Annotated in this window: 67 protein-coding genes and 2 pseudogenes (1 of these 69 only partly in view); 29 read left to right on the plus strand and 40 right to left on the minus strand. The window is 45.4% G+C overall.

Features of this window, described 5'->3' with window-relative positions:
- From QUB44_RS04455 to QUB44_RS04480, 6 genes are all read right to left on the minus strand, one after another.
- Window positions 1-4,598, minus strand: the 5' portion of a protein-coding gene (locus QUB44_RS04455) for a CHAT domain-containing protein (protein WP_445299867.1). The gene continues 2,008 nt to the left of window position 1, outside the view; 4,598 of the gene's 6,606 nt are visible here — the first part of the coding sequence; the start codon lies at window positions 4,596-4,598; the stop codon falls past the left edge of the window.
- Between the two features lie 452 nt (window positions 4,599-5,050).
- Window positions 5,051-6,157 (minus strand): hypothetical protein, encoded by a 1,107-nt coding sequence (locus QUB44_RS04460; RefSeq protein WP_333363633.1) that lies wholly within the window; start codon window positions 6,155-6,157, stop codon window positions 5,051-5,053.
- Window positions 6,154-7,995, minus strand: coding sequence for a CHAT domain-containing protein (locus QUB44_RS04465; RefSeq protein WP_333363636.1), 1,842 nt, complete (start codon window positions 7,993-7,995; stop codon window positions 6,154-6,156). The genes QUB44_RS04460 and QUB44_RS04465 overlap by 4 nt, the downstream gene beginning before the upstream one ends.
- Window positions 7,996-8,026: 31 nt before the next feature.
- Window positions 8,027-9,187, minus strand: coding sequence for a DUF1822 family protein (locus tag QUB44_RS04470; RefSeq protein WP_333363638.1), 1,161 nt, complete (start codon window positions 9,185-9,187; stop codon window positions 8,027-8,029).
- 33 nt (window positions 9,188-9,220) lie between these two features.
- Window positions 9,221-9,949: a hypothetical protein gene (locus QUB44_RS04475; RefSeq protein ID WP_333363640.1), complete on the minus strand. Its 729-nt coding sequence runs from the start codon at window positions 9,947-9,949 to the stop codon at window positions 9,221-9,223.
- Window positions 9,950-10,108: 159 nt separating this feature from the next.
- On the minus strand, window positions 10,109-10,441 hold the full coding sequence (locus QUB44_RS04480; protein WP_333363643.1) for a hypothetical protein: 333 nt from the start codon (window positions 10,439-10,441) through the stop codon (window positions 10,109-10,111).
- A 373-nt stretch (window positions 10,442-10,814) separates the two neighbouring features.
- On the opposite strand from QUB44_RS04480, the gene QUB44_RS04485 reads away from it, so the two are divergent.
- The gene (locus QUB44_RS04485; RefSeq protein WP_333363646.1) at window positions 10,815-18,239 is read left to right on the plus strand and encodes a hypothetical protein; all 7,425 of its coding nucleotides are present in this window, start codon (window positions 10,815-10,817) and stop codon (window positions 18,237-18,239) included.
- Window positions 18,240-18,309: 70 nt separating this feature from the next.
- On the opposite strand, the gene QUB44_RS04490 is transcribed toward QUB44_RS04485, so the two are convergent.
- The 3 genes and pseudogenes from QUB44_RS04490 to QUB44_RS31080 form a co-directional block, all read right to left on the minus strand.
- Entirely contained in the window at window positions 18,310-19,080 is a 771-nt protein-coding gene (locus QUB44_RS04490; RefSeq protein ID WP_333363649.1) for a hypothetical protein, read from the minus strand.
- Window positions 19,047-20,867, minus strand: a complete 1,821-nt coding sequence (locus QUB44_RS04495; protein WP_333363652.1) for a DEAD/DEAH box helicase family protein — start codon at window positions 20,865-20,867, stop codon at window positions 19,047-19,049. Before QUB44_RS04495 ends, QUB44_RS04490 begins: the two co-directional genes overlap by 34 nt.
- Before the next feature lie 27 nt (window positions 20,868-20,894).
- A pseudogene (locus tag QUB44_RS31080) lies at window positions 20,895-21,086 on the minus strand (HNH endonuclease); the annotation flags it as partial.
- A gap of 371 nt (window positions 21,087-21,457) precedes the next feature.
- On the opposite strand from QUB44_RS31080, the gene QUB44_RS04500 reads away from it, so the two are divergent.
- Genes QUB44_RS04500 through QUB44_RS04510 form a run of 3 tightly spaced genes read left to right on the plus strand, consistent with a single transcriptional unit; the run spans window position 21,458 to window position 22,255 of the window.
- Entirely contained in the window at window positions 21,458-21,634 is a 177-nt protein-coding gene (locus tag QUB44_RS04500; protein WP_333363655.1) for a hypothetical protein, read from the plus strand.
- Window positions 21,635-21,656: 22 nt separating this feature from the next.
- A complete protein-coding gene (locus QUB44_RS04505; protein WP_333341503.1) occupies window positions 21,657-21,863 on the plus strand; it encodes a hypothetical protein in 207 nt (68 codons plus the stop codon).
- Window positions 21,860-22,255: a hypothetical protein gene (locus tag QUB44_RS04510; RefSeq protein WP_333363659.1), complete on the plus strand. Its 396-nt coding sequence runs from the start codon at window positions 21,860-21,862 to the stop codon at window positions 22,253-22,255. Before QUB44_RS04505 ends, QUB44_RS04510 begins: the two co-directional genes overlap by 4 nt.
- Window positions 22,256-22,338: 83 nt before the next feature.
- On the opposite strand, the gene QUB44_RS04515 is transcribed toward QUB44_RS04510, so the two are convergent.
- The 3 genes from QUB44_RS04515 to cobU all read right to left on the minus strand — a co-directional run bounded on the left by QUB44_RS04515 (window position 22,339) and on the right by cobU (window position 25,758).
- Window positions 22,339-24,408: an AarF/ABC1/UbiB kinase family protein gene (locus QUB44_RS04515; protein WP_333363663.1), complete on the minus strand. Its 2,070-nt coding sequence runs from the start codon at window positions 24,406-24,408 to the stop codon at window positions 22,339-22,341.
- Between the two features lie 77 nt (window positions 24,409-24,485).
- Window positions 24,486-24,908 (minus strand): hypothetical protein, encoded by a 423-nt coding sequence (locus QUB44_RS04520; protein ID WP_333363666.1) that lies wholly within the window; start codon window positions 24,906-24,908, stop codon window positions 24,486-24,488.
- Window positions 24,909-25,185: 277 nt separating this feature from the next.
- Window positions 25,186-25,758 carry a bifunctional adenosylcobinamide kinase/adenosylcobinamide-phosphate guanylyltransferase gene (gene cobU / locus QUB44_RS04525; RefSeq protein WP_333363670.1) on the minus strand — a complete coding sequence of 191 codons (573 nt, stop codon included), beginning with the start codon at window positions 25,756-25,758 and terminating at the stop codon, window positions 25,186-25,188.
- 200 nt (window positions 25,759-25,958) lie between these two features.
- Between cobU and QUB44_RS04530 the strand changes: the two genes are divergently transcribed.
- A complete protein-coding gene (locus QUB44_RS04530) occupies window positions 25,959-26,930 on the plus strand; it encodes a glycosyltransferase (RefSeq protein WP_333363673.1) in 972 nt (323 codons plus the stop codon).
- A gap of 1 nt (window position 26,931) precedes the next feature.
- Here QUB44_RS04530 and QUB44_RS04535 read toward each other — a convergent pair whose 3' ends face one another.
- Window positions 26,932-27,144 carry a hypothetical protein gene (locus QUB44_RS04535; RefSeq protein WP_333094623.1) on the minus strand — a complete coding sequence of 71 codons (213 nt, stop codon included), beginning with the start codon at window positions 27,142-27,144 and terminating at the stop codon, window positions 26,932-26,934.
- Here QUB44_RS04535 and QUB44_RS04540 point away from each other — a divergent pair.
- Complete coding sequence (locus QUB44_RS04540; RefSeq protein ID WP_333363803.1) at window positions 27,071-27,988, plus strand: glycosyltransferase family 2 protein; 918 nt, start codon at window positions 27,071-27,073, stop codon at window positions 27,986-27,988. The genes QUB44_RS04535 and QUB44_RS04540 overlap by 74 nt on opposite strands.
- Before the next feature lie 88 nt (window positions 27,989-28,076).
- Here the strand turns inward: QUB44_RS04540 and QUB44_RS04545 are convergent, their stop codons facing one another.
- Window positions 28,077-28,874: a cation diffusion facilitator family transporter gene (locus tag QUB44_RS04545; RefSeq protein WP_333363676.1), complete on the minus strand. Its 798-nt coding sequence runs from the start codon at window positions 28,872-28,874 to the stop codon at window positions 28,077-28,079.
- A 55-nt stretch (window positions 28,875-28,929) separates the two neighbouring features.
- On the opposite strand from QUB44_RS04545, the gene hpsU reads away from it, so the two are divergent.
- On the plus strand, window positions 28,930-29,607 hold the full coding sequence (gene hpsU / locus QUB44_RS04550) for a hormogonium polysaccharide biosynthesis acetyltransferase HpsU (protein ID WP_333363682.1): 678 nt from the start codon (window positions 28,930-28,932) through the stop codon (window positions 29,605-29,607).
- A 19-nt stretch (window positions 29,608-29,626) separates the two neighbouring features.
- On the opposite strand, the gene QUB44_RS04555 is transcribed toward hpsU, so the two are convergent.
- A complete protein-coding gene (locus QUB44_RS04555; protein ID WP_333363685.1) occupies window positions 29,627-30,955 on the minus strand; it encodes a response regulator in 1,329 nt (442 codons plus the stop codon).
- Between the two features lie 5 nt (window positions 30,956-30,960).
- Window positions 30,961-35,826, minus strand: a complete 4,866-nt coding sequence (locus QUB44_RS04560) for a PAS domain S-box protein (RefSeq protein ID WP_333363687.1) — start codon at window positions 35,824-35,826, stop codon at window positions 30,961-30,963.
- Between the two features lie 1,096 nt (window positions 35,827-36,922).
- Between QUB44_RS04560 and QUB44_RS04565 the strand changes: the two genes are divergently transcribed.
- Complete coding sequence (locus tag QUB44_RS04565) at window positions 36,923-38,434, plus strand: mechanosensitive ion channel domain-containing protein (RefSeq protein WP_333363690.1); 1,512 nt, start codon at window positions 36,923-36,925, stop codon at window positions 38,432-38,434.
- An 11-nt stretch (window positions 38,435-38,445) separates the two neighbouring features.
- The gene (locus tag QUB44_RS04570; RefSeq protein ID WP_333363693.1) at window positions 38,446-39,594 is read left to right on the plus strand and encodes a flagellar assembly protein H; all 1,149 of its coding nucleotides are present in this window, start codon (window positions 38,446-38,448) and stop codon (window positions 39,592-39,594) included.
- An 88-nt stretch (window positions 39,595-39,682) separates the two neighbouring features.
- Here QUB44_RS04570 and QUB44_RS04575 read toward each other — a convergent pair whose 3' ends face one another.
- On the minus strand, window positions 39,683-40,294 hold the full coding sequence (locus tag QUB44_RS04575) for a TetR/AcrR family transcriptional regulator (protein WP_333363696.1): 612 nt from the start codon (window positions 40,292-40,294) through the stop codon (window positions 39,683-39,685).
- Between the two features lie 114 nt (window positions 40,295-40,408).
- Here QUB44_RS04575 and QUB44_RS04580 point away from each other — a divergent pair, with 114 nt between their 5' ends.
- The 3 genes from QUB44_RS04580 to QUB44_RS04590 all read left to right on the plus strand — a co-directional run bounded on the left by QUB44_RS04580 (window position 40,409) and on the right by QUB44_RS04590 (window position 44,022).
- Window positions 40,409-41,836: an HlyD family efflux transporter periplasmic adaptor subunit gene (locus QUB44_RS04580; RefSeq protein ID WP_333363699.1), complete on the plus strand. Its 1,428-nt coding sequence runs from the start codon at window positions 40,409-40,411 to the stop codon at window positions 41,834-41,836.
- A gap of 64 nt (window positions 41,837-41,900) precedes the next feature.
- Entirely contained in the window at window positions 41,901-43,085 is a 1,185-nt protein-coding gene (gene devC, locus QUB44_RS04585) for an ABC transporter permease DevC (RefSeq protein WP_333363702.1), read from the plus strand.
- Between the two features lie 220 nt (window positions 43,086-43,305).
- Window positions 43,306-44,022: a DevA family ABC transporter ATP-binding protein gene (locus QUB44_RS04590; protein WP_333363706.1), complete on the plus strand. Its 717-nt coding sequence runs from the start codon at window positions 43,306-43,308 to the stop codon at window positions 44,020-44,022.
- A gap of 117 nt (window positions 44,023-44,139) precedes the next feature.
- On the opposite strand, the gene QUB44_RS04595 is transcribed toward QUB44_RS04590, so the two are convergent.
- From QUB44_RS04595 to QUB44_RS04605, 3 genes and pseudogenes are all read right to left on the minus strand, one after another.
- Window positions 44,140-45,195, minus strand: a complete 1,056-nt coding sequence (locus QUB44_RS04595; RefSeq protein WP_333363709.1) for a glycoside hydrolase family 104 protein — start codon at window positions 45,193-45,195, stop codon at window positions 44,140-44,142.
- Window positions 45,196-45,339: 144 nt separating this feature from the next.
- Window positions 45,340-45,762: pseudogene (locus QUB44_RS04600) on the minus strand (glycosyltransferase); the annotation flags it as partial.
- A 569-nt stretch (window positions 45,763-46,331) separates the two neighbouring features.
- Entirely contained in the window at window positions 46,332-47,249 is a 918-nt protein-coding gene (locus tag QUB44_RS04605) for a YihY/virulence factor BrkB family protein (RefSeq protein ID WP_333363712.1), read from the minus strand.
- Window positions 47,250-47,363: 114 nt separating this feature from the next.
- Between QUB44_RS04605 and QUB44_RS04610 the strand changes: the two genes are divergently transcribed.
- The 4 genes from QUB44_RS04610 (at window position 47,364) to QUB44_RS04625 (ending at window position 50,271) form a co-directional block, all read left to right on the plus strand.
- Window positions 47,364-48,449 (plus strand): hypothetical protein, encoded by a 1,086-nt coding sequence (locus QUB44_RS04610; RefSeq protein ID WP_333363714.1) that lies wholly within the window; start codon window positions 47,364-47,366, stop codon window positions 48,447-48,449.
- Window positions 48,450-48,683: 234 nt separating this feature from the next.
- Window positions 48,684-49,577, plus strand: coding sequence for a CNNM domain-containing protein (locus QUB44_RS04615; RefSeq protein WP_333363717.1), 894 nt, complete (start codon window positions 48,684-48,686; stop codon window positions 49,575-49,577).
- Between the two features lie 183 nt (window positions 49,578-49,760).
- A complete protein-coding gene (locus QUB44_RS04620; RefSeq protein WP_333161933.1) occupies window positions 49,761-49,958 on the plus strand; it encodes a hypothetical protein in 198 nt (65 codons plus the stop codon).
- Window positions 49,942-50,271, plus strand: coding sequence for a type II toxin-antitoxin system PemK/MazF family toxin (locus tag QUB44_RS04625; RefSeq protein WP_332944821.1), 330 nt, complete (start codon window positions 49,942-49,944; stop codon window positions 50,269-50,271). The genes QUB44_RS04620 and QUB44_RS04625 overlap by 17 nt, the downstream gene beginning before the upstream one ends.
- A 50-nt stretch (window positions 50,272-50,321) precedes the next feature.
- Here QUB44_RS04625 and QUB44_RS04630 read toward each other — a convergent pair whose 3' ends face one another.
- The 6 genes from QUB44_RS04630 to QUB44_RS04655 all read right to left on the minus strand — a co-directional run bounded on the left by QUB44_RS04630 (window position 50,322) and on the right by QUB44_RS04655 (window position 62,996).
- Window positions 50,322-57,065, minus strand: a complete 6,744-nt coding sequence (locus QUB44_RS04630; protein ID WP_333363720.1) for an O-linked N-acetylglucosamine transferase family protein — start codon at window positions 57,063-57,065, stop codon at window positions 50,322-50,324.
- 27 nt (window positions 57,066-57,092) lie between these two features.
- Entirely contained in the window at window positions 57,093-57,965 is an 873-nt protein-coding gene (locus QUB44_RS04635; RefSeq protein WP_333363723.1) for a GDP-mannose 4,6-dehydratase, read from the minus strand.
- Complete coding sequence (locus QUB44_RS04640) at window positions 57,962-60,496, minus strand: methyltransferase domain-containing protein (protein ID WP_333363726.1); 2,535 nt, start codon at window positions 60,494-60,496, stop codon at window positions 57,962-57,964. Before QUB44_RS04640 ends, QUB44_RS04635 begins: the two co-directional genes overlap by 4 nt.
- A 36-nt stretch (window positions 60,497-60,532) precedes the next feature.
- Window positions 60,533-61,792, minus strand: a complete 1,260-nt coding sequence (locus tag QUB44_RS04645; protein WP_333363730.1) for a class I SAM-dependent methyltransferase — start codon at window positions 61,790-61,792, stop codon at window positions 60,533-60,535.
- 16 nt (window positions 61,793-61,808) lie between these two features.
- Window positions 61,809-62,264 (minus strand): hypothetical protein, encoded by a 456-nt coding sequence (locus QUB44_RS04650; protein ID WP_333363733.1) that lies wholly within the window; start codon window positions 62,262-62,264, stop codon window positions 61,809-61,811.
- A gap of 327 nt (window positions 62,265-62,591) precedes the next feature.
- A complete protein-coding gene (locus tag QUB44_RS04655; protein WP_333363734.1) occupies window positions 62,592-62,996 on the minus strand; it encodes a hypothetical protein in 405 nt (134 codons plus the stop codon).
- Between the two features lie 285 nt (window positions 62,997-63,281).
- Here QUB44_RS04655 and ftsH3 point away from each other — a divergent pair, with 285 nt between their 5' ends.
- Window positions 63,282-65,120, plus strand: a complete 1,839-nt coding sequence (ftsH3, locus tag QUB44_RS04660; RefSeq protein ID WP_333363737.1) for an ATP-dependent zinc metalloprotease FtsH3 — start codon at window positions 63,282-63,284, stop codon at window positions 65,118-65,120.
- A gap of 254 nt (window positions 65,121-65,374) precedes the next feature.
- Here ftsH3 and QUB44_RS04665 read toward each other — a convergent pair whose 3' ends face one another.
- Both QUB44_RS04665 and QUB44_RS04670 read right to left on the minus strand, forming a co-directional pair.
- The gene (locus tag QUB44_RS04665) at window positions 65,375-65,638 is read right to left on the minus strand and encodes a type II toxin-antitoxin system RelE/ParE family toxin (protein ID WP_333363740.1); all 264 of its coding nucleotides are present in this window, start codon (window positions 65,636-65,638) and stop codon (window positions 65,375-65,377) included.
- Window positions 65,631-65,948 (minus strand): hypothetical protein, encoded by a 318-nt coding sequence (locus QUB44_RS04670; protein ID WP_333363743.1) that lies wholly within the window; start codon window positions 65,946-65,948, stop codon window positions 65,631-65,633. The genes QUB44_RS04665 and QUB44_RS04670 overlap by 8 nt, the downstream gene beginning before the upstream one ends.
- A gap of 138 nt (window positions 65,949-66,086) precedes the next feature.
- Between QUB44_RS04670 and QUB44_RS04675 the strand changes: the two genes are divergently transcribed.
- Together QUB44_RS04675 and QUB44_RS04680 are read left to right on the plus strand one after the other, a co-directional pair.
- Window positions 66,087-66,725, plus strand: coding sequence for a bifunctional 4-hydroxy-2-oxoglutarate aldolase/2-dehydro-3-deoxy-phosphogluconate aldolase (locus QUB44_RS04675; RefSeq protein ID WP_333363745.1), 639 nt, complete (start codon window positions 66,087-66,089; stop codon window positions 66,723-66,725).
- 100 nt (window positions 66,726-66,825) lie between these two features.
- A complete protein-coding gene (locus QUB44_RS04680; protein WP_333306172.1) occupies window positions 66,826-67,347 on the plus strand; it encodes a L,D-transpeptidase in 522 nt (173 codons plus the stop codon).
- A 177-nt stretch (window positions 67,348-67,524) separates the two neighbouring features.
- On the opposite strand, the gene QUB44_RS04685 is transcribed toward QUB44_RS04680, so the two are convergent.
- Window positions 67,525-68,352 carry a YwqG family protein gene (locus tag QUB44_RS04685; protein ID WP_333363748.1) on the minus strand — a complete coding sequence of 276 codons (828 nt, stop codon included), beginning with the start codon at window positions 68,350-68,352 and terminating at the stop codon, window positions 67,525-67,527.
- A 73-nt stretch (window positions 68,353-68,425) separates the two neighbouring features.
- Window positions 68,426-70,015: an Hsp70 family protein gene (locus QUB44_RS04690; protein ID WP_333363751.1), complete on the minus strand. Its 1,590-nt coding sequence runs from the start codon at window positions 70,013-70,015 to the stop codon at window positions 68,426-68,428.
- A gap of 326 nt (window positions 70,016-70,341) precedes the next feature.
- Here QUB44_RS04690 and QUB44_RS04695 point away from each other — a divergent pair, with 326 nt between their 5' ends.
- Window positions 70,342-71,067, plus strand: coding sequence for a CPBP family intramembrane glutamic endopeptidase (locus tag QUB44_RS04695; protein WP_333363754.1), 726 nt, complete (start codon window positions 70,342-70,344; stop codon window positions 71,065-71,067).
- A 138-nt stretch (window positions 71,068-71,205) separates the two neighbouring features.
- Here QUB44_RS04695 and QUB44_RS04700 read toward each other — a convergent pair whose 3' ends face one another.
- Window positions 71,206-71,568, minus strand: a complete 363-nt coding sequence (locus tag QUB44_RS04700; protein WP_333363757.1) for a hypothetical protein — start codon at window positions 71,566-71,568, stop codon at window positions 71,206-71,208.
- Window positions 71,569-72,724: 1,156 nt separating this feature from the next.
- Between QUB44_RS04700 and QUB44_RS04705 the strand changes: the two genes are divergently transcribed.
- From QUB44_RS04705 to QUB44_RS04730, 6 genes are all read left to right on the plus strand, one after another.
- Window positions 72,725-73,876 (plus strand): glycosyltransferase family 4 protein, encoded by a 1,152-nt coding sequence (locus QUB44_RS04705; RefSeq protein WP_333363806.1) that lies wholly within the window; start codon window positions 72,725-72,727, stop codon window positions 73,874-73,876.
- 93 nt (window positions 73,877-73,969) lie between these two features.
- Entirely contained in the window at window positions 73,970-74,644 is a 675-nt protein-coding gene (locus tag QUB44_RS04710; protein WP_333363760.1) for a hypothetical protein, read from the plus strand.
- Window positions 74,645-74,968 (plus strand): glycosyltransferase, encoded by a 324-nt coding sequence (locus tag QUB44_RS04715; RefSeq protein ID WP_333363809.1) that lies wholly within the window; start codon window positions 74,645-74,647, stop codon window positions 74,966-74,968.
- 103 nt (window positions 74,969-75,071) lie between these two features.
- Window positions 75,072-76,442, plus strand: coding sequence for an O-antigen ligase domain-containing protein (locus QUB44_RS04720; protein ID WP_333363763.1), 1,371 nt, complete (start codon window positions 75,072-75,074; stop codon window positions 76,440-76,442).
- Window positions 76,443-76,881: 439 nt separating this feature from the next.
- Window positions 76,882-77,676 carry a WecB/TagA/CpsF family glycosyltransferase gene (locus QUB44_RS04725; protein WP_333363766.1) on the plus strand — a complete coding sequence of 265 codons (795 nt, stop codon included), beginning with the start codon at window positions 76,882-76,884 and terminating at the stop codon, window positions 77,674-77,676.
- Between the two features lie 194 nt (window positions 77,677-77,870).
- Window positions 77,871-78,314, plus strand: coding sequence for a DUF4079 domain-containing protein (locus QUB44_RS04730; protein ID WP_333331381.1), 444 nt, complete (start codon window positions 77,871-77,873; stop codon window positions 78,312-78,314).
- 80 nt (window positions 78,315-78,394) lie between these two features.
- On the opposite strand, the gene QUB44_RS04735 is transcribed toward QUB44_RS04730, so the two are convergent.
- Window positions 78,395-79,303 carry an alpha/beta hydrolase gene (locus QUB44_RS04735; RefSeq protein WP_333363770.1) on the minus strand — a complete coding sequence of 303 codons (909 nt, stop codon included), beginning with the start codon at window positions 79,301-79,303 and terminating at the stop codon, window positions 78,395-78,397.
- 365 nt (window positions 79,304-79,668) lie between these two features.
- Here QUB44_RS04735 and QUB44_RS04740 point away from each other — a divergent pair, with 365 nt between their 5' ends.
- Window positions 79,669-79,827 (plus strand): hypothetical protein, encoded by a 159-nt coding sequence (locus QUB44_RS04740; protein WP_333363773.1) that lies wholly within the window; start codon window positions 79,669-79,671, stop codon window positions 79,825-79,827.
- Window positions 79,828-79,849: 22 nt separating this feature from the next.
- Here the strand turns inward: QUB44_RS04740 and QUB44_RS04745 are convergent, their stop codons facing one another.
- From QUB44_RS04745 to ubiG, 4 genes are all read right to left on the minus strand, one after another.
- Window positions 79,850-80,587, minus strand: coding sequence for an alpha/beta hydrolase (locus QUB44_RS04745; RefSeq protein WP_333363776.1), 738 nt, complete (start codon window positions 80,585-80,587; stop codon window positions 79,850-79,852).
- A 177-nt stretch (window positions 80,588-80,764) separates the two neighbouring features.
- Window positions 80,765-81,277 carry a flavodoxin FldA gene (fldA, locus tag QUB44_RS04750; protein ID WP_333363778.1) on the minus strand — a complete coding sequence of 171 codons (513 nt, stop codon included), beginning with the start codon at window positions 81,275-81,277 and terminating at the stop codon, window positions 80,765-80,767.
- 162 nt (window positions 81,278-81,439) lie between these two features.
- Window positions 81,440-81,766, minus strand: a complete 327-nt coding sequence (locus QUB44_RS04755; protein WP_333363781.1) for a cupin domain-containing protein — start codon at window positions 81,764-81,766, stop codon at window positions 81,440-81,442.
- A 637-nt stretch (window positions 81,767-82,403) separates the two neighbouring features.
- The gene (gene ubiG / locus QUB44_RS04760) at window positions 82,404-83,249 is read right to left on the minus strand and encodes a bifunctional 2-polyprenyl-6-hydroxyphenol methylase/3-demethylubiquinol 3-O-methyltransferase UbiG (RefSeq protein ID WP_333363784.1); all 846 of its coding nucleotides are present in this window, start codon (window positions 83,247-83,249) and stop codon (window positions 82,404-82,406) included.
- Window positions 83,250-83,475: 226 nt separating this feature from the next.
- On the opposite strand from ubiG, the gene QUB44_RS04765 reads away from it, so the two are divergent.
- Complete coding sequence (locus QUB44_RS04765; RefSeq protein ID WP_333363786.1) at window positions 83,476-84,207, plus strand: TIGR04283 family arsenosugar biosynthesis glycosyltransferase; 732 nt, start codon at window positions 83,476-83,478, stop codon at window positions 84,205-84,207.
- A gap of 368 nt (window positions 84,208-84,575) precedes the next feature.
- Here the strand turns inward: QUB44_RS04765 and QUB44_RS04770 are convergent, their stop codons facing one another.
- The 3 genes from QUB44_RS04770 to QUB44_RS04780 all read right to left on the minus strand — a co-directional run bounded on the left by QUB44_RS04770 (window position 84,576) and on the right by QUB44_RS04780 (window position 86,694).
- The gene (locus QUB44_RS04770) at window positions 84,576-85,262 is read right to left on the minus strand and encodes a DivIVA domain-containing protein (RefSeq protein WP_333363789.1); all 687 of its coding nucleotides are present in this window, start codon (window positions 85,260-85,262) and stop codon (window positions 84,576-84,578) included.
- A complete protein-coding gene (gene coaD, locus QUB44_RS04775; RefSeq protein WP_333363792.1) occupies window positions 85,145-85,723 on the minus strand; it encodes a pantetheine-phosphate adenylyltransferase in 579 nt (192 codons plus the stop codon). The genes QUB44_RS04770 and coaD overlap by 118 nt, the downstream gene beginning before the upstream one ends.
- Before the next feature lie 143 nt (window positions 85,724-85,866).
- Window positions 85,867-86,694, minus strand: a complete 828-nt coding sequence (locus QUB44_RS04780) for a M15 family metallopeptidase (protein WP_333363795.1) — start codon at window positions 86,692-86,694, stop codon at window positions 85,867-85,869.
- Between the two features lie 55 nt (window positions 86,695-86,749).
- On the opposite strand from QUB44_RS04780, the gene QUB44_RS04785 reads away from it, so the two are divergent.
- Complete coding sequence (locus QUB44_RS04785; protein ID WP_158307989.1) at window positions 86,750-86,893, plus strand: hypothetical protein; 144 nt, start codon at window positions 86,750-86,752, stop codon at window positions 86,891-86,893.
- Between the two features lie 26 nt (window positions 86,894-86,919).
- Here QUB44_RS04785 and QUB44_RS04790 read toward each other — a convergent pair whose 3' ends face one another.
- Entirely contained in the window at window positions 86,920-87,102 is a 183-nt protein-coding gene (locus QUB44_RS04790) for a helix-turn-helix transcriptional regulator (RefSeq protein ID WP_333363812.1), read from the minus strand.
- Between the last annotated feature and the right edge of the window lie 371 nt (window positions 87,103-87,473).

Below are 87,473 nucleotides of genomic sequence, written 5' to 3' on the forward strand. Positions count from 1 at the left end.
TGAGTGCCGAGGGAGGAGTTGATTTGGGAAACAGAGGGAAGGGTAGGCCTCGAAGCTATGCGGGCAGCAGCGTTTGGGGTTGTGGGTGTTGAGGGCTGTGTGGGGCGCACCCGCGGTGGCAGTACGAATGAATCGGGCAATTCAGGTAGTTGGATGTTGAGGGGAAAACCAGGTATCGGATCGGGTGTTGCCGAAGGTGCGATCGAGCTTTCGGGAATTGGTGCAGGTTCGATAAATATTTGGGGAATTGGGAAAGGTGCGATCGAGCTTTCGGGTGTTGGGGCAGGTGCGATCGAGCTTTCCGGTGTTGTCGAAGGTGCGACGGGTAAACGCGGTGGGAGTTGCGGGGAGGGTGTGCCTGTGGGCGCTGGAGTCGGTGTTGCCGAAGGCGCTGGAGTAGCTGCGGCTGTCGGTGCGGGCGATGGAGTATCTGCGGGCGTGGGTGCGGGCGTTGGAGTAACTGCGGCTGTGGGTGCAGGCGTTGGAGTAGCTGCTGGTGTCGGTGCGGGCGTGGGAGTAGCTGCGGGTGTCGGTGCGGGTGTTGGAGTAGCTGCGGGCGTTGGAGTAGCTGCTGGTGTCGGTGCAACTATTGGCGGCGGTACGGAAATAATTTGAATGCGATCGACATCCTGTCTGTGAGTATAAAGATAGGAGTTATCCCGCAAAATTGTTTGAATAGGATTAGAATTTCCCCTAGTAATTGCACCCGCCGTTCCATTTGTGGCAGAATCACCGACAATAAACGGCGTTAATCCTGCGCCTCCGTGGCGGATAATTATAGTACCGCCGCTGCTATCTCCAGGACTTCCAGCGGTAGAAATGCTAGCATTAATGCCGTTGCTGTCTGTGAAGGAATTGAGCGATCGAAAAAACCCTCCCATCTGAATCTCGACATTGCCTCCCGTACCCTTGCCGAGACTACTTTGAGCGTTAATTTGACTCACCGTAATATTGCCCGCAGCACTGCGGTTATAAGCCGTGACATTCCCTGCATTCCCCTGCGCCGAAGAGTCAATTTTACCAACAGTAATACTTCCGGTAGCGTCGAGCAAGATACTGCCGCCATCACCAGCAGACGAGGTATTGATATCGCCTGCCACAATATTAGTTCCAGCGCTCAAAGCGATATTACCGCCATTGTTAGGGGAAGTCGCATCAAGATCACCTGTGGTGATTTCTCCGTTCTCACTAAACAAAGAAATTCCGGCGGGTGACTTAATATTTTGGGCGGTAATATTATTCGTAGTAATAATGTTAATTGCACCGGAACTTTCGGGAATATTATCTTGAATATTGACGCTATTGAGGGGAGAGACACTCCCCACAGCATCACCAAAATCAACACTTCCGGCATCGGGCTGAACAGTCAGACTGTAAGGCCCGTCAACAGTAGACTGAAAAGTAATATCGCCAGTCTCTAAAATTTTGACCGACAGGTTGTCACCTAATGTTACCGGAGCGTTAAAAGTAATATTATTGCGGTTGGTTTCGATATTTCCCTTAGCAGTAATAGAGTCATTTGCCTGGACATCAATATTGCCACCAGTCACAGTAATACTGGGAGCGAAAGTGCGGGAATTAATATCAGATGTCGAAACAGTTCCGCCAGCCTTTATGGTGACTCCTCCGCCCTTACCATTTGCTGCGGCGGTAATAATTGGGCCGGCAGTTGTGTCGATATTACCGCCGCTTTGAATGCGAAGATTCCCGCTATTGGCGTTGAAGCCGCTTAATAATAGAGCGCTACCAATTCCTGCCGTACTGATGTTGGTTCCAGCTTCGAGGGAAATATTGCCGCCGCTGTTACCGCCGATCGCATTGATGATTCCGCCAGTAGTATCGATCGAGCCGCCGCTTTTAAAGGTGATTGAGCCGCCGTCTTGATTGCCGATCGCCCGGATGTCGCTGGTAGTAATATTTCCCCCAGCATTTAGATTAACCTTACCGCCTATATTAGTTTTAAGATCGGGAGATGAACCGTCATAACTTGTCAATAACTGACCTGTAGTGATATTTCCGTTGCTGTTAGTAAAGTTAAGATTTCCACCCTGTATTCCCGATACTAAAACATCGCCTATATTAATGTCACCGCTGGCAGTAGATAAAGTAACATTGCTGCCATTGCCCTTAGCAGAATCACCTGCAATCGCGGTTCCTGTTGTCGGTGTTGTGATGCCGGTGCTGGCTTGAATGGTAATATTTCCAGCAGCCCGATCGCCCGTGACATCGATCGTTCCGGTATTTATGGAACCGGCAGTGCTCGTAAGTGCGATCGGGCCGCCGTTTTGATTCGCCGTTACAGTGAGATTGCCAGTCGTAATATTGCGATCGGCACTCAAAGTAATTGACCCACCATTTTCCGGTAAAAAAATCGTATCATTTCCTGAATCCTGAGAGCTGGTTGCATTTACTTTCTCTGTAGTGATGCTGCCATTTGTGCTAGTAAAATTAACAATCCCGCCTTGCAATCTACCGTAGTTTAATACATCACCTGTTATAATATTTCCACTGGTAGAGACAGTAAGATTGCCACCCTTATTCCCGTTGTCTGAAGAATTATTGATGTTCTCAATCTCTATATTGCCATTTAAGCTCGTAATAGTGATATTACCAGCATCAGATTTTGAATTGTCTTGACTCTCCGTTGTTAGAAAACCTAATCTAATGTTACCCCTTGCCTGTAATATTATATTGCCGGGAGTGCCGACAGCAGAGGGGCTGGCGGCATTTATTCTTATTGGTTCTCCTAGGGAATTAATAGCTCCCTGTTCGCTGATGATGGTAATGTTCCCGCTATTGCCTTGAGCTGTTAAGCCAGGAGTTCCCCCAGCAAAAGTTTCTATACAAACAGAGGGAATTACACAATTGATAGAGATATCGTCTTTTGCTTTGAGAGTAATGTTGCCACTATTATTGACTGCTGAAAAAGTACCTATATTTCCTTTAAGAGTAAAGCTGCCACCTGCATTAACACTAATATTACCGCCATTGCCAATCGTCGTAGGAACTAGAGTAGTAAGTTCTCCTGTAACAATGTTGCCTCCAGCAGTCAGAGATATATCACCACCATTATTATTAAATCCGTTTGTTCTAATCGCTCCCGTTTGAATGTCTCCTGTAGCTTGTATAATTACAGGACCTACGATAATGGGTTGACTGACATAAGTATCAATACCTCTTGTTTGAATATTGCCACCCGATCGCAAAATTACCGATCGCGAAGTACGCAGAATAAATTCATCCGTCCCGGGATCACCGCTAGTAATATTTGTGTCTGGACTCGTAATACTTATATCTCCATTAAAAGTAATATTTCCCGTACCCGAAGTCGTATCTACCTTGAGGGAAGCCCCCGTATATCCCCCAGAGGTATAATCATTAGGCTGCGTAAATATTGGATCGTACAAACTGGTAAAATTAGCAGGTTGACCCGACCAATCTAGAATTGACATATTATTGCCACTGCGAAAGTGAGCATCTGTAGATATGATGCCATCACTCACTAAAGTCAGATTTCCGCCGCTCACAAAAGGCGTTTGCGAAAGATGATTCAGCGCCAAAAGATCGATACTTTGATTTCCCTGAATGTAGAGATTTCCGCCAGCATTAGCCACAAACGGATTTGCCACACTATCGCGCACCCGCACTGTATTGTTAGCCAGCAAATTCAAATCGCCAGTTGTACGCAACAGACTTTCAACTAATGTCAAATTGCGATTAGCTGACAGCGTTGCAGTCTCCGCAGTTACTCCTTTAGCAGCGACATCTCCATTCTCTACCTGCAAACCAGAACCCGTTAATTCTATTTGCCCTTGAGAATTAACTGTCACCCCCGTTGCACTTCCCCCGCCACCCGCCAACAACTGCGGCAAAGATGCAACTGGCAACACCCAATTTTGAGGCAAACTCCCGGCTACAGATTGCGGCTGAATCTCCAAACTCAACAGATTTCCCGGTTGACTAATTCTGACTAAACTCTCGCCCGGTACAGCCGCAACAGTAATATTTCCTCCCGGTGCAGAAAGTTGTCCCGTACTCAAAACCGTGCCGCCCAATAAAGTTAAATTTTGCCCTTGTCCCACTGCCAAATTGCCCAAATTGACAATTCCTCCCGGCTGTGTATTTGTAAAAGCAAAACTATTAGGATTTCCGACTAATTGAGTATAATTATTTGTACCAGCCGCACTAAACCAGTTATTGCCAAAACCGATGCCCGTCGCAGTAGTCGCAGTGAAAGCAGCAGGCACGTTCAAACTGGCATTTGTTCCGAAAACAATCCCCGCCGGATTCATTAAAAATAAATTGGAATTGCCGCCCGTTATTTGAATTAATCCGTTAATCAGCGAAGCATCGCCGCCGACAACTCGCCCTAAAATATTGCGGATATTAGGATTTGATATAAAATTGGCAGTTTGCCCTTGAGTTAAACCAAATTCTTGGAAACTGTGAAACAGATTTGCACCGTCGCTAGATTGTTGACCGCCGTTGATGTTGAATTGGTTGCCGCTGGGAGTAATTTGAGTATTCGTGCCGTCGGTTGCGGGGGTAATTTGGGCTGTGGCTGTTTGGGATGGGGGGAAAAGTCCTATTTCCCACATTGCTAAGGTGGTGAAGGAGAGGAATGTTAGGAAAAAGCGGGGTTTTTTGTGTGTTGATTTCATGGTTTTTGTTAGTAGATGTTATGATCGTAGATTCATCAACAATAGATTATAATATCACCATCCTGTAGGGGCGGGTTCACCGAAATATATGACACCCAACGACGGATCGTAAAAACCCGCCCCCACCCCACCCAAATATTAATAATTAATTGAATTTAACCATATAAATTGATGTTATTTGGGGTTGTTGGTTGGGTGAGGGCGGGTTTATAAAGATTATTTTTGGGTGACAAAATTAGTCGCGAACCCGCCCCTACGAATTGATGTTGTTTGGGGTTATTTGTTGGGTGGGGGCGGGTTTATAAAGATTATTTGTGGGTGAAAGAATTAGTCGCAAACCCGCCCCTACGAATTTTGGTTATTGCGATCGTACATTCATCAACAATCTACTATTTCCTGTCTTCCCTCCTTTGCAAATCTCGCAATTGCTTCTCTACTTTTTCCACCATTGGCAAATCTCCCAAAGTTTTATATCCATCTTTTGCCATTCGCAAATATTTCATAGCTTCCAGATTATTTCTCATGGCTAAATGAACTTTCCCCAATCCGTATCTAGCGGCTGTCAACTCCTCAATATCGTCAGGTTTCGCCGTACTAATTACCTTGGAATAGTAGACTTCAGCCTGGGGAACCAGTTGTAGCTTTTCCAGATACAGATCGCCCAATGTGCGATAAATGGGCGGTGTTTCCACGCCTGTTTCTTGTAAATTTTCTAAAATTTCTCTTGCTTCGGCAATCAAGTTTGTGTTAAGATAAACGCTGGAAATTGCTAATTTTTTGGCGTTTTCGTTAGGTACTTGTTTGTCGATCGCCCCAACTGCATCCTTAACAGCCTCAACCTGCTTCTCATCCAGCAAGCTAAACTCGATATCCCCCTCCCCAACAGCACTTTCTGAAGAAGCACCCGTATTCGCCTCGACAATCAATCGGTACCTAACACCCGGTTTCAGCGCCGGTTCTCCCGGATAGACACCCTCAGTACCGCTAACAGTCATTTCCCAGTTTAATTTGGCTCCATTTTCGCGCAGGCTCAACTTATAGCTAGTAGCACCAGCAACCGGATTCCACCGCAAAATAGGCTTGCTGTCGAGCAATTGTGTCCGCCTCGGACTGATTATATAAGGAATTGGCGCGCTATTCCAAGCAATTTTACCGTCGCCGCGATCGGGACATTTAATCAAGTCGTTGCTGCAATCAGATTTCGACTCTTCTTTGGCTAACAAACAGCTATTCAATTGATTTTCACCCGATGTGATCGACTTAATTCCCAAATCTGCACATTGGATAGTCAGTTGTGCGTTTTGTGCTGTTCGCAATTTGTCTCCCGGATAAATCGGCGTACCGCTGGTAGGGCGAACAATTCGGCCGTCTTGGCGCTCGATCGCAACTTCTCCGCTAGTATGGATAATCAGTCCGTTGGATATTCTGTTACTGGCTGCTAGTGCAGTAGTTGCGATCGAGCTTAATGCTATAAAAGTTGCAATCCTGATTTTCATTTTATATTTCCTTTTGCTTGTAAACGTTGCTGGGCAATCTGGATACATTCATCTTGTTTCGGTACGCGGTAATCTGAATATTTAAGCGCCTGATTCCAGGCTTCTAAGGCTGCTTGCGGCTTACCTTTGATTTCGAGAACCTGTGCTAAAAGGCATTGAGCTTCAGGGCTATCGCCTCTGAATCCTATTGCTATTCTTAAATCTGCTTCAGCAGCGTCATATTGCTTTTGTTTAAACCGCGCCCAACCCCGATTTTTAAAACAAGCAGCTTTTACTCCGTCGTATTCAGTATGTTCTAAACAGCGAGCGATAAATTTTAAAGCTTCTTGAGGTTGATTGTTGAGAATCAGCGATCGAGATAATTGAGAATTCGCCTCCGCAGAACCCCGCCGCGCTGCATCCTTCATTAATTTTTGCGCGTGCTCTTTTTCATTCAAGTCCTCATACAACACAGCTAAGTTATAATGAGGCGTGGCATAATTTAAATTTAGTAAACTTGCTAATTGGTAGCATCTTTCAGCGATTAATAGTTGACCCTGACGGTGACTGGTCTTTCCCATTTCATTGACAACGCGGCCAAGTATTGGGCCCATTAACATATAACTGATAGCCGTAATACCTAAACTTTTTGCCGCCCGCTGCATCCAATCAATTGGAAGAATTAAGGGTTGCTTGTTTTGGCGATCGCCCGCCACATCATCTGCCGGAACAGGGCGATCGCATCCCAACTCTAGCAATTTTAATCCCTCAAATGTGGGATGCTGACACAGCACCGGTATTCCGCTCGCGCCCGGAAATTGAGGTTCCCAGCGCAGCAAATCATCCTTAGCTTTTCGCACCGCCAAAAACAGAGGTTCTTTGAGAGCCAAATATCTAAACAAAGACTTCACAAATTCGTGAGCGATTACATCGGGTAGCGGCGCACGCATCACAATTACTGACGGTAAAGGGATGCCCTCAGCGACTAAATCTGTTGCTATTCCCAGGCTGGAACACGAATTAAAAATTAGTAACTGCAAACCTTTAAAAATTGCTTGCTTCATGCCTCCTTTTAAAGGCTCTAAAGTAACGCTATCATTTTCATTGAGATACAGCATTCCGTTGGCGGCATTATCGTCGCAGTCGCTGTGTCCGGCATAAAAGAAAACTTGCCAGCCTTTTTCATCAAACAACTGGTCATGTAATTCTTGAATCGTCGGCTCTTTAATAAAATTTAATTCGCAGCGCTCGCCTAAATATTTTTCAATTTCTTTGGCATCTTTTTCAACATCAATTCCCTTGCTGTTCCCTGAAACACCTAAAACTCTTCCCTGGGAAGGTAGAGGCATTCCTCCTGCGGTTGCTTGTTGGGTAACTGTTCCATACTCTGAGGAACTTACGATTATTTCACAATTGTAATATATTTCGCGAAATTTCCACGCATCCCAAGGCAACTGCCAAATTTTAGAGTTATCGCACTCTAGGAATATTTCCACGCATTCCGATCTATCTTTAATTTCGGTTCTGAGTTTGACCTCAATTTTTTTGAAAAAATCATCATTCTCAAGCCACTTGTTCATCTCTGCTTTCAAGCCTTGACATATAGCATCAGGGTTGTCTTCAGAAATATTTGTTTTACCTGCGGGCTTGATTTTGATTCGAGAACTGCTTCTGCTAGATTTGACTCCACCGCAAATACTTGTCCATCTTCTTTGTAACTCCTCAACTAGGGGGGCTGGTGGCAAGCTGCCACAAAATTTATAGACGGTTTTTCCTTTTTTTTTCAACTCCGCTGTCACCAGAGGAAACCCGCCTGTTAGACTCCCAAACCCCAAAGCCAAGATGACAGTCCAGCTCATAAATTGGATGCGATTGCAGTTAATCAAAGTATCATACCACAAAATTTTCTGTAATACTTAAATCATCTAAAGCTACTCGGATACTAAAGCTCTCGTTTGGCTCTACGTGAAAATCGTTCAGCAAAATGTACAAGTTCTGAACTGTTGCTTCTACCTCGTGTAGATTGTCTCCGGTGTCGGATATTAAGGACAGTTTAATATTTGTTGGCAGGTAAGGTTCTCCGATCGCCGGATGCAACTGGACGTGAACTCTGAGAGTGCGATCGTCCTCTTCGGCAACAGCAACCAACAAAGCAACACTCGTCCTTCCCAAACGCATTCCCAAGTCAATCAACTTAGCCCGCGTCACATCAGCTTCGGGAAACCTATTGATACTGCTTTGACGGCCCTGCGAGGCAGATTCGGCTCTCGAATTTCCACCTCCTCGGAAGGCAAAATTGGGGGTTTCGTCAGGAAAAAGTAGGTCGTCTAAATTTTGTTTACCTTGCTCAAATTTCTGCCAACCTGTTTCGGCAACATTCTTAAACCAATTGCCTAAATTAGATTTCACTGGGTTTTCAATTTCTGTAGGAGAAGTCTCCGGCTGCAGATTAAAGATTGATTCAACTGACTCCCAATCTGATGTAAATACATTCTCCAGCCACTGACGCAGATTGACTTGAGATTCAGAGATATGTTCGAGGTGGAGCAAGAAGTCATCCAGGGAATGCAACTCGCTCAATACTAATTCGCCCGTACCCGCAGTTGGGGAAAATCCCAGCAATTTTGCTTCCTTTTCATCCTCCTCAATTTCTACTACCAGATAACCGATGCGCTCCTCCCTTGCTTCGGGGGGAACGTGACAATTATTGGATAGGTTTTGCGGCGAATTGATGCGATTAGTTTCTGCAGGTGTCGGCAAACTTATCAGCGGACGGCATTCGATTTTTCCGAGATTTTTGATATATAAATCAGCCACATTTTCCAACAAGCGAACAACTGGATTCCAGCTATCGCAGTTAGTTAAATCTGTTTCAATATCTAAAAGCGTCAAGTAATCGCGGACGGCCAACACAGCCAAAGTGTTGAGATAAACTTGTTCTCTTTTGTGGGGGTGAAGCTGTTCGGAAGCAAATTGCCGTGCTGAACGAATTGCCTTTTGGGTAATTGGCATTGGCAAGGATTGGTTTTCGATGCTGTTACTCTGTGCCATTGTTAACTCCTGTGATGATTAAAATTCGTAATTTTAGCGAAATCTTTGCAAGTGAGGGCGACATTGAACTCGGTGAAAGGCATACAGGGTAGAATACGGGCAGGAAAGTTCTGCTGCTAATACGGTGAAGCTTTTGCCCGCTGATAAACCTTTTAATATAACTTGACAAGTTATATCGGGTCGCCCTCTAACGTGTTTACTCAACACCCGATCGGGATCGGTATCAATCCAGGCTTGAAGTTCTGTAAAAAGCTGAGCTGTTTCGCGAATGTGAGTTCGATCGCGATCGGGTAACTCTTCGATTTTTTCGATTTCTTTTCCATCTTTGAAGATTTTTTTGCTACTGCATCTCCTGTTATTTTCTCTATCTACCTTCAAAGCCCAATTTTGCAGCCGTCGCTTGAAATAATAATTGAACCAAGTAATGACATTGCCGCGAGTGCGATCGTACTGAGTTCCAGTGCGGGATTCGCACAAATTGCTACAGAAAAACACCCACTGTTCTTGCAAAGCATCTTCATAGTAAGGTAGATTTTCCTTCCAGATCAGGCCCGAGTTTTTCATCTTAGTCAGAAGCTGGTGCAACAAACGGCTGCGCTTCAAACCGGGAGGATGCTGGCAAATTTCGCTAACAAGCCGATCGAGTTCTTGATATAGAAGTTGTCTGTGGGATAATTTCGATTCTCCCTCACCATCAACAGCATCGGTTTGGTTCTCGGATGGGCGGTCTTTCCCCTCGGAGGGAATGTACTCATCATTCATAGTTCAGTGCGGCCGCAACTTTGTTCCTACATTTATTTATCAGGGTGAGTTGGAGGAATTTATGCGAAATTCTGAAAGTTTTTTTCAGCGGATAATTGAAAGTCTTGCTGTGCGGTGGATTGGGCCGTTGAATTATATGTGAATTTTTGTTAAGACGCATCAAAACCTGCAGAAACCGGGTTTTTGCGATTTATGCAGGTTTGTAACGAAGTATTCTGCGAAAAACCCGGTTTCTGACCACCAGTGCGTAATATCGATCGCCCTTAAATCCCGAAAACACCCGTTCTTCCGTACTTTCACCCAGTGTTTGCCAAACTCGACCAAAAAAACTTGAGAGTTTTGCATAAAACTACTGAGTTCACCCCGATAAGTAAATAGGAAGAACAAAAAGGCTTTAGGGGCGATCGCCCTGAAATCCCGAAAACACCCGTTGTTCCGTACTTCCACTGGTGTTTGCAAAACTTTATCAAAAAAAACTTGAGAGTTTTGCATAAAACCACTGAGCTCACCCTGATAGATATACAGAAGGGAAATTACGAAGTTCATCGCACTTGTTGAGATTTATTCAAAAGTGCGATCGCGCGTAACTTCCCGATCGAAATCCGAACCAAATTCCCAACGGGTATTGGAAAGGGCTTCTTCCGATGTTGGTTTAGTCTATTTCCACGGTTGCATTTATTGAGTTGATTTGAGTCAGTAATTGCGACAACTGAGTTGAAGTGCGATCGCATTTCGCGAGACTTCAGTTTGGGTAAATGACGGATCTACGACAGCTAGAGAGTGCAGAAGTGCGATCGGGCTTGTCGATAGAGTCGCTTTGTCAATTTTCAGAACACATTGTATCTACCACGCGAGGACAAAAATCATGGCTACTCCTAATTTTGAATTTGAAGAAGTTTACAATCAACTAATTGAAGAAGGTGGAAACAGTCAAGTTGTTTATATCAATGGAATGTTCACACCGCCAGCAGATTTTAACACTCAAAGAGATAAGCTTGACGAACTTTTCAATTTAAAAGGCAATGAAATTATTACAGGAGGGTACAAAGGTTCACTTCTGTACACCCCTTATTACAATGAGTCTGATTATACTGGCAACCTTGTTGAAACGGTTGTCATACAGCTTGCCAAAGGACTTTTTGAAGCAGCTACATCAGTATTTCTCGATCAGATAGCAGGGCAGATTTCACTCACTTCAATGTTTCAGTTTTTCCAAAACATATCAAGTCAAAATTTAAAAAATATGATAGATGAGGTTTTTGGAAACCTGTTTCAAAGTATTGTTACTGGAGAGCCTGAAGGAAGTTTAGGTGCGTTTGCAGATACTTTAGATTTGATAAAGTTGTTTTTTGAAAATCCAGTCCAGGCCTTAAGTAGCGGTGAGTTTTTAAGTGAAGCAGCTTTGTTCCTTACAAATTTTATTCCGCCACCTTGGGATGCTGTTTATGATGGTATAATTGGGACTTTGCCTGATGATTTTAAAGAGTCATTAGCTCAATACTGGTATAAGAACCCAGATAAAAGTCAAGCTTTAAATGGTGAATGGACAACAAAAGCTAGTGATTGGCTGAATCTGCCAGATTCTAATAATTCTTTGATTTTGATAGGTTACTCTCAAGGCAACTTTTTTCTGGAAGATGGTTTAATTGAGATCGGCTCTCAGATCGATCCATCTCGCGTTAGAACTTTAGCATTTGGCTCTCCAACGAGTTACTTTCAAGCAAAACAAGTAGTTGATATTTACGGCAAGAATCTTTTCAATCCCTTAGATCCTGTAGCCAAGCTGCAATTTAATTCAGACGATTTGTTGACGAAAGTTTCAAATATCTTTCAGATGTTGCAAGGGATTGTTCAAGGGAATATAGGTCAACATGATTTCAACAATTATGTACAACGGGACGATCTTAACGACAGTCTCAAAGAGTTCTTCTACGACTTGCATCCCAAAGGGTACTATTTCCCTAGTAAAGATACATTAATGCGCCCCGGCACAGAAAATGATGACTGGATCAAAGGAAATGGAGACATTCAAGGAGGCTTACGCAACGATGTTTTACAAGGGACAGGTAACAGTGACAATTTAACAGGCGATTCGGGCTTCGACTTTTTAGATGGTGGAAAAGGAGGAACTGATACTGCTAGTTACTCCGGCAGTCCAATTGGCATTAAAGTTTGGGCTGATAAAGTTGCTGGTCAAGATGTTTACAAAGTTGAAGATGGCTTTGTTGTAAAAGGCGAAAAAACTGTAGACACTCTTGGAAATATCGAAATCATCAGCGGCTCAAATTTTGCTGATGAAATGACCGGCGGTGACTACAGCGATATCTTCTACGGCCAAGGTGGAAACGACCTTTTTTGGGCACAAAAAGGAGACGATACATTCTACGGTGGCACTGGTAATGACAAAGCTTACGGCGGCGATGACAATGATGACCTTCGAGGTGATGAAGGCAGCGACGATTTAAGAGGAGAAAACGGCAACGACTCTCTTTACGGCGGCCAAGATAACGACTTCCTCTACGGTGGCGATGGTGAAGACGAACTGCGCGGCGAACAAGGTGCCGATGACCTCCGAGGAGAAAATGGCAACGACTCTCTCTACGGCGGCACCGAAAATGATTCCTTGTACGGCGGCCAAGGTGAAGACAAAGTTTACGGCGAAGAAGGAGACGATGACTTAAAAGGAGAAGAAAACAATGATTCTCTTTACGGCGGAACTGGCAAAGATACCCTCAATGGCGGCACTGGAAATGACGACTTGCGAGGCGAACAAGGCGATGATTTGTTACAAGGAGAAGCCGGAAACGACACTTTATACGGTGGCGATGATCAAGACCAACTTTACGGTGGGTTAAATGCCGACTTACTCTACGGCGAAGCTGGCAACGACCAACTTTTCGGTGAAGACGGCGACGACATCCTAGACGGCGGTAGCGACAACGATGTCCTCATCGGTGGCAGCGGCGATGACAAACTCTACGGCCAATCCGGCAACGACATCATCCAAGGCAACACGGGCGAAGACTACGCCGAAGGTGGCAGCGGCCGCGACTTCATCCAAGGCAATGAAGGCAACGACATCCTCTACGGACAAGACGGCAGCGACACGGTAGAAGGCAACGCCGACGACGATTTCATCGATGGTGGCAACGGCCAAGATTTGCTGTTCGGCAATACCGGAGATGACAGAATTTACGGACAAGCCAGCAACGATGTCATCCAAGGCAACGAAAATAATGACTGGCTCGAAGGTGGCGACGGCCAAGACATCATTGATGGGGGGGCCGACGACGATGATATTTACGGACAAGCAGGGGAAGACAATCTTTTCGGCAGTCAAGGCCAAGACTACATCGATGGTGGTGACGGCAAAGATACCCTGTTTGGCGGCTTCGATGACGACGTACTTCTAGGCCAAGCCGGCGATGACACTCTCAACGGCAACGCTGGCAACGATGAATTATTTGGCGGTACTGGCAATGACTCGTTAATCGGAGAAATCGGCGATGACTTAATTGATGGAGGAGAAGGAGTCGATCTCGTTAATTACATCAATTCTCCCAGTGGCGTTATCGTTAATATTGACGAAAATAGCGACTACGACAACAACACCAACCAACGCTTCAAAGAATTCGTCACCGCAGTTAATCCCAGCGAATATTACACCGAACTAGAACGGGATTTTGAAATTGCCGCTGGTACGGGTAAAGACGGTTTTGGCACTACCGATGCTTTGAGAAACTTAGAAGACATCATCGGTACTCGCTTTGAAGACATCCTAATTGGCAACGAAAAAGATAACCGAATTTGGGCATTAGAAGGCAACGATTTATTAATTGGCAATGCCGGCAATGACTCATTTTATGGCGGAGAAGGTATCGACATTCTCAGCTACCGCCGCGACCCGAACGGCGTTACTGTGAATTTACAAACAGGCGATGCTACCGACGGTTGGAAAGGCCAAGACAAAATTACTGGCATTGAAAACGTCGCCGGTTCTCGGCATGACGATAATATTACCGGCGACGATACCGTTAACGTTATCACTGGCGATGCTGGGAACGATCGCATTTACGGACTCGGTGGCCACGACAAACTCTACGGCGAATTCGGCAACGACTTAATCTACGGCGGCGAAGGCGGCGACAGCATCTACGGCAATCAAGACCGAGACACCCTATACGGCGAAGCCGGTCAAGACTACATCCGAGGTGGTGATGCCGACGACTTAATCTACGCCGGTAGCGATGACGACACCGTTGCCGGAGACGCTGGTTACGGCAACGACACAATTTTTGGCGAAACAGGCAAAGACTTACTCTACGGCGGCGCTGGCGACGACTTTGTGTACGGCGGCGAAGACAAAGACACCATCTACGGCGAAGGCGAAAACGACAAACTCTACGGAGAAGGAGACACCGACCTAATCTACGGTGGCACCGGCGACGACAACATCTACGGCGGCGACGACCAAGACACCCTCATTGGCGAAGCCGGCAACGACACTCTCGCAGGCGATGCAGGCGACGACACCCTAGACGCCGGAACAGGCAACGACTATCTCTACGGCGGTACCGGCAAAGACACCCTAAATGCCGGCCTCGGCAACGACCAACTTTACGGCGGCGGCGATGCCGACATCCTCCTCGGCAAAGAAGGCGACGACAACCTCTACGGCGAAGCTGGCGACGACACCCTCGATGCAGCAGAAGGCAACGATTCCCTCTACGGTGGCGACGGCAAAGACATTCTCGATGCCGGAATTGACAACGACTATCTCTGGGGTGGTCAAGGCGACGACACTTTATCCGCCCAAGCTGGCGATGACTATTTGTTTGGGGAAAACGGCGATGACATCCTCGATGCTGGCGAAGGTAACGATTCCCTCTACGGCGGCGACGGCAAAGACATTCTCGATGCTGGCGAAGGTAATGACTATCTCTGGGGTGGTGAAGACGACGACACTTTATCCGCCCAAGCTGGCGATGACTACCTGTTTGGGGAAAACGGCGATGACATCCTCGATGCTGGCGAAGGCAACGATTCTCTTTACGGTGGAGACGGCAAAGACATTCTTGATGCCGGAATTGGCAACGACTATCTCTGGGGTGGTCAAGGCGACGACACTTTATCCGCCCAAGCTGGCGATGACTACCTGTTTGGGGAAAACGGCGATGACATCCTTGATGCTGGCGAAGGTAACGATTCCCTTTATGGCGGTGACGGCAAAGACATTCTCGATGCCGGAATTGGCAACGACTATCTCTGGGGTGGTGAAGACGATGACACTTTATCAGCCCAAGCTGGGGACGACTACCTCTACGGCGAAAACGGCGATGACATCCTCGATGCGGGCGAAGGCAACGATTCCCTCTACGGCGGCGACGGCAAAGATACCCTCTTCGGCGAAGCTGGCAACGATTTATTAGAAGGTGGTTTCGGCGATGACTCACTCTTAGCAGGCGACGGTAACGATACCCTTCTCGGTCAAGCTGACAACGACACTCTGTACGGCTTCAGTGGCGATGACATCCTGGAAGGCAACTCAGGAAAAGACCGACTTTTTGGGGAACTCGGCAACGATACTCTCAATGGTGGTACTGAAAACGATACCCTCGAAGGTGGCGACGGTAACGACATTCTGGACGGTGGTGATAATAACGACAGTCTGTTCGGACAAGTCGGTGATGATACGGTTATCGGCAACCGTGGCAATGACATTGTTGATGGCGGTTCCGGCAATGATTTGCTTCAGGGTAATCAAGGGCGCGATCGAATTTACGGTCAATCCGGCCTCGACACCCTCCTCGGTGGCGACGATAGCGACACTCTTTGGGGAGGAGACGACGCTGACAACTTGCTGGGAGAATCCGGCAGCGATAACCTGTTCGGCGGTTTCGGCAACGACCAACTCGACGGCGGCGAAGATAATGACAGTCTCTACGGGGAAGGTGGCGATGATACCCTAGCTGGCGGAACAGGCGACGATTTCGTAGATGGCGGCACCGAAAACGATACTCTCTCCGGCAATGACGGCCGTGACAAATTATACGGCCGCCAAGGCAACGACTTTTTAGAAGGCAATGCCGATAACGACCAACTTTGGGGTGGAGATAACGACGATACGCTGTTAGGACAAACTGGAGACGACCAACTGTGGGGTGAATCGGGCAATGACAGCCTCGATGGTGGCGAAGGGGCCGATCAACTTTTTGGTCAAATCGGCAAAGATACCCTCTCCGGTAACATTGGCGACGACTACTTAGAAGGTGGCGGAGACGATGATAGCTTAAGTGGGGGCGCAGGGCGCGATCGCATTTACGGAAATGACGGCAACGACATCGCCGACGGCAACAGCGGCGACGACTACATCGACGGCGGCGCTAACAACGATACTCTAAGTGGTGGCGAAGGGCGCGATCGAATTTTCGGTCAATCCGGCAACGACAGCCTCGAAGGCAACGACGACAACGACTTCCTCGATAGCGGTACCGGAAATGACCGCCTATTCGGCAACGACGGCGACGACGAACTCTACGGCAGAGAAGACCAAGATTTCATTGATGGCGGCCGCGGCAACGACCAAATCTACGGCGGAGATGCAGCCGACACCCTCCTCGGACAAACCGGCAGCGACAACATAGACGGCGGTTCCGGCGCAGACTCGATTCTCGGCGGCGATGGCAACGACAACATTTGGGCCCAAGCCGGCAACGACTTCATCAACGCCAACGCCGGCAACGACAACATTTGGGGCGACGAAGACGACGACCTGATTTTTGGAGAAGCAGGCGAAGACAAAATCGACGGCGGTTCCGGCTACGACACCATCGACGGCGGCGCGGACAACGACCAACTGTTCGGCGGTACCGGCAACGACCAATTATTAGGCGGTGCCGGCAACGACAAAATTGACGGCAGCATCGACGATGACAAACTCTTCGGAGGTGCCGGCAACGACTTGATGTTTGGCAGTCAAGGGCAAGACACGATGTTAGGCGAAGTCGGGGAAGACACCCTCTACGGTGGCGATGAAACCGACTTGATGGACGGCGGCGCCAGTAACGACATGGTTTTCGGCGACTCCGGCGATGACACCCTCACAGGCGATTCCGGCGACGACACCCTCACAGGTGGTGGTGGCAACGACTGGATGGGCGGTGGTAACGGCGACGACTTAATGTTCGGTGAATGCGACGACGACACCATGCTGGGAGGTGCCGGTAAGGACACCCTTGACGGCGGTTGTGGCAACGATTTGCTAACCGGGGAAGCTGGCAGCGACAACCTGTTGGGTAACGAAGGCGATGACAGTCTTGATGGCGGCAGCAGCAATGACACCCTCGATGGCGGTAATGGCAACGACTTCTTAAATGGTGACAGTGGCAATGACAGCCTGAACGGTAACGACGGCGATGACAGCGTTTACGGCGGTGAAGGCAACAACCTACTCAAGGGCGGCAACGGCTTAGATACGCTGATTGGAGGCAGCAGTTCCGACATCTTTGTGCTAGCACCAAGTTCGGGACTTGATAACATTGTTTACTTCCAGGTCGATCGCGATTACTTCGGACTAACACAAGACCTCACCTTTGACCAATTGCAAATCGTTCAAGGCGGTGAAAATTATACTAACGATGCTTTGATTAGCATCGCAGGCACCGGCGAACATTTAGCTTGGGTGAAAGATACTCAATTTAGTGCGATCGACAGTTCTCGGTTTATTTCCATCACCCCCGGAGCCCCGCTGCCTGGAGTTTTCAATACTCCCTCGCCTGTCGATTCCTTAACTGGCGAACCTGTTGATAGTGAGGATGATGAGTTGATTGATAACAGTTCTACCGCTGGCTTATCAAACACAACTGCATCAATTAGTCAGCCAAACAGCACGACTACTGCATCAATTAGTCAGCCAAACAGCACGACTACTGCACCAGCAAATATCACCTTGCAACCATTACCAACAGCGACTAATCCAGATAATTTGACAGTAACTTCTGCCAATAGTATCCCCGACGATATCTTGTTGAATGGCGGTGCAATTCCCACCATGATGACCTTTAGTGAAACTGATGATGACATCCTCATCTACGACACTAACAGCTTGTTGGGCTCTCTAACCAGCGCTCAAACTCAGCCAATTATTCCTTTGAACGGCACGACTGTTAATAGTGCGATTTCCCCAATTGCTAATACTTCTGCCAATGACAACAGCCTCTTAATTACTCCGGCTGCAAGTCCCAGCAATCCACTAGCAAATAGCGATTTGACTGGCATTTCGACCTTGTAGTAATTGTAGGTTTGGTTGAGGGCGATCGAATACATTAAAAACCCGGTTTCTTCAAGAAACTGGGTTTTTATTATGGGTTGTTTTCAACCGCAAGAAATTCTCCGATTCGACTGTAAAGTTCTTTGAGTTGCTCGGAGTCCAAAGCTTTAATTAGCGCATCTCCAGCTTTCTTCGGGTTATGACGAGGTATGGTTATAAATAAGCTTCCATTTAGACTACTAGATGGCACTTTTTCCAACCAATCTTTGACCAGTTTCCGCCCCCGATCCGTGATTTGGTAATCACCACGTTTATTACCTGATAATCGTTCAATCCATCCCAAGTCTAGCCACAATTGCCTCAAAATGTGTGCGTTACTTAAACAAGTCCGCAATACTCCTTGAATCTTAACTGCATTTATAGGCTGGTCTGGACAAGATTGAACCAGCTTAGAAAATTTTGGCAAATATTTTGACGGACTTCCCTGCTCTTGAACTCGATCTTCTTCAGGCTCAAACGTCTTTGCATTAGGTGATGCTAATTCCTGAATGATTTTGTCAATATCTGACGGCTCGTAACCCAAACCAAATGGTGGTTTAGCCTTGCAGAGTTCCTCATAAGTCTTGAATGGCTTTCCACACTCATCAACAAGCTGATGATAGCCAGAGAATTGCTTCATCAAATCGCGCCATGCTTTCAATTGTTGAGCATTGAATGCAGCATCATGTAAGGCTGATTGCAGTTCCAGCCTTACAGCGATCGCCCAAGGGCGCGATCCAGGAGGTGCATTGAGTTCGCCTGCATTGCCGAGAGTTTCTATGTGAGTTTTCAATCGTTCATTGGATATTTGCTTTGTAGCCATGCCCACACCCGCCTCAATTCTTCAAGTGCCATTGCTGTGCGTGACTTGCCAAATTCTTTGACAATTTCCCCATTAATGGTTTTGAACTCCATACGATTCTTGACTGTATAGTAACGGACATAATTTTCAATTTTCTCTCGTATAATGGACAGCTCTTCACTTGGGGTTAACGATTCTTTGTCTGATGAGTCTGCATAAACTTCAGTGCTAATTCGCCGTGTATTATACGACTCCATAAAACGTTTCAGATTTATAGTGCTGCCACTAATTCCAAACTCCTGTGCGGTTGATTGAAGTATAGCGGTTTCAGCATAATCAACAGTTTCCCCGTTACTTGAATCAGATGCTCTTGAGCGTGTCAAGCTTGAATTTAATGCGATAATACTATTATATCCCAGTTCTTTGTTTTTAGCATCATTATCCCCATTGCCACCGCCATTTTCACGTTTATTTAATTCTCTTTCCCTCAGAATTGGAGCTTGTTCCGCCATGATTTTTTGTACGCAATCCACGGCTAATTTGTCATCTGGAAGATAAATCAATCCTGTTTTTTTCAAAACTCCAGCTTCTCGATCGACTCTCGCAGCCCTTGCCCATGATTGTTCCAGCCAAGGCTTACTTCTGATATTAGTTAAACAGGCAACATGGGTAATTGCCGGAACGTCAAGCCCTTCATAGGCCATTGCCACTGTTACTAAAGCATCAACTGCTTTTGCCTCGCCGTAATTGTAGTGTTTCTTAAATCTTTTAATTGCTGTTTGCGCTTCTTTCGATTCATCACTTGTGGCTTTTAAAGCTTTTATTCCTAACTTTTGCAGCCACTCCAAATATTGATTAGCTGTTGCTATTGATGGCGCGAGTACCAATAGCTTAGCTCTATGGTTATCTTTTTTATGTGACTTCCAATTATCAACACACTTTCTGAGTAACTGCTCGGCGTATCCGGTACTAAGCGCTGTGCGAAGTGCTATGCCCCTATAGTCTCCAGCCTCTGCTAGGCTTTCCACTGAATTTTTCTGCCCTTTTTCGTCTATCCATTCAGCCTGTCCATCACCCCATTCAAAATGGAGAGGAACAATAGCCCCCTCTCTGAGTGCTTGTCCTCGCGTATATTCAATAACTACAGTACCTTTACTACTTGATAGATCGGGAATAAGACCGCTAGGAGTTGTTTTATAGGGCATAAAAGCAATTGGCTGCCGATCTCCACGCTCACCGGTTCCTGTTACTAAGATGACTAATACAGCATTATCTACCAATGGCTGTAACGCTCCATGCCATGCTCCATCTTCCTCAACATGATGAAACTCATCCACCACTAGAATATAGCGCTGGCGTCGAAGTTCTTGAGCATGAAGATCGGGATTTGCTATAATAGCCTGGTATGTCGCTACATAACCATTCATCCCCTTGCATGGATTAGGCTCATTGTTATTTGCCATAATTCTATGCTGATGCCCTAGCATATTTTTGAAATACCCATCTTCAAAATTCTCTTCTGCTTGCTTTTGGAGATTGAGTCTGGGAACAACCCAACAGATTGCATCAGCTATGGTTCCATGAAAGCTGTTGCCCGAATTACGATTGGGAATTAAGTTGGCAGCAGCAATTACTGGGATAAGACTCTTACCGCCTCCAGGCGTAACAAGCATGAGAATTTTTTTAATTTGTTCGCCTGCCTTTATGCGTTTACAGATTTGTAAAAATTCATCTTGATGTCTTCTTAAATTAAGAGGTTCTTTAGGAGATTGTGAAGAAAAAAGGTCTAATTGGATTGCATCTGTCATGTTTCTGTTCTCCTCAGCAGTTTTTTGATGATGACATTTGGGGCATAATGCCTGCATTTCGTGGACATTGGTCCTCTGAGTTTCTGCCCATCGCTCAATGTGGTCTGCGTGCCAGTCTGAAGGCAAATCACATCTGCAATGCTGGCACTTGCCATTGGCGGCATACCATAGGGCAGCGCGTAGCCGTTTTGATCGAAGGAAGCGACTCTGATCCTGCATTTGAAAAAGCTATAAGGCTTACGCAGCAAGTAAAAACATCTACTATAGAAATTTTATCTACTTTTGAAGTTTTAGTCAACATAAAGATTTTATGAGCTAGCTGTCTCTACTTTTGTCAAGAGGATGGCCACGAAGCAGGCAGCGGCATATTGCTGGAACAATCCCGTAGCGATGACTGGTTCGGCGGTTCCGGCAACAACATTTCTTAATGCGGTGGGGTTGCCGTTTTTTGGCTATGTTGGTAGGATAACGTATATCGCGCAACCGCGCAATACGTAGTAATATCACCACGTAGTAAACCGCCCCCTCGCCAGATGCGAGAATACAGGTATGCGCGTATGAGAGACATGGCTAAAAAAATTCCACCTGAAATGGCTGAACTAAGCGTTTACGTAGATAAAAGGCTAAAGCTACGATTCAAACTAGCTTGCACAGCTCAAGAAAAGCCAATGAGCGAAGTCATCGGTTTACTGATGAAGCAATGGCTAGAGACAGCAGAAACCCCGCCAGAGCCTAAAACTAAAGCGGGGCAAAACGTTCAAGACTGAGGAGACATTAAGCGAGGGACAAATGTTGAGAGACGCAGACAACCCAGAAAAATCTTGGGAAGACTTGGAAGCCGAACTCGCTGAATACCCGGACAGACCATTTTATGCTCGGAGTGACGCAGAAGCTGCTAAGCGATGCGAACAGCAAAACCGCGAAGCAACAAGACACCCCGATGCAACCGGAAGAACCTACTACACCTGTGACGAGAAAAAAAGGAAAAACCGATGACCGAATATCGATTAACACCAGCAAAGTACCACTATGTACAAGTAGTTGTTTCCCTCAACCGCGTTCACTTAGACAACTATAAAAACCCTGATGAAGCATTGACAAAACTGCTAGAACTTGGTTACACTCCTGAATTGCGATATCAATGGAATCCAGAGCGAAACGAATTTGATTTATACGCCCTAATTCACGACTTACCGCTAGAAGAATCGCTAATGACCGATGAAAAGTGTCAGGAGTTTTTCAAGCATTTCAAACACAGCCAAATATATTCAATCGGGTGCGGTAACGCTGACCCAGATTGGCTATTTGCTTGGGGTTTTGATGACCCCCGCCGTCACGCCAAGCCCGAAGAAATTCAACCTTTACCAGCAGCTAAAGCAGCAGCTTAATATGATGAACGCAGACGAAATTTCATCTGCGTTCATCTGTGTTTATCTGCTAATATCTGCGGTCAAAAAACCTCCCTATCGAACTACTTCGCCGCAGGCAAAGACAACTGAGGCGAAGTTTTAGCATAGCTTCCATTCACGGGAATCGCCTCCGGTTCCTGCGAAAGCAAAAACTCGCGAATAACCCTAGCAACTGCTCTTTGAGCTAAACCGCCGACTACTTTCTGCCCCATATTCTGCACTTCCGGTTTCACCAACAACTGCGGAAGAAGCTGCAATACTTTCATCGTGTCAAAACCGGGAGTTGATTGCAAAATATCCCAAATCCGCTTGATGTGTTCTAAGTTTTTTTGTTCAGTTGGTGAAACCACAGGTTGATTTGCCTTGACTCCAAACCATTCGCCCACGACTGCTTTGGCGTTAGCAACAGCATTGCTGGAAAGTGTGTCAAGACTTTTGACTAATTCCAGGACAATACGATCGCGAATAAAATCTCCTCTTTGGGAAAATAAATATTCTAAAGCTTGGTTCAAGAGTTTGCTGACATCATAATCCTCGCTCTCGCGGGCATTGTTGAGCAAGTTTTCTAAGCGGTTCCAGCGGAATTCGCCTTGTTTGAACAGCAAATCTTGCAGGGATGCTCTCAATTCCGGTGCGGGGTCGCTCAACAGCCGTTTGGCTACGTAAGGATAAGCTTTGCTCAACACTTTGAATTCTGGATCGACATTAATGGCAATCCCTTCTAACGTAACGAGCGATCGAATAATCAAAGCATAGTAAGCTGGAACTCGGAAAGGATATTCGTACATCACCGCCGAAAGTTCGTCAGTAATGCTTTTGAAATTTAGTTCGGCAACGCTAGCACCCAAAGCATTGTTAAATACGCTAGCTAAGGCCGGAATAATTGGCGTCAAATCGGTGTCTGGTGTTAAAAACTCTAACTTGACATAATCTTTTGCCAAACCTTCAAAGTCGCGGTTCACCAAATGCACCACAGCTTCCAACAAGCCGTACCGCTGATAAGGTTTAACTTCGCTCATCATCCCGAAATCGAGATAAGCTAACTGACCATCAGGAGTTGCCAAAAGATTGCCGGGATGCGGGTCGGCGTGAAAGAAACCATGTTCTAGAAGTTGTCTGAGAGAGCACTGCACCCCCACTTCAATTAAGTAAGGAGCATCTATTCCTTGAGCTTTAACGGCCTCTAAATTCGTAAGTTTGATGCCGGTGATCCACTCCATTGTTAAGACGCGGCGGCGGGTATATTCCCAGTAGATGCTGGGAACATAAATGTCTTTGATGTGACCGTAGAGTTGGGCAAACCGTTCGGCATTTTGACCTTCGTGGGTGTAGTCCATTTCTTCGTAAATGCGCTCGCCCAACTCGTCCATAATGCTTGCGAGGTCACTGCGAATTATTTTGAAGTTGTTTTGTGCCCAAACTGCAACGCGCCGCAGGATGTAGATATCTAAACCGATGTTCTCGGCTAAACCTGGTCGCTGCACTTTGATTGCGACTGTTTCCCCGGTTTTGAGTTTGCCTTTGTAGACTTGTCCGAGAGATGCTGCTGCGATCGGATCTGGGGTGATTTCTGCGTAGATGTCTTTGGGGTGGGCGCCCAATTCTTCTTGGATGAATTGATAGGCTACTTCGTTCGGAAATGCTGGCAATTGGTCTTGCAGCGTTGTTAGTTCTTCTAAATATACTGGCGGTACTAAGTCGGGCCGTGTTGAGAGTGCTTGTCCGATTTTGATGAAAGCTGGGCCGAGTTGGGCCAGAATTTCTCGCAGTCGGACGGCGCGACGCTTTTGGTTGGTGGCGGTACGACCTGTTTTGCCGTCGAACCACACACTGAAGGCAAAGCTAAAAAATGTCCAAACAACGCTCGACAGCCTTCCCCAGACTTGTAGAGGTCGATTTCGGTACAGGGCTGCGATCGCCACTGGATCGTACCGAACAGCATCTCCGGCCAACTCGAAAGCTATATCTCTGGCTGATTTGAGCCGATCGTCCGTTACGACATCCGCCTCTAGTGATACTGGTACTGCTTGCAGGGGAATTGTATTTGCATCTTGGAGATTGCCGAGTACAGCCTGAGTCCCTGAATTTACATATGTTTGCGGGGAGGCTGGCGATACTGTCTTGACATTCATAAATCAGACCTAGTGTGAAGCATTGTAAATATATTGTAACAATTTAAGGAAAAAGACCCTTCTTCCTTCTTATATAGTTACTCGCCGCTGGATCTTTTGAGTCGATCGCGAAGCCCGGATAGTTGCGATTGGCTGCTGACTGGCGATCGAGGTTGGGGCATTTCGGTATCGGGCCAGTTCGGTAAGTCGTTACAGGGACAGAACTCCGGGGGCATTCCGGTTTGTTTGAACACTACGGGCATAGCGCAGCGCGCGCAGCCACTGATTTCCCAAGCTGGTGTCAGCAGTTGGGCAATTGTTTCGTTTGTGCCTTCGAGGTAACAGTCTCCGCTGTCGCAGGAGATGATTTTTTGCCAGCAGTCTTCAAATTCCTGGCTGTAGCGATCGCCGGCATTTACCGATTTGGGCAGCAGCGCTTCGGAACCGTTGCGAATTAATACTTTTTTGCCTAACTGAAACCAGTAAGCAATATATTTTCTTACTTCACTATCTGATGCCATAACTTTTAGTCAACCCTTCAACTAATTGATGATTTTAGACTTTCAATTTGAAATTAGCACTCTTTCTCAAGAGACATTTTATATTTTACATTATTTCAAAATTTGGCTATTCCTCATGTCAAATTGTTGTGCTATTTGCCCTGGGGAGTATGTTTTTTGACTAATTTCTGTGACTCTTGAGTTTTCAATCTTAGTTAAAATTATACCTGATTTTTAGTTAAAATTGTCGTTCGGGAAACCGAGATGTTTTCTCTCTTGTCGATCGCGACTCCGGCTGTTAATTTTTCAAGGGCGGCAGCGGCGTACCCAAAGCGCTTAGATTCAAGGCGTAACCTCCGGTGGCGAGATAAACAGTATCGGCGATCGCCCCGATGTGGCGCACGAGAGTGCCGAGGCGATCGCGAAACAGCCGCCCCGCCGGATAAGCAGGCACAACGCCCCATCCGGTTTCTTCCCCTACCAAAATTACATCAGCCGCCGCCGACTTCAAACAGGCGAGCAAATCTTGCTGCGTAGTAGCCCAAACAGCAGCTTCTTGTTCCAAAAGATTTGCCGTCCAAGTTCCCAGGGAATCAATCAACAAACAATCCGACGGCTTGCTGGCCCGCACAACGGCCGATAATTCGATCGGCACTTCTAGAGTTGCCCAATCAACTGGGCGGCGATTTCGGTGCTGATCGAGGCGACGAAGCCACTCCAAATCCGTTTCATCAACCTGACCGGTAGCCACATAGATTACTTGTTTTCCCGAACCCGCCGCCAGAGTTTCGGCCCATTCACTTTTGCCACTCCGGGCGGGCCCAGTTACTAAGATTAATTGTCTCGATGTGGTGGGTTCTGAGTTAGTCATTAGTTATTAGTCAGCAGTCATTAGTCAGATACAAAGGATTAAACACAATTATCCATTACCAATTACCAATTACCAATTACCCATTACCAATTATCATTTAGACTGCCAACTACCAAATGCTTTTTAAGCGATAATAGCATTGATGAGACAATATCAGAGTAAGTCGATCGAGAACCCCCGTATTTCCCAAGCTGTTATTTATGCCAGATCATCCTCAGATATCAGCGATTATTTGCACCCACAATCGCGCCGCCTATTTAGGTGGGGCGATCGACAGCTTGCTGGTACAGGATTTTCCCGACAACTTTGAAGTAGTAGTAGTGGATAACGCTTCTAGCGATTATGCAAGCCCCGAAAGTTCGACTTCGCGCACCCGCGAGGTGGTAGAAGCAAGACAGGGCGATCGGCGCCTCAAGTACGTGTGGGAACCCGAAATCGGTCTGTCAGTAGCCCGGAACACAGGCGCTAAGCAAGCTCGCAGCGAAATATTAGCTTATCTCGACGACGACGCTATTGCTGAGCCGAATTGGCTCAGGGTGCTGCACGCGGCTTATCAAAGCAATCCAAAACTCGCCGTAGCTGGTGGCAAAGTCAATTTGCTCTGGCCTTCGGGAGTCAGCCCGCCCGAATGGCTGTCACCGGGGTTGGCCCAGAACTTGGGATCATACGATTTAGGCGATACTTGCCTGTACGTAACTGCTGCAGGTTTGACTCCCAGGGGTGTAAACTACTCAATCCGGCGCGCTTTTCTCGAACAAATTGGCGGCTTCGATGCCAAACTCGGTAGAGTCGGCAAAAAGTTGCTGTCAAATGAAGAGTTGCGGGCCACAGAATTAGCTTTAGAGTTAGGTTGGCAAGTAGTTTATCTACCGGATGCCCTGGTGCTGCACAATGTCGCGACAGAAAGGCTCCACAAAGCTTGGTTTCTAGAGCGCGGGTGGTGGCAAGGCATCAGCGAGTGTTATCGCGAACAATTGTCCGATCGAGCCGGTATTGCTCAGCTTGGGCGAGGGGGTGAAAGAATCTTGAGGGGTGTCTGGAAGTCTTTTAAATATATTAGAGATCCAGGGCTGCGCTTTGAAAATTTCGTTTTTGCCTGGGGTCAAATCGGTTATTTGAGCGCAGCAGTCCGCGGCCTGATTTTTGCACCGAAATCGACCACTAGGTATTAGGCTATAGGCAATATCCCTCGCTGCTCAACTCGTTGGCGCGGCTGTGCCGATCGCACTTCATCCACCAAAACTCGACCGCATTCAGGTTCAAGCACTCGATTATGACATCTAGTTCATCCAAGATTCCGGTTTCAGTTCTCATTCCGGCAAAAGACGAAGAACTTAATCTACCTGCGTGTCTGGCCAGCATTGCCAGGGCGGATGAAGTTTTCATGGTTGATTCCCAAAGTAGCGATCGCACGGTAGAAATTGCCATCAGCACCGGCGCAAAAGTAGTGCAATTCTACTTCGACAACCGCTGGCCGAAAAAGAAAAATTGGTCTTTGGACAATCTGCCCTTTCGCAACGAATGGGTATTAATTGTCGATTGCGACGAGCGCATTCCGCCGGAACTTTGGGACGAAATCGCGCAGGCGATCGAAGACCCCAATTTTGACGGCTACTACCTCAACCGCAAAGTCTTCTTTTTAGGCCAATGGCTGCGTTACGGCGGCCGATATCCCGACTGGAATTTGCGTTTGTTCAAGCATCAAAAAGGACGTTACGAAAACCTCGGCACTGAATCCGTCCCCAATACTGGCGACAACGAAGTTCACGAACACGTCATTTTAGCTGGTCAAGTCGGCTACTTAAAAAATGACATGATCCACGAGGATTACCGCGATTTATTTCACTGGATAGAACGGCACAATCGCTATTCTAATTGGGAAGCTCGTGTTTATTACAATATTATTGAAGGGCGCGATGACAGCGGTACTATTGGCGCTCACTTATTTGGAGATGCAGTGCAGCGGAAACGCTTTCTTAAAAAAGTTTGGGTGCGGCTGCCTTTTAAACCAATGCTCAGATTTATTTTATTTTACTTCATTCAGCTCGGCTTTTTGGATGGAAAAGCTGGCTATATTTATGCAAGGTTATTGAGTCAATATGAGTATCAAATTAATGCAAAACTTTATGAATTGCGTTGTTGTGGCGGTCAGTTGAATGTGGCCGAACCTGAGCCGCCTCTGTCGCCGCCAGTAGTTATTGGTCAGGAGACAGAAGTGAAATTGCCATAATATTTTGGAGGCATGAGGGAATTGGGAATTAGGAATTGGTAGTTGGGAATTAGGAAAGCCAGCCCATACCGAATGGTTTGAGAGATTTTCATTTAATAAGTTCTTCTAGGGATGGGAACAGCAATTTTTCTGCGCTCACTTTTTCGCAATCGCAACCTTGTTGAATTGCGGATATTTCTGATACTTTTCCTCGCAGCAATTGGATGCTTTCTATTAGCAATGGTAGGGTTAATAAAATTATTGATGCTGATACCAGCAAGCTAATCAAGCCGTCAGCCCAATTCCAGTGTAGCCACGCAACGGCGATCGCCGCTAAAATTACTCCAACGGACGAAAATATGTCGGCGACTGCGTGCAGAAAGGCACTTTTAAGATTTAAGTCGCCGTGACAGCAGGAATGCAAGCAACAAGCATTAATCGAGTTGATGCTTAAACCGACTATGGCGGTAATTAACATCGGGAGCCCTTCTACTTCGGGAGTTGGGGACTGCAAGCGGCCGATCGACTCTGCGGCAATCCACAGGGCGATCGCCACTAAACTGATACTATTAATTAAAGCAGCAATGATTTCTCCTCGTTCAGGGATTGACGATTGTGCGATCGTACAATCTACGGATTTACTTTTGCGTTTGACTGAGGAGTACCAAGTCGCTGTCAAAGTTATTGCTAAAGCTGCTACATCTGAAAAAACGTGACCCGCATCTGCTAATAGGGACAAACTATGAGAATTAAGTGCGGCGATTAACTCTGCTACAAAAAAGCTGCTAAGCAGTACCAATGCTGTTTGTAAAAGTCGCACTTTGCCAATTCTGGGATTTGTATTCTCGCATTGTGCGATATCCTTGGCATTTTCCGAGTCAAAATTGTCCCTAACTAGAAATGTCATGCAGCAGTCCTTAAGGTTAAACTCGATTTTAAATTAAACATTAAATTAACTATCAATGACCGATTATATACCAACTCCGCACCAAGATCCGGAAAATCCGATCGCAAATTCCCCAAATTCTCAAATAAACGATCGTCCAATTAGCCACAATCACGCAAATACTTTGACAGGCGAATCTTTAGTTGATTTGCGGCTGTACAACCAATCAAAGTTCGATCGAGGAAAGCCCAATTGGCTAATTTTGCTTTGGTGGTTCATCCAGGCGATCGTATTTCCCCTGACTCCACACCCTTTTAACGGCATCAGAAGCGGCTTGCTGCGGTTATTTGGAGCGAAAATAGGTTGTGGTGTGATCATTCGCCCCACGGCTCGTTTTACCTATCCTTGGAAAATTGCAATCGGCGACTATAGTTGGATCGGAGATGATGTTGTATTGTACAGTCTGGATCGAATTGCGATCGGCAAACACTGCGTCATTTCTCAAAAAAGCTACCTATGCACCGGCACTCACGACCCCCAAGACCCAGCCTTTCGCTTAATCACAGCACCTGTGATCATTAATAACGGCGTTTGGATTGCCGCCGACTGCTTCATTGGCCCTGGTGTAGAAATCGGTGCTAACGCTTTAATCGGAGCTCGCAGCAGCGTCTTTAAAAATATGCCAGCTAGCTTTGTTTGCACGGGAACACCTTGCCGTCCCCGCTATCAGCGAGAAATTAACAAAAGTTCGTAAGAGACATTGTACCAGGAAATTAAGCAGCTTTACAAGCTTGCTGCCGAATAGGAATTTCAATGACGAATTCTATTCCCTTTCCTAATCCAGGCTGGCAGTATAATTTGCCCCCATGCTTTTCCACAATAATTTGGTAACTGATAGATAACCCCAACCCAGTTCCTTTACCGATAGGTTTGGTGGTAAAAAAAGGGTCAAATACTTTCTGTTGTAAAGTTTCGCAAACTCCCCGACCATTGTCACTAATATAAATAGCCACCCAATTCTCGTCAATTATTTTTGTAGCAATTTGAATGCGGTTCTTGTGTTGTTTAATTTCTGCAAAGGAACGCTGCTGATTCGATTCCTCTAAAGCATCAATGGCATTGGAAATAATATTCATGAACACTTGATTTAATTGTCCGGCATGGCATTCTACTGGTGGAAGCTGACCGTACTTTTTTATTAGTTCAATCTCAGGATGCTCTGGTCTTGCTTTTAAACGATGATGCAGGATGGTGAGTGTACTATCAATTCCTTCATGAATATTTACAGCTTTCACGTCTGCCTCATCTAGGCGAGAAAAGATTCGCATAGACTTGACAATCTCTTGGATGCGCTGCGTTCCTAAGTTGATTGAGTTAAGAACTTTGATAAAATCTTCCTCCACAAATTCTAGTTCTACTTCATCCATTGCTGCTTGAATCCGAGGGGTAGGATTTACATAATCTTCTTGATAGAGGTGTATAATTTTTAGTAAGTTATGAGCGTACTCTTGGGCATAACCCAGATTGCCAGATATGAAATTTATAGGGTTATTTATTTCATGAGCAATCCCAGCCGCCATTTGCCCTAAGCCGGACATTTTCTCGCTTTGGATTAACTTAAGTTGCATTTGTTGTAAATCATCATATGCTTGGCTGACTTCTAATATTTTTTCCTCCAATAAGGTATTTTTTTCTTCTAATTTGTCAGCTAGAACATGAAGCTTTAAATGCAGCTTGACGCGAGCTAATACTTCCTCCTGTTGGAAGGGTTTGGTAATATAATCTACAGCCCCAAGCTTAAACCCCTCAACTTTATTAGCCGTATCCGAGAGCGCAGTCATAAATATAATGGGAATCTGTTTAGTTTCTGGATTAGCCTGTAATCGACGACAGGTTTCAAATCCATCAATTTCTGGCATCATGACATCTAGCAAGATTAGATCTGGGAGAGCATATTTGACTCGCTCTAGTGCCATCTTTCCAGATTTCGCAACCCGAACTTCAAATCCTTCTTGGCTTAAGGCATCAGATAAGACACCCAAGTTAGCTGAATTGTCATCAACTATAAGAATTGTACCATTTGCTTTAATTTCTGAAGTCATAAACCTTACTTGTAGGACTGAATAAACGTTAAAATCTCTTCGTCTTGGAAGTCCTTTGCCATCTGATGCAATCTTTTAGCAAAGGGAATGTATTGGGGATCTATTTCTTCAAGTAATACCGCCTGCTTAACTATTTCTAGGAAATTTCCTTTCATAGCCAGCTCGTATAGCATTTCCATTTCTTTAGCTGGCGGGGCAATTAGCTCATCGGTATCTGAGGATCTCGCCAGTGGCTCTTCATTAGCTTCATAAACCCATTCTAAATCAAGATACTGTTGTAATTTTTGCAGGAGTTCAGTTGCCTGAATAGGTTTGGGAATAAAGGCGTTACCTCCTGCTTCTAAACTTCTGTATTGATCGGTTTCAAATACGCTGGCCGAAGAGACAATAATCACGGTGTCTTTGAAATTTTCCGATTCTCGAACCCGCTTAATCACCTCGAAGCCATCTAGTTCGGGCATTAATAGGTCGGTAACAATTAAATCTGGCTGCACCTCTAGAATTTTTTCCCAGCCTTCAAGCCCATCGTTCGCTTCAGACACCTCAAAGCCGATCGGACTGAGTAAATTGTTAATTACGGAACGGTTAGCCCATTTGTCATCAATAACCACAATCTTAGGTTGGCGGTCTTTGATGCCGATAATCTGACCGTGATGGTCGATTTGAGACGTTTTCACCCATTCATCGGCTTGAGGCAGACTAACATCAAACCAGAAAATACTGCCAACATTCATCTCACTTTGAACCTGAATGGTACTGTCCATTAGTTCTACAATCCTTTGGCTAATTGCCAATCCCAGCCCGGTGCCCTCCGTCTGCCGTTTGCGATCGCCTACCTGCTCGAAGGGCTGAAAGATAGCTTGGAGTTGCTCTTGGGCAATGCCGGTACCTGTATCGCGTACTTCAAAGCGAATTTTTCCTTCTGTGGCAAAACTGACTATAAAAGTGACACTGCCCTCATCCGTAAATTTAATAGCGTTGCTCAAAAGATTAAATAACACTTGTCGCAAGCGTTTTTCATCCGCACGAATACCGATCGGGAGTTCCGGGCTGGATGGAAAATGAAAGTGAATTCCCTTAAGTTCAGCTCGGATGCGACACATTTCTGCTACACCTTGCAGGAACGCCGGGAAATGAAAATCGGTGGGCATTAGTTCCACTTTCTGTGCTTCAATCTTCGACAAATCGAGAATATCATTGATTAACGTTAGTAAATGCGAACCGCACTGATAAATAACATCAATGCGCGATCGATCTTCTTCATTCAAGACTTTGGAACGCTGAAGAATCTGCGCGTATCCCATAATGCCATTAAGGGGAGTCCGCAACTCGTGGCTCATGTTGGCAAGGAATTCACTTTTGGCCCGACTAGCTGCTTCTGCGGCTTCCCTGGCTTTTGTCTGTACGATTTCTGTTTGTTTGCGATCGTGGATATCGATGGAAGTGCCAACCCACTCCCGGATGCTGCCATCTTCATTCAGAATTGGCACCGCTCTAGCTTGAAAATAACGATAGTTTCCATCCGCAGAGCGGAGTTGATATTCTATCTCATACAGGCTTTTCGTTTGCACTGCTTCGTTCCACACCTGAACTGTTCGTTCGCGCTCGTCCGGGTGGATTGTATCTAACCAGCCAAAACCAATTACCTCCTCTACGGTTTGTCCGGTGTAAGCTCTCATACTCGGTGTATCCTGGCATCTTCCTTCAGCATCCGTTATCCAGACAATTTGGGACGTGGCAAGGATTAGCGATCGATAGCGTTCTTCGCTTTGTCTGATAGCCTCTTCGGCAAGTTTGCGATCGTGGATATCGGTACAAGTGCCAATCCACTCCCGGATGCTGCCATCTTCATTCAGAATTGGCACCCCTCTACCTTGAAAATAGCGATAGTTTCCATCCGCCCCTCGGATTCGATATTCTATGTCATATAGGCTTCTCGTTTGCACTGCTTCCATCCATACCTGATCCGTTCGTTCGCGATCGTCTGGGTGCATTGCATCTAACCAGCCAAAACCAACCACTTCCTCTACGGTTTGTCCGGTGTAAGCTCTCAGAGTCGGCATATCCGGGCATCGCCCCTCAGCATCCCCCGTCCAGACAATTTGAGACGTGGCAAGGATTAGCGATCGATAGCGTTCTTCGCTTTGTTTGATAGCATCTTCGGCAAGTTTGCGATCGCTAATGTCATTATTAATTTCGAGTTGGGCACAAGGCTTCCCTTCCCCATCGCGCTGTAATGTCCAGCGACTTGCCACAATAATCGGCCGACCATCACTGGTGGTGTGCTGCACTTCTCCTTCCCAACTTCCCTGCTGGAAAAACTCTGCCCTTAAGATTTCTAACGGTTTAGGGAAGGCTGTTTTCAAGCAGGTGTGAATATACTGCCCTACTACTTCCGCTTTTGTCCAACCATAGAGCTTTTCTGCACCTTGGTTCCAGTATATGATTCGGTCATCCATATCCCTAATAATGATACTATCGCTGGCTAAGTCCAGCATTTCTAGGGTTTGGCGAAGCGTTTGCTCGGCTTGTTTGCGATCAGTAATATCTCGTGTTGTGGCGATGATGCCGAGGATATTGCCCTGAGTATCCAGCCAAGGAGCCTTGGTAGTGAAAAAGGTTGCCGTGGTTTCACCCTGAAAGACATCTTCCTCGTAACTCTCAGTGATTCCTGCTGCCATGACTTGACGATCTTTTGCCATAGCACGGACACTCTCATGCGGTAGTAATTCCCAATCATCTTTGCCGATGATTTCCTCAATTGACTTGCCCAGGAAGTTTGCCACATTGGAGTTAACGGCAACATAACGCCCTTCCCGATCTTTAACGAAAATGAAGTCGGGTGTACTTTCCAAAATAGAGTTTAGCAGTGCATTGCGATCGCGTAACTCTGCTTCGACTTGTTTGCGATCGCTAATATCTCGGCTTGTGGCGATGATGCCCAGAATATTGCCATTAGCATCCCGCCAAGGAGCTTTTGTCGTTAAAAAGGTTGTAGGGGTTTCATCATCAGCAGAGATTTCATCCTCGAAAGTCTCAGTGATTCCTGCTGCCATGACTTGGCGATCTTTTGCCATAATTTCACGAGCACTGTCAGCAGACATTAATTCTAAATCATCTTTGCCGATGATTTCCTCAATTGACTTGCCCAAAAAGTTGGCCACATTGGAGTTAAGGGCAACATATCGACCTTCTAAATCTTTAACAACAATGATGTCTGGCGTACTTTCCAAAATAGAGTTCAGTAAGAAGTTGCGATCGCGCAGCGCAGCTTGCTGTTCGCGCAGAGCAGCTTGCTGTTCGCGCAGAGCTTCTTCAGCTTGTTTGCGATCGGTAATATCTGTAATAGCCCCAACCCATTCCCGAATTGAACCATCCCCGTTCAGAATTGGTACACCACGACAACTCATGTAGCGATATTCCCCGTCATAGCGACGCATACGGAATTCAGATTCATAGAACGATCGATTGGCAACAGCAGTTAACCAGGCAGTGGCAATAGACGAGCGATCGTCTGGATGGATAGCGTTGCTCCCACCCCTTCCCTTGTAATCATCAAATGTCTGTCCTGTAAATGCACTCCAAGTAGGTTGCTCGATCGCCATTTCGCCGTCCGCATTGCAGATCCAAATAATTTGAGCAGTGGTTTCGGTTAAAGAACGAAATCTTTCTTCACTTTGTTTCAGGACATCTTCTGCGGTTTTGCGATCGCGAATATCCCGCGATACAGTGGCAATCCCTATGGGTTCGTTAGTCTGCGGGTGTTTGACCAGAAATAGAGTGTAATCTAACGGGATGGGTTGACCCGTTACGAAATGTCTGAAGCGATAATCGCTCCGCCAATCCCCCTCTTGCATTAGAGTAGGCAGGACGCGCTGCTGTATGAATTCCAGATCTTCTGGCATGAAGAAATCGTTCATGTGTTTGGTTCTGGCTTCCTCCAAACTACTGAGTCCCACCAAATCCAGACCAGCCTGATTCACGAGTATAGGGCGACCATCCATTGAGGCCACGCCTATAAAGTCACGGCTATTCTCGATCGTGGTAGCCAGTAATTGTCGTTCTTCCTCTGCTTTTTTGCGATCGCGAATATCCCGCACAATAGTGGAGATAAACTCAACTTCGCCCGCTTCGGTTTTGTGAACGATCAAAACCTGAGAGACTGGAATTTCTTCCCCATCGCGTGACAAAAATAGGATTTCACCAGCCCACCTACCCTCTCGCAAGGCGGTGGGAATTATATCGTTGTGGAATTTTGCCCTTGCCGAGGGAGCTAACACAGAATCTATACTAAATGAAGAGCGTGCTTCTTCTGGGGACATCCCCAGCATTTCCTGTCCGGCTTTGTTGAGATAGACGCTATGCCCAGCCGCATCATAAACTTCTACTAAGTCGGAAGTTGCTTCCAAAATTGCCGTCAGTCGTGCCTGCTTTTGTTCTGCCCGCTTGCGAGCGGTAATTTCAATCACAAGGGCACCAACACCAAAAACCAGGTCATTTTCATCCCGCAAAGGATAGTAAGATGCTTGCCAGTAGCGCAGGATTCCCGGTTGTCTCGGAGTTTCACCCACTACTTCATAGTCGAGAATTGGCTTGCCCGTATCCAGAATTTCTTGCAAGATTGGTCCCAGAGTCGCAGCCAATTCTGGCAGCACTTCACACAGCGACCTACCAATATGATCTGCCACACAAATGCCATTGAGCTCTGCCATAGCTTCGTTAATTTGGACGTACCGAAGTTGGCGGTCTAAAATCATCAGTCCGGCATTCGCAGCAGCAAAAAAAGCGTCGAAGTGAGCCTGTCGCAATACCTGTGCTGTTGTGCTCTCTTGCTGTGGCGGTTGGGTTTTCTTTGGTGGGAATTTGCTCATGTTGGCTCGTGCATTTCAGCTTTTATTCTACAACTTCTGTCCAATTGGGCGATCGCAACGTTTTCGTTTTATCCTATTTGGGTACTGAAAAAAACGTTCAGTAGCGCGACCATTAGGCTTTCAATCTGCGATATATGTATCCCTTGCGATACTATTTCCCTTAATTATTCGGATGTATCGCCAAGTATTTCTATTACTCATCAATTCTATTCCTAATCAATCCTATTGGTAGAACATTGGTGACAACATAAGCTAGGGAAGCGTTTGTCAATCAGCACTTAGGCTCAGCATTTACTCAGATTGGGGGTGGAGAACTTAGATTTGGGCGATCGAGCAATCATGGCGATCGCCTCGCCATATTTATGCCCACCATCCCCAAATCGCCAATTTTCCACTCCTAAATAAGCAAAGCAATATTTTCAGTAAATTTACGGATTGACAAATGCAATTAAGTTATAATTTGTCTCCCATATCGGTAGAATGCCAAGTATTCTTGGAACGTTATCAATTTTAGCTAGATCCGTTAAATTTTTACTTAGATATACACAAGACGGACGCCACTGGCAGAGTAATAGCAATATCTCTCCCACCAGTTAAAGTCATTGTAATACTTGGATATTTGACTTGTCCACTTAAATAGTCATTGAATAATCCCCGCTTAAGTTGATAACGGGAATTCCAAGAAAAATTAGTGGAGAGTATGATAAAATCGCATAGAGTTAATGTTGAATAAATTTACTATAGCAATCCTTGCAGGAGTCGTAATTTTTTTACCCCACCCCAACCCTCCCCGAACCGGCGGGGAGGGAGTAAGAAATTCACAAATGATTTAGGATTGCTATAGAGGGTTCGCTTTAATAATAGATGAGTCGGATATCGTCTCGCGAAAAAGTGGCACAATAACCGCAGGTCTGCGAAGACAAAGTATCCGAAAAATTCGCAAGAGGGATAACTGCGTAGTATGAGGAAACACATATCTATGTAAAGACTTCATTTTTTTTACCAAAATAGGCTAACATTTGTGATAAAGACTTCAGAATTTTATTTGTAACTTTGGCACTGAGGACTTTATTGTTTACTACTACCAACTTAAAAAATGACAACACAAAAAACCTTATGGTCGGAATTGGAATTTAATACAATACCAGAAGAAGTATGGACACAGCTATCCCAAATATTTACAGCAACCCTATTTAAAATAGGTGAGAATCCTGTATCGCTGCAGTCACTGGTGGAACTGATTGTATTGTTTATGGCTATCCTTGTCATAGCACGATATTTTACGAACTTTCTTAAGGAACGCTTGCTCGTCAGACTGGGAATTGACGAGGGAAACCGGGAAGCGATCTCAGTAATTATTGGGTATTTAATGGTAGCTTTGGGAGTGATCGTCGCCATCCAAATCATCGGCTTCAACCTCGCTTCTTTTGCAGTAGTTGCGGGGGGATTGGGAGTCGGAATCGGCTTCAGCATCCAGGATTTAACAACTAATTTTGTCAGCGGCTTAACACTGCTTTTAGACAGACCTGTGAAAGTCGGAGACTTTGTGGAATTAGAAGGATTAATGGGAATCGTCAAAAAAATCTCGATTCGATCGACCATCATCCAAACCACTGAGGACTCTAGCGTCATAGTTCCCAACAGCAAAATGATTAGCAACAAAATTGTTAACTGGAGTTACGAAAACTCCCTACTCTGTCTGCGAGTTCCCGTAGAAGTAGCCGAAAATAGTAACCCGCTGTTAGTGACAGAAACTCTGTTAAATATTGCTTACGCGGAAGCAGGAGTTTTGTACGAACCGAATCCGAAAGTATTGTTTGTCGAGTTTGGTGATGATAGTTTTAAATTTGAACTTTTAGTGTGGACGGACAGACCGATTGAAATAGAATTAATTAAAAGTTCTTTGAATTTTGCAATTGAATACAATTTCCGCCAGCAAAAAATAGAATTTCCGTTCAATGACAGAGAAATTTATTTGCAAAACCCCGAAGTTCTGTTGTCAATGTTCAACAAAAAAGAAACTGCAATTGACCTCCCGAACAGTTACTCGGAAAATGAGCAAAAGCCCCCAATTTTTGCAGAGAAACTGAAAAAGCAATCTTCTCTTAGCTGTTTGCTGCGAGAGGTGGAATACTTTGAAACTCTGACTGATCTTGAATTGCGACAATTGATTGAAGTTGGATACCGCAAACGGTTGCGATCGCAAGAATATTTGTTTCACGAAAACGACCCCGGAGATGCTTTTTATATGATTCTTTCTGGTTCAGTAGAAGTTTTTGTAGAAGCTATTAACAAACATCTGAATAACCTCGGTTCTGGCCAGTTTTTCGGGGAACTTTCTTTGATGTTGGGAATCCCCAGAACTGCTTCGGTAAGAGCTTTGGAAGAAACAATTTTGTTTGCGATCAATAAAGAAGGTTTCCAGAAAGTTTTAACTGAACGACCGGATTTATCTGAACAGATAATTAAAGAAATAGTCAAACACAAAGAAGAACTCCGCGAGAGACAGAAATTATTGCGAGAAATGGAATTGGTAGATGCAGCAGAAGAGGATGAAAATCCTGTAGAATGGGTGAGAAAACGGCTAAAAGATATATTTACTGTTTGAAATAATTTATTATGACGCGATTTATTCACGATCTCTTTGCCAAAGAATACCTGGAGGAATTGCTGTCGCCGATCGGAACGGTTAATATCGGGCGCGATGTGACTTCCGAAGTTCGAGAAATCGATGTTTATTTCACTCCCAGCAACGCAATTCCCGAATACTCAGAAACCCTGGGATTGTTGGGAAAAATGGCAAACACAACGGCTATTTTTGAACCCTTTCGCAATCCGGCAAACGTCAGCGAAATTTGTAGCTGTCTGGGTAAGTTATTGGACGTGCGAGGTGAATTGGAGCGAAAATTTAGGAGAGAAAATACTCGCTATGATGACGCTCAGTTACCCAAACTGTGGATTTTGATGCCCACAGCATCGAAAGCATTGGTAGATAGCTTTAATGCGATACCAGACACAGAGAATTGGATGCAGGGAATTTATTTTTTGGGTGAATCTTTGCGGACTGCAATTGTGGCGATTCACCAGTTGCCCGAAACTCCAGAAACTCTGTGGTTGAGGATTTTGGGCAAAGCGGGAGTGCAGCAAAGGGCTATTTCCCAATTAAGCGCTTTAGCAACAGACGATCCGTTGCGGATTATCGCGCTAGAATTGCTGTATCGGTTACAGTCAAATTTAGTAGCCGATGCGCCACAAGAATTAGAGCCAGAAGAGCGGGAGTTAATTATGGCCATTGCACCACTTTTTCAACAACAAATACAAGCAGCACAGCAACAAGCTAGAGAAGAAGGACTAGAACAGGGGCTAGAACAAGGACTCGAACGGGGACTAGAACGAGGACTAGAACGAGGCAGACAAGAACAACAGCGCTTAATCTTAGAAAACTTTCTGCGAGTTCGATTTGGAGAATTAAGCCCGAAAATGACGGCTTTTCTATCTCCAATATCAAAGTTGGCTGCGGCGGAATTTACAGTGCTGTTGCTGGCAATATCGATGTTAACCGTTGATGAATCTGGGCGGGAAGCAGCGGTTAAATTGTTAGCTGAAAGTGTCTTGCAAATACGATCGCCTGAATTGGGCGATATTCTGCCTACAGCAGTTACTAATTTATTGGCATTGCCTGTGGCAGAATTGACATTGTTTGTAGAACAACTGCCACAGTTATCGGCTGAGGAATTGAGGGACAGGTTAGGAAAAACACCTGACTAGAACCTGCGATCGCAGCCATAAAGGGATCTCACTCTTTATGGCATTTAAATAATTATCCAATAAAATTCCTAGATTCTGTCGATCGCACTTAGGAATTGGACTGCGGGCCTAAAATCAAGTGCAGCAGACCGTCGATCAGTCGATCGCGCTCCATTGGCACAATCTCTTTACCGTGCATCATCTCCTGCATTAACTGAAAATATACCAGCGATCCAATAAAAATGCGCGCCGTTGCCTCCGCATCGGGCAATTTTAACTCTGGATGCGATGCCAAATATTCCGCTAGCCGATCGATCCCTGGTTTAGCTAAGTTTTTCACAAAAGTCTGCGCTAGCTGGGGAAAACGCCCCGACTCCGCAATCACTAACCTCACAAAATTGAGAAATGCTGGTTCGTGGGTCGCCTGATCCAATATATTTGTGGCAACGAATCGTAGCGCTACGGCCGGTTCTTCATCCAGAACTGTAAAATTGACTTTTTCTCGCGCCAGCCGCTGTACCAAAGCCGCAAACAATCCCTCTTTATCTTGAAAATAGCTGTAAACGGTGGCTTTGGAAACTCCCCCCGTCTTCGCTACCTTGTCCATACTCGTCCCCGCGTAGCCGTGAGTTAAAAATTCTTGCATCGCACCTTGCAGGATTTGCTCGGTTTTGTCACTTGCTGCGGCGCTGTCTGGTTCGCTGGGTTTTGTCCTTGCCATACCTTGCTTCTGTAATTTTTATTTGGGCTCTTGACATCATTATACTGAACGGTTTAGTATTAAAATACATCAGAACTAAACCGTTTAGTTTTATTTCTCACAAAGAGGTATGTCATGGTACACCGGGCAACAGCGGACGGCTTATCCTCAACTCCATCCCTAGTTAAACAACTCCTAGTTGTGGCAGCAGTAGCAACCCTGGGGGCAGCGGGAACCACAGGCTACACGATCTGGCGATCGCGCATACCCGATCCCAATGCAGTAGCCGCAGCAGCAGCAGTCGCAGCATCCCAATTAACCACAGTTACAGCCTTGGGGCGACTGGAACCCAGAGGAGAAGTAATTAAAGTCTCCGCCTCCGGTGCGGCGGAAGGAAACCGGATCGATCAACTTTTGGTGAAAGAGGGAGACAGGGTGAAAACAGGCCAAGTGATCGCAATTTTGGACAGCCGCGATCGCCTGCAAGCCGCCCTCGACCAAGCTCAAGAACAAGTGCGCGTCGCCGAGGCAAACCTAGCAAAAGTCAAAGCCGGAGCCAAAAAGGGCGAAATTCAAGCCCAAAAAGCGACTATTAGCCGTTTATCAGTCGATCGCAGCAACGAAATCACAGCGCAACAGGCGATCGTTGCCCGTCTAGAAATCGATCGCAGCACCGAAATTGCAGCGCAACAAGCCACTATTGCCCGCATCAGGGCCGAACAACAAGGAGAAATTCAAACTCAAAAAGCCGCAATTGCCCGCCTACAAGCCGAACTCCGCAACGCCCAAAGCGAGGATCAGCGCTACTCCCAACTGTATGAACAGGGAGCAATTTCCGCCTCAACTAGCGACAGCAAAAGCCTCGCCGCCGAAACAACTCAACAGCAACTCAACGAAGGAAAGGCAAAACTAAATCAAATTCAGGAATCCCGCCAACAACAAATTAACGAAGCCCAAGCCAAATTGAATCAAATTCAGCAATCTCGCCAACAGCAAATTAACGAAGCCCAAGCCAAACTCAGCCAAATTCAGGAATCTCGACAACAGCAGATTAATGAAGCCGCGGCAAATCTCGATCGCATCGCCGAAGTACGCCCCGTTGACATAGCAGCAGCCGCCGCCGAAGTCAGTTCCGCCGCTTCAGCAGCCAAACAAGCCAAAGCCAATCTGGATCTAGCTTACATCCGTGCTCCCAGAGACGCCCAAGTCCTGAAAATTCATACGCATCCGGGGGAAAGGGTGGGAAACGACGGCATTGTCGAACTGGGACAAACTCGCGAGATGCTGGCTGTTGCGGAAATCTACGAAAGCGATGTGGACAAAGTACGCCTCGGACAAACCGCCAAAATTACTAGCGATGCTTTGATCGGCGAATTGCGGGGAACTGTCGAACATATTGGTTTGCAAGTGCAGCGACAAAACATTGTTAACACCGATCCTTCTGCGAATATTGATAGTCGAATTGTGGAAGTAAAAGTGCGCTTAGATGAAGCTTCCAGCCAGAAAGTAGCGGGATTCACCAACTTGCAAGTCAAAGTGGCGATCGGGGAAATTAAAGATTAAGAAGTCTTAAACCGCAGCATCGCTTTCTTCAATCCAAAATCCAAAATTTAAAATCTAAAATCCTATGATTGGACTCATAAAACCCTTACAACAGTTAAGACGCAGAACTTCCCTCGGATGGCTGCAACTGAGTCACGACAAAGGGCGAATGCTCGTTGCAGTAGCAGGAATTGCCTTTGCTGACGTTTTGATGTTCATGCAGTTAGGCTTTCAAAATGCCCTCTACACCAGCAATACGCGGCTGCACCAAAGCTTGCAAACAGACTTAGTTTTGATTCACCCCCAAGCGCGAAATTTGATTAATTTGTCTTCCTTCCCCAGACGTAGATTGTATCAAGCAATGAACGTACCGGGCGTGAAATCAGCCGAGCCGCTTTACGTTAAAATTGCTAACTGGAAAAATCCCGAAACTCGGCGCGAAACGTCGCTAATGGTTGTGGGTTTCAATCCCGATCGCCCTGCGTTTGCGCTTCCCGAAGTTAACCAAAATTTGAGCGCGATTAAATTGCCGGATACTGTGCTGTTCGATCGAGCTTCTAGGGGAGAGTACCAAGGAACGATCGCACAAATCGCTGAAGGCAAAGCCGTTAAAGCTGAGGTCGAGCGACGCACGATTAACGTCAGCGGTTTATTCACAGTTGGAGCATCTTTTGCCGCCGACGGTATTTTGATGACTAGCGATCAAAATTACCTGCGCCTGTTTCCCAGACAAAACGCCACGAGTGTCAATGCCGGATTAATTCAACTGCAACCGGGTGCTGACCCCGTGGAAGTTCAACAAGTTTTGAAAGCATACTTGCCGGCGGATGTCAAGGTATTAACCAAAGAAGAATTTATCGATTTTGAGAAAAACTATTGGGCTAAGAATACTGCGATCGGCTTTGTGTTTAATTTAGGCGTCGCGATGGGTTTTGTAGTTGGTGTCATTATTGTTTATCAAGTTCTCTCAACCGATGTCAGCGACCACATGGGAGAATACGCTACTTTTAAAGCGATGGGCTACCGCAATGTTTATTTACTGGGCATCGTTTTTGAAGAAGCTCTAATTCTTTCCGTCCTCGGTTTTTTGCCCGGAGTAGGAGTTTCTTTCGGACTTTACTCTTTAACTCGCAACGCCACAAATTTACCGCTTTATATGACTCTGCTTAGAGCATTTATAGTATTACTTTTGAACGTGATTATGTGCACTATTTCGGGAGCAATTGCTACTCGCAAGCTGCAAGCCGCCGACCCGGCAGATATGTTTTAAGGGAAAATGAATCAGTTTATAATATTCGGCGGTTGAAACCGCTACTAAACAAACGAAGTTCGCCTGCGCGGACTAAAGAATTAAGGGGGTATTAAATCCAGATTTTGTATAAAGTCCTAACTATCCACATATTTTTTGTAATCCTTCTCTAGTTTCTTCTCTGCATTATCGGCGACGAGAGGGATTTATTCTCTAATCTAAAACCTCAAACCAATAAGTTATGAATTCTACTACTCTCTACTCGACAACTAACGCTTTACAGATTCCTGCACCTATAATTTCCGCGCACCAACTCGACCACTACTTCGGTCAAGGTCAACTGCGAAAACAGGTACTTTTTGACATTAATCTCGACATTAATGCAGGTGAAATCGTGCTAATGACGGGGCCTTCCGGTTCGGGAAAAACCACGCTTTTGACTTTGATTGGCGGACTCAGATCCGGTCAATCGGGAAGTCTCAAAATTCTCGGTCAAGAGATGTGCAAAGCGAGTTCAGACCAATTGGTAAAGGCGCGACGCAAAATTGGCTATATTTTTCAGGCGCACAACTTGCACCGCAGTTTGACGGCGCTGCAAAATGTGCAAATGGGTTTGGAAGTTCACGGCAATTTGTCGCGTTCTCAAATGCGCGATCGCTCTGCAAAAATGCTAGAGTTAGTAGGACTGGAACAGCGGATTAACTATTATCCAGATGATTTGTCAGGGGGACAGAAACAAAGAGTTGCGATCGCCCGCGCTTTGGTCAGTCAACCGCAAATTGTTTTAGCTGACGAACCAACAGCCGCCCTGGACAGCAAATCCGGTCGCGAAGTGGTGAATTTGATGCAGCAACTAGCCAAAGAACAGGGTTGTACTATTTTGTTAGTAACCCACGATAACCGAATTTTGGATATTGCCGATCGCATCGTTCACATGGAAGATGGAAAATTAGCCTAATTTTTAAATTTCCGCAGAATAGACATCACCCATAACCCCCCCCATTTTCAATTTTGGATGTCAAAATTTAATCCAAAATTGCCAAACTCCAATCTAAACTCGTCCTGGGAATGTTGACTAATTGCTAACAACCAATCCTTGCCGGTAAATCCCCAAATTTTGCAGGTACATTGCTTCGAGTTTGGGCATCGAGGATTCCACAGAACCGCCATAACGCCGAAAAGAAGGCCAGATGTAAGCGAGTTTTCTGACTGCTGGCTCCAATCGACCCGCTTCTATATCTTCTAATGCACCTTTTTCTCGGATTAACTCTATAGCCATCCAATCTTGATTTTCGGGGCTGAAATCGCGGACGCCAAATTTTTTGGCGAATCTGTCCCAAGTGGTGCTGAGAAACTGATATCGCCCCGCAGCGTCGGAACAGAGTTTTTTGCCATAGCGACGGCCGCACCTCATTTCCCTGGGATGATCTTGAAAGCTGACAAATTTTGTACCGGTGTACTGGATGCGGTAGCCGTCGGGGCTAGCGGTTCCTTCGGCGGCTGCTATGGTGTCGAGAAAGGCTTTGACTCGACGTTCGGGCCCGATGCTATCGAGTCTGCTATCGAGTCTGCGATTTGGTGAATTCAGGGTTGCAGTTTCCGGTGTTCGATCGCGCTCGATGTTATCCTCTCCTTTGTCTGGTGAATCAATCGCCGCAACTTGCGGCAGGCGTTTCGGGGCGGGCGAGCTTTCTGCCGAGACTGATTGCCCCCACAGTCTCGGCGTCATTCGACCCAAAAAAAAGCATAAACAGATTAACAAAGTCCAAGAGATTCTAAAACGGAGGCGTTTGGACATTTGCCTGCGCTGCCGCACCGGCCACCCGTGCAGAGGGATGGCTGCGGGCAAGATTCCCGTTTGCTGGCCGAAGGCGAACAGCGATTTCAGCGCTAGCAAGGTTTGCTTGTAGAAACCGGGTGCAAGTTTGCGAGATCTCATGGCTGCGGCGAAAGTCTCGACATCTGTCAGAGTCACTTCTGCCAGCGGTTTTTCTACAAACAGCCGAAAACGGTTGGCCGCCTGCCAGCTAAAGCGCTTGCTGCGGGGGGATTTGCGCTCCACCCACAGGCGAATTAGCTCGATGTCTGAAATGGGTTGCAGATGGCTTCCCAGATGTTCTGGCGCGTACAAGAGTACCTCCTGATATCACTTCTAGTTGAAGGTTGCCAGTTAGAACGGATGAGTGAAATAGGGATCAAGGGAAACTGGGTTCAACCATATTAAGTGATACTACTAAGCGCTCACGGGGTCAAGCTCAAGGGCCGATTGTTCGAGCAGTTGAGTGTAAGTTTGAACTTGCTGCAGGGGTTGGGATTTTTTCAACTCCATTCCCACCCAAGAAGACAGCCAGTAATTTGTGTGAACTAAGGGATATTGAACGCCTGACTCTAACTGAAACTTCTGAAATTCTTGAACAAAGATTGGCAAATATCCGTAAATTTCGTCGCGGGGAATAAATTCTTGTGGCCCTGCTACTAGCCGAATTGTCCGGCAATTCGGACTGTGCTGTACAATTCTTGCTTGTTGGCGATCGGATGAGCGGGTGAACATATCAACTTGCCACCCCTGTTTTGCCAAAGCTTCGCCTACTTGACGCACGTAAACATTTTGCCCGCCCGCTTCTTCTTTGCCAATTTCCACAGCGGGATCACCGTGTACGGATATGAGAGCGATGCGTTTTTTAGTTAATGAAATCATGATTGTTTACCAAAAAATATTAAAAATATTTCAGGAGAAGATTGAAAGTGCAATTTTGGCTGCTGCGCCTGCACGGGAATCTTCTAGCTAATTTGTATTAAAGTGAAAGTGCGGGATCGATAAATCATCCTTCAGGGATAAGTTGCAGGGAAAAATTGACATACGAATTCCTTCTGCTGACAGAGACGTGCAGCAGCTAAAACTCTAGATAATTTAAATATAAATAAACGAGGGTGAAGGGGATTTGCTGTATTCTGGTCGCTGTCAAACTCGCACCTCCTAGCCATATCTAACTAGAGCCTGCTTTCAGCTTGCTGCTAGAGATGCGAGGTCAGCAAAAGGTATAATTTTACCCCTCTGAATCAATCAGTAGGGCTTTCGAGAAAGCAGAAGTCGGTCGTCCCGAAGACTGAATGTTAGAGGGCAAGCGAAAAAAAAAGCAAAATTATTGCATTCAAAATTTTTCTTTCGTTCCGCCTTGCACATTCTGCCTTTTTCCCTCTTCCTTCTTGCTTTTTCTGTCAAAACCGGAGTGCGAGTTTAACCTCCTATTTCCAGTTTGTGTAATGTTAAGAGTTCTTCCGATGTTTGCGTGCGGAGGATTCCCCCTTTTCGCTGTTGAGGATATTGTTTCGCGAACCGGGCATTCTGGAGCCGTATCTGTTAGTCCAAACTTGGGTAAACTCGGCACCTAAGAAGAGAATTTGAGCGGAATAATTAATCCAAAGCAGGATAATCACGAAGGAGCCCGCAGCACCGTAGGTAGAGGCAATACCGCTACCTCCGAGGTAAGCTCCTATTAGGGATTTGCCGATCGTAAACAACAAGGAGGTGATAGCAGCGCCGATCCAAACATCGTTCCAAGCCAGATTAACATCGGGCAATAGTTTATAAATTAAGGCAAACAGCAGCGTGACTACACCAAAAGAAATGGCAAAATCCACTATCTGCCAAATGCCGACGGGTAAGTGCAACCAGTTGTTCAACCAATAGCTGACTGCTGCTAAAATAGCGCTAATTACCAAAGAAACTAGCAGTAAAAAGCCGATGCCTAAAATCATTGCAAAAGACAGTAGGCGGTCTTGCAGAAATCCCCAGATTCCTCGTCCGGGGGGCGGTGAAACATTCCAAATAGTATTGAGGGCTTCTTTGAGATTAGTAAACACGTTGGAAGCGCCCCATAAAAGTGTAGCGATACCGACTAAAGTAGCAATCATTCCCGACTTGGGTTCGGAGGCTTTGAGGATGAGTTCTTGGACGGTTTGGGCGCCATCTTTGCCGATTAAACTTTGGAGTTGGGCGACGATTTGACCTTGGGCTGCGTCGGCACCAAAGACTAAACCGGCGATCGCAATTACGATAATTAGCAGCGGGGCCAGGGAGAAAACTGTGTAATAGGCTAGGGCGGCGGCTAGGGTTGGCGCTTTATCTTCTTGCCATTCAGTAAAAGTTTGTTTGAGCAGCGATATGACTGTTTTTAAGTTCACGGCATTTGGTTTCCTTATACTTAGCGTTCACCAAGGGATTTTAATAGGTTAGGAGTTTTTTAGCGTCGGCCACAAGATAGATTTATCTATTAGCAAATTTGGAAGATTACTTTTATGTCAGATTCCCACACAACTTTTAACAGCACCGATGTAAAATCGTCCAAAAAAGCAATTTCTTGGGCAAAAATCAGCGCATTAGTAGCGGTGGTCAATTTCTTGCTGGTACTTTTCCATTTCAGTTACCTTCAGTTGCGCCCTGTTTATCAAAGCTATTTTCCAGGTTTAGTTAAATTTTATGACCCGATTAAAGGGATTGATTCAAGTTTGCTAAATCCCGAATATTTGAAAAGCGCTGACCAGTTTTGGCGAATTGATACGTATTTTATTGGTTTTTTTGGGGCGGAATTTTTGATTAAAAGTCTGTTCCACACCCGCCGTAAGCCGGGGGTAACTTGGTTTGATTTTGTGCTGAGGCGCTGGTACGAGGTGTTTCTGGTGATGCCGATTTGGCAGGGGTGGCGGATTCTGCCGGTATTGGTGCGGCTGCACAAGTCGGGTTTGGTGAATCTCGATCGCGTAGTTGCTCAAGTTACCTACGAACCGGTGGCTTATTTAGCCAATACGATGTCGGAATACATGATGGTGCGGTTTATCAATCAAGCTAAAAGTTCCATCAAACAGGGCGACGCGGCGCAGATGTTGCTGGCGCAGCAGCCGTACCTTCACGTCAATCAGGAAAATACGATCGAACAAATTACCAAGCGGATTTTGGATCTGACAATTTACAAAGTTTTGCCGCAGGTGCAACCGGATTTGGAAGAATTGCTGCACCACAATTTGGAGGCGACAATCAAACAGTCGGATTTCTATCAAATCCTGCAAAATTTCTCTCCGATTAACATTTTGCCTACTGAGATGACGGAACAACTAGCAAATTATTTGGCTCAAACTGCTGTGGATGTGGTATCTACTACTTATGAAGACGATAAAAGCCGAAAAATTCTAGATAACTTCAGCCAAGAATTTAATCAAAGTTTGCGGCGGGAATTGCAAGATGAGAAAACTATCGGGGAATTGCAGTCGCTGCTGTCGGATTTGTTGGAAGAAGTGAAGTTGAATTACATTCAAGGCGGGTTGAAGTCCGATCCGGTGGAGACTTTTACGGAAATTAACTCGCTCCGGGGAGTAAGGGAGAGTTGATACAGCAATGAGTTCGGGCGTTGTAAATTGGAGGGTTTTGAATGAACCCCGAAGACGCCAAGGGCGCGAAGGAAGAGAAGAGAAAGAGTTCACAAGTTCTACGGGTAAGGTGCGCCGAGGCGCACCTACGAATACGGGTAGTGTGGAGATCCGCAATGTCTGGCCTTAAACTATCTGAATCGCCAGCTAAAATAAAAGAATTAGCTAAAACATCTATCATATTAGATATCTATCTTGGACAGCATTACTTGCCTGGAAATACAAGTAGCCCAAACACTGCTGAGGTTAGCAATGTTGCTGGGCTTAACACTTTTAATCGCCTTTTTTGTGGCGTCAGAACTAGCATTAGTATCAGCCGATCGCGATCAAATCCGCCAACTCGCCCACTCGGACGATCGCCCAACTGCTAAAACCGCCGAACTCGTCCACCAAGCGCAGAACAACATACCGCATTACCTGTCTGTGACTCAAACTGGCACAACAGCAGGGAGTTTGCTGTTGGGTTGGTTGGGTGAGGGAGCAACTGTACACTGGATCGAACCGTGGATCGACAAATTGCCGATCGGTCATTTCTCGGCCGTGCTGACAGCGCATTCGATCGCAGTTCCCGCAGCTTTTATCTTAGTAACTTACGTAGAAATAGTCTTAGGAGAACTAATCCCCAAAGTATTAGCAACCCACGCCCCAGAACGCACCGCTTTGCTGCTGATGCCGGCCCTCGAACTCTGCTCAAAATTACTGTGGCCACTGCTAGCAATTCTCAACGGTACCGTGCGGCTGCTGACTGGTTGGATTACCAGTAAAGAGTCTCAACCGCTGGTGTCATCTTCCCAGGCAACTCTCATTCAAAAAGATGCTCATTCGGCACTAATTTCTGGCAATTGGGAAGTGACAGCAGTTAACGAAAAACTCGGGTTAAACCTGCCGACTAACCAAGCGTACCAAACAATCGCCGGATTCGTGATCCACAATTTAGGTAAAATCCCAAATCAAGGCGATCGGCTATTGTGGGGCGAGTTGGAAATAGAAGCAGAAAATGTAGTAGAAGGCAGTTTAGAAACAGTGCTGCTGCGTCAGGTAACTCGCCCTTTGTTTGAGACTCAGCAGCCAGAACTTGTGTTGAATTGATAGCAAATCCGGGTTTAATATCCCCTTTTACCCATGTTCAAAGCGATTAATCCGCTGCAATAACTTGGATTTACTCTCCGTTTGGCGATCGGGCTAAAACAATGTTAGGTTGTAATTAGTCGCTCAGTGCGACAACTTACCAAAAATCTGCAAATTGCATAAAGCACAGTTTATGAGGTGGATATGCTGAAAACACTTTGGGCTACTGTTCGACAAGGGAAAATAGAATTGCTGGAGTTATCAGAATTACCCGAAGGGGCAAAAGTATTAGTAACACTCTTACCTGATGAAGAAACTGAGTTTTGGCTTCAAGTCAGTCAAACATCACTAGATACAGTTTGGGATAATACTGAGGATGATGTCTATGCCCAGCTACTCTAAAAATGACATAATTTTGGTTCGATATCCCTTTTCAGACTTGTCTAGTTCTAAGGTAAGACCAGCAATTGTTGTGAGTGCGCCGCACGTATCTCAAGACATCATGATTGTGCCATTGACAAGCAAAACAGCATCCTTACTTGAGGGTGAGTTCGTACTTGCTGAATGGTCAACAGCAGGGTTAAATGTGGCCACAGCAGTCAAGCGAGGTTTGTATACAGTACATGAAAGCTTGATTGCAATGACGATTGGCAAATTAGCAGATTCTGATGCTGAGCGACTGGAGCAATCTCTTCGAGGTTGGTTAGGGTTTTAGTCCAGCTATACACTATAATATCCTGTGTTTTCGATACAAATTACCTTCGTTTACCCCACAGCCACCTTAACCGCACCCCCAACAAACTGCTCGTAATCCGCCAACAACCACTCCGGCAAGCAAGTCTGAGCATCCTCAACCCGCAACTGTCCGGCGCGACAAAACAGCATCGCCGCCAACAAATGATTCACAGCTTTAGGCGTTCCAAACCCTTTACTCAACTCAGCAACCAACGAGTTAAAAAACTCGCGTTCACTCTCATCCAGCGGCTTGTTAATAAACCTGCAGCCCAGCATTTCTTTGTAACCATTGCCAAAATCACTCCGGTACAAAAGTTCCAGTTGTTCCCCGGAAACGCTCAGCCATAAATCGGCAATTTGCTTGCGAATTTGCCGCAAATCTGCTATTACCAATTCAGCCGTCGGGTCGATTTCATAAAGATTGACGGCAGCAGTTAATTGATTGAGAAACTGCGGCAGATAATCTTGTTTAACAAGTGGTTGTTCTGTTGTTGCAAATGCGCTTTCAAACACCTTTTCGTAATCTTCAAGCAACCACTGCGGCAAGCGGGTGCGAGCATCGGGAACCCGCATTTTACCGGGTACAAAATACAGCATCGCACCCAGCAGAGCATTGATAGCTTGAGGCTGCACCAACCCTTTGCTAATTTCGGTCAATTGCTGCAAAAATTTTTGTTCCGCTTCAGTCATCGATTCTGCTTGCAAGCCGCAGCTAAGAATTGCTTGATATCCCTTGCGAACGTCTCCTCGGTAAAAATTTTCGAGTTTTTCTGAAGGAATAGTCAGCCAAAAATCAGCCATTTGTTTTCTGATTTGGCGGAGTTCCAAAACTACCGATTCGTCTGACGGATCGATGCGGTAAAGATTGACGCATCCTAACAGTTGATTCGCAAATTGTGGCGATTGAATGTATTGAGCTAGCAAGTCAGAAGTTGCATCAGACTTGACGGCGGCTTCCGTCTCAAAAACTTGTTCGTAATCCCCAATTAACCAGTGCGGCAAACGGTTGCGAGCGTCGGGAATTCGCATGGTTTCCGGCGGGAAATACAGCATCGCCGCGAGCAAGGCGTTGACAGCTTTGGGATGTACTAATCCTTTGCTAATCTGGGTTAATTGCTGCAAAAACATTTGTTCGCTTTCCATCATCGGTTGACGTTGGAAGCCGCTTTTGAGCAGGATTTGATAGCTGTTACCTGAAGCGCTTTTGTAGGCGGTTTCGAGGTTTTCGGTGGGAAGGTTCAGCCAAAAATCAGCAATTTGTTTGCGGATTTGACGCAGTTCGGATATTGCTGAGATGTTTGAGGAGTTTCGTTGGTAAAGCTTGAGGGCATTCGAGAGAATCTCGCCCAAATCTGGCTGCTTGGGAATGCTATCCTGTAAGCTGCGCGATGCTTCCAGGTGGCTGGTTTGCCATTTGCCAAAGAGTTCTTGGAATAATTTGCCGATCGCCCCAGAGTATGCCACACTGTCAAAACAGCGCGGATTGCCTTGCATTTTTTGCTGAATTTCCTGCCGTTTTTGCTGTCGCAATTGCGGGTTAGTGCCGAGGGTAACGGCTAGCTGAATGTAAGATGCTTCGTCATACGCAATTAAATCAGACATTTGCAGTTCCCGCAGCATCGCCGAACCTTGGCGGAACCGCAAAGCATTTCCTTCCACAACCACCACCGGCAATCCTACTTGCAAAGGGTCAATTAACGATGTTGCCCCAGCATAAGGATAGGAATCGAGATAAACATCTGCTAGCTGCAAAAATTCTTTCACATCCGCGCGACTAGGCAGTTGTTTTACGAACCGCAAGCGGTTGTTATTGACGCCGTATTTAGCGCAGACAGCGTTCAGATTGTTGACAAAAGGTGTGGCTGGATAGGTGCGAGTCCAAGCCGGCCCGAAGGGATATAAAATCAAGATTGAATCGGGTACAGCAGCTAGAATTTTTACCCAACTCTCCCTCAACTCCGGCAGAATTTTGTAGAAGTTGGCGCCGGAGATAAAAACTGTTGTATTGTCTGAAATCCCCAGACTTTGGCGGGTAGGTTTAACTGTAGCAACTTCCGATTCTGTTGCGTATGTGAAACAAAAACCGCTGCCTTGGAGAACAGCCAACTGTTCGCGATATTGTTCTTGATAACTAGCATCGGGCGCGGTAAATTGACCTGCGATGTAGTAATCCATGTGGCGGATTCCGGTGGTTGTAGGGGAACAGAAAGATGTAGTTTGTACCCGCGCTAAACGGTGGATTGCTAGTGAAGTCAGCGGTTTGTTAATAGCTGTTAAATTCGTACCGAAAAACAGGATATCTAAGTTGTCGGCGCGGATTGTTTGGACTTGCGATGCAAAGTCTTTCGGGAGTGCAACCAGTTTGTCGGCGCGACTTTGACAGTATTGTTCTAATTGGTGACCGCTGGTGTTGAGCGCGTACAGGTATATCTCGAACTCGTTGCGGTTTAAATGCTCGAAAACCGGGATGGTAGCGAAGGTTTCGGTTTGCGGCGCGAAATGGTCGTTGATGATGCCGAGGCGGATTTTTGTCCGATTTGGCGATCGCGCCGGGAAGATACAATCAATTGAACTGCCGCGATTTTTGAGCGAAAACTCAATAATTTCCGCCCGTTTGGTGTAAATATCGCGTAGGTTTGCCGTGGTAAAATAAAGCGGGATAAAGTTCGCAACTTGCGCGAACAACAAAGCAATATTCTGCCACAGTGGCGAATCTGCATTTTTGAACAAATTAGTATGTAAGTAATCAATCCAGCCTTGGATGAATTGATAGTAAGTGTCTGCTTCTCCTCTGGTTTGAAATACGTTCGGACAAGTAAACATGAATTTGAGATATTCGTTGGCGAACCAATTAGGCACTGTAGCGCGATCGTACTTGAGCGGCAATTGGTCTGCCCGCCGGTACAGCATGGCTGCGAGCAGGTAATTGATGGCTTTTGGCTCGTTAAATCCTTTCGCCACATTTGCGACTAATTCGCTCACCAAAGTCTCTTCTGTGTCGGTTAGCGGTTCATATCTAATGTCGCCGGCAAGCAGCGCTTGGTGCTGTTTGCCGGCCTCGCCTGCAAAGGCACTTGCAACTTGTTCGGCTGGTAAATTAAGCCAGATTGCAGCAATTTGTTTTCTAGCTTGGCGGACACTTGCTAGTGCAGATAAATCAGCGGAGTTTTTCTGGTATTGCTCGATAATGCTTGACAATAATATAGGAGCTTCCGGCGATTTTGCCTGGATTTGCTGTTGGCTGCCGCAGGCTTGCATCAACGCTGAACTAACTGTTCTTGCCATTTTTGACCAAGAGAACTTTTTAACTTGTTCCATACCAGCCGCAATTAATATTTGACGGCGGTCATTTTGAATGTCAATAAAGGCCTTTGTCAGTTCATCAACATCCTCGCCATTCACATATAAAGCTGCTTGACCCAATACTTCAGGAATGGAGCTATTTGGAGACGTAATTACTGGGCAACCGCAGGCTATGGCTTCCAGCAATGGCAACCCGAAACCTTCATATTTTGAGGTCTGAACTAATGCTAAAGCGCCCGAATAAGCGCTTCGCAATTCATCGTCGCTCAGTTTTAGCAGGTGAACTGTGATGTCGGAAGTGTATGCTTGCAACTCGGTTTCTAATGCCGAGTTACCGCCGATGCAGACAATCTCAAATAGATGCTTACTGCCAAATTGAGAGAAGGCTTTGAAGAAGAAAAGTGCATTTTTATAGCCGTTAAATCCGACGCGATCGCCAACCCAAAGAAAGTAAGGCTTTGAAATACCATATTTCGTCTTTAATTGGTTAACTTCTACCAATGTCGATGGTGAGAATTTCCTATCTATTCCGCAATGAGCAACTGTTACCGACTCCTGAGAAATATCTGGAAAGCATTTTACTAAATCGCGGGCTGTATTTTCGGAAATTGCAACGTATGCAGAAGCATGGCGGATACCCTGATGTTTCTCTTTCCACATCGGGTTAGCTAGATTCGCTCCCATGACTTCTGGAATCATGTCATAAGCCATGAATACAGAGGGTGTCGCTCGCGGTGTAGTGTAGTAAGTAGAAATAAACAAATCGGCTTGTTCTTCATCGCAGATTTGCTGCAACATTTCGCGATCGTTTTCAGTATTACTATAGTCATAAGCTGCGACTTGCCGATAATTTATCCCGGCAATTTTGGGAGCAGTTCCATTGCGATCGAGCACTAGAATATGTTGAGCGAAATCCTGACTTGCCCATTCTGTAATTAATGAATGCCAGACGCGGGTAATTCCAGAGTTGTGTAGCTGAAACATTACGCCGTCTATGAGAATTTTGGGCGATTGCTTTTGCGTTTCTGAAGTTGGCTGTTGTTCAGATTCGCTTGAGAGGAAAACAGCGGGCAGCAAACTAATTACTTTTGACGAGTTGCTACATTTCAATCCTTCTCTAATCTGTGCGATCGCCGAATTTACATCCCCTCTAGCAATCATTGAATGCGCCATTTTTAGAGCTTCGATCGCATAGTATTCTTTCGCCTGATTAGATAATTGCTCAGCGATATTTTGGGGAAGGTAAGATTGGGAAATTTTAATAGCCTTGTGAGCGTCTGCAATGTTCCCCCCAGACTGCATTAAACGAGAAGTTTCTGAGGCTGAGTGCAGGCGGAAACACGCTAAAATCTGAGGTTCGTACCAAACTTTACAATGAGATGCAATTCTTTTCCACATCTCCCAGTCAGCAGCAGAAGCAGCTTGCGCCGAAAACCCACCCAATGTTTGGTAAACGCTGCGCTTGACAACAATAGAAGCAAATTGAATCCTTTGCCTGACTGCAATTCGATCTAAGAAGTTTTCTATAATCCCCGCTGTTTCCCGTTCAATTTCCGATAAAAATTGCTGATTTCCACCTGCATCTATATAGTAGTGGCGGCAGAAAGCAGCTCCTACATTTTGAGCTGTTTCTAATGCTGTTTGCAGACTCTTGTAAAATCCTGGCAAGACAATATCATCTTGATGCAGGATGTGAACCCAATTACCGCGAGCACGCTGGATGCAATCATTCCAGTTAGCAATTTGGCCCAGGTTTTGAGATTGCTTGTAGAAAGAAATTCTACCGTTGCCGACTTTCTTGACAATTTCCTCTACATCAGAATTTACAGAGCAATCATCGACTACCTCTATCTGCATTTCGCTGGAGTTTGGAGCTTGTTCCAGGACGCTTTTGAGCGTTTGTTCAAGATAGTGATTTTTTGGGTTGTAAGTCGGTATTATTACTGACCAAAAAGGTCTGTGAGTGCTTGTCGATTCAGGAGCGATCGCCGAAACTGTAACTTTTTTACCCTCTTCCCAGTCCCCAACAAACTCTTGCAAAAACTTAGAATAATTTTCCGGGGTTATTTGCAAAGTTCTATTTACATCTATCTTAGGGATTAACTCATTTTGTACAAAAGTTTTTAGCTGTGGATGCCAACCGTATCGCTCCGTAGTGTGCAAAACCGATCGCGCCGCTTTAAGAAACTTCCAGTTTTGCAGGAGAGCTTGACGAACCAGATTCAAATAGAAGTTAAAATTTAAGGGAATTTGCTGGTGAAATCGGCGTCGCGCTTCGGGAAATCCTTGCACAAGAGCAGTATAAGCACATTCAACGGCGTGTTCTACCGAGCAATCCGTCATTTCTAAAACTTGCTCTGATGACTGTTGCCAATATTCAAGATCGTGCGCGATCGAAGCATATACTGATGTAGATGCCAGCAACAACTGAATCATCGGTAACGGTTTAGCCCAATCTGTTAATACTGTCTGCGTTACGCCACTAGAACAGCCAATTAAAAGACTGCAATATTTGCTTAACTCCGCATTTTCTCGCAGAGTCAACACGCTACCATCAATAATTCGTGCATCTGCTACTGGAATTTTCAGGTTAGACGAAAGAATAATGCTGCAATCCGGTAAGCGAGACAGCAGCGATTGAGCAACAGACAAAGCATATTCTGGCTTAACAAAAGATTGACTGCTACTGCCCGTACATTCAAATAAAATAACATGACTGCGTTTCAGCAAGCTGTGCTGCTCAGCAAAATTGCGGACTCTTTCTATCTCATCAGTTCGCAGGCGCAGAATATTCTGGATGGGAACAGTAATCGGTTTTGGATAGCCGCGAAAAAGAGATGCTTTAGTAGTTCCATCATAATTTTGATAGTTATTTGGACTCACCTGCGTCAAAAATACTTCATCAAATTCACCGCGATTAAGACGCTGCTGTACTTGTTTTTCCAACTCATACCAAGCTGCTACTATTTGCTGCCAATTATTGGCGGCAAATTCCCAAATTTCATCGACAAATGGATTCTCTTCAATTACACTCCGGCACATAGATGAAATTGCCCAAGTTAAATGGCAGTTTGGATAATCATGCTTGATTTGCCGAGCCAAAGTAGTTGCATGAAGGCAATCACCATTTAAGCCAAGTTGTCCTAGCAAGATTCGCTTGCCAGAAGACTGTTCAGAAGTAAAAAATCGTGACCAAGAACGTTCTGACTGCAAGCGCGGTATCTCAGTTTCTAGGGACTTCGCGCTTCCCTCCAGAACAATAAGTTGGTCAATGTAGGGATTGTTTTGCAGCGCCCTCTCACTTTCAGAAGTAGTGAACCATGTAATTATGCAGTTTGGTTCGCTGTTTTTTAGCTCTTGGGCTGTTGCCAGATATGGCGATATTTCCTGGGACCCAAAAACCGCAAAACCGTAATGTTTGTGCAGAGGTGTATAGGGGTAAGAAGCTGGCTGAGATAATTGTTTCATCATTCAAATACCTAAAGTTAGAGCGTAATTTTATCTGGTCTCGATCATCATAACTGCGAGTTGTAGCAGGTCTATATTTGGTTGCCAGTGCAGGCTGTGCATTAGCGCGGGATTGGATACTAATCGCTTATATTCAGTCTGAAAATTCTCAGCCGGCTCTACATAGCGCGTCCAATCCAAACCGAGGTGCGAAAAGCAGACTTCTATCCAATCTTTTATGGAATGAGTTTTGCCGGAACCTATCGCTGCTTCAAAAATATTATCCTGCTCAATCAATGTCATTATAGCCTGTGCTACATCACCCGCAAATGTCCATTCTTTCTCTACAGAGATATCACCTATTTCTAGTTTTTCATCAGCACCCCGTAGAATCCGCTTAGCGGCGAGTACAATTTTTTGGCTGACATGATTGGGTTTTCTGAGAGGGCTTTCGTGATGGAATAAATATCCTACATAGGCTTTGATACCGAGACTTCTGTAATATCTGGCTGCATAAACTGATTGAATGCGAGCAACTGCATAAGCACTGCTTGCTTCAAAAGCAGTATCCTCAGAAATAGGATTGCCATCATTATAGAATTGAACACCACTACCTGTAATAAAAACTTTGGAGGTAGGGCTGTGTTTGTACACCGCCTCTAAAATATTTAGTGTACCCGTCGAAATTGCTGCATGATTTTCAAACAGCGCGTCGTGTCGCGTTGTTGATTTTGCAGCTAAGTGAAATATATAGGTTGGTTTGTATTCTTTTACGAACTCCTCAACCTGTTCGCAGTCAGATACATCGCCACGAATCCAATCTCCCGATCGCGATAAGCCTATAGGTTTGATTCCTTTGGACTTGCACAACTCACTGAGATAATATCCGTCTTGTCCGTTAGCACCAAAAATAAGAGCGTTCACAGTTTATTTTTCTGAAAAACAAAGGTGGCAAATGTATAACGACATCCTTCATAGATAAAATCTGGATTCGGACAATCCCACTGCGGAACGTCAGGGAACACACAATTTTTCAATAAAGGAAGAATTCGTTGTCGGAAGTCTTTCTGAGTGTAAAGGCGGAAGTCTACTGCCGGAATGCGATCGCCCGGTTTATACTGATCGTTGTAATCGCACGTTAAAATTCCAGTACCTCCGGGTGCCAAAAGTTCAGCGATTTGCACCATAAACAGTTCATCATTTTGGACATGCTCGATCACAGATGTTGAAAAAATAATATCATAACTGCCCTTGATAGTAGACGGTTTCTGAAAATAGGTGTTGAGATCGCAATTGATCGCCGGATCGATTTCTTCCATGGGGTAGCCGAGCTTTTTCAATGCACCAGCAGCACTATCTTCATAGCTGCCAATACATAAAATTTTAGGAGCAGCAAACTTGGACGCAATTTTTTGCACAGTATCCAAAATAAAAGCTTGCTGAATATTAGCTTCCGGTATTTTACGAACCATCATCTCAGGAACCAGCGCAAATAACTGATTAATGATAGGTTGGTACTGCGATCGGGCGGCATCATCCAATATCCGATTCAATGATGTTACATTTGGAATACCAACATCTAAATACCTGTTGCTGTGCCACTTCTGTTGCTTCCCTAATACTTGAGCAAGCATACGTTCATAATCCAAAACGAAACTAGCTTCGCTCCACTCATTGTAAAACGGCACAAGCGGTGCAATACCGTTATCAGCAATTTGTTTCAAACTTGAATCTTCAATACAAATTGAAGGATTTGCCGAAATAATATGTCTGAACATATTGCTTTTTGTGATTGCAATAGGTCTCTTTACAGCCAGCGCGTGATCGATCGTGCTGGATATACCACGATTATCATGCTTTTCATAGAAAAAGGCGTTTACCGTATTTTGTGCAAGAAAATCAAGTAATTTTTCTTGACTGAGAAAGTCGTGACTCAAACTGAGTTTAATACCGGGCTTAACGATCGACTGCTGACATCGTTCTGCTATAGCAATTGCTTGACTGCCATCAGCATCGCCAAAAGTCGCAAAGGGAATATGCAGCCTAATCAGTGCCTCGTCATACTCTTGCTGTACAGTGGCAATGACCTTCTCAAATCCTTTACCTTGCATTCCAAATCCAAAACTCCCAATAGTAGGGATCTCTGGTAATCTGTAATTATTCGTGTAGGGCTGTACAATTCTTCCCGTTTTAAAAACAATTGGATTCTTCAGTTGCAATGTAGGATCTGGGCCTATATGGTACTGAAAAAGTGTATTATTTGCTGCATCTGCTACTCGCTGGGTAACTTCGTGAATAATCCCAATGTGTGGTACATTGATGGATTGAAGTATTTTCTTATTAACCCAAGGTAATGTCGAGGAATAATAGTTGTAAATAATTGCTGATGGTTTTACCTTGTTGACATTATCCAAAAACTCTTCATAACTTGAACATTCCGCATATATAAAAGAGTATTGAGTTGATTTTTTGAGCGCTTCAGCAATATTAAGACCGTACTCATGCACGCCGCATTGTTTTTCCTTGTGGGAGACAATCAAAATTTTATCTAGCAAGTTATCGTTGTCTTTGCTTGCTAGTGATTTGTGCAATTGTGACTCGCTCGGAGAAATAATATTTGCTGTCTTGGCTTCGCCTGTAGGTAAGCTCATATCTTCCGCAAGCTTCCCAAGCCATTTTTTGACTTCTTCATAATTTTTGGCATAAACCACCGGATTTTCCAAGTTATCCCAAAGCTTCTCTGGTAAATCCCAACCAACAATACAGCGAGGTTTATATCGATTAATCTCCGTTTGGGATGCGGCATTTATAGCACTTCCTTTCATCAACAAACCAATACATTTGTCTCCAATTTGCGATAACTCTTTAAGGTTCATGTCGCTGCAATCAACAATATTCGCAGCGGCAAATTTAGGGGGAGCTGAACAGTAAAAATTGATGATAGGAAAATCCGATGCAATCTGCTTCAGATGTGCGTTTAAATAAAAATAGCTTTGATTCGAGAAAACTTCCCCGTTTTCTACCAAAATGCTGTTTTTTCTCACTTCTATTACCTTTTCGGGCTGCCCAAAGAAGGTAATCATGGGGCTGTGAATCGGGATAGGCAGCAGATATTTATGATTTATCTGCTGCTGATACATCTGACGATTAAAGGTATGAACGTTATTTTGGTAAGTCATACCGTAGAGTTTCAAAATATCATCAAAAACCCCAAACCACATATTGACAAATATGGCATCATGGGGGCAGTTGGGTGTGGGTTCTGTGCCTTTGTATTCGCTGCCTTGATACAGCGCGATCGGCAAATCTAAATCCTGCCAAAGATAAGTAGAGACTTCAGCGCACTCCAGGGTAATTTTTGTCCCCGGAAAACTAATTCTAACCGCCTGAATTACGGCTCTTGTCAAAATCACATCGCCGCTGTGAAAACTGTTATGAATGAAGAAATGTGCCATAGCTTTATCCTGTTGTGCGCTGTCTTGTTTCTTGACTTAGTATTTGATAATTTCCACGTTAGGCAAAGGGAAGATTAGACCAACACCCCTTTTCAGTATTTCTTCCTCGCGCTTGAGAAATTCTTCCTTAAAATGCCACGGCAAGACTAAATAATAATCCGGATTCATTGCCCTTGAATCCGCTTCGCTGACAATCGGAATGTCAGTACCGAGCGTATAAGCGCCGTATTTATCTGGGTTTCTCTCCGCGGCTACATCTATAATGCGATTGTCAATTCCGCACCACTGCAAAATTGTATTGCCTTTAGTCGATGCACCGTAAATGTGAATGCTTTTACCTTCTTTTTTCAACATTTTTAGCAGCGAAACTAACTGCTCTTTATGCACGTTGATCCTATCTTGAAAATTTTTGTATGGTTTGTCGGTATCCAGCTCCATGTCAAATTCTGCCTGACGTAATAGCTTGATGCGCGTCACAGCTTCTTGTTTCTTGAAGGCAAAGTTGTCAAGATGCGTTGCATAACAGCGAATGCTACCGCCGTTGATGTCGTTAAGTACGGCATCTACTATTTTCAAGTCAGCTTGTTTCAGTATATATTCCAGCACTGCTAAACTGTAATATTCCAAATGCTCGTGACAAATTGTGTCGTAAGAATTCATCTTGAGCATGGATGGCATATAAGACATCTCAAAGAGCCACAAACCACCAGGAGCAAGCGCTTTTTTGATTTCTTTGCAGAAGCTTACCGGATCTTCCAGGTCATAAAACATGGCGATTGACGTAATAATGTCAAATTTTTCGCCTTGTAAAACCTTGGTGAGTTCTTCTGAAGGAAAAATGTCTTGAATTGCAGTAATGTCTCCGGTTATTTCTTGAGCTACGTCTGACGGATCGACACCAAATTTGATAAAGTTTTGCGGATAGCACTTTAGTAAAGTGCCGTCATTACAGCCAATATCTAAAACACGAGCATTGCTTTTGCCAATCAGGGATGCTGCTTCTTCAGTAATTCCCTGCAAGTGATTTCGCATGGTTTGGTTCGTGCCGGAACGATACCAGTAGGCAGAATATAAAACTTCCGGCGGAACCGTATGTTCCATCTGTAATAAACCGCAGGCTTTCTCATCTTTTGTGGGATCGCAACGCACTAGAGAAAGGGAAATTTTTCTCAGGGGTGGTTCTTCTTTCCCTGGCTTGACAAAGGAACCTTGCAAATACTGTTCGCCTAAATTAATGACTGGGGTGAGGGCTGAAGAACCGCATACCCGACAAGTTTTACGATGACCTAAGTGCATTGTTTTACCTCTAAAATTAGTTATTTTTTTGAGAGCCTAGCTTTTCTACCAGTGCTTTGAAATTTCCATCTATTCCATCTATACACTTATTCCGTTCTAAGTTCAAGATCGCTAGCTGTTTGACAACTATATCTTTTTCTGATGCTGCCACTTTTTCAAACTCATAGACTTTTTCTTGTTCGTGCCACAAGTTGCAGTTAACGTGGGCGAGCTGCGAGAAGATTTCGCCTATGCTGCCAAGGACATCAGGCACATAATTGCCTTCTTGTTTATAAACTTTATTTGAGGCGAAAGTCAGGCGAGCGATCGGAATTTGACCCGATATAGCAGCGCTAATAAATTCGTTCATTTCCTGCTGAAGCTGTTTTTCTTGAACAGCAAGGCTCTTGAGTCTGATTTCGTCTTCGGAATGCCACTGTTTCAATTTAACAATTGTCAATTTGTCGCAGAGAGAGCCAAGTGTTTCTGCCATAGGTCAAATGTGATTGGTTTGAAAGAATCTAACTGAGGATGTTTGGCGATCGCTCGTTTTTTCTAAAGGAAGTTTCCGCACATCATCCTGCAACCCTCGCTCCTGCCTTAGCGCTCAGTCATACACTAAAGATTTTATCGTAGTTGTTACCGCCAAGCTACTAATATAGATCGTTTGCTACCAGACGAACACCCATTTCGGTTGTTCCCAGAATAGTCCCTACTATTTTATACAACGTTTTTGCACGCACACAGGATTATTTTACATAGAAAATGCTGATGATTGAGACATCCGATCGCCAGCAGCTTTAACATCACTCTCTCTCGTTCAATTGACAAATTCAACGCTCCACTCGATCTCAGCCATAGGTAGACTAGGAGAGCGAGGATTTGGATAGATTTGCAACCCTCTGGGATCGACAATCAAATCCAGCGTCTCCATCACAATAGCACCGAGTAAAGCATACTTTTTCCTGGGTTCGATGATTGCCTCAAATACTCCTTTCCTCTGGCAAACTTCTACTTCTACCGCCCAAACAATGTCTTTCTCAGCAGTCTCCTCGTTAGCATACTTAACTATCTGCTTCCTAATCTTGGGAAAATTTAACTGCACTGCAATTGATTCGGGAAAAACCAGCATCGTCGCTCCTGTATCAACTTTTGCCTCCAGTTCCACTATCTCGCTGTCGCTCAAAGGATTTCTAATTTTTAAGGTAGTGTAGGTAATTCCCATCGCTGTTCACTTCTTGGTTCTATTAGCTTAACTGACGATCGCCCGCCGATCGCCGAAAACCTTGTGGGCTGGGGGGCGCCAACTCTTGACAAAAATCATTTAATATTGTATTGATAACAGCCAATTCACAGACCGATGATAAGTTCGGTTGTCACCACCTCAGACTGCCGCAGCATGGCCGGGATTCCTCACCACACAAAAACAAGTTACAATTAGGTTAAGATTGATGAACATAAATAAAAATTCCCAAATCACAGGGACTAAAAATTAGGAGGATCGACCTCGGTGAATAAACGCTGGAGAAACGCTGGCCTGTACGCACTGCTGGCTATTGTAGTCATTGCCTTAGCAACGGCATTTTTTGACAAACAGCCCCCAAGTAGGGAAGTTTGGAAGTACAGTCAATTCATTCAGGAAGTCGAGAGCAAGAGAGTAGACAAAATAAATATCAGTTCCGATCGCAGCAAAGCCCTCGTCACAGCCCAAGACGGCAACAAAGTGATCGTCAACCTGCCGAACGACCCCGAACTGATCAACATCCTGACCAAAAACAACGTAGACATTTCAGTTCTGCCCCAAAGCGACGAAGGGTTCTGGGTAAAAGCCCTCAGCAGCCTGTTCTTCCCGATCCTGCTCTTGGTGGGACTGTTTTTCCTGGTGCGGCGCGCCCAAAACGGGCCCGGCAACCAAGCCATGAACTTCGGCAAATCCAAAGCTAGAGTCCAAATGGAGCCACAAACTCAGGTGACTTTCGGCGACGTGGCCGGCATCGAACAAGCCAAGCTAGAGCTCGCAGAAGTCGTGGACTTCCTGAAAAATGCAGACCGCTTCACCGCAGTCGGAGCAAAAATCCCCAAAGGCGTGCTGCTGGTCGGCCCTCCCGGAACTGGTAAAACCCTGCTGGCAAAAGCAGTTGCTGGAGAAGCTGGCGTTCCCTTCTTCTCGATTTCAGGTTCAGAATTTGTGGAAATGTTCGTGGGTGTCGGTGCTTCCCGCGTCCGCGACTTGTTTGAACAAGCTAAAACGAACGCTCCTTGTATCGTATTTATCGATGAAATTGACGCGGTAGGCCGCCAGCGGGGAGCTGGTTTGGGCGGTGGTAACGACGAACGGGAACAAACCCTGAACCAGTTGCTGACAGAAATGGACGGCTTTGAGGGCAATACTGGCATCATTCTGATTGCTGCCACGAACCGCCCCGATGTGCTCGATGCGGCGCTGCTGCGTCCGGGTCGCTTCGATCGCCAAGTTGTGGTCGATCGCCCCGACTTCGGAGGCCGCCTAGAAATTCTCAACGTTCACGCCCGCGGAAAAACTTTGTCGAAAGACGTGGACTTGGAAAAAATTGCCCGCCGGACACCTGGTTTCACAGGTGCGGATTTGGCCAACCTGCTCAACGAAGCAGCAATTTTGGCCGCCCGTCGCAACTTGACCGAAGTCTCGATGGATGAAGTCAATGATGCGATCGACCGCGTGCTCGCTGGCCCGGAAAAGAAAGACCGCGTGATGAGCGAAAAGCGCAAAACTTTAGTAGCTTACCACGAAGCCGGTCACGCTTTAGTCGGCGCGCTGATGCCCGACTACGACCCGGTGCAGAAAATCAGCATTATCCCCCGCGGCCGCGCCGGCGGTTTGACTTGGTTCACACCAAGCGAAGATCGGATGGATTCTGGCTTGTATTCTCGCTCTTACTTGCAAAATCAAATGGCGGTAGCTTTGGGCGGCCGCATTGCTGAAGAGATTGTGTTCGGCGAGGAAGAAGTAACAACTGGCGCCTCGAACGACTTGCAGCAAGTAGCAAGAGTAGCGCGGCAAATGGTGACTCGCTTCGGAATGAGCGATCGGCTAGGTCCTGTGGCTCTCGGTCGCCAACAAGGCAATATGTTCATGGGTCGCGATATCATGGCCGAACGCGATTTCTCCGAAGAAACCGCAGCGACGATCGACGATGAAGTGCGTTTGTTGGTAGAACAAGCTTATCGGCGTGCAAAAGATGTGCTGGTTGGCAACCGCCACGTCCTCAATGCTTTGGCTGATATGCTAGTTGAAAAGGAAACTGTGGATTCGGACGAATTGCAAAATTTATTAGCTAATAGCGATGTGAAAATGGCGACGATCGCTTAATCAATTTTGGATTTTGGATTTTGGATTTTAGATTTAATCTAAAGTTGGAAATCAATAATTGGGGTGATTCTGGGATTGTCTGGAATCGCCCCGATTTTTTTGTGGGTTAAGTGCGATCGACTGTTTCAGATCGTGTCCTGTCAATTACCCTTAATAAAAAATGTTTGTAGTCAGGATTTTACTCCTCGGATTTATGAGGACTAAAGTCCTCACTACAAACCAATTTTATTGTGGTCGATCGAATGGACATGATATCACCTTTCGTACACTTCCCGGCGGTGACGGACTTTACTGATATCGATCGTGCAACTGTCATCATCAATGGTGTATATTACCCTGTAATCGCCAACCCGAATTCGCCAACCGTTTTTCTCCCCCTTTAACTTGAGACAGCCCGGGGGACGTGGCACACTTCCTAAAGCATTTATCTGGGGATAAATGCGACTGCTGATTTCAACGGGCAGAGCATCCAGGTCTTTTTGAGCCGAACGTGCAGTAATTACCAGGTAATCAGACATTCAATTTACCTTTTTCCTGAAGCTGGCGCTGAACTTCTTCCCAGGGAACTCTTGGTTCATCTTTTCTAGATTCAATAATCAGACAGTCGTAAACATCCTCCCAGAGTTCTCCGTGCTTCTCGAAGTCGAGCAGCACCGCGATTTTTTCGCCTTGAGAATCAACTAAAAACTGAAAGTCGATCGGTTCGCCACATTCGGCCAGTACGTCAGCCCAAAATGCACTGTGTTCTTTGAGGTCAACAATTGCAGCAGTTTTGTTGCCTAGATTGTCGGTTAAAAATTGAACGCCCCGCATAGTGTAGTTTGGCATATATCGGAGTTAGTAATGTGTATTAAAATTATATGCGAGTCAGAATGATATGAGTGTCAAATTTGGGATCGTTCCCAATTTTAAATCCTTCGACGCTCGCGCTCACGCCGAAGTCTAAAATCTAAAATCTAAAATTGTATGAATCATCAATCTTGGTTGACACTACTCAAAAAACACCCCGCGATCGCAGTCATCCGTTCCTCCGAAAAGGAACTCGCTTGGCAGATGGCATCAGCGGTAGCAGCAGGAGGAATCAAGTTTATTGAAATTACTTGGAACACCCACAAAGCCGCTGAATTAATTGCCCAACTCCGCTCCGAATTCCCTACTTTTAGTATTGGCACCGGCACCTTATTAAACTTAGAACAGTTGCAGCAAGCAATAGACTGCGGCGCTCAATTTCTGTTTACTCCACACACCGATGTAGCTATGATTAAAACAGCCGTTGACGCCGGAGTGCCGATCGTCCCCGGTGCTTTTTCTCCTACGGAAATTGTCACCGCGTGGCAAGCAGGCGCTACCTGCGTTAAAGTGTTTCCGATATCGGCTTTGGGAGGCGCGGCTTACCTGAAAAGCCTGCAAGGCCCCCTGGGAAACATTCCTTTAATTCCCACTGGCGGGGTGACGCTGGAAAATGCCAAAGTATTTATTGACGCTGGGGCGATCGCCGTGGGTTTAGCCGGAGACTTATTTCCTAAACACTTAGTGGAAAATCGCGATTGGCGGGCGATCGTCCAAATTGCCCAAACTCTCGCCCAAAATTTAACAACTTGTTAAGCCCTCTTTCCAATCCAACATTTCAAATCTAAAATCTAAAATAGTACAAGCCAATCTAAAATCTAAAATCTAAAATCTAAAATAGTACGAGGTGTAAGGAATGAACAGGATTATTAACTCAACTTACTTCCGTCGCGCTGGAACTTTCTGTGCCGGCTGCGCCCTCACTTTTGCTACATTCTGCGGCGGTTCAATGACCGCATTTGCCAGCGAACAGCACAACACAATTGCCAATAAAATTATGCTGTTGCAGCAATCCAGCGAACGCTGGATTGAAATAGATTTGTCAAGACAAAGGTTAATAGCTTGGGAAGGAAATACACCAGTTTACGCGGTAATTATTTCCAGCGGCAAATCATCGACTCCCACCCGCACGGGAACCTTTGCCGTTCAAACCAAACACCGCGTTACTAGAATGACTGGGGATGACTACGACGTACCCGACGTTCCCTATACAATGTATTACGACGGAGGCATGGCAATTCACGGCGCTTACTGGCACAATTTGTTTGGCAATCCCGTTACTCACGGCTGCACAAATGTAGCTGTCAATCATGCTAAATGGCTATTTGAATGGGCGTCGGTGGGAACACCCGTGGTTGTTCACAAATCTCAGGTTTAGCGCATTGGGAATTGGGAATAGTCGAACACTATCAGTCTTGGACGCAGGACAGTCAGAAACCGGGTTTTTTGGCGAAATACAGAGGTTACAGCCCGAAGATTCGGTAAAAAACCCGGTTTCTTTATTCGGAGTGCGTAAGTCCTTGTTTGCTTAGGCGTGCTTGCTTAACTGCTGCTTTTAATAACAATCCCAATTGTATAACACCTTACTAAAATCTAATTTTCTGAGGGCTGTTTCATCAATAAAAAAATTACCTATACCAGTGTCTCCCCACATAATATTTACTGTATCATTGCTGTCAATATCCATTTGGAATAAAAGAATTTTTCGCATGATTTCCCCCTCGCCGTTAGTAGCATATTCTCTGACATCGGCTTGTGTAAAATCAGGATAACCACCTATTTTATGACCAAAGGAAGGCGATATTTGTAGGTACTCATCCTCAATTTCAGGGTTCGTAAATAACTCCTTAAATTCCTCGCCTAAAAGTTCGGTAAATTGGTAGTCACTGGTACTAATCGGCGCATATTTTTTAGTAAATTGCAAGCTGCAACAGCCATCAACAGGAAAAGCTTCGGGTTTCGGCAAAAAATCATAATTGGTAATCATGTTTTCAACTTTGAAGTCTGGCTGAGGAAAATAGATTATTTTGAATTGGTCTTCGATTGTATGATTATCTGCATTGGCAGAATTGTCCAAATTTAAACCATATAGGTCATCGTCAGCTATATAGAACTGTAAGATCCCCCGATCGGGAAAACCATCTAAAGGCGGTATTTCATCAAAGTTGAGTTGCGCTAGCAAAAATAAATATTTACCGTCAGGAGTTTTTGGATACTCAAAACCTTTAGGTAAATAAGGCAATCCCCCAAATTTACTCTGCCACCAATTAACGTCATCATTATTCTGGGTTTGAATTTCGATGTAAGGTTTAATGGTAGCTTCAATTCTGTCGCGATACTTTTCTAGTTCCGGAGAGAGTGGAACTTCTAGTTTGTAGTCCATCTGCTTCTTAAAATTTGTTTTGAACGCAATCAGTAGGGTGCGCCGAAGCGCACCTTACCTGTAAAGTCTATCCTTAACTTAGCTGCACCACGGGTTTATCCTCTAACAAAGTTTCATTTGTCAGCAAATCTTCCACGGTAATTCGCAAAAAGCGCTGTTCGTCAACGCGGAACAAAACTTTTATGCGATCGCTCCCCGGATACCCAGGCGGCGTCAATTGAGCGATGCTGCGGGCTCCGTCTTTATCATTTAAGGGCTGTGCCGATGTTTGGCCCGCGAGTTGGCGAGTAATTAGCCTGTCGCCGTCAAAATATATCTCCCTGCCGCCAGTTTCCGCTCCCAATTCGCCGATAATTAATTCTATACTTGGCTGACTTTCTAAAGAAGCCCCCAAGACTAATTCTACCGGTTCGCTCATCGGATAAGACTGGCCGGATTTGATTAAACTGTGCCAACTGTGGCAATTGTCGCGGCGGTTCCAGTAGCGAATGCCGTAACTGTGATAGAGAAAATCTTTGATTTCTATGCCTTGACTCAGTTGCAGAGCACCTTGGGCGATCGCCTCAAAGGGTTTGTCGCAGCGAATTTTTGCCGGATCGAAATATTGCTGCACCCAACGCCCGACAGCGGGGATTTGCACAGTACCGCCAACTAGCAAAACTGCGTCGATGTCGCCAATTTCTAAGCCTTGGCGCCGCGCTTGCTGCAATACTTGATTCATGCAGTCGTCCAGTTTGTCAAAAAACTGATGTTCACCGAGGATAGATTCAAAACGAGTTCGGTCTAATTCTAATTCGTAACTCTCAAAATTTTCATCATCAAAATAAACCTCAACTGCCTGATTCACCAAAGACAACTGAATCTTTAACCGTTCTGCCAATCTCGTTGTAATGGGAGATTTGGCCAGCCCTTTTGTTTTAACAAAATAGTCAACCAGCCAATTATCAATATCAGAACCGCCTAAATTTTGTCCGGCTTTAGCCAAAACCCGGGCAACTTTTGCTTTTTGCGCTGAAGATTCAGCTAATAGCTTTTCGCCCCACTTAAGAATAAAACCGAGGGGCTTTTTGTCGGAGGAAGCGTCCAAACGCACCAAAGAAAGGTCTAGAGTTCCGCCGCCGAAATCAATGACTAACAGGTTTTCGCGATCTGCCAAACCGTAACCCAAAGCAGCCGCCGTAGGTTCGTCCAACATCCGCACCTGTTCTACTTGCAGAGATTGAGACAATTTGCCCAACCAATGACGGTAAGCTTCAAAACTATCTACCGGCACAGTAAAAATCAAAGAATCGATCGGCAAAGGCAGTTCGCGAATTGAGTTCACAATTTGGCTCAAATACCACTCACCTACTTGTTCAAAAGTAATAAGTTGCCCGTCAATTTCCGGCACAAAACCCTGAACAGAAGTGCCAATTCCCCGCTTAAAATTGCGGAAAAACCGAGAATCTCCACTCAAATCCAGGCCTTTGTCGCGGACTTGCTGACCGAGTATGACTTTACTTTGAGCAGCGTCCTCAACGTAGAGTAAACTGGGAATTAGGGGCGGATTTTGAGCCGAGATTGCCGACAATCCCGGTAATTTTAAAGTTTCGGGCTGCTGGAGGGCTTGATTCCAGCGAGCGACGACGGTGTTGCTAGTTCCAAAATCAATTGCGATCGTCATTCAGCCAAAATACACAGCTACGAGGGATTCAATTATATTATTGTATTTTGAACCCCAAATGCAAATAGATTATCAACTTGTGCTTGCATAAATACTTAGTTCCAATCAAAACTGCTTTAGCAGCGGAGTCTTCAATTTTGTGCAACTGCATATTTTTGGTTGCAACAAATAAGCGCCACTTTTATAAGTGGCACAAAACTCATACCATTTTAAATTTTAGATTAAACACTTGGGAATGGCTGACTGCATAAGGGTTTGGAACACTGGCACAGAGGTGCATTTTTTTAAAGTGGTATCACCTGTCCGCCGCCGCCAAGCTTTTACCTTTGATATCAATCCAATTTTCAAATAAAGCGTGCAAAATGCTGGATATCGGCGATCGCAAAACAGCACTATTGGCTCTAACACTACTTGTCCCTGCGGCTAGTATTGGTATCATAGCAGCCTTGTATATTGCCCCGGGAGGCTGGGGAAAAACACTGTCAGTCTTCTGTCAACTTTGGTTGCTGGTTTTTCCGATCGCGTGGTCTGTTTTTGTTGATCGCAAAAAGCTCAGTTTATCCCTGCCCAAGCGCCAAGAATTGCTGGCTGGATCTATTTGGGGAATATTCATGTTTGCGATGATTCTAGGTATCTATCGGCTTTTCGGTCAGCACTGGATCGATCCTGTAGTTGCTAAAGAAAAATCGCACCAATTAGGTATTAGCAGCCCTACTATTTACTTGATTGTAGAAGCATATTTTGTGCTAGTTAACTCACTGATTGAAGAATTTACTTGGCGGTGGTTTGTATGCAACAAGTGCCAGATTCTCATACCGGGTACAAAAGCAATATTTCTGAGTTCGCTATTTTTCACGATCCACCACATTTTTGTAATAGCAGCTTACAGCGACTGGCAGGCTGTTATCTTAGGTTCCTTAGCTGTCTTCACCGCCGGGATAATTTGGTCGCATTCTTATCTGACTTACCGTTCGCTGTGGTCGAGTTATATCAGCCACGCGATCGCAGATTTAGCTCTGGCAATTATTGGTTGGCAAGTCCTCTTTAACTAGCTGCTTTTTCAGCGACTATCGCCTGCAATTCTACAGTAACAATTGACCCTTTTCCCCACTCTCTCTCCTGACTAATATCTTCCCCCATCATCGGGGCGGCGTGGCACTGCCACAGGCGATAATGTACCCTGATAAATTTTAAGCTTCGGCAAGGTATATGTGGCTGTAGCTGCGGTTAATGCCAACTAGCAGCGACAAGTGTTTGCTGGCATTCATGCTGATTCTACTGGGCTCTTGACTGATGCTGTGCAATAATCGAACGTTCATATCTTCCCACCGGAAGATGCTTTCCGTTAAGACATCTGCTTTTAATTCTAGGTTTGGTTTTGCTGGCGATCGCATAATTTTAGCTGCTTGAAAACAGGCCAACATATCGCTACAAGCATCGGCGGCCGGGCCCCCAAGAGCACACCGATTGTCATCTGGAATTGCAAACTTAGAAAAAATGATGCTTTCATAACATGAAATTTTTTGTACGCGAAATCGTTTGATACATACCACGAAGCTGCTGCTAATGCTTAGGAGTCAACGTTTGCACGATATAGGTCGATCCACATTGAGTATTCCTTTGATCTTTATAGGGTCATTTAATAATTTGCTGATGAATTTTTGTTACGGTAATTACTTAGACAAGGATTGGGCAGGAACACTACATATACTCTGCCCCCCCAGTGGCAGTCTCTTTTGGGAACTTTTTCATGCGATCGCCTTTTATTAACAAATTTAAAACTCACGCAGCTAATTAAATTTATATCGGTGAAACTCTATTTTCTGTAGGACGATTGGGAAACCTATTTTTTCAAACAGTGGACGCATCAACCGGGTTTTTACACGAACATACGACAAGTGAGGGCGAGAGATATCGCTTAAAAAACAGGGTTTCTCCCCTCATTCGCGCGTCCACAACGGTCATTCGCGCGATCGTGCCCCTGCCGGTATCTGAGAAAACCACCATCTCTAAATCTTGACAAAATAGGATATTGTCTCAAGCAATACCGACAGCACAGTTACCCAAAAATCACAGCCTATGATTGGTATTTATATCTGTTAGTTCAATGGAAAAATCAACATTCTCAAGGTAATAATTACCCTCTTTAATCCAGTATAAAATTTTGCCAAAGGCGATATCAATCTACTGAATATTGTTGTTAATGCTACCTTTATCCCCCACATTAAAAGTTGGCTGACATTCGGTTTACTGTACATTCCTGTCTGTTGGATAGTAAATGATGTTATCTTCAACCGAGGGTGTTGTCTAGCTTGGTGTTGGTCGCGAACAAAGCTCCTATTTGATGAGGTATCTATCTTCGAGATGAACTTTCGCTGGCCTGCAAATTATCCCTATAGGAACTGTTTCGCCATCACATAAATCCTTATTATCAATCCCATGACAGTGCAGTTTGTGCAGATAAATATTGGGGTGTTGCGAACAGTCGGTCGGTTGGATTCTATGTAAACACTAGGAAAGCGGTAATTAATATTCACCCGCCCCTCTTTCCTTTTGGGCTCTAACATCAGTGCTGGTAAGCTGATACGCATTTAAATTGGGATTTTTGAAGCCTAGACTCCTTGCACCCTGGCTTTCAGGCAGAAAATTTAAATGCTGAACAGCTTAGCAGCGCCGAATGCGATTCCAAGTCTTAAGTGGGACTTAAAAATGAAAATCACCTTTGTTCTTCCTACTGTGTCTCTGACTGGTGGAATACGAGTAATATCTATTTTCGCAGAACTTTTGAGAAAGCGAGGACACTCCGTATTCGTCATCTCTTTACCCCGTCCCCAGGCGAGTATGCGCCAGCAAGTCAAGTCGCTGCTGCGGGGAGGGGGTTGGATTTCCCCACCTGAAAACGAACCCTCATTTTTCGATAACTTAGGTGTAGAACACAAAATTATCGATCGCTACCGCCCGGTAGAAGACAAAGATGTACCTGACGCTGACGTAGTAGTTGCCACCTGGTGGGAAACCGCCGAGTGGGTAGCCAAACTCTCTCCTAGCAAAGGAGCAAAAGCTTATTTTATCCAGCACCACGAAATTTTTGACTATCTACCTCAAGGTAGAGTAGAAGCAACTTGGATGCTGCCGATGCACAAAATTACGATCTCTCAGTGGTTAGTTGAGCTAGCTCGGACTAAATATGGCGATCGTCAAGTTTCCTTAGCTCCTCCTACCGTGGACACGAAGCAGTTTTACGCCTGTCCTCGCAACAAACAATCGGTTCCTACAGTTGGTCTAATGTACTCTACAGTCTATTGGAAAGGAACTGACATCGCCCTCAAAGCTTTTTCCTTAGCGGCCGAAAAGATCCCCAACCTGCGTCTGGTTGCGTTCGGTACAGAGGCCCCATCCCCGGAATTGCCGCTACCGGCAAATGCCGAGTATGTAATTCAACCCGACCAAGACAAAATCAAAGACTATTACAGCAAATGCGATGCTTGGCTGCTGGCGAGCCGCTCAGAAGGCTTCGGCTTGCCAATTATCGAAGCGATGGCGTGCCGCACTCCCGTCATCAGTACCCCAGCAGGTGCTGCTCCTGAAATTTTGAGCGACGGTACTGGCATACTTTTAAGACGAGAAGATCCCCAAGAAATGGCAAAAGCCATAGAGCGTATCTGTCAGATGCCAAATTCCAAGTGGCAAGCCATGTCTGAAGCCGCCTATGCCAAGGTGAACAATTATACTTGGGAAGATGCCACGGATCATTTTGAAGCGGCATTGAAAATTGCTGTAGACAAATCTAAAGACCGCGACGTTAACATAGATTCCTTTTCTCCCTACAATGCTGAGGAAAAAATTCCGGTTGGATGCTAAGTCCCGCGCTGCCATTTGAAATTGGGTGCTACGGGCGTTTTCGGTGCGGGATTCTGGGGAGAAACTCAATATCGTTTGGTGGGGTTCTTCTCTATGCCCCTGCCGCAACCGACTTTGCTCCAACAATTGCGATCGCTGCTGAGGGGTAGGGGTTGGCTGTCCGCTCCCAAGACACAAAAGTCTCACTTTGACAAAGTGGATGTCGAAAGTCGAGTTATCGAAACCAACCGTCCAATTACTGATCTTGACGTACCTGATGCCGATATTGTCATGGCTACTTGGTGGGTGGCAAAACTCTCTCCCAGCAAAGGAAGGAAAGTATATTTTCTCCAACATTATGAGGCTTTTGACAACGTACCACAAGGTCGAGTAGAGGCAACTTGGCGGCTGCCGATGCACAAAATCGCTGTGGCCCAGTGGCTGGCCGACATAGCTCGGAATGAATACGGCGATTTGTCTGTATCTCTTGTCCCTCCCACCGTGGACACCAAACAATTTTACGACCCCCAGTCGCGGCTGGGGCAGCCGCGAGGCAAGCAGTCAGTTCCCACAGTCGGGATGTACTATACTAGAACTCCTTGGAAAGGCTGCGATATTGCCCTGAAAGCTTTCTCTCTAGCTGCCCAAAAAATTCCCAACCTTCGTTTAGTTGCCTTTGGTTCCGGCGATAGTCCTCCTTCCTATTTGCCGCTGCCTCCGGGTACTGAGTATAATCAGGAACCTACTCAAGAGCAACTCAGAGAGTTTTACAGCAAATGCGATGCTTGACTGTTTTCCAGCAGATCCGAAGGCTTCGGCTTGCCAATTTTAGAAGCGATGGCTTGTGGCACTCCATTCATCGGCACTCCAGCAGGCGCAGCTCCGGAACTACAAGCTTGCGGGGGTGGCATACTTGTCAAGCCAGAAGACCCAGAGGATATGGCAAAAGCGATCGAGCAGATTTGTCAGTTGTCTGATGCCGAATGGCGCGCAATGTCCGAGACTGCTTTGGAAACGGTGATAAATTATACTTGGGAGGATGCAACTAATCTCTTCGAGGCGGCACTCTACACTGCTTTGGAACGTCAGGCACAATTAACGAACAAGACGTAAAATTGAGGTTGATTTAAAAGATTGGGGTTGGGCGATCGTTTAAGCGACAATTTTTATCTGGCAATTTGAGTTGTCTTTCTACAATTTTACTGCAAAAAAACCTATGGTTGCATTAATCCCACTGGCTATGTTCGGCTTTATTCCAGTCGTTTTTTACCTGTTTGTGAGGTTTCCGGCTCAGCGGGCGGTAATTATAAGTTTTGTAGCAGCGTGGCTTTTTTTACCGCAAGCTTCTTATCCCATCCCCTCATTGCCACCGTATACCAAAATCTCTGCAGCTTGCTACGGCATTTTGCTGGGGACTCTTATCTACGATACGGTGCGCCTCACATCTTTTAAGCCCGGTTGGCTGGACGTGCCAATGGTAATTTACTGTTTGTGTCCAATTTTTTCACAAGTTAGTAATGGCGGCAGCCCGATTTCTCCGACTATCAACCAAATCGTTACTTGGGGTCTGCCTTATTTTTTAGGACGCTTGTATGTGGGTAGTTTAGACGGGCTGCGACAATTGGCGATCGGGATTTTTGCAGGTGGGTTAGCCTACATTCCTTTTACTTTAGTTGAAGGGATTAGGGGCCCAATTCTGCACCAAATGATTTACGGCGTCAATGCCTTTGACGACTGGGGTCAAGCAAGGCGTATGGGGGGGTGGAGACCGGTAGTATTTATGCAGCACGGTTTGATGGTGGGCCTATGGATGATGACAGCCGCCTTAATTGCTGTTTGGCTGTGGCAAACTGGGACGCTTAAAAAGTTTATGGGCCGTAACATCAAGACTTTAGCAATTATATTAACTATCGCTTTTTTCCTGTGCCGTTCTACGGGCGCCTACAGTTTATTTGTATTCGCGTTGATCGTATTATTCTCTGCCAAGTGGTTTCGCACCTCTTTGCCCCTGCTATTCATAATTGGATATATAGTGTTTTATCTGTACATAGCTGCATCCGGCCAATTTTCGAGCAAAGACGTGATTGAGTTCATCAATCAAGTATTTGGCGAAGAACGAGCCGGCTCTTTGAAGTTTAGATTTGATAATGAAGAGATATTGGGGGAAAAGGCGCGGCAAAGATTTATGTTTGGCTGGGGAGATTCGGGCGGAAACCGCGTGTATAACGAATACGGTGATGATATCTCGGTCACCGACAGCTTATGGATTATTGCATTTGGCATCAACGGTGCAGTGGGTTTAGTTAGTTTATTTTCTTCCTTGTTACTTCCTGTTATCGTCTTTTCCGTGTTCAAATATCCCGCCAGAACCTGGACTAATCCCAAAGTAGCACCCGCTGCCGTCCTGGGAATAGCCTTAACTATGTACGTGTTTGACTGTGTTTTGAATGCTATGACTAACCCGATTTTTGCCCTGATTGCTGGAGGAATATCGGGTCTCGTCTTAAAAGCTCCAGAAAGTCTTAAGGCCAAGAAAACCACTTCGCCACCAAGAAGACAGTCCCTGGTTCACCAAAAATCAGGATGATTTTCAGGAATGCGATCGCTGCTTCACTTCAAGCTTGAGACTATCTTGCCTTCCCTGGAGACAAAAACTCAAAAATCTACCACTTTTGGATGAAATCCAGTTCGGAAGTTGCCAGATATTTGTCACTAGGTTAAAATTTTAACCTCATAAACTATTTTTTACATTCATTTGCAATGCTTCAAGTATTAGCACTGGATGGCTTTTTTCTTGAAACTGTGTTGCGAGTTATAATCTTAAAAATGGGCTTTATACAATTTTTCTAAAACGAGCTGATTCTTTACATAATCTTTAAAAATTCTCACTAGACAGGCAGGGTGTAGGAGGATATACTGAGAAAAGTATGTTCACGGAAGCACCCACGTAGTTAAAACACGAAACTGAATTGTGGGTTATAATAGTTTGAGTTGTAGTTTAATATAAAGCGGGAAGGGCATCATAAATGAAAACAGTTAATTTATTGAATGTCTCGATAGATAACTTGTCAATCACAGAGTTGTTTGAAAAACTCGACGGCGAAGGTGGTGTCGTATTTACACCGAATGTAGACCACTTGATTAAGTTGCAGTATGACCGCGACTTCTATGAAGCTTACAATACATCTACTTATAGAGTGTGCGACAGTCAAATATTGATGTATGCCTCTAAGTTTTTGGGTACTCCTCTCAAAGAAAAAATTTCTGGTTCTGATTTGTTCCCTGCATTTTATATGTATCACAAAGATAACGAGAAGATTAAAATATTTTTGCTAGGAGCTGCTGAAGGTATTGCTAGGAAAGCCCAGGAAAAAATTAACCAAAAAATTGGTAGAGAAATAGTGGTTGAAGCACTTTCTCCTTCTTTTGGCTTTGAAAAAGATGAGGAAGAATGTGAAACAATAATTGACGCGATCAATAAATCAGGAGCGACTGTTCTGGCTATAGGAGTGGGAGCGCCCAAGCAAGAGAAGTGGCTGGTTAAATACAGGAGCAAATTAACACACGTCAAAATTTTCTTAGCCGTAGGCGCAACCATTGATTTTGAAGCGGGTTGCAAAGCCAGAGCTCCCAAATGGATGAGTGAAGTCGGCATAGAATGGGCGTACAGACTATTAAGTGAACCGAGAAGGTTGTGGAAAAGATATTTGATTGAAGGTCTGCCTTTTTTCCGGTTAATCTTAGAACAAAAATTAGGGTTTTATAAAATGCCTTTCATGGAGAGCAAAACCAGCCAGCTAGAATGGAAAGGTGGCTCCTAAAAAGGTGAGCCACAAATCTCTAGCGTAAATTAAGCTGAGTATCGGAGAAAGTGGGTTTGACTTCAAGGTAAGACTGATGCAATCTGTGGATAGTCCGATCGCACTTTTTCTCAAAATAATTCATTTTTGCTTTCAAGTCCAGGTAAAATCGGAAAGAAACCTTTTGTGGAAAATCCTAATTAGGGATGCAACCGATGAATCTGCCTTCTTTCTTGTGGTTGTGGAAAATAGCGGCTTGGTCAATGGGTGTTTCCCTGTTGGCTTACCTGTTGCTGGCCGTTACTGGAACGTGGATGTTTGCTACTCGGAGTACCAAACAACCGCGACCAAAATGGCTGCGTCCTTTCCATGTGGCGACTGGTGCGGGGATGGCGACTTTGGTAATTTTACTGCTGGGAATTGGTGTAGTCGGTACGCTAGGATACTACGGCAATTTGGGTCACTCGGCTCATTTACCGGCGGGGTTAGCTGTTGTAGCTTTGGTCTTGGTTTCTGTTGGAAGCGGGCTGCAAATTGGTCCTAAACATCCTTGGGCGCGTCCCCTCCACATCGGCACTAATTTGGCTTTGTTTGGGGGATTTGTGACGGTGTTGCTCACAGGATGGACGATCGTACAAAAGTATTTGCCTAAAGTTTGAAACCTGTCTATTTGACCTCAAACTATACCAATGTGCCAGGGAAAACATATATGTAAGGTGCGCCGCAGCGCACCCTAGGTTTAATTTTTTTGCGTGAGTCCGCTTTTTGTGATGAATTCTAAAATATGCTGCGCGGTAATCTGGGGCTTTTCTAAGTGGGGAACGTGCCCGCAGTCGGGTATCCAAATTAGTTGAGAATTTGCGATCGCCATTGCAAACTTTTCCGCATCCGCCGTCCCCAAAATCCGGTCTTGTTTTCCCCACAAAATCAGCGTCTGCTGCTGAATTTGCGATAATTTTTCCCCAAAACCACCGTAACCGCCGCTTTTGGTAAACGCAATTAAAGCTTGATTCCAGTTGGGCATTTCCAAGTGTAAAGCAGCACAAGTTTGAGCGTCTAGAGAAGCCAAATTTTTATCGAAATAAGCATTGACGCTAATTCGCTGGCGAATTTTTGGATTGCGTAAAAAGGAAGTTGCCAGATATCCTAAAGGAGGAATTAAAAACTTTCCCTTATTAGAACTGATGGCAAAACCTGCGCTATCTATTAACACTAATTGTTTTACAGCTTCGGGATAATTGAGAGTGAAATCAATTGCTGCAGCACCTCCCATTGAAGCACCGACTAAGATTACAGGCTGCGAAATTAGCGTTTTCCAAAAATAGTAAAGGTGACTTTCAATTGCCCTCGCGCTGAATGCCAAACCTGCCGCTCTTTCTGTAAACCCGAAACCCAACAAATCAACCGCCCAAGTTTCATTTTCGGCAGCTAGCAGCGGCAACAGGCGGCGAAATTCAAACAAGGAACTGTCGAAGCCGTGAATTAGCAAAATCGGTGTGTTTCCGCTGCCTTTGCGCACGTAGGTTGTGGCAATTGGCTCAGAAGATAGGGGAGTTGTAATTGCCTCCCGTTGAATGCTTTGGGCTAAGGCAATTGAGGTAGATTCTGTGAGTTGTGCGATCGACTTTGGGAGAAAACTTGCTGGCATAATTCTTGAGAAATTGTGAATCGGTAGGGGCTGTGCCACGGTGTTCGCCCTAATATTTAAGTATATATGCTTGCTCGATCGCTATTTTAGGAGTTGGGGCGAGTCATTAAAATTCGATCGCTACTTAGTATCCCTCTACCCAGGCTAAGGCTGAGTTTGTTAACCAGATGTTAAAATATTTTATAATCGTTGCCAATAATTCCTTTTTAATCTACTATTATCTTCCTCTGCATCAAGAACGCCTCTGCGGTTCATTCAAAAAAACTAATTGACAAATCCAATAAAATTAGCATACCATTTACTCAAACATCTGAATATATGTTAAATAATTTTTACAAGTTTTCTAAAATCTCAACAATATACTGATGATGACTCAAACTCCATCCCTCAAAACCCTACAAACTAAAATTGGCGGAATAAACTGGGACAACTGCGCCAAAACAGTAGAAGCAGGTGTGCAAAAATTGCTCGGAATTACCGACATCAATGTAGTCTTTACCACAGAAACTTTCGGTATCAATTGAACAGGAAATAGCAAGGGCGACCCTAAAATTTAAAAGTTAAAATTGCTTGCCTGCTGTGCAGAGATAGCCAAAAATTCAGTATTTTTTCGCCCACTTGTTCTGGATAGAAGTGGTGAAAGAAATGCCTACCCTCTTTAAATTCTAAAAGTTGATCGCCTTTTTTCAGGAACTTAAGCCAGGGGCGCATGACAATAGGAGATACTACAAAGTCCGTCTTGCTACTGCATAACAACAAAGGTACTTCTACACCCCCATCGGATAAATTGGTCGTACTAAATAACGAGTGAGGCGAAGGCGAAAGTGCTAAATCTTTTTCAAAATATGATACAAATCTTTGATTGATATACTGATTTTGTTCTCCCAGCATATCGCCAACCATTTGAGTTAAAATTTGTTTGCGACTCCAGGAAAAAGCAGAAAGATGTGTATAGTAATGAGCTTGCCAATTAATAGCAGATGGCAAGCCGACAGCTAAGAGTCCCAAAGAGCTGACTTTGTGAGGATAGCGGCGGGCATAGATTAAACCAATTAGTCCGCTCGTACTGTGACCGATTAGATGAATTGGGCGATTGCGCGCTTTCAAATAGTGATGTAGTAGCTCAACGGCGACATCTAAAGAACAAGCTTCATCTTCCGTTTGTTCGTATTCCCATATTTGTATTGGTACTGACTGATTTAAGTAGTTAAGGAGAGAAAGATCGAATAATTGCAAACTCGGACTGGCACTTAGCCACAGCACATCATCTGAAGCACATATCATCACTTTTAAGTTGGAAAATGGAGCTATTAATAATTTTAACTGGTTCCCAGGCTCTTCTTGGGAACCGATGTCCAAAGGCTTTGCCTCGCGGAGTAAAATTGGAGGCAGAGCCCCCCGATCTGCGTTACCAGGCAGATCCTGGTAACGAGTAATTGCAAAACCAGCCCACCATTAATCCTAGATCCCAAATTCTGTCTTGAGTTGAGATACCCAAGATTTTACCCGTGCTTCCGTCAGATCGGATTGGTTGTCTTCATCGATCGCAAGACCTAAAAATTTGCCATTAACTACCGCTTTAGATTCATTAAAATCATAGCCGTCTACCGGCCAATAGCCAACAGTTTCGCCGCCCTGTTCCGTGATTTTTTCAGCCAAAATCCCCATGGCATCCATAAAATTATCCGGGTAGCCATCTTGGTCGCCAGTTCCCAAATAAGCCACCTTTTTGCCGCTAAAATCAATATCATCAAGTTCTGGGAAAAAGCCTTCCCAGTCACTTTGCAGTTCGCCGATATTCCAGGTTGGACAGGCAATAATCAGACATTCGTATTCAGCAAAATCATCATTTTCAATGCTGCCTATCTCGTGCAAAGTCACGATATCGCCACCAAATTCATCCCGAATCATTTCAGCCACCGACTCAGTTTTGCCAGTTGTAGTTCCGTAGAAAAGACCAATTGATTTCGACATTGTTACTCCGAAGGTGAAAGTTGACAGGGTTTAAGATTTATTTTTTTTGAGTCAGGATTTGGCATTTCCTGCCTGCAATTCATGCAAAAACAGTAGACGCGATTGTGGCACACCTGAGAAATCAGGGAGTCAAGACAGCAAGGACACTGTTTTTTCATTGGGTTAAATTTGAAAATTCATCAACCAAGCTGACTCGCTCATATCGGGGTCTGCTTCGCAGTCAATTAGTAACAGATTCAGCGTCGTTTGTACTTTTAGACTGCGCGGGATGCCTGCGGGTACAAACACAAATACTCCGGGTTTTAAAGTGACTGTTCGATCGCACACTGTGAGAGTTCCCCCTCCTTCTAAGACGGCGAGGGTTACATCTTTGGAGTTATCGAGGTCAGGTATTTCGGAATTTTTACCCAAACTCATCAGTTTTTGGCTGTCGGCGGGTTGTCCGTCGCTGATTCGCGAGGCTAACGCGGAAACTATTGCTGCTGTCACGGTGATTGACCTCCAGGTACTATTAACTTCCGGCACTTATTGCAATTAATATTCAATAAGCTACCATGCAATTTAGATAAATTGTCAAGAGTAAAACATTAAGATTTGTTACATAAGGCTGTCTAACTAGGTTTACACTCAGCACAAGCAGCCCCAAATTCACACGGGGCGGTGTTTATGGACGCTCAGAGAGGGCGGCGCAAGGGCTTAACTGTAAAAATACTTGCTAATAATTTGCAATTAGTTATTAAGATTACATTTGTAGTGCGATCGCCAATATAGCAATTCTCAATTGCCCGCAATACAGTAAGGATACGGCGCCGTGCCGTGTCCCTACGGAATATCTGTATTTGCACTCAACAGGGTAACGTGCACCGCTGCGTGCGCGCCCTACAAAATGCAATAGAGGCGGGTTTTAGCCGGATTTGTCGATCGCAAAAACCAGTCTAAAACCCGCCCCTAATGACAACAGTCAATCGATTTTAGATTTTAGATTTTAGATTTTAGATTTGAAGCATTGACACCACGGATAAATCCGGGGCGCTCCTTTATCGGATACAGGTTTTTTATTTGTGGACGGATGAATCCGGGGGCTTGTATCCTGGATGCTTTCGGTCAACAATCAACAATTAACCGACTAATTCTTCGCCCCTACGCCAACATACATAATCGACGTATCCTCATTAATTTTGATTTTAAACAAGCCAGACTTTTTGTAATCAAAATAGTTAGCGATATTAGAGATTAGCACTTGAGAAACTTGTTGGAAACTTTCCCCCGAAGGAAATAGCTGCTTTCCACTTGTAAGATTTCCCCAAAAACCGTGTATCTGGGCTAAAATAGCGCCCATTTCTCCAAACATATCAAAACCTTTAATTTCAATCTTGCCGAAACCCGTATCGCGCATTACCAAAGACAGTTCATCCGGGGTAACAAACTTTTCCCAATCGTGAACGCCCCGCCTAATCTCCTGCAAAATATTTTCCATCAGCCCAATCATCACAATTTGCGAGGAAAAAGTTCGGTTGATTGTATCAAAAAAGAACAGTCCCCCAGGTTTGAGAATCCTGTGAACCTCTGACACAACTTTTTTGTAATCGGCCACGTGTTCCAAAACATCCACGCAGATGACAACATCAAAGGTATTGTCAGGGTAGGGCATATTTTCGGCAAAACCTTGCCTGTAGTCAATCTCAAAACCGCTGGTAACTGCGTGATTTTGAGCGGCTACAATACATTTCTCCGATCGATCTATTCCAGAAACAATAGCGCCTCTCTGGGCCATAAACTCGCAAGAAAAGCCGCCGCCGCACCCCACATCTAAGGTTTTCAGCCCTTGCCAATTAGTCGCGTGTCTGTCGAAAAACTCAAATCTGGGTTTGTTTAGATGGTATAAGGCATAAATTTTAGCATTTTCGTCCCACCAATTATCGGCATTTTCCTCATAAAACTCTAAATCATTTTTTACTTCAGTTTTCTGCACGATTTTTTCATTCCTGATTAGTGAAAAATTTATATGGCGATTGCACATTTGCTGGATTTTATAGGACGCCAATACACCTATATTTTTGTGAAAAAACCGAGGTTTCGTGACAAGTTCGCAGGCCGACACCAGGTTTATGAATCCGCGCGCGTAAGTTCTATTTTATCGTTAATTGTGAATCGCCACAGTTTTTTATTATAATAGCTCTGGCATAAAATTCAACCAGATGGATCGCGTTTCTATTATCATCCCAGCCCTCAACGAAGCGACTTGTCTGGAACGCACCCTCCGCCAACTCAGCATTCTCAATCCTCCCGCTTGGGAAGTGTTGGTGGTAGACGGCGGTAGTCAAGACGAAACAGTGGCGATCGCACTTTCCGCCGGCATCCGCGTTATTTCTAGCAGTACAGCCGGACGTTCCGTGCAAATGAACTTAGGTGCTCAAGTCGCCACCGGTGAAATTCTGTGCTTTCTCCATGCCGATACTTTAGTTCCCGACGACATTGTAGCAGTCATCCAGAAAACATTGTCCGATGCCGAAATTTCCGGCGGCGGGTTTATCTCCCTGATGGCTGGTTCGCAGAAAACAAGATGGGGTTTTTCCCTCCACAATTACCTGAAAACTTATTACGCGCCACTGTTATTTCGGCCTCATTTATTTGTCCAAGGATTGCGCCTGCTGTTTGGCGACCAAGTTATTTTTTGTCGCCGTACCGATTTTTGGGAATGCGAGGGTTTCGATGCTGCGCTGCCAATTATGGAGGAGGCAGATTTGTGTTTGAAGTTAGTGCGACGGGGGAGACTTAAGTTAGTCAATCGGGTAGTGGAAAGTAGCGATCGTCGAGTTGCGAATTGGGGCGAATTTAAAGCTATTGCCATCTATCTTTCGATTGGTTTTTTGTGGGGTTTTGGCGTTTCCCCAAGGTATCTCAAGCAGTTTTATGAAGACATCCGCTGAAACACAAAATCCGATTAAATTCCCAAAATGTACTGGCTGTAATTTTTGGGCAAAACTTTCTGCAACAGGTAAATAATCGCCCAACAACCTAACAAAGTCCCCGTAACTAAAAAGCCGATCTTCAGCAGGGGATTTACCGCGTCAATAAACTTATAAAACACTAACAACACATGTAGCAATCCTAAAAGAGTCGTAAGTTTTTTACCCCACCCCAACCCTCCCCGCGGTGTCGGGGAGGGAGTAAGAAATTCACAAATTATGCGAGGATTGCTATAGAGACTATTGCGAAAAAAAATTTACTGCGAAAAAAAAGTCTACCTAAATTAGGTAGATTTTTAGAAATGTTCAAGCAATGAGTTCACTGTTGGCTAACCGTTGTTGTGATGGATGTGCGACGCAGAAACACTATCCAACTGATCGCGCCCGTTGCGGATCACGCGCAGCATATCGCTTAACTTGTGCTCGATATTATCGAGAACTTGGTCGGCATAATCGTCGGCTCCGTTTTGAATTTCCTCGCATTCAGCCATCGCCCTGACTCTCATCTCTTCCAATTCCTCTTGAGCCTGGTAGCGAATTTGTTCAACTTCCGCCAACGTGGCCTGCTGAATTGCCTCACAGTCGAGCAAAACTTGCTGACGCAACTGATCTGCCTCTATCTTCGCCTGCTGGAGCAGGCCCATATCGTTTAAAATTTCTGCTGCTCGCTGTTCTGCTGCTTCTATCACTTCCTGAGCGTAAAGTTCCGCCTCTTGAAGCAAGTCGTCTTTGTGCCGGATGATTGTCTCGGCTTCCTGAAAGGCGATCGGCAAATTTAGCCTCACCAAGTCTAACTGATCGAGCAACTGTTCTTCATCCACCAGAGTGCGTCTGGTCATGGGAATTCGCGGGCTGTCGAGAACAATTTCCTCAAGCCTGTTCAATTCCCGCTGGATGTCTACTCCTGCGGTTCGGGTGGGATCTCCGAAGGCGGCTGTGTTCTGAGGTGGTTGGTTCTCAGTGCCGATGCCGGTACTATCGGGTTCGATGCGAGTTGGTTCCTGCTGGCGTAACATTTGTAAATATCTAGGGCGACGTGTTTCGGAACAAGATGATCTACGGAGCCACCAAACTTGGCTATTTCTTTAACTACACTACTACTTAAAAAGCTGTACTCGTTAGAAGTTGCCAAAAAAACTGTTTCAATTTCACCCAGAAGGGTTTTATTGGTGTGGGCCATCTGGAGTTCCATTTCAAAATCTGTTAATACCCGGAGCCCCCGCAGCAGCACTTTGGCTTGTCGAATCTTAGCATAGTTTACTGTCAAACCCTCAAAACTGTCTACTTCTACATTTGGCAAGTGTTGGGTAGAGCGCCGGATCTGCTCGATCCGTTCCTCTACGGTGAAGAGAGGGGTTTTGCTGGGGTTTCTGACTACGGTAACAATTACCCGATCAAACAGTTTAGATCCCCGCTCGATAATGTCTGCGTGACCGAAGGTAATGGGATCAAAGCTGCCTGGATAGATTGCAATCACGAGTTTTGCCCAACGGAGTGGGGGAGTGGGGGGAATGGGAGAGTGGCTAGAGTGGGGCTGTGGGAGAGTGGGAGAGTGGCAAAGCCGGAGATGTGGAAAATCTTCCTTCTTCCTTCTTCCTTCTTCCCTCTTCCTTCTTCCCTCTACTTTTTCATGGAATGAGCTTTGTAGAAAGTTTCGAGGCTTTGCTTGTCGCCCACAAACCGCCAATGCCAAGGCTCGTAACTGACGCCTTGGCGATTGTTTTTGGGGAAGGACATTTCAAAGCTGAAGGCGACGGCGTTGGCTTCTAACCACTTGAATGCTTCGGTATTTTCAAAACTGGGGCTGAGGTTGTGTTCCGGGGCAGTGCCGTCGCCGATGTCGATCGCATAACCGGTGTGGTGTTCGCTGTAACCTGGAGGGGCGCTGACTTCGGCTCGCTTGCTGGCGTTTTGCCTGCGTTCGGCTTTCACGTCAAAAAATACGTGCTGTTGGTCTTGTAGGGAACGAAAGCCGGATATGGGAGCGAAATAGATGCCTGATGCTGCAGCGGCGTTGACCATTTCCTGATATTTTGCTGCTGCCCCGGAGCGGAGTTTGACGCTACCGTCGGAGGTGACGCTTACCAAGTCTTTGGCTGGTGCTTCTGGGTACGGCAAGTGTCCCAGCAGGTTTTCTGGTATTGCGGGGACTTTTGGGGTGGTAGCTGGACTCGCGACAGACGGAGACGCGGAACTTGTCGGCGCTGAGTCTTGTTGAGTTTGCTCTGCCTGACTGGTGGCTGGGAACGAGTTAAAGTTGAGGTGCAGCCAGATGCTGACCCCAAAGGCTAAGGCGGCCAACCCTAGCAGTTTCCAAATCAGCCCTTTTTTCTTGGACTGACTCTGCCCTGCTTCTGGGTATGGGTGGTCTCGCACTGCTTCTGGAATTTCGTCGGCGACAAGCTCCGAGGCTTGCGGGGGTTTTCTTGACAGACTAGCGTTATCCAAGCCAGCTCCACTCCTGCACTTCAATAAGGCTCAACGTTACAAATTGTAGACCGATATGGGCGATCGAACAGCTACAATTGCCGCTGAGAATATATCATCTCTTTCTGACCTCGCCCCGTCCCATCCGCCAACTCTCGCATCTGTTGCTTGGGCCCACAGTCGATCGTCCCTGCGAGGTCGAACTGGTTGGCGCTGGTAGCGCTGGTTTATTTTAAGTGTAATTTGTTACTGTTCGATAAAATCGAACAATTCTGCGATCGACACATCAAACGTCCGCGCCAATTTTAGCAGAGCACCGATGTCAGCCATTGCCATACCGGGCGATCGGGCATAGCTTTTCAGCGTGCTGTAGTGAACGCCCGATCGAGTGGCAACCTCTGTCAGAGTCGAACCGTTCTCAGCAGCCAGATCTCAAATCCGCAACCTCACCAATTCTATGCTTGACAAAGGGCAAGTATTGTGCATTTAAGTAATTAGATATTAAAGGGCGATCGTCCCCCGGCCTCAGAAACCGAAGAGCAATCACTTTTTTAGACAACCTCTCATTATATTTGTTTTATGGTGAAAGAGTGTATTCAGGCTTTTTGAGTAGAGTTTGTTGAGCAAACCCCTTAACTAATTTTATTCGTGAGTAGATCCATCTGGCATAATTGCACCAGTGAGTTTAGCATTTACCAAGTTTGCTCCCCCTATTTTTGCACCCAGGGCTATTTCGTTCTAGACAGTAGGCAGGGTTTAGGTTTAGAGTTTAGAAGTCGGATTCACCCTAACTTATGATT

The sequence above is a fragment of the Microcoleus sp. AT3-D2 genome (assembly GCF_036705715.1).
Taxonomy (GTDB): domain Bacteria; phylum Cyanobacteriota; class Cyanobacteriia; order Cyanobacteriales; family Microcoleaceae; genus Microcoleus.

Excerpts from the sequence above, each read along its gene's own strand:
- QUB44_RS04460 (WP_333363633.1), bottom strand. The coding sequence starts at position 6,157 with ATGAAAATCAGGATTGCAACTTTTATAGCATTAAGCTCGATCGCAACT.
- QUB44_RS04465 (WP_333363636.1), bottom strand. The coding sequence starts at position 7,995 with ATGAGCTGGACTGTCATCTTGGCTTTGGGGTTTGGGAGTCTAACAGGC.
- QUB44_RS04470 (WP_333363638.1), bottom strand. The coding sequence starts at position 9,187 with ATGGCACAGAGTAACAGCATCGAAAACCAATCCTTGCCAATGCCAATT.
- QUB44_RS04475 (WP_333363640.1), bottom strand. The coding sequence starts at position 9,949 with ATGAATGATGAGTACATTCCCTCCGAGGGGAAAGACCGCCCATCCGAG.
- QUB44_RS04480 (WP_333363643.1), bottom strand. The coding sequence starts at position 10,441 with ATGCAAAACTCTCAAGTTTTTTTTGATAAAGTTTTGCAAACACCAGTG.
- QUB44_RS04485 (WP_333363646.1), top strand. The coding sequence starts at position 10,815 with ATGGCTACTCCTAATTTTGAATTTGAAGAAGTTTACAATCAACTAATT.
- QUB44_RS04490 (WP_333363649.1), bottom strand. The coding sequence starts at position 19,080 with ATGGCTACAAAGCAAATATCCAATGAACGATTGAAAACTCACATAGAA.
- QUB44_RS04495 (WP_333363652.1), bottom strand. The coding sequence starts at position 20,867 with ATGACAGATGCAATCCAATTAGACCTTTTTTCTTCACAATCTCCTAAA.
- QUB44_RS04500 (WP_333363655.1), top strand. The coding sequence starts at position 21,458 with ATGGCTGAACTAAGCGTTTACGTAGATAAAAGGCTAAAGCTACGATTC.
- QUB44_RS04505 (WP_333341503.1), top strand. The coding sequence starts at position 21,657 with ATGTTGAGAGACGCAGACAACCCAGAAAAATCTTGGGAAGACTTGGAA.
- QUB44_RS04510 (WP_333363659.1), top strand. The coding sequence starts at position 21,860 with ATGACCGAATATCGATTAACACCAGCAAAGTACCACTATGTACAAGTA.
- QUB44_RS04515 (WP_333363663.1), bottom strand. The coding sequence starts at position 24,408 with ATGAATGTCAAGACAGTATCGCCAGCCTCCCCGCAAACATATGTAAAT.
- QUB44_RS04520 (WP_333363666.1), bottom strand. The coding sequence starts at position 24,908 with ATGGCATCAGATAGTGAAGTAAGAAAATATATTGCTTACTGGTTTCAG.
- cobU (WP_333363670.1), bottom strand. The coding sequence starts at position 25,758 with ATGACTAACTCAGAACCCACCACATCGAGACAATTAATCTTAGTAACT.
- QUB44_RS04530 (WP_333363673.1), top strand. The coding sequence starts at position 25,959 with ATGCCAGATCATCCTCAGATATCAGCGATTATTTGCACCCACAATCGC.
- QUB44_RS04535 (WP_333094623.1), bottom strand. The coding sequence starts at position 27,144 with ATGAAAACTTCATCCGCCCTGGCAATGCTGGCCAGACACGCAGGTAGA.
- QUB44_RS04545 (WP_333363676.1), bottom strand. The coding sequence starts at position 28,874 with ATGACATTTCTAGTTAGGGACAATTTTGACTCGGAAAATGCCAAGGAT.
- hpsU (WP_333363682.1), top strand. The coding sequence starts at position 28,930 with ATGACCGATTATATACCAACTCCGCACCAAGATCCGGAAAATCCGATC.
- QUB44_RS04555 (WP_333363685.1), bottom strand. The coding sequence starts at position 30,955 with ATGACTTCAGAAATTAAAGCAAATGGTACAATTCTTATAGTTGATGAC.
- QUB44_RS04560 (WP_333363687.1), bottom strand. The coding sequence starts at position 35,826 with ATGAGCAAATTCCCACCAAAGAAAACCCAACCGCCACAGCAAGAGAGC.
- QUB44_RS04565 (WP_333363690.1), top strand. The coding sequence starts at position 36,923 with ATGACAACACAAAAAACCTTATGGTCGGAATTGGAATTTAATACAATA.
- QUB44_RS04570 (WP_333363693.1), top strand. The coding sequence starts at position 38,446 with ATGACGCGATTTATTCACGATCTCTTTGCCAAAGAATACCTGGAGGAA.
- QUB44_RS04575 (WP_333363696.1), bottom strand. The coding sequence starts at position 40,294 with ATGGCAAGGACAAAACCCAGCGAACCAGACAGCGCCGCAGCAAGTGAC.
- QUB44_RS04580 (WP_333363699.1), top strand. The coding sequence starts at position 40,409 with ATGGTACACCGGGCAACAGCGGACGGCTTATCCTCAACTCCATCCCTA.
- devC (WP_333363702.1), top strand. The coding sequence starts at position 41,901 with ATGATTGGACTCATAAAACCCTTACAACAGTTAAGACGCAGAACTTCC.
- QUB44_RS04590 (WP_333363706.1), top strand. The coding sequence starts at position 43,306 with ATGAATTCTACTACTCTCTACTCGACAACTAACGCTTTACAGATTCCT.
- QUB44_RS04610 (WP_333363714.1), top strand. The coding sequence starts at position 47,364 with ATGTCAGATTCCCACACAACTTTTAACAGCACCGATGTAAAATCGTCC.
- QUB44_RS04620 (WP_333161933.1), top strand. The coding sequence starts at position 49,761 with ATGCTGAAAACACTTTGGGCTACTGTTCGACAAGGGAAAATAGAATTG.
- QUB44_RS04625 (WP_332944821.1), top strand. The coding sequence starts at position 49,942 with ATGCCCAGCTACTCTAAAAATGACATAATTTTGGTTCGATATCCCTTT.
- QUB44_RS04630 (WP_333363720.1), bottom strand. The coding sequence starts at position 57,065 with ATGATGAAACAATTATCTCAGCCAGCTTCTTACCCCTATACACCTCTG.
- QUB44_RS04640 (WP_333363726.1), bottom strand. The coding sequence starts at position 60,496 with ATGGCACATTTCTTCATTCATAACAGTTTTCACAGCGGCGATGTGATT.
- QUB44_RS04645 (WP_333363730.1), bottom strand. The coding sequence starts at position 61,792 with ATGCACTTAGGTCATCGTAAAACTTGTCGGGTATGCGGTTCTTCAGCC.
- QUB44_RS04650 (WP_333363733.1), bottom strand. The coding sequence starts at position 62,264 with ATGGCAGAAACACTTGGCTCTCTCTGCGACAAATTGACAATTGTTAAA.
- QUB44_RS04655 (WP_333363734.1), bottom strand. The coding sequence starts at position 62,996 with ATGGGAATTACCTACACTACCTTAAAAATTAGAAATCCTTTGAGCGAC.
- QUB44_RS04665 (WP_333363740.1), bottom strand. The coding sequence starts at position 65,638 with ATGTCTGATTACCTGGTAATTACTGCACGTTCGGCTCAAAAAGACCTG.
- QUB44_RS04670 (WP_333363743.1), bottom strand. The coding sequence starts at position 65,948 with ATGCCAAACTACACTATGCGGGGCGTTCAATTTTTAACCGACAATCTA.
- QUB44_RS04675 (WP_333363745.1), top strand. The coding sequence starts at position 66,087 with ATGAATCATCAATCTTGGTTGACACTACTCAAAAAACACCCCGCGATC.
- QUB44_RS04680 (WP_333306172.1), top strand. The coding sequence starts at position 66,826 with ATGAACAGGATTATTAACTCAACTTACTTCCGTCGCGCTGGAACTTTC.
- QUB44_RS04685 (WP_333363748.1), bottom strand. The coding sequence starts at position 68,352 with ATGGACTACAAACTAGAAGTTCCACTCTCTCCGGAACTAGAAAAGTAT.
- QUB44_RS04690 (WP_333363751.1), bottom strand. The coding sequence starts at position 70,015 with ATGACGATCGCAATTGATTTTGGAACTAGCAACACCGTCGTCGCTCGC.
- QUB44_RS04705 (WP_333363806.1), top strand. The coding sequence starts at position 72,725 with ATGAAAATCACCTTTGTTCTTCCTACTGTGTCTCTGACTGGTGGAATA.
- QUB44_RS04710 (WP_333363760.1), top strand. The coding sequence starts at position 73,970 with ATGCCCCTGCCGCAACCGACTTTGCTCCAACAATTGCGATCGCTGCTG.
- QUB44_RS04720 (WP_333363763.1), top strand. The coding sequence starts at position 75,072 with ATGGTTGCATTAATCCCACTGGCTATGTTCGGCTTTATTCCAGTCGTT.
- QUB44_RS04725 (WP_333363766.1), top strand. The coding sequence starts at position 76,882 with ATGAAAACAGTTAATTTATTGAATGTCTCGATAGATAACTTGTCAATC.
- QUB44_RS04730 (WP_333331381.1), top strand. The coding sequence starts at position 77,871 with ATGAATCTGCCTTCTTTCTTGTGGTTGTGGAAAATAGCGGCTTGGTCA.
- QUB44_RS04735 (WP_333363770.1), bottom strand. The coding sequence starts at position 79,303 with ATGCCAGCAAGTTTTCTCCCAAAGTCGATCGCACAACTCACAGAATCT.
- QUB44_RS04740 (WP_333363773.1), top strand. The coding sequence starts at position 79,669 with ATGATGACTCAAACTCCATCCCTCAAAACCCTACAAACTAAAATTGGC.
- QUB44_RS04745 (WP_333363776.1), bottom strand. The coding sequence starts at position 80,587 with ATGATATGTGCTTCAGATGATGTGCTGTGGCTAAGTGCCAGTCCGAGT.
- fldA (WP_333363778.1), bottom strand. The coding sequence starts at position 81,277 with ATGTCGAAATCAATTGGTCTTTTCTACGGAACTACAACTGGCAAAACT.
- QUB44_RS04765 (WP_333363786.1), top strand. The coding sequence starts at position 83,476 with ATGGATCGCGTTTCTATTATCATCCCAGCCCTCAACGAAGCGACTTGT.
- QUB44_RS04770 (WP_333363789.1), bottom strand. The coding sequence starts at position 85,262 with ATGTTACGCCAGCAGGAACCAACTCGCATCGAACCCGATAGTACCGGC.
- QUB44_RS04785 (WP_158307989.1), top strand. The coding sequence starts at position 86,750 with ATGGGCGATCGAACAGCTACAATTGCCGCTGAGAATATATCATCTCTT.